Source organism: Mucilaginibacter sp. P4_A11 (genome assembly GCF_056402535.1).
Window position 1 is genome coordinate 1 of the sequence record NZ_JBFUHE010000015.1, and the last position, 115,343, is coordinate 115,343.

The window sequence follows — 115,343 nt, forward strand, 5'->3', positions numbered from 1 at the left end:
TTTGTAAGGGTTGCGGGTAGGAAAGGCGAGGACTTGTAACGGAAAGCCCGGCCGCAGGCAACGCCCATGTTATAAAATAGATCACACACACACTTAATAATCAACAACTTACGACCAAGTCATTGCGAGGTACGAAGCAATCGCGAACTACACAGAGTGGCTCTGCAAGTCGGGGATTGCTTCGTACCTCGCAATGACGATTTTTATTAGACAGTTTTCAACTGTTAAAAAAGCTTCTTTCTCAAATCGGCCGAGATCTCTTCAGTTATCACCATAATATCTTCGGCAACATGAGTGTTGTTGGTGATCACGCGGTCGCATTCATCTTTGTAAGGCAGCAGGTACTCTTTATACGCCGGCACCACGTGGTTGATCCATTTATACATCACATCATCGTGTGAGTAGCCACGCTCTATCAAGTCGCGTTTCAGGCGGCGCTGCAGGGCCACGTCTTCGTCCGCATCAATAAAAACTTTCAGATCGAGCAGTTCAGAAATATCTTTAAAATGCAGAATAAACAAACCCTCCACTATTAAAATAGGCGCCGGTTTGATCTCTATCATTTTAGGGACAGCATCGGGGTTGTTAAAGGTATATTCCTGTTTCAGGATAGCTTCCTTATTTAAAAGCTTACTGATATCCTGCTGAAAATGTTCGTGATCGATAGTAGCAGGGAGATCAAAGTTATATTCTTTGTTCTCCTCCTTGGTCATGTTATGCGCTACCGGAATGTAATAATCATCCTGTGATACAAGGCTTACCTCGTCGGCAGAAAAATGTTCTAAAAAGCACTTCAAAAAAAAGGTTTTGCCTGATCCGCTTCCGCCGGCAATTCCAATAATATAAGGTTTATTCATTCGGGCTACCGTAGCTGATATTTACCTGGAAACGTTTATCTAAAGCGCCTAAAGCATCGGCTGTATTTTTGGTCATGATGATGAGCACATTTTTATTTACCTCATTATCGGTAAAACGGCCAACCACTTTAGCAAAGGTGGTATGGTTGTTCATAGGGTTGGTAATTTTAATGATGGTGCCTATCGGCGCGGTACGGTGCAGTACCAGTTCCTTTTTAGGGTCTAAACCTGCATCATCCATCCAGGTGGCCACGCCTTTTTCAACTTTTTCGTACAGGCCAAAACGGTTTGCTTTACCATGGTCGCCACCGGTTGTATCAGTTTGTGCTACCACCGTAGTTGAATCACGCTGCATTACAGGTTGTTTAACTTCTTCAGGAGGTAAGCCGCTGCGTACATTAATTATCTGATTAGGCGCTAATGAATCAGAGCTTAATTTGTTAAGCGCCCTGATATCTTCAACAGAAGTATTGAAACGTTTGGCGATAGAATATAAAGTCTCCCCTGCCGATACTTTGTACTGTTGTACATTAAGCATACTCACTTTTTTAACAGTATCAATAGCGGCTTGCTGCTGTTTGTTTACTGCAGCTTGTACTACCGGTGCAGGTGAACTAACCGGAGGCTGAACCTGTGGTTTGTTTTGCTGAACGGGAACCTGGGTAACCGGCTTTTGTTGTGCAGGAGCAGGAGTTGTTACTACTTGTTTTGCAGGTGCAGTTACGGCAGGTTGCGCAGCAGCTTCGCCCGAAAAAGGTAATTCGGTAGGTACTTTTATAATACCCCCAATTTTAAGAGGCGCGTTATTGTTAAACTGTATAATGGCTTTGGGGCTAACATTGTAGCGGCGGCCTATGGAGTAGTAGTTATCTTTGGGATCGAGCTTGTGAACGATCACTTTTTTGCCGTTCAGGTTTTCAACACCTACTGAATCAACAAGCGAATTTGCAAAAAGCGATATAGAGAATGTGAGTAAAGGAGTGACCAATAATAAAATCTTAAATTTCATAATAAATTATAATACAGTAATTTACAAGTTCAACACTATTAAGCCCGATCTGTTTTTTAAATAGACGAGCTGATTATTATGTAGTACAAACGCCTCGGGTTGCATTTTTTGTATAGCGTTGTTTAACAAATCGTGATACAAAAGGGTACCCTCCCCGTTAAATACAAACAAGTGCTGTTCAAGATGCTCCTGCAAAAGCGTGTGCAAAGATACAATTCTGAAACCATTGTAGCTGATATAATGAACCGCATTTGCATGTGCGCTGAGGGGTAAATATAAATTATTTACCGCCGTTGTTGGCAATAATTCAGGGCTTACGATCTGATTATTCAGCGGCTGATCAATCACAGGTTCAAATGCCCTTAGTGTATTGCCTGTTTTAACATCAATTAAAAATAATTTCTTAGGCTGCAGCTGGGTATTATATACTATTGGGCCGTTTACCGAACGATGATCAAAAGCCAAAGTAAAATTACTCCACAACTCTTTACCTGATACAGCATCGATAGCAGTGATTCCTTTATGTACAGGCCCTGCGGCCGACTGGTAGTTGTGCAGCAGCAACACGCCATTATACGCTGCTTCAATACCGGTAAGCCAGCGCTCGGGGGTAGTTAAACCCTCAAAATAAACATCACCGCTTTGCAGGCTCAGTGCCGAAAAACTAACCTGTTTATCGGCATGGTCCCTGATCTCGAGAAACAGCGTTTGGCTGCTTTCGTCAATTTCCATACGCCAAACCGGGCCCTGGTAAGTTTTGCTGATGAAGGGTAAAAGCGAAGTCATAAAGAGTGCAAATATGCTCATTAAAATCAAAACTGTTTATCTTTACCAAACATTGCCGCTGGCGGCATGTTACACTTAAAAACATCACATTTATTTATGAACGCTAAAGAAATAAGCCTCGAAGAAGTTAAAGTAAAACCGGTAGTTGACCATTTGAACGACCTGCTGGCCAATTACCATATTCACTATCAAAAACTGCGCGGCTGCCATTGGAATGTTAAAGGCACAAGCTTTTTCACCCTGCACCTTAAATTTGAAGAATTATATACCGCAGCATTGGTTACCATTGATGAACTTGCCGAAAGGATCCTGAGCCTTGGCAAACCTCCTATCAGCACGTTTAAAGATTATATCGAAACATCAAGCATCAAAGAGATCCAGACCATTGGCTTAAAAGATACCCTGATGGTGAAAGCCATTATTGAAGATCTGGCTGCGCTAATAAAAATGGAACGCGAAATATTGAATATCACTGCCGATGCCGGTGACGACGGCACCAACGATATGATCAACCGTTTCATGCAATTCAACGAAAAAAACACCTGGATGCTGCGTTCGTTCGTGAACGAGGACTAATCCGCAAATAATCTTACTGTAAAAAAGCTGTAATCAGTTGACCCTGGTTATGGCTTTTTTAAAAACAGGCTTTACATCAATTTGCATATTTAGTATATTTGCAGTGAATAAAGTATTCCCTTTTGGAGAATGCGGATGTTCTGTTATTTTCCTATGGTGTAATGGTATCACGTCAGATTCTGGTTCTGAAGATTGAGGTTCGAGCCCTTGTGGGAAAACATATTTGGAAAGCTCTTAGCAATATGCTAAGGGCTTTTTTTATTTAGCTATGCTAACTCCCCCCTACGCCGAGCTACTGTGTGTACACATCTTATAAAAAAATGTCATTTCGATAGAGCAGGGGTTAGCTGAGAGGTGGAGCGAAAGAGAAATCTTCTACATCGGACTCTACAATTATACCTGTAAAAGCAGGGCGTAGAAGATTTCTCCTCACCTCCGATGCGCCCCCCACCCTTGGTTCGTCGAAATGACATTTTTTTTATTAACGATAAAATTAAAAAAAAGTGTACACACAGTACCTACGCTGACCGCGTAGCTTTCTCAATATTATCCCACATTTCATCCGGTATCATTTCAAGCCCACTGAACTGACCTGCACCCTGCAGCCACTCTCCACCATCAATAGTGATTACTTCGCCATTAATGTACCCTGAAAAATCAGATACTAAAAAGGCGGCCAAGTTAGCCAGTTCCTGGTGTTCTCCTACCCTTTTAAGAGGCACCCTGTTTTTAAAGTCGAACTTCTGGGCCATATCTCCCGGCAGCAACCTTTCCCAGGCACCCTTTGTAGGAAACGGGCCCGGTGCAATGGCATTGGCACGTATGCCGTGCCTGCCCCATTCAACCGCTAAAGACCTGGTCATGGCCAGCACACCGCCCTTTGCACAGGCCGAGGGCACAACATAAGCCGAACCTGTAAAGGCATAGGTGGTAATGATATTCAATATATTACCGGGCATTTTTTCTTTGATCCAATATTTACCCAAAGCCAGTGAACAATTAGCTGAACCTTTTAAAACGATATCAATGATAGCCGAAAACGCGTTTGCCGATAAACGCTCGGTAGGCGAAATAAAATTACCTGCCGCGTTATTCAACAGTGCATCAACCTGCCCAAATTCCTCAATAGCTTGTTGCAGCATCGCTTCAACTTCATCATATTTCCGAACGTCGCAGGCAATTGGTAACACCTTACCACCGGTCGTAGATTGCATTTCAGCAGCCGTTTGCTGCAGTACATCCAGCTTACGGCTGGTGATTACCAGGTTAGCTCCTAATTGCAAAAAGTAAGTTCCCATTGCCTTGCCCAAACCTGTTCCGCCGCCGGTTACAATGATGGTTTTTCCTTTCAAAGCATCATCTTTTAACATTCCGCCGGCACTTGCGGCCTTGGGGCTTACGGAACTATTTAGGTTTGTAGGATCAGTCATCATCGGTTAATTTACAGGGGTATTTTTCGATTTTAAATTTTGGATCATCATCTGCAAGCCTTGCCTGGTTTCAGGTGCCCACCATTGATTCAGCATTTTGTTCAGGGTCTCAGTTTGATCTGCTTTTAATTTGCCTGTCAGCTCCTTACGCAGGTTTAGTTTACTCTCGCTCCAGGTAACCGGGTTTAGTTTCATGTAAGCTGTTACTTTTTCTGTGGCAGCGTTCATTAATTTATCAGGGGAACTAATTTCATCAATCAGTCCGGCTTCCAGTGCTTCATCAACTTTAAGGAGTTTTCCCTCCATTAAATATTGATAAGCTTTACGCTGACCAAGCCAGAATGCATACAGATTAAAGACACTATCAGGAACAATAATACCTACCGGAACTTCATTTAGCCCGATGATAAATGTCCCTGCTGCCATTACCCGGTAATCGCAGCAAATAGCTAATATGCAGCCACCGGCAGGGCTATGACCGCTTATGGCCGCTACCAGTGGTTTCCTGAAAGCTGCCAAAGTATTTTGCAGGGCTAAAAAGTCGATCCAAAACTGGCGGCTTTGCTCTTCGTTATAATCATAAGCTTCAATCAGGTCGATCCCGGATGAGAAAAAGCCTTCCTTTCCGGTTAAAATAACGCCACCTACACTATCATCATTTTCAAGCGTTTTTATACAAGCGTCCAGTTCTTTAACCATTTCATGATTAATAGCATTTGACCGGCCCCGGTCGAGCGAGATTGTAACCAGCCTGCCCTGTATTGTTGTTTGAAATGTGTTCATCCGGTTAATCAGTTTACAAGCGTGGGATCCTCGCTCACTTCGCAGGGATACATTTTATCAATTGCGGTTTTATATTTTTCGATGATCACTTTCCGCTTCATTTTCCCGGTTGGCGTAAGCTCACCACTATCTATCGACCATTCGTGGGGAAGCAGAGTAATTTTCTTCACCTGTTCAACGTGATTAAATTCGGGATTATACGCATTGATAATTGACTGATAAAGCTCAATCACCCGGGCATCTTTAACTAATTCACTGTTGGATGAAAAAGTGACGTCATTTTCCTTACACCAGGGTTTTAAATGGGTGTAAGATGGTACGATGAGTGCCGCAACAAATTTCCTTTCCGACCCAACAACCATCATCTGCTCAATAAAATAATTTTCCTTCATCTTATTTTCGATAGGCAGCGGGGCCACATATTTACCACCCGAAGTTTTGAAGATCTCTTTTTTACGATCAGTTATTTTCAGGAACGAATCTTTGTCCAGTTCACCTATATCCCCGGTGTGGAACCATCCGTCTTCCAGTACCTCTGCTGTAAGCTCAGGATTTTTATAATATCCCAGCATAACGTTAGGACCTTTACAAAGGATCTCGCCATCGGGCGCAATCTTAACCTGCACACCACTCAGCAAGCGCCCTACGGTACCAAATTTCCTCTCGCTTTTCTGATAACAGTTAACAGCAATTACCGGCGACGTTTCGGTAAGCCCGTAACCTTCCATAATAACAATATTAGCTGCAGTGAAAATTCTTTCCAGCTTAAGGGGACAGGCCGAACTACCTACTACTATAGCCGTTATATTTCCGCCTATGGCAGCACGCCATTTGCTGTAAACCAGTTTATCGGCTATGGCAAGCTTGATCTTATACCACAAACTGGTATTATCAATTTCATACGCTTCGGCTACTCTTACCGACCAGAAAAAGATCTTCCTTTTGATACCGGTCAACTTCTGCCCCTGCACCATAATTTTCTCAAATACTTTTTCGAGCAAACGGGGCACAGCGGTAAAAAGGGATGGCTTTACCTCCTTCATATTTGCCCCTATGGTATCCATACTCTCGGCATAGTAAATAGAAAAGCCGTAGTAGAGATAAACGTATGTACACATCTTTTCAAAAATGTGGTTCATGGGCAAAAAACTCAAAACACGTTTCTCTTTCAGCGGGATCCGGTTAAGAATATCGCCGGATGCCATTGCATTTGTCATGATATTTTTATGCGTAAGCATTACCCCTTTAGGCCGGCCGGTAGTACCCGAAGTATAAATAATTGTTGCCACATCATTTTCGGCGATCTGACCAGCTATTTGCTGTATTTTTTGCAGATCGCCTTCCTTTAAAGGTTTAAGCAATGTTAACCAATGATTACACCCGTCGATGTGGTCAAAAGTAAAAATGGCTTTTAATGAGGGTATATTTAAATGCACCTCTTTAACCTTATCGCATAAGTCCTTAGTGCTTACAAATACGTATTTAACTTCGGCTTCATTTAAGATCTGCTCAATTTCTTTAGTGCCCGTGTTGGGATATAGCGGAACCAGTATGGCACCAGTTTGCTGCACTGCCAGGTCGGTTATTACCCATTCGGGCCGGCCGTTACTTATCAGCCCTATTTTATCGCGGCCTTCGGTAGTGCCATCACCATCCGAAACTCCCAGGTTCAACAAGGCCACGGATAGCTGGCTGATCATGGTATGCACTTCTTCGGTGCTGTATGATCTCCAGGAACCATTCTCCTTTGCATTCAAAAAGTCTGCCCTCGGCGCTTTGGCCTGGGTAGCTATGCAATCAAACAATCTTGTCGCTTTTTCCATGTTTGCAGCAATTATTTAGATAATGGTAATTTCCTATAACAGTTCAAATACACCCGCCGCACCCTGCCCTGTGCCCACGCACATCGTAACCATGCCATACTTTTTTTCCCGCCGCTTCAATTCGTTAAAAAGCTGAACGGAAAGTTTGGCCCCGGTGCAGCCAAGCGGATGACCAAGGGATATCGCTCCGCCATTAACGTTTACAATGTCGGGGTTAAGCTCCAGCCCTTTTATAATTGCCAACGATTGCGAAGCAAAGGCTTCATTCAACTCTATCAACTCAATATCCTGCTGCTTCATCCCGGCCATTTTTAACACTTTGGGAATGGCTACCAGCGGACCAATCCCCATGATCCGGGGAGGCACACCTGCAACGGCATAATTAACCAGCCGTGCAATAGGTTTAAGGTTATTCTGTTTCAGAAAACGTTCGCTAACCACCATCACAAAGGCTGCTCCATCGCTGGTTTGTGATGAGTTGCCGGCGGTTACCACACCCTTTGCATCAAACACAGGTTTAAGTTTAGCCAATGCGTCAATTGAGGTATCGCTGCGCGGACCTTCATCAGTATCTACCTTAAATTCCCGCTTCTTTTTCTTGCCACTCTCATCTACATAGGTCTCCACAATGCTTACCGGTGCTATTTCATCTTTAAACTTGCCTTCCTTAATGGCGTTGATGGCTTTTTGGTGGGAGTTATAAGCAAACTGGTCCTGCTCTTCACGGCTGATATGATATTCCCTGGCAACAGCTTCTGCAGTAAGTCCCATTCCCCAGTAATAATCAGGGTGAGCAAGGGCTATATCGGCATTCGGAACAATGCGCCAGCCTCCCATCGGGATCAGGCTCATGCTTTCCACACCGCCGGCGATAATACAATCGGCGATGCCACTGTGTATTTTTGCCGATGCGATGGCGATTGTTTCCAATCCCGATGAACAATAGCGGTTTACCGTCATACCGGGAACCTTATCGGTATCAAGCGCCATTAACGAAATGAGCCGGGCTACATTCAATCCCTGTTCGGCTTCGGGTGTAGCGTTGCCTACAATCACGTCGTCTATCTGCTCTTTATCAACGTTGGGCACCGATGCCAGCAAATGCCTGATGACATCCGCTGCAAGTGTATCAGGACGGGTAAACCTGAACCCGCCCCGGGTAGCTTTTCCAACAGCGCTGCGGCTGGCTGCCACTATATATGCGTTCATTTTATTGAGATTTTATACTTATTAAAATTTAGTTCCTTAACACTTTGCCACCGGTTAAAATAGACTGGATCCGCTCAAGTGTTTTCTTTTCGGTGCAAAGCGAAACAAAAGCTTCACGCTCCAACCCCAGCAAATATTCTTCACTCACCATTGAAGGCTGGGACAAGTCGCCACCTGAAAGTACATAAGCCAGTTTCTGCGAAATTTTCACATCGTGCTCACTGATGTAATTACCGCTGTACATGGTATTGGCACCCACGTAACCCAAGCCCAGCGCTTGTTTGCCCAGCACCCTGATATCAGCGCGCGGGATTGGCTGTATGTACCCTTCATTTGCCATCTGCAGGCATTGTTGTTTAGCTTCGGCAAGTAATCTGTCACGCGATACTACGACTACATCCCTACCCTTTTTGAGGTAGCCAAACTCAAAAGCCTCATATGCCGACGTGGATACCTTAGCCTGGCCAATAGTTAAAAATCGATCCCGGAAATTATTGAGTTCTACATCACCATCCTGAAGTTCGTCTGAAAGGCGCAGAGCAAATTCCTTTGTTCCCCCTCCGCCCGGTATCAAGCCAACGCCAAACTCAACCAGCCCCATATACAGTTCGGCATGGGCTACCACCTTATCGGCATGCAGGCACATTTCGCAGCCACCGCCCAAAGCCATTTGATGAGGTGCTATCACCACCGGAATGGATGAATAGCGGATCCGCATCATGGTATTCTGGAAAGCCTTTATTACCATGTTCAACTCATCAAACTCCTGCTCAACAGCCATCATGAATATCATGCCCACGTTGGCCCCGGCACTGAAATTGGCACCCTCATTTGATATAACCAGTCCAAGGTAGCTTGTTTCGGCAAGGGTGATGGCCTTATTTATACCCTCTATTACCTCGCCTCCTATCGTGTTCATTTTAGTGTGAAATTCCAGGTTCAGGATACCGTCGCCAATATCCGTAATGGTAGTACCGCTGTTTTTCCAAACGGTGTTGGTTTCGCGGAGATTATTGAGCAAAATAAGCCCTTCCGTACCCGGAATTATCCTATAGCTTTTCGATGGGATATCATAATACAGGCGTTTGCCATCCTCTACTTTATAGAAGCTTTTTGCTCCTGCCGCAAGCATGTCATAAACCCATTGAGCCGGTTTGTTCCCCGCAGCGTCCATCGCTTTTACCATATCTTCAACACCAAGCGCGTCCCATTTTTCAAAAGGGCCCAATTCCCAGCCAAAACCGGCATTGGTGGCTGCATCTATTTTATAAAGCTCGTCGGCTATTTCGGGAATGCGGTTACTTGCATAAGCAAATAACTGGTAAAAGATGCTGCGGTAAAAATCGCCGGCTTTATCTTTTGCAGCAACCAGGATCCTGAGCCTTTCTTTCAGGTTATCAACCGCTTTTGTAGTTTCGAGCGAGGCAAATTTTACCTTTTGGGAAGGTTTGTACTCAAGCGTTTTCAGGTCAAGCGCATAAAACTGGTTTGCACCGTCACTCTTTTCTTTTTTATAAAAACCCTGACCTGTTTTACTGCCCAGCCAGTTATTTTTCACCATTCCATCCACAAATGCAGGGATCCTAAATAAGTCCCTTGCTTCATCATCAGGCGCGTTTTGGTAAAGGCCATTGGCAACGTGCACCATGGTATCCAAACCCACCACATCATTGGTACGGAATGTGGCCGATTTAGGGTGACCAATTACCGGCCCGGTCAGCTTATCAACCTCTTCAACGGTCATACCGGTTTGCTGCACGTAGTGCAACACGCTCATGATGCTGAAAACTCCGATACGGTTACCGATAAATGCAGGGGTATCTTTGGCCAATACCGTTGTTTTCCCAAGGTATTTTGCGCCATACTCCATCAAAAAACCAACTACACTTGCCAGCGTATCTTTTGTGGGGATAATCTCCAGTAGTTTTAAATACCGCGGCGGGTTAAAGAAATGGCTGCCGCAAAAATGTTTTTTAAAATCATCGCTCCTGCCTTCGGCCATTAAATGTATGGGGATGCCCGATGTATTTGAAGTAATCAGCGTTCCGGGTTTCCGGTACTTTTCTACAGTTTCAAACACTTGTTGTTTAATGTCCAACCGCTCAACCACTACTTCTATCACCCAGTCGCAATCAGCAATTTTGGGCATGTCATCCTCGAAATTGCCGGTTGTGATACGTTTTGCGAATGATTTAAGGTAGATGGGCGAAGGGTTTGATTTTAGAGCAAAGTCAAGCGCATCGTTCACAATTTTGTTCCGCGCTTTCTTATCTGCCGGTGGGGCATCCTTAGGTACAATATCAAGCAATAGTACCTGTACGCCGACATTTGCAAAATGGCAGGCTATCCGACTGCCCATTACTCCCGACCCCAATACTGCAACCTTTTTTATAATTCGTTTAGCATCCATTAGTATCTGCGTATTTTATTATTTCTTTAATTTATTCGGCCCGCGACCAGGTAGTTGTACGCCCGAAAAGTGAAATACCGATGTACCCGCGGATATCCAGAGTTTCACCTTTGTAGGTCATTTTGCAGGAATATGTTTTACCGTTATTGGGATCGTAAATTGTTCCGCCCGAATATTTGTTATCGCCATCTTTTACAAAATCGGCCAATACAGGTAAACCTAACCTCGGCCTTGAGCGCAGTTTTTCATCGCTATTCATTTCGTCAACTTTAGGCTTCCCATTTTTCAGGGGCTCCTTAAGCCATACCACCTTGCCGTAAAACTTACCGTTGCTTTCTTTAGTGATCTGGATTTTGGCACTCTTTACATCATTGTACCATAAGCCTTCAATTTTATCGGTTTGCGCTTTTGCGTTGATACTTACAGCCACAACCGTTAGCAGAATTAATGCAAAACGGACGAAATGTTTTTTTGATACTGACATTGCCTGAGGTTTATTTTTATAAATAAGAACAGCTCGTTTTTAAGGCAGGTACGTGCTTTTCAGATTTTACCCAATAGTAAGATCCGGCATCAGAAGCCTTCTAAAAAAAGAGACAGATAGAATTATAAAATGGTTAAATAATTTAGTCCCGGCATAATTACCGGGCGGTTTATAATAACAAATATCTATTTCTGCGGCGCTTTATAAAGGTCTAAACGGCGGAAACATTTGTCAATATTTCGGAATTAAAGCTAACTGGTTTTATTTGATAATTGTGCTACAAGCCGGATATATTGCTGCATGGCATCATCGGCAGTAATACCCTTTTGTTTTAACCATGCATCATACTTTGCTTTAGCCACAAAATCAAACATCCCCGGAGGGTTTTCTGTATTGATATCGCCTTCCGTTGCCTGTTTATATAAACTGTACAGGCGTAATAATGTTTCATTATCAGGCTTTGAAGGCAATTCTTTACTCTCTTTAACTGCTTTTTCAAAAGTGTCTTTCAGGTCGGTCATAGATAAATTATTTAAAAGCTAAAAGCAGAAGGCATAAAGCCCAAAGCTTATAAACTGATATTCAATACTATTTAATTATTTCAGGCTGGATTGGCCTCTTCAACATAATCGCTGCTCCGGGGTGCCTTCATAAACATCTCGCTCAGCTCTGCCGGTAATATGGCAAGCTTGCGCTTCTCCATATCAATCCATGAGCCTTCGGCATTTATGATTGCAGCTTTAACGCCATCGCCCCGGTACAGCTCATGCCTGATTGCCCAGCGCGAACCATCAGGCCGTGATTTGATGAGCTCGCAGGTTACCCTGATCTGCTCGTTGATCCCTATCTCGCGCAGGTAGATCAACTCTTCCCTGAATAATACAGGCCCTATTTTGTATTCATAAAGTGTGGGCAGTTTTAAACCCAGGCTTTCCAGCATAATTATGCGGGCCTGTGCTGCAAAATCGGCATAAGCAGAATGCCTCATGTGTTGGTTCGAGTCTATTTGCGACCACAGCACCTGTCCTTCATAAAAAAAATCCATAGCCCTGATTATTTTATTGATGATGTTCTTTGAACTTTTTAACAGCTGCTGTTAGCCGGGGCAAAATCTCCAATGCGTCACCGACCACGCCATAATTGGCTGCTTTAAAAAATGGAGCCTCCGGGTCTTTATTGATCACTACAATAGTTTTTGAACCGTTCACTCCCGCCAGGTGCTGTATAGCCCCCGAGATCCCCACCGCGATATATAAATTAGGGCGTACGGTGCCGCCTGTTTGGCCCACATGTTCATGATGCGGCCTCCAGTGCGAATCGGCCACCGGGCGCGAGCAGGCTGTGGCGGCACCCAGCTCTTTTGCAAGGTCCTCCAGGATGCCCCAGTTTTCGGGGCCTTTTAAGCCACGGCCGCCCGAAACAACCAGTTCGGCATCAGCAAGCGGTACCTCGCCGGTTATTTTGTTTACCGATTTAACTTTTACGCCGAAATCTTTTTCGTCAAAGCTTACATCCAGTTGCTCAACAACGGCCTTGCCCTCCAGCTTTTTCACCGGGAATGTATTAGGCATCAGCATAATTACCTTTACCTCACTTAAAATATTTACATACGCAAATGCTTTACCCGAAAACACGGCTTTTTTGATCACAAATCCTTTTTCCGTATCAGGGTATGAGAGTGCGCCTGCCACAAGTCCTGCCTGTAACTTTACAGCCACCCTCGGCGCTACCGCCCTGCCCTTAAGATCATGAAGAGTGATGATTACTTTACTGTTTTCCTTTTGTGCCGCCGCTATCAGTGCACCCGCATATGCCCTTGAATGCAGCTCATCTAACCGGCTATCGGCAACGTGCAGTACTTTTTGGGCGCCGTACCAGCCAAGGTTTTCCATTTCGGCTGTGGTAACGCTACCTAAAGCAATGGCAGTTACTGTAGCGCCCATTTTTTCAGCTATCTGCGCGGCATATTGCACTGCTTCAAAGCTTTGTTTTTTTATAATTCCCCCGGTATGTTCTACCAATACAATTACAGACATTTTTTGTTTTTTTAGTTAGATAAAAGCTAAAAGCAGAATGCAAAGCTTAAAGCCAATAATTTGATGATCAAATACTACTATCAGATTCCATATAAATTGCTCCGGTGCACAAACTATAAGTGTTAGGAAGATTTTTTAATTCCCTCCCCCGGGAGGGGTGCGGCCGAAATGTGCGTTGGCAGGGAGGGGTTTGTTCGCTATTTCAGGCGAACAGGTGTATTGATGAACCCCTCCCTACACCCTCCCTAGGGGGAATCGCACAATCCCCATGCTTTTTAAATCTTCCGGCAACCTATCGCCGGTAATAAATATGATTATTAAATAACTTTAGCCTCCGTATGCAACAGCTCTACCAATTCGTCCAGGTTGTCCGGGCTTATCAGTTTAATACCAGCTTTAGCCGGCGGCAATTCATAGGAAAGTATTTCGGTTACTGCCGTTACTTTTGAAGGCGTGATAACTTTTAACGGACGGGTACGGGCAGCCATTATGCCGCGCATATTGGGGATCCGTGTTTCGGCAACACCTTTTTGACAGGAAATAACCAGCGGTAAATTACACACGTCTGTTTCTTCGCCGCCTTCAATTTCACGCGTTACCACAGCTGGATCAGCCTCTACCTTGATGCCGGTTGCAAAACCGATGTAATCGATACCCAGCAATTCGGCCAGCATGGCACCTGTAGTACCGTTATTATAATCGATAGATTCTTTGCCACATAAGATAAGGTCATAGCCAACCCCGGCAGCATATTCGGCTATATAATGGGCGGTTTCATAAGGATCATTACTGTCTGCATCAATGCGGATAGCTTCATCACCGCCCAACGCCAATGCTTTCCTGATCACAGGCTCAACATCGGCTTTGCCCACGGTTACCAGGTGAACATCGGTTGCAATTCCGCTTTCTTTTAGTTCGATGGCCCTGATCAACGCGTACCATTCATCGTACGGGTTGATCACCCAGGTAACGCCATCACTATTAAACGAGGTATTATTATTTTTCAATACAATTTTGGTGCTCGTGTCCGGCACCTGGCTTATACACACTAATATTCTCATTATCAGTTTTTCGTTTTTCGGTTGATATTATTTAGGGGGATGAAAATCTATAAAATCGAATGTCATTTCGAACGAACCAGCTGGGGTTGCGTTGCGAGGTGAGGAGAAATCTTATACATCATGCTCTGAACCATCCATACGGTTCTACAAGGTGTATAAGATTTTTCGCTATCGCTCAAGAGATAGTTTCTCTTTCGCTCCACCACTCGGCCCAGCCCCTGCTCAATCGAAATGACATTTTCTTTTATTTAAAAAATTAGCCCACATGATAGTCTCAAAAGGTTTTTTAAAAGTTTAAAAGCAATATTTGTTTTCAGCAATGAGTTTTGCAGCAATATTTCTGCGGGCCTGGGTAGTATTAATATCTTCGGTTTTAGTGAAGCGTTTAAGACCCATCAGCATCATCCTTCTTTCGTCGCCTTCGGCGAATGAGTTTAGCGCTTCTTTGCCCGATTTGGCTATATGTTCGGCAGCATCATTGATGTATACCCGCATTATATCCAGTTGCTCTTTGCAGGCTTCTTCGCCCCTTAAACCGACCAGTTTCTCTACCCTCAATTGCAGCGATTCGCTTACATAAAGCTCAATCAGCATATCGGCCAGGTTCATCAATACTTCCTGTTCTTTACCTAATTGCGTCATTAATTTCTGAACTGCTGCACCCGCTACCAGCAATATGGCCTTTTTGAAATTGGCTATGTATTTCTTTTCTTTCGTGAACAGGCCATCTTCTTCAGCGGCACCGAAATCGGGGATACTCACCAGTTCGCCAGCTACTTTTTGAGCCGGCCCCATGAGGTCGAGTTCACCTTTCATAGCACGTTTAAGCATCATATCAACGGTTAACAGCCGGTTAATTTCATTGGTACCTTCAAAGATGCGGTTGATCCTTGAATCCCGGTACGACCTGTCCATCGGTGCTTCGGCGCTGTAGCCCATACCACCGTAGATCTGCACCCCCTCGTCGGTTACATAATCCAAAACTTCTGAGGCATGAACTTTAAGGATCGCCGCTTCTATAGCGTATTGCTCAGTCCCCTTCAATTTGGCTTTGGTTTCGTCGAGGCCGGATGCGATTAACATCTCTGTAGCCTCCTCCATATTCTGACTGGCCCTGTATACTGCCGATTCCGCAGCGTAGGTACGGATGGCCTGCTCGGCCAGTTTATATTTTATAGCACCGTATTTGGAGATGGCCCGCCCAAACTGTTCCCGTTCGTTAGCATAACGCACCGATGAGGTGATCACATCTTTACTTGCCCCTACAGTTCCGCCGCCTAATTTGATACGACCGAGATTTAGGATGTTAACTGCAATCTTAAATCCGTTCTGACGATCGGATAGGAGATTTTCAACCGGCACCTTGCAATCATTAAAAAATACCTGGCGCGTTGAGCTTCCCTTGATACCCATTTTATGTTCTTCCGTATTGAGCGAAAGGCCTTCAAAATCTTTTTCAACAATAAATGCGCTCAGGTTTTCATCATCATCTATCTTGGCAAAAACAGTAAATATATCTGCGAAGCCCGCGTTAGTGATCCACATTTTTTGACCTGTGATGAGATAATGCTTGCCATCAGCCGAAAGTTTTGCCCTTGTTTTACCCGAATTTGCGTCCGAGCCGGCAGATGGTTCTGTAAGGCAATAAGCGCCCTTCCACTCACCGCTTGCCAGCTTAGGGATATATTTTTGTTTTTGGGCATCGTTGCCGTAATATAATATAGGCATGGTACCTATACCTGTATGTGCCGAAAATGCCACAGAAAATGAGTGACCAGCGCCCAGCTTTTCGGTAACCAGCATGGCAGTTTTAAAATCCTTACCAAAACCGCCGTATTCTTCCGGCACCGATATGCCTAACAATCCCAATGCGCCTGCCTCATCCATTAGGTGACGCATTAATCCTTCCTCCTGTTCGTCAATTCGCTGCAAATTTGGCGTTACCTGCTGTGCAAGAAAATTGGTACATGTTTCAGCGATCATCAACTGCTCTTCATTCCATTCTTCGGGAATAAAAACGCTATCCGCGGAAGTTTCCCTGATCAGAAACTCCCCTCCTTTTATGGCTTTCATCGGTTCTGTGGCATTCATAAAGTTTTTCTGGTTTATAATCAGGGGTAAAATTAGAGGCATTACCAGGCCAAAGAAAGGGCAGCAATGCGGAGATATTAGTCAAAAAGTCGGAAATGATGAGGTGACGAATGGGGTGTGGTGATAATGGTAGAAGTGTTGGGGATACGACAAAAAATGTCATTGCGAGGCACGGAGTAATCGCATGCTATACAGAGCGGCTCTGCCTCCGTGCGATTGCCGCGCTATCGCTCGCAATGACATGTTTCTTATCAATGCGCAGATATGGCCCTGTAATCAGATGGCGACATACCGGTATGTTTTTTAAAATATTTGCCAAACGAAGATTGATCGGGGAAATGGATACTCTCGGCTGCCCGGGCAATGCTGATATCATGGTTTCTTAGCAATACCTTGGCTTCAAGAATTACGGCATCGTCTATCCATTCACCGGCAGTCCTGCCGGTTACTTCTTTAATGGTTTCTGTTAAATGCTTTGAGGATACATAAAGTGCGTCGGCATAATACTGTACGTTGCGGTGTTCTTTATAATGATGAAAAACCAGGGCCTGAAAAAGTACATTCAGTTCCTGTTTCCTGGTTTGTTTTCCCTTTATTATGGTATGCTGCTTTTCATAAATAGCCTGGATCTCATAAAGCAACGTCATTAAAATGCTCCTGGATATTTCAACGTGGTATGGGTGACCTTCGCGTGCCAGCTTTTGCTGGATCAATAAATAAATCTCCAATATCATTTTCGCATCGGCACTGTCCGGATAGATCACCGGGATAGATGCACTGTTAAAATAACTGAACGATTCAAGAAAATGGCTGTTAACGCTATTTTCGATCAGAAAAGCCTTGCTAAAAACAACAAACCGGCATAAAAAATCAGGACTGCTGTTGTAGATCCTTAAAACATGAAAAGGGGTTGCCAAAAGCATGGCATCCGGCCGGGCATCGTAGATCTGTAGATTTACCTCAACCTTAGCTGTACCGCGGGTGCAAATACCTATAATATAACCATCCGAACGATAAGGATATTCGCTCAAACTTAATAATTGCTTTTCGTCAACAACAAAAAAATCGGCGCCGGCCAGCTTGTCCGCGTAAAGATCTGCAAATTTTGATAAGCTTAATTGTCCAACCTTATTATTCATATGATTCAATATTACAATTCAACTGCTGTATTCGTCAAAAAATTATAAAAAAGACAGTTGTAAAGCGGTTTTCTTTGTTTGATATTAAAAATAAGCTTTATCCGACTTTTTGACTAATATCTCCGCATTATAGCCCTTTTTTTCTTTCCAATCCAAACTAATTTTATCCCTGACAGTTTCAAGTTGTAACCTAAAAGCAATTTCCTGTCGCGAACCAATTATAATTCTTATGAAAAAAATTTTACTCTTGGTGCTCACCATGGCACCGCTGTTAGCTTTTTCCCAGGGTTTTCAGGTGAACCTGGAGGGGCAAAAGCAAATAGGTATGGGGCATACCGGTACGGGTATCGTACAGGATGGCGCTTCCGTATTTTTCAACCCGGGCGCTGTGGCTATGCTGCCCGAAAATTATGTGCAGGGAGGAATAAGTCCCCTATTTTTCAAATCAACTTTCAACCCAGCCGGAACATCGATACAGAACCACACTTCAAACGAAGTGGCGACTCCGTTCGAGTTTTATGCCGTATGGGGGCCTAAATCATCCTTCTGGAAATTAGGGGTCGGTGTTTATACACCCTTTGGCGGTTTAACCGACTGGGGCAATACCTGGCAGGGTAAATACGTTTTGGAAAGCCTTAACCTGAAAGCCATCTACATTCAGCCCACATTGAGTATAAAGCTGGCCGACTGGATGAGCATAGGCGGAGGCTTTGTTTATAACCACGGGAGTGTTGACCTGACACGGGCCATCCCCCTTGCAAACGCTAATGGCGAACCGGGCCAGGCCGAATTGAAAGGCGGCGGCAAAGGCTACGGATGGAATGCAGGTGTTTACTTCAAAACAGAAGCAGGTATAACCGTAGGGATCACGCACCGGTCGCAGGTAAATACTACCATTTCGGGAGGCAATGCTATTTTTAAAGTACCGGCATCAGTACAAAGCAGTTTCCCTCAACCTAATACTTTTAGCGCAACCATACCACTACCGGCCACCAATTCCATTGGTTTCGGCTTTTATCCCCGCAAATGGATCCTTGCCCTGGATGTTAACCTGGTTAACTGGGATTCTTACAAAACATTATCATTTGATTATAAAACCAATACGGCGGTATTACAGGATACGCACTCCGCCCGGAATTACCAGCAGGCATATAGTATACGCGGTGGCGCTCAATATAAAGCCAACGATAAACTTGCCCTCCGTTTTGGCGGCGGTTATGCCGGCACTGCTGTTTTAGACGGTTATGTAACTCCCGAAGCTCCTGATGCCAACCGTGTTTATGGTACCCTCGGTTTAGGTTACACGGTAGCCAAACACCTCGATATTGATATCTCATTTGAGTATGAGCACCTGATGCAGCGTACCCAAACCAATATCGAATCGCAGTTATCAGGAACATTTAAAACCGATGTATATATACCAGGCATCTCATTGGCTTATCATTGGTAACCCTTAAAGAAATTATTACATGAAAACGTTTAAACAACATATTTATATTATTGCCGGGGTACTGTTATTAGGTGCCTGCAAGCCCGAAATCCATACGCCAAAACCGTCTGCAGGTTCTGTTGATTTTTCAAGATACATCGCCTTAGGCAATTCGCTTACCGCCGGGTATGCCGATGGTGGCTTATATCTTGCAGGCCAGGAAGTATCTTATCCCAGCATTTTAGGCAAGCAAATGCAGGCGGTTGGCGGAGGTGCATTTTCACAGCCATTATTCAATACCGCCCAGGCAAACGGATCTGGTTATTTATCACTCACCGGGTTTAATGCTGACGGTACACCTATCACAACTCCGGTAACCACCAATCTTGCAATACGCGGGTTACTTCCTGTCCCCGGTTTTGGGAATGTTACTTTATATACTAAATATACCGGCGACATTAACAACTATGGCGTACCGGGCATTAAGCTGCTACATATTACTTACGCACCATATGGTAACCTTAACGGGTATTTTGAACGTCTGCTGCCAGGTAACGCGCCAACAAACTCCACCACTTATCTTGATTTTGTTATGGCCAAACCATTCACCTTTTTCTCAAACTGGCTGGGGAATAACGATGCTTTAGCCTATGCCACATCCGGCGGGGCGGGTGATGTACTGACAGACAAAAGTACTTTTGCGGCCTTATATAATGTATTGATCAACACCCTCACAGCTAAAGGTCAGAAAGGCGTGGTTGCAACCGTACCTGATGTAACCTCGATACCTTATTTTAATACTATTTCAGTTAATGCAATACTGGCAGGTGTACAAAAAGCAAACCCGGCAGCAAAGGCATTATACATCAACGCGCTGGTTTCGGGAAGTACTTATGCCCCGCGCGCGGCAACAGCTAAGGATCTTATCATACTAACCTTCCCTACAAGCAAGATCGGGCAGCCGGTTGCAACTCCTGTTGGCAATCTCCCATATGGTTTAACACCTTATACACCGATAGACAACCAGTATGTGCTTGACGAAAAAGAAGTGGCCCTTACGGCGGATTATGTTACTTCTTATAATAATACCATAAAATCGGTGGCAGCATCAAAGGGGCTGGCGGTATTTGATGCCTATACTTTTTTACAAAACATAAAACTGAACGGCCTGGTGGTTAACGGGGTAAGTGTTAATTCAAATTATATCAGCGGTGGACTGTTCTCGCTGGATGGGGTACACCTCACACCTCGCGGATATGCTATTGTGGCCAATGAATTTATCAAAGCCATTAATGACAAATATAGTTCATCAATACCCCAGGTAAATATCTCGGATTATAATGGGGTTAAGTTTCCTTAATAGTCTTTAGTTGAAAGCCTTAAGTTTTAAGTCGGAATTTACCCTATGTCGACTTAAAACTTAAGGCTTTCGACTCAGAACTAAGCAGTCGGCTTGTCTTTATTTTTTTGTGTCAGGATGATCTCTTTCAGTTTTTCGTTGGCTTTGATAGCTTTTAGGCCCTCTTCGTAGCCTATCATATAGATCTCTTCGGCTGCATCGGTATCAAAAATACCATAACCACCTAAACCATGAGGTTCAATAATTATATCGCACAGCATTTTATGGGTATTTAAACTTGCATTAATGGCTATCATCGCGGCCCTGTCAACCAGGTTCCCAAAGGATTTGATGGTTGTAACCACCGGCAAATGGTTACAGCACGAGCCAATGATCAGGTCGCAATTGCCTACCAGTGGTTCAACCGGGAAATTATTGAGGATCCCACCATCTACAAACATATGATCGTTGATCATAATGGGCTTAAAGATGCCAGGCAAACAGCAGGAAGCTAAAATTGCGATATCCAGTTCGCCTTCGGTAAAGTAAACCAGCTTTGCTTCGCCGAGGTCCACAGCCGGAATGGTAACACGCGTTTTGAGTTGTTGAAAGGAATTATGCCGGATATATTTATTAATTAAAACCCGGGCATGTAATATAGATACCAATCCGTTACTGCCAAATGCCGGACGCAGCAATTTGAGCAGGCTGTTTTCCCTGATCATCTGCAAAATCTCTTTTGGTGCATACCCTTCAGCAAAGAAAGCCGCACCAATAGCCCCGGCGCTTGTACCCGAGATATGCGAAAACTTAATACCATGATCGGTCAGCGCCTGCATCACACCTAAGTGCGATACGCCTCTTACACCGCCTCCGGACAGCGCTAATCCAATCTTTTTAGGGCTACTTTGATCGATGCCTGTATTCATTTTATATAATAATATTATCCCTCCATAGCTATAACAAGTAGCTGCGTATTGAGGTCAATATATTACTTTAATTTAAATAAGGTTGAATTTTTCATCAAATCATATTTCCATTATTAACCTTGCGGGATTACTTAAGCCTGTCTTATTGCATCATACAAATAACCTATTTTAGCTACCAGTAACTACAGATAATTAGATATTTCTGCTGTTTATTTACATTTGATAACTGTGAATAGAACAACCCAAACAATAACAGTAGGTTCAATCAGCCAGATTCCTTCTTTAGAGGTAATTAGCGATATACCTCGTGAAAAAAAATTAAAGTTGCTCTTTGAACATACTTTACAAAACCAGAGAAAAGAGATTGGTAACAAGCTAAAAAATGATCTTAGGGGATTTCAAGTCTCCATACCGTCACTCAGCCAGAAATAAATATTGCAAAACTGATAACAGATGAAGAAATTGACGAAAACCAGTTATTTTTCGAACAGTGTGCAAAGGATTACCGCACGTTAGGTGAATATTAATCAATAAGTTAGCTTCGAGATTATGTATTGAGATCAATCCCCAGTTCCCACTTAGTTCATTTAGTCCGTTTTTAGCCAACAAAAAACAAAGAGGAGCAATCAAAGAATGGCGTTATTTCCTTCATGGTTTTCATTGTGGGTTCGAACACAAAAAATCAGGTCAAACTATAGATGTACCACTTGTATTTGGGCTGGAGTTTGGTGATTTAGATCCTTATTTTTTTACAAGGTTCATTAAATCATCACAAGATTACCTTCCTTTACCTATAGAGATTTATGAAGATTATGCAGATGGTGTAAAGATAATTGAAAGAATGCTTGTTCTTGATAAGTTCGAACGCATAAGTTCCAATATTGAAAATCATACTGGTGTAGTTGTTAATGATAGAAGAAAAATCCACATTGAAGTTTACCGTGAAGAAGACTTAATCGATAACAAAAGGAAATTCAACCTATTGCGCTTTTTAGGATTAAAATGATGGGGTAGAACTCTTAACCTAATCTTTCCCGGTTCCATTTCAACTTCCTCAATCGCTTCCAATCGGTCAGCAGTAATCCAAAAAACAAATCAAGAATAGCTACCATATATTATCTGACAATTGATAAATAAAGATACAGATTAATCAAAAAAGTTCATAGGTCAAGAATGTCTCTAATTTCCGCCTCACTACTTTTTCAAAAATGACATCGCCGCCGCACTGCCCACACCCAATGTTAACCCGGCAGCCACATCAGTTGGATAATGAACACCAAGATACATCCTTGAATAGCTTGTAGCCCCCGCCCAGAAAAACGAAGGTGCTATCACATACCATTTAGGATAAGCTGCCGATAGCGCTGTGGCAGTGGCAAAGCTTGATGAAGTATGCCCTGATGGAAATGAGGTACCGCTTGCCCTGTAAACCGGGGTGATATTAATATTCTGAATAAATGGCCGCGGACGTTTAACTAAATGCTTGATAAGCAGCATAAATCCGTATGAAACAGCTGTGCTGCTGGCCACATAACCTGCATTTTGCCGCATCTCTTTGTTATTGCTGATAATACCTCCCACCAATAGCCCTGCGGGGATGCCGATATCGCCATACAAAACATTCTTACTCAGAAACATGAAAAATCCTGTTTGGCCGGGTGTCCGCTGATTTTGCAGGTCGATCATGACGCGATCGTCCCAACGCTGAACTGCCGGAGGGATAAACGCCGGACTATTCACAGTAATCTTTGCCGAATCGGCTTGGGCAAATAATTTATTTGTCGAACTAATAAACAAGCCCTGCAAATGAATTAAAACTACCAGGAATTTAAGCGGGGAGATTTTTTTCATAGGCGATTTTTTAGCAGTAATCTGCCGTACCGCTAATTTAGTTATAAATACCTATTGTATGGAGATTGTTTGTGTGCAGGGGGTAATTATGAAACAACATCACATAAAAAAGCGTCATTGCGAGGTACGAAGCAATCCCCTATAAGCAGGTCCGCCCTGTATAGTTTGGGATTGCTTCGTACCTCGCAATGACGCTTTTAATTATTAAATAGACAAAAAATCATCCCAACTTCTCAATGATCTCGGCAGTAGTACCTACCTCTCCTATCCTTGGGAAAATATACTTAAAACTGTTAGAATGGGCTTCGGCAAACATATCGGTCATGGCATCGCTGGCGAAGGCTATATTGTAGGCATACTCGTTGGCAGAACGGGCGGTAGCTTCAACACCTATACTTGTGGCTACACCGGCCAGTACAATTTGTGTGATGCTCCTTTTTTGCAGCTCCTCATGCAGGCCGGTATTATAAAAAGCGCCCCAGGTTTTCTTGGTGATAAAAATATCTGTTGGTTCAGTTTTAATTTCAGGGGCTATTTCGTTCCAGTCGGCCGGGAGCTCGGTCATGCTGTTACCTTTGCTATCCCGTCTTGTTTTAAATGCGTCGCCGGTTGGCTCAACATGAACAATAACTATTGGTTTACCGGCTTTACGAAAAGCTTCAACCAGTTGAGCCGATTTTTCAAGGATGCCGGCCATAGGATGCGCGCATGAAAGCTGTACAATGTATTTTTGAAGATCTATTAATACAAGTGCTGTGTTTTGATCAAGTGTAGTAATCATGGTAATTTGATTGTTTAATGTTCAAGAAATAACCTCAGCTGGTTGCTGTTGCTGAGCAGCAGCAAGAGCCTTCTTTTTAAGGCTGCTTTGCCTCAAGAAACTAAAATGTATAATGCCTAAAAGCAGCGCTACCATCCCCTCGGCCATTACGGTATCGGGCACACCTATCTTTTGCGAAACCGCACCAATGAGCAGACCTCCAAGCGGCTGCATCCCAAAAAAGGACATCGCATAAAAGCTGATCACCCGGCCACGCATTTCGGGACTGGCGGTGGTTTGGATAATGGTATTGCCAATGGTAATTTGCGACATCATGCCGAAACCCGTTATAGCCGAAAACAGCAACGCAACCGGGTAATTATGCATATGCGAAAAAGCGATTAGCCCTATACCAAATATGAGCGTATTAATAGCGAGGATCTTTTTCAGATCAGTACCGGCGCTTAACGAAGCCAGGAAAATTCCGCCGCCAAAAGCACCGAGACCAATAACGCTATCTATCACCCCAAAGGTTGAGGCTGTACCTTTAAAGATATCCTTAGCATAAACCGGGATCAACGTGCTGAAAGGCAACACAAACAGGCTTACCGAAGCCAGCATCAGCAATATAAATTTTATAGTAGGCGTGTTCTGGATGTATTGAAAACCTTCCTTTAAATCGGTAAGAACATTTTTACCGTGCGGTTTAGCAACAACTTTAGGCAGGCGCATCATCAATAGTGAGCCTATCACAGCAATAAAACTTACCGCGTTGGCGCCGAAGCAAACCGAATCGCCAAACTTTTCGAGTATCAGCCCGGCTATACCGGGGCCTATCAGCCTCGAAAGGTTTACCATCGACGAGTTAAGGGCCAGTGCATTAGGAAGATCGGCCTTATCATCAACCATTTCATATACCAGCGATTGCCGTGCAGGTACATCAAAAGCATTGATCAACCCCAATAAGGCCGTCAAGCCCAAGATTGCCCAAACAGAATAATAGCCAAAAAACACCAGTGCGGTAAGCAAAATAGCCTGCACCATTGAGGCCACCTGTGTAAATAGCAGCACTTTAAAGCGGTTATACCTGTCGGATACTACCCCGCCAATAAACGAGAACAGGAACGATGGGAACAGGCTGGCAAACAAGCTTAAACCAAGCATAAACTTGGAGTGGGTTTGCGAATAGATCACCCAGCTTACAGCTGTTTTCTGCATCCAGGTGCCTAATAATGAAACGGATTGTCCGGTAAAATACAACCGGTAGTTGCGGCTTTTAAAAGCGTTGAATGTGCTTATCTTACTCATCTATCTCTTCTTCTGTCAATTTTTTTGTTAATCAAACTCTATCAGTTTGGCTAATGGGACCAGCGCTTTTTTCAGGATCTCCTGCTCTTCTGCAGTACAGGTAGCCTCAAGGGCACGGTTAAGCCATTCGTCTTTTTCGCTTCTTGATTTATGGATGAGGTTCATCCCCTCTTCTGAAAGTGAGATGATCACCTTGCGTTTATCCAGTTCGGAGATGCGCCTTTTGATCAGCCCGAGGTTAAGCAGGTTGCTCAATACCTGCGACATGGATTGCGTGGTGATCTTTTCCATAGCAGCCAGCTCATTGGGCAGGATCTCTTCATGCTGAAATATCAGCGCCATGGTTGATCGTTCCGTAAGCGAAAGCTTTTCGGCAGTAGCCGAATTCTTCCTGATCTTTTTACTCAGCCGGCCTATAATAAACCGCAATTCAGAAGCCAGTTGGATCTCTTTTTCGTCGCTCATACAATTAATCAGTTAAACTTGTAAGTTTACCTTACAAAGGTAGAGATTGTTTTGTTAAGGAAATGTAAACCTTGATTTATTTGATTTAAGGATTTCCTGAATCAAGTTTTGAATAAAGCTCAATAATTTCAACTATAATCAACCGGCTATCAAGGGAATCCATTAATCCTAAAAATCAGGGTTCAAATCCCTGTTCGTTTTCGTAATTTTACCCCGTGCCTGCCCCTGAAAAGAAAACACCTGTAAAAAAGAAAGCGCCTGCCCACAAAAAACCGGCAGCCAAAGCAAAGCAGCAGGCCGGCTTTTCCACGCAATGGATAGTGGTTATCGGGGCGCTGCTGCTCATTCTCCTCTCTCCTTTTTACTATGGCTATATTCTAAAATTCGGTAGTGCCACCTGGCGGTGGATCATGGACTCTGGCGAGGATACCCATTACCGTAAGTATAAAAACTTTGCAATCCACATTCCCGATGGCTATTCGGTGTATGGTATTGATGTTTCATCATACCAGGGGCGCATCAACTGGAAACAGGTGAAGGCCATGCGCGAGGGGGATGTTCATATCAGTTTTGCATTTATCAAAGCTACTGAAGGCGTATTAAGTGTCGATCCATATTTTCAGCGCAACTGGCGTGAGGCACCAAAGGCCGGGATCATGTGCGGCGCTTATCATTTTTTTCTTCCGCAAAAAAGTGGTGTATGGCAGGCTAAGTTTTTCCTTCAAACTGTAAAAACCGAAAAAGGCGACCTGCCTATGGTAGTGGATGTGGAAAGGCTATATAAGACCAGTCCGGAGAAGATGCGGGAACAATTAGAGAGTTTTATCAAAACTATTGAAACACGTACAGGTATCAAACCCATCATCTACACTAATCTTAAATTTTACCAGGACTACCTGGAAGGTTATTTTGATGGTTATACCCTTTGGATAGCCCACTACTATCAGCCCAAATTGCTGGTATCAAACAAAACCAACTGGAAGTTTTGGCAGCACTCAGATAAAGCCCACGTTAACGGCATTAACCATGTTGTGGATTTCAATGTTTTTAAGGGAGATAGTACCGAGTTTGAAAAATTGCTGGTGCCGTAAGTGACGAAAATAAAAAATATTCTCTCCCCATCATTGCGAGGTACGAAGCAATCGCGAACTATATAGAGAAGACTTACATAGCTGCTCTGTATTTAGGGGATTGCTTCGTACCTCGCAACGACGACGTGGCGAGGTACGCAAGCTATACATCTCGCAAGTTACTGCTGTTTCTTATAATATAAAAAATACGATCCTCCCAAAATCCCCAAAAACACTAAGGGCATAACCCGGTTTGCTACCGGATCGCCGGATACGGTATGTGCTATAAAAGCTGATACAAAAACTATGGCAAATCCTGCATATGCCCATTCTTTTAGCCTCACGCCTACAGGTACCAACAATACCACAGCTCCAATAAGTTTGGCTATTGCCAGTTCGATCCTGAAATAATCGGGGAAACCTAAGTGGTGAAAGGCAGCAGCCATTTCGGGTTTGGTTAAATAGGAGTAACATGAAAAAGCCATCATCAATGCTACAATAGCCGTCAATATCCAGTAAAAGATCTTAGTAGTTTTCATTTGTTGTTGTTTGTTTTGCGCAAACTTAATTACCTTTGCTATCAAAAAGATACTACTATCCTAAAGGATACCGGTATCATTAAGGATAGCAAGTATGACTAACGAACCAATCATTCACACTAAAGCGGCCTGCAATGCAGCGGTAAATGCAGTACGGGATACCCTGTATGTGGTAAACGGCAAATGGAAGTTACTAATGCTGGTAAGCCTCATGACAGGCCCTAAACGGTTTAAGGAACTTCAACGCGATCTGGAAAACATCACGCCCAAAGTGCTTTCGAAAGAGTTAAGAGATCTGGAATTGAACGGTTTTATTAAAAGGCGGGTTTATGACACCACACCTGTAACCGTAATTTATGAACGAACCGAATATGCAGATTCTTTGAGCAGTGTTATTAATGAAATGCGTGAATGGGGTATGAAGCACCGGGAACACATTAAACAAATGAGCCGCGATGAAGCCGAAGCCAGAAAAGCTGTAGCAGTTTAATTTTGTACGTTTACTTTAAGATCAAATACAAAGCGCCTCTGCCCGGTAAACAGCCGCGCTTTATGAATAAGAATATTACCCTTTTTTTCTTTCGGGATGATGGGCACTGTCCTTGCTTGATGTTTGGTCGGCGCGCTGTCCACCCGCGTTACTGATGCCCTTTTCTTTTTGGGCATTATTGTGGTTAGTAAAGGCACGGTCGGCAGTTGGCTTGCCTTGTGCATTGGCATTATTCTTAAAACCCCGTTGAACTTTCATAATAGCTGTATTTAAATACAACAATGTTTATATAATTACTACAAGCAAACGCTGATGGAGCATCTCAAAACTACTCATCACCGATAATTGCGTTATTAACAAGTTCCATAGCACCCTCTGCACCAAGGCGTTCCATTAATTTAAACTCTTTAGATTCGAGGCGGCTGTAATTAGTAAAAAACGCTTCTATTTGGTCTACCAAACTCGGTGGCAGTTGCGCGGCATCATGTAAACCGGTAAAAATTTTTGACACCTCGGGTACTGCCAAAAACCTGTCATTTCGGTAATGCTGCCCATCAGGAGTGGTTTGTTCAACCTTAAATGCCCCTATCAACCGGCAATCTATCACACATCCCGGAAAAGTACCTATTTCTGATATAACCAGCACATCCAGCGGATCCCCATCGCCGCCCAACGTGTTAGGTATAAAACCAAAATCAAAAGGAAAAACCATCCCTGCCGGCAGTAATTTTTTAAGCCTAAACTGCTTTTTAGCAGCATCATACTCATACTTATGGCCGCACCCCCTGGGTGTTTCAACAATTACAGTGATGTTATTTTCTAAATTATTCATATTATGTATGCTTTATAAACCCGGTATCTTGATTCCTGCTGCTTTTATATCCTGCAAAATATTTTCCTGTATGGCCAGCTTAGTATCCTGGAAGCCGTGCGCATGTATCCAAACATTCACCCCAACGCGGTAACCGTCGGCATCTAACCCTGCTACACCTATCCGGCGATCGGGCGTCTCCAATATGTTTTTTGATTTATCTATAGATGAGTTAATGACCGATTTCACCTCATTGAAATCGATATTGTTAGCAAATTTCAATTCAATGTCCAGCCTGCGGGTCCCTTCCCTGCTAATGTTGATGATCACCTCGTTTGATAGTTTACTGTTAGGCATAATAACTATCCTGTTATCGAAAGTTTTGACCACAGTATAAAAGATTTGGATGGCGGTTACTGTGCCTTCAAGGCCCTGTGCTATGATATTATCGCCCACAACGAAAGGTTTGAGTAAAAGAATGAGCACACCGCTGGCAAAGTTCTGTAGCGTACCCGAAAGTGCCAGGCCAGCAGCTACACCAAAAGCACCAACAAGTGCCGTAAACAGGGTAATAGGCACACCCATGATCTGCACAACCCCTAAAATCAGCAGCACACGTAATACAACCCCTACAAGGCTTTGCAAAAATGGCTTTATTGTAGGATCTATTTCCTTTTTTTGCATATGTCCCTGCCACCATTTGAGCAGCAAATTAATAAGCCATAAGCCAATAAATAACACTACCAACCCTATCAAAAAACTGGGCGTATAACGGATCACCCAAATGTATACCTGTTCATAAAACTTCTCTATCTTCATAATACAGTTATTTAGCTTCTGAATAAAAAACAACTAAAGCTTAACGCATATATGAAGGAAGGGTTTGTTTTAACAACCATTTAACACTTCAGCCCGTCAAGTGTTAACAAATGTTAAAAGTGTTAAATTTCAATACGTTACCATTTTTAAGCCCTAATTTGGTGTTAACTATTTGAAAAAACTTTTACACTTTATCATGAGCTACAACAAGATCAACAACCTTTTAGGCTGGCTTTGTTTTACCCTTGCATCCCTAACTTACATCCTTACCTTAGAGCCCTCAGTAAGTTTTTGGGACTGCGGCGAATTTATTTCCTGCGCCTATAAACTCCAGGTATCGCACCAACCTGGCTACCCGCTTTTTGCCATGATAGGCAAAGCCTTTTCCCTGCTCTCTATGGGCGACAGGACTAAAGTTGCCTACTTCACCAATCTGGGTTCGGCATTGGCCAGCGGGGCTACCATCATGTTTTTATTTTGGAGCATAACCGCGCTCGCCAAAAAATTGCTTGCTATAAAAAGTACCCCTGTTAATATAACCCAAACCTTACAAATTATGGGTGCCGGTTTAACCGGCGCCCTTGCATTTACTTTTACTGATACCTTTTGGTTTTCGGCTGTGGAAACTATTGTTTTTGCATGGTCGTCATTATGCACAGCTGTGGTATTCTGGGCTATTTTAAAATGGGATGCCGTTGCAGATGAGCCACGTGCCGACAGGTGGCTGGTTTTTATAGCCTATGTAATCGGTCTTTCTATCGGCATTCACCTGCTTAATTTATTAACTATACCGGCTTTGGTTATGGTATATTATTTCCGCAGGCATAAAAAAATCAATATTAAAAGCGGTCTTATAGCGTTTGGCGTTAGTATCCTGATCCTGGCATTTGTTCAGTTTGGCATAAGGGGATATACTATTGCGCTCGCCTCCCGGTTCGATCTGTTTTTTGTGAATACTATAGGTTTAGGTTTTGGAAGCGGCGCTTTCTTCTTCTTTTTATTGCTGATCGGATTGCTTGTAGCTGGTATCTGGTACAGCATCCGCAAACAGAAGCATTTTTTAAATGTAAGCCTGCTTTGTATCGTGTTCATTTATTTTGGCTACAGCTCATTTGTATATATCCCGATCCGGGCATCTGCAGGTACCAACCTCAATAACTCGCACCCCAGCGATGCCTTTACCATGTATGAATATCTCAACCGTACCCAGTATGGCGAAACACCTTTGCTTAAAGGCCCTTTATTTGATGCCAAAATAACCGATGTTACCGATGGTACGCCGCTTTACCGCAAAGGCAAAAAACAGTACGAGGTAGCCTATAACAAGCCTAACTATATTTATGACCATACCAGTATTCTACCCCGCATGTGGTCGACAGAAGAGAATACCACCTACGCCCAGGATGCACAGTTTTATCGCGACTGGCTCCAGCTAAGTGATAACGCCACTCCTACCTTTTCGGACAATTTAAAGTGGATGTTCAGCTGGCAAATGTACCAGATGTACTGGCGCTACTTTATGTGGAACTTTGTTGGCCGCTACAATGATGACGACATGGAAGGTCAAACCAATATGAATGGCATAGGCGGCAACTGGACATCCGGTTTGTTCGACAATACTTCCAACACACCAAAATCCATATTGAATAATGTTACCTATACTCCTCTTTATGCCCTGCCTTTAGTAGTCGGCTTGTTGGGGATGCTCTATCATTTCAAAAAAAGGAAGAAAGATGCGCTGGTAATCACGCTGCTATTTTTCTTCACCGGGCTGGCCATTGTACTGTATGTGAACCAGCCGTCGGTACAACCGCGCGAGCGTGATTACTCGTACGTTGGTTCCTTCTATGCTTTTGCCATTTGGATTGGTTTAGGATTGATAGCACTGATCGATCTGATACCTAAAAAGATCAATCCGCGGTTTGCAACAATTGGGGCCTTTGTTATTTGTACCATTGTTGGCCCAATTTTACTGGCAAGTAAAGAATGGAAAAACCACGACCGCTCAACTAAAATGGCGGCACATGATATGGCTTACAACTACCTGATGTCCTGCCCTAAAAATGCAATTTTGTTTGATCTGGGCGATAATGATACCTACTCCCTTTGGTACGATCAGGAAGTAGAAAACATCCGCCCCGATGTACGTATAGTAAACCTGAGCCTGCTAAGCGCAGATTGGTCGGTAAGGCAAATGCAGCGCAAAATAAACCAGGCCGATGCACTGCCTATCACCATGAACTTTGATAAATACAAACTGGGCACCCGCGATGTGATCAGGTATAACGATGCTAAAATATCTGGCTATACCGACGTGAAAGATATATTTGACTTCATTACTTCAGATGATAAACGTACCCACGTTGAATACACCAACGGCACTACCGAAAACTATCTGCCTACCAAAAACTTCAAACTTGGGGTTAATGCAGATGATGTAATGAAGAACAAGGTTGTCACACCCGAACAAAAGGGTTTGTTAACAGACACAATGAAATGGAAATTTCCACCGGCATATATCACCAAAGAAAATCTTGCACTGATTGATATCCTGGCACATAACGACTGGAAACGCCCCATCTGTTTTACAACATCCATCAGCCCATCAAGCATGATCGGTTTGCAGCCTTATTTATACCAGGAAGGTTTTGCTTACCGCCTGCTGCCTTTCAAAACTGATTCATCATTAGCCGATCAACTTTCAAAAACAAACAGCCTGGTCATGTACAGCAATGTGATGAACAAGTTTAAATTCGGCAATTTCAAAACAGCCAAATACCTTGATCAGCAATCAACCCAGGTATTTTACCCACAAATGGTATCTACTTTTTCAGATCTGTCGGCAGGGTTATTGAAAGATGGGCACCCTAACCTTGCACTAAACGCACTGCATAAATATGAAGATGTAATGCCAGATATTAACCCCAACTTTATGGCAGCACAAGGTAAAATTACTATGGCCGATACTTCTTACAAGCTTGATTATGCCAAACTGGGCAATAAGCTAATTAAAAGTGTAAACGGCTACTTAACCGATAAGCTTGATTATAACTACCATCAGTTGCAAAAGGATACAGGCAGGTTAAGCCCGCGCGATGTACAGATCAGTATGCAGCTCTTAAACAATATGGTAGCTATTACTCATAATGGCAACCAAAAGGAATTGAGCGGCCAATTACTTGCCCAGCTTAATAATTACGCCGATAAGTTTAAAAGTATTCTCCAGCTCTAAACAACCAACATATATATGCTATGGGGCAGGCTATTTAATTTAGCCTGCCCCTTTTTATGTTTTAATAATTCACGTATTTCTCGTCGAAAGTACCATCGGCATACAGATCTATCAAACCATAACCTGGGGCCGTTTCGCGGCGGTTACCCTCCCACCATGCACCCGAAACGGCGCCGTTGCACAGGTAGGTAACATTGTTATAAACCACCTTATCGCGCATGTGCAGGTGCCCGCTCAGGCATAGCTTTACGTTAGGATGCTGGTAAAACAGGTTGATGATCTTAGCGGTATCGGTATGCATATCGCCGCCAAGCATCGTCCATTTGTTTACAATATCATCCTCAATCATTAGCAAGGCCGTCAAGATCGGTATGTGCGACATTACCATCACCGGCATATTTGCGTCAGTAGCTTTCAACTCGTCACTGAGCCAGTTAAGTTGCTCATCTCCAAGCTTACCTATGTACCAGGTACTATCAATATCTAAATGAACGCTATCAAGCACAATGATCTTCCAGCCGTTTTTAACCATGCTGTAGTAAGGCTTTACGAGCTGTAGCTTGTCCAGTGCATATTTTTTCCCGTATATGGCTTGTCCTTTATCGTCTTCATACCACCAAATATCATGATTGCCTAAGCAGTAATGAACGGGCAGGCTGCATTCATTCTTCATGATATTTTGCACCAGTTTCCATTGATCATTAATGGTGCCGATGTTCTCCTTGTTCATGTCAAAAACAATATCACCACCATTTAACACCATATCAACCTTTGGGGTTTGCTGCTGCAGGTGATGCAGGCACCTGGTGAACCTGGCCGGAGCATCAAACTTATCCTTCAGGTGTACATCGGTAATATGGGCTATTCGTAATGCAGGCTTTGCAGTTGATGTTGTTTTGCCAAGTGCCAATGAAGGCGCCAGAAGCAGGCCTCCTATATTTTTTAGTGCTAATCTTCTTTCCATAATGTAAAAGTTGCCTTGCAAGCAAAAGCAGGGTCAAAAATACATTTATAATATTGGTCAGAGATAGGAACAGCTGTTAAACTTTTATTAAGAAAACAATGGCCAAAAACTTAAACAAAACAAAAAAGTCTTCCAGGTTAATAGAAGACTTAATGCGATTTGTGTAGGGAAGGTTAAAGTATTATTTCAGATGATTTACCCTTTATTTTGGTTAGTGCAGGTATGGACTGCCTGAACGATAATCCCCCGCAGCGTATTTGCTGCCATAGCCCATTTCTTTATCCTGTAAAACCGATTTATAATAAAGCAGCAGAAAATCGTATACACCAAGTTCGTGAACCCGCTGCCTCGTTTTAAATAAACGGTTCATACTCATCTGAATAAGACTGATCACAACTAAGTTCAGATCCTGCGGGACCGTGCCAGATAAGATCAGTTCAGAAAGCAGTAAAGTTGCCGATCTATTGTTTAAACTCCGGTACCTGAGCAAATCGTCGCCAATAACCGCGGCACCTTCGGCAAAGAGCCCTTCAATTTTGTTCCTGTAGTGCCTGTATTTAAAAGTCAGTTGCTTTGAAAGCAGGTTATCATAGTTAGCTTCGGGATATGATGACGCGACAAGCAACTCCATCAGCTCTATTTTTTGCAGGGGCTGAAAATCAAAATCATTCAAAAGCCTGTCAATCGACAAAAGGCCCCAAAGCCACCTCACCTCCTCAAAGTTTTCGGTCATATCAGCCCTTGATATAAGGCTGGCTATGGCGAGGCTATCGTTAAAAAACAATTGTTCAACGAGTTCAATTGATGYTTCGCCATAGCGTTCCAGCTCGCGCTCGTAAGTATCAAACTGAACTTTCCAGATCTGCTTTGATTTGATCAGGGCCGAAAATGAACTGTTTATGCTTTGAATCACCCTGCCCAACGCAAACACTGAGGCCAGGTGAACCCTGAAACGAATGTGGGGCTCAGGGTCGGCATATCGTACATAAAACCATTGATCAATCAGGTCTTCGTGGTAAAGTTTTTTGCTTAGTTGTATAAGTTCATTTCCAATTATCTGATCGGCAGTTTTAACGCCGCAATACAATTTCACATACAACCATTCATCGCCAGGAAAAAACTGGCGTTTAGCCGCGTTTGTACTCAACGGCGCCATGCCTGCATATTTACCGCTTATTTTTTCGCTGCGTTTTAAAACAGCAACAAACTGGTTACCAATAAGCTTTTCATCCTTCTTTTTAAGCATGATGTTATTACGTTCGCCGATGTATTCCTGTAAAGTAATTTCATTCTTTTTTTTGCACGATGAAAGCCATGCAGCAACCTCAAGCCTGCTGTTGGTATGAACAACCAGTTCATTGTCGGTATCGGTAAAAACAAAAGCTTCAGGCAGGTTCCAGTATTTTATAAACTTCGCCCACGCTCCGTAGTAATCAACAGCTATTTCTTTTAACAGCTGCTGTAAATCGGCATTGGTTATATACCAGGTTTTTAAGGCTAATATTACACCTTCAAAAACTATCCTCGGCGTTTTGGCTACCCCAAGTTTAGGCAATATATCAAGGTTAAAACCAAGTTGATATTTTGTATCCTGGCACTGCAAATCGGCCAGAAACTGATATACAGGCAAAGCCGTCATACCATAATTATATGCCGCATTTAAACGTGGAATTATCCTTTTGCCCAATTTGGCCGACCGCAGCACAACATTGTTTCCTTTGACAGAAACAAGCAGATCTGTTAAATTAACTTCCTGCCCACCGGCGCTTACCGGCGTTTGAAACTGATAATTACGGTATGGCGCCGAAGTAAAATTCCCCAAACAATCGTCGGGCGTGTGTACAATTTCTGCAACTATTGCCGGCTCATAGAGCCGGGCCTCAGTTTTAGCTATTTCGTCAAGGACCTGGCCAAAGTTTCTATCAGTACTGGCCAAACGATCAAGCATGGCTGTACCTGCAGGCCACCCACAATGTTCAAGATAAAGCAATGGTTCATCATGACCCGAAATACGGAACATTACCGAAAAACTTGGGGGCAACTCGTCATCATTGGCCTTGATATTTTCAAATTGCGAGTTTTGCAAATGAATAATTTCTTGCCCGGGATTATTAACAATTTGCCCGATAAGCCATTTTACGGCGCTGGTATATTGTAAATCCCCATCATCAAGTACATGATTCGATGATTCTCCAAAACTTTTTGTTGCATAGCCGATGCCTTTTTCAGGGTCAAGCACATCTGTTAGTGGAATCTCCTGCTCATGATACCGGTCACCGAAGCGTTTTATAAACGTTTCCAGATTTTTACTTTGCCGCCTGGGTGTAATCCGGTTAAGCATATCAATGGCGTCAAGCAATTTATCAGCATAAGCTTTATCGAGCGTAGCTGAGGCCCCCTGCCTAAAATAATCAACCTGCAACAGTGTTCCCTGTGAGGCGTCACCTAACAAATCTTTCAAAATCATAGCTACCTTATTATTTTTTTCAATTACACTATCAGTGCACATCAGCGCCTGCTTAATGGTATTTAGTTTTGATAAATGGGTTTTAATATTCTCGCTTTTATCAGCTAACCGCGCTAAAATGCCAATGGCCTGATCAAGGTATTCTTTATCACCAATACTGGGTTCAAGCTCACTCCACAAAACCTGATTTTCAATAAGTTGATTTAATAAAACAGTGGCATCTCCCACGGTTTTCCCAAGTGTTTGCGTTGTAAATGAATGTATTGAATTATATGATCTGGTATTTTCGCAAAACCCGATAATAGCCTGCAGGTCATGAGTTGCCTTTACCGATGATGCTCTGTACTTACCACTGTTTAACGTTTGATGATCAATTTTGCGATAGGCCCCGTTTAAAGTATATAGTGTTTTATTTACCTTATAACTTAACAATGTACGGGTGGCCTTATCATTTAGTAATTGACGGTTTATATTAACCGCGGCGGTAACATTAAGCCTTACATGCTGATATTCGCCGCCAAGCTTTAAATTAGTGGTATCCCCCCACTTAACAGGAGCGCAACCTGCAAATAACCCTAACGGATTGGTACCGGTTGCGCTCCTGTTAATAAATTTGGCAAGAGTTACTTCAAACCTTTCCTGCTTTTTTAAATCGCCGATTTTATCCAGGTGTAGGGCCGCTTCGTATAAATCTTTCGAGGTAAGCCAAAGCGCCTGCATAAATAGTTCATCTTTAAGGAATGCCCGTATGGTTTCCTTATCAATCGCTTCTACGCAATCAAATGCAGGAAACCTGAGCATCAGGCCTGATGAAAATTTATATTGCCCGGAAAGCTTTGCTGTTTTCATTATAGTTGCCTTTTGATGATAACTGCATTATAATAATGAGCCATTTTTCAAACTATTACTTAACCTAACGGTGGATAAAAAGGCCACTGATCATCGCATCAACAGCTAAAAACCTGTGCTGCTTGTGGTTTTTACAGTTTCGACAGTAGTAGTGCCCGTTAACTCATAGAAACCACCAGCGCCATTCCTAATTGTGCTATTAGCAGTAAGCACACGATTTAAAACCTGTACCTGTTTAATTTGAATCTTTGGTAAAGAAGCTTTGTCGTGATTTTTCATAATTTTAACTTTTAAGTGGTTATGAATTGTTGATTATTTAGCCGTAATGACATAAATGTGGTTAAGTGGCTGTAGGAGAAGAAAAAATTAGTACCAATGCGCTGTTTGGAATGACCAAAACCTCTTAATGCAGGGACAAAAAAAATTATGATTTTAAATTTCAGGGGAAATAAGGCGAGGGTAAAAACAATAGGCTGGCATTTGCTTTTCTGGCTTATTTATATACTTTATGAAGAGGTGTTGGTTCTTTATGCCAAACAGCCTGCCGAACCTTTGGGCACCCTTTATTCGTTTTTGATAAACGCTGCAGTATTTTATAATTTTTGGCAGATAATCAGGTATTTAACAAAAAAAATAAAGAATATTTTTGTTCTGATATTGGCAATATTGATAGTGGCCTCTGCTATTATCGTGATAACCGTTTTTTTAAAGATCCTGGGCGATGCTATCATATTAAATGTTAGTTTTAAAGTACATGCAACCCCCTTCCGCCGAATGTCGTTAATTATGCGAACTATCTATTTTGGAGGATTAGGCGCGGCATATGGTTTTGCCAAAGAAGTGATCCAAAAGGAGCGGGAAACTGCCCAATTGGTTGAACAACAGCAAATACTTGAAAAGAAGGCGCTTCAAGCCGAATTAAATGTCGTTAAATCGCAAATCAACCCGCATTTTGTATTTAATACCCTGGGCTTTTTATATGCAGAAACCTATAAAAAACTGCCCGAAGTTGGACAAACAATTATCAGGCTATCTAATATTATGCGGTATGCCATAACCAAAAATGAGGATGGGTATAGCAGCCTTCAAAGCGAACTTGCCTGCGTCAGGGATTTCATTAAAATTCACGAAAACCGGAGCAAGGCTTTTTTCATGAAAACAACTATTGAAAGCAGGGTTACACCGTATAAGGTCGTATCGTTGGTGTTAATGACACTTATTGAAAACATGTTTAAGCACGGTATTTTCAATCAAGGTACAAAAGAAGCAACCTTGAATATTACTATTGAACACCGGAAATTGCATTTTTATTCACTTAATTATAAAAACAACATCATCATAAACAGAGCGCAATCAAGCGGGATAGGCTTAAATTATATTCGTGAAAGATTAACAGATGAATACGGCCGGGAAGGTTATGAATTATCAATTAATGAAACCCATAACACGTATGAATGCAAACTTATTATACCTCTGAAATACCCCGAAAATCATACCGATCTTATCCTCAAGGGCGACCGAAACTCGTTAATAAATCAAAAACCTTTTTACGTATAATGAAACTAAGAGTAGTGTTTCAGCATTTGCTATTTTGGATAGCGTATATTCTTTACGAAACAGCTATAGGCTATTTTGGCGGCCTTGGCATAAACCCTTTGGGTACCCTGCTTGCATTTACTGTAAACATAGGCATATTTTACGCGGTAAGTTTCTGTTATTCTGTGTCGCGAAAACACATTAAAAATGCTATTCTTCTATTGTTAGTAATGCTTTGCGAGGTTGTGGTTATTATTGGAATTTCTATGATCCTCAAAATATTTGTTGATATGATCCTTGACAATATAAAGTTCATTGATGATGTTAATAAAGAGAGGGTAACCACCCTGATAATGCGTTCGATCTATTTTGTGATAATGGGTTTGGCCTATGCAGTTTTTAGAGAGGTTGTAAAAAAGGAGCGAGAAGTGATTATACTGGAAAAGAAAGCTTTACAGGCTGAACTAAACGTTATCAAATCGCAGATAAATCCGCACTTTGTATTTAATACGCTTGGCTTTTTATATGCCGAAACTTATAAAAAACTCCCCGAAGTAGGACAGTCAATTATTACCCTATCAAACATTATGCGGTATGCCTTAACCAAAAACGAGGATGGTTACAGCAATCTTGATAGCGAACTGAACTACATCAAAGATTTTATCAAAATTCATGAAAGCCGGAGCAAAGCTTTTTTTATGAAGATAAGTATCGAAAGCGCTACTATTCCGTATAAGGTTGTATCATTGGTTTTAATTACCCTTATCGAAAACATGTTTAAGCATGGCATTTTTAATCAAAACACAAAAGAAGCTACTTTGAATATTACTATTGAAGACGGAAAATTGCATTTTTATTCGCTTAATTATAAAAATAACAACAGCGTTAATAAAGTACAATCCAACGGGATAGGGTTAAATTATATTCGCGAAAGACTGATTGATGAGTATGGACGGGAAGGATATGAGCTTTTGATCAATGAAACACATAACAACTATGAGTGCAAACTTACTATGCCTTTAAAGTATCATGAAAGTAATTAACTGTATCATAGTTGAAGATGAGCCTTATGCCATTGATATTTTAAGCGATTTTATATCAAAGGTGCCTTTTATTAATCTTACCGAAACATTTACAAACCCTATTGAGGCATTATTATATTTAAAAGAATCAACAACCGACCTTATTTTTCTTGATATAAACATGCCCGAGCTTTCGGGTATCGACCTGATCAAAATGCTGCCTAAAAGTACCGAGATCATCATAACCTCGGCCTTTAGTGAATTTGCTTTAGCGGGGTTTGAAAACAATGTACTTGATTACCTGCTTAAACCTTTCGCCTTCGACAGGTTTTTACAGGCCTCGCAAAAAGCGCTTGACAAACTTTTACTGCTTGCATCAAACAAACCGGCACCGGTAGTTGATCTGCAACCTAAGCCCGACTCATTTTACCTAAAAACAGACCGAGGTAAAATAGTACGTATAAATTTTGAAGATATCATTTACATAGAAGGACTTAAAAATTACTGTTCGGTTTTTACGGAAAATGAACGGCATATCTCGTTGGTAAGTATGAAAACCCTGGCCGATACCTTGCCGCAGGAAGACTTTGCGCGGACCCATAAATCATACATCATTGCCTTAAAACGCATTAAGGCTATTGATGGCAACATGGTGATATTTGACAAGATCAAAGAAAAAATCCCTATAGGGGTTACTTACCGCGATAGTTTTTTTGCTTTGCTTAACAATAAAATGTTCAAATAAGTTAGGCCTTACCTTTTCGTGCTTTTTCAGACTTGAGGAACTTTAACAGCAACCCATACAAGATACACTCATGCAGGCGTTGCTGGCTACTGAAATAGCGGTTAACAGCCATATGAATAACGCTGCTTAAAAACTTGGCGTTCCAGTTGATTGTGTATTTTTGCAGCAATAACTCTACTTGCCCTCTTTTTTGCTGAAGCAGATCATCATATGCCAAAAGCAGGTTACTCAAGCTGCTATGATATTTTCTATGCAGCTGATCAATTTGTATTTTGACAGCCTTATCATCAAACTCAGCGAAAAAATACGCCTGCTGCTTTTCAACAAATTGCAGCTGATCATTTATATCCACGCTCATTAGATTGAGGTAATCTTTGATCAGCCAAAAAATCAGAAGCCAGTCTTCGGTATCATAACGGTTGCTTTCAAGCAACCTGAATACGTTGCAGCAAAAAGAAGTTTCGATACAAAAAAGACCTTCGGCCTGTTCAATCTGATGCCCATAACGTTCCAGTTCGCGCACGTAGGTATCAAGCTGTACAACGTGAACCTGTCCACTGATCAGAAACGGAGATAGCACCTCACGAACAGCCATATAAACTTCCTGAAAATCACCCTCATCGAGCAAATTAATCCTCACCCGGATGTGATTATCAGGATCATGGTACCTGATAAAAAACCATTGCTTTATTTTAACAGCACCCGAATAATTTAACAGTTCATCGAGCTTTAACAGCACCTCATTGGCCGTATTACTGCTAAGATAAAGCTTGATAAACAGCCACTCGCTACCGGGAAAAAAACTACGCTGAAGGGTATTTTCAATGTATTGGAAATATTGGGGTTTTAAAGGCCTATCAAAATAAAAGGGGGCAACAAGCTGGTGCATATAAGGGTTCCCGTCCGGATCTTTTACAATCGCCTCGTGCTGAAAATGAATACATTCGGACAAAGTCAAAACCGGGGCCTGCCTTGCTATTTCCTTGGCAAACACCTGCATACTAATCTCATTTCCCGTATCGATCAGTAATTCGTTATCGCCTTTTATGATATAGAACTTATCGGGAAGGAGCCATTCTTCTTTAAAACTGTTAAATAAACCGCCGAATTTATCCAACACTTTTTCGACCTTGCAAAGTTCATCTAAAATAGCAGGTGTAAACTTCCATGTTGCCCTATGCAGGATAACACCAAAACTGGTTTCAACGCGTGGAAAAAACACAAAATCGGTTGAGAGCGCCCCCCAGTTAAAACTTAAACTACCATTACCACGCTGATGCTGGATATCGCACAAAAAAGTATAAATGGGATGTTGTGACCTGTTATAGTTATAAGCACTGCTTAATCGCGGTACCACTTCCCGCTGATGTCTTTTTGAAAATAATTTAAACACATTCTGCTCAAGCTTTATATAAATATCATCAAGCTTCAAAACCGAATTGCCCTTTGCATCATCAATATAAGCCAACTCATAAGGCCAGAAAGACGGGTGCATCATAACATTCAATATCCGTTCTTCGGGCATATGAATCACTTCGGCAAACATGGCATCGGGACTATTAGCAACCTCTTTTTCAGCTGCCTCTAATCCTATTTTATAAATTTCATCGTCCCCTACTGCAAACCGCGCTATCATACTTAAAGCCCCCGGACCTGTAATCCGTTCAAGATACAATACGTCGTTTTCAAAAAGTTGAAAAAGCGCGCACATGGAAAATGGCAAATTATCTGTACTGCGTTCTTTAACAAAATTATCCGGAATAATGATTTTGTACTGCTTTTCAAGTTTAGCCCGGTTTAACAGATTAAGCATTTTAAAATCTATCTCGGTATAATCCACCCATGGGGCCGCCCCTTCGCTTCCTGTATATAATCCCTCCGTAAAAAGAGTTTCATGCTCAAACCATTGTCCATATTCGATACCTGTATCCGTGTCAAAGGCCTCCATAAGTGGTACGCTCTGTTCTTCATACCTTTTCCTGAACCTGCCTTTAAACTGCTCGATCCTTTTATTGGCTACCGGGTTATTCAGGTTGTTAAGCAATGCAATGCCCTTAGTTATTTTCCATTGTAATGACTGGTTAATCTCCCGGCACTCCAGCTCGTTAAACCTGGTTATATGAACCTGATCTTTGAGCTCCCTGCCGGTTATATGATCAGAGATGTGCTCAATTGCTTTATAGAACAAAAACCAGTTGGAGTTTTCAGTGGTATCGTTATTAATTTTATTAAGCAAACTGATCAACTCATTGATGGTATTGGTTAATTCTTCATCGTCGGTCTTTTGCAAAAAGACTGGAAAATCATATCCTATAGCGGGTTCAAATGCCGGTTTAAGCAATTGCCCATCAATAAGGTCATTAATAAAAGCAATAAAATCATCATGCTCAAAATGCGGGAACAGCTCAAGTAACTGGTTCTTATTCCATACTTTATCGGCAGCAATCGCAACTATATCATCAAGTACTTCATTGCAGGCAATAGCGCTAACCTGGTAAACCCTTTGATCATCAACAACTTGATAGGTAATAAAACGCAGATCGTCCCCAACTTTATAAAGAGTGTTATTAAGCTTATACCCTGCAGATAATTTATTGGCGTTTTCAACTTGTTTGGCAAGCGAAAAACTTACCACAGCATCGGGCACTGCATGTTTCCTAAACCTTGCCGAAAGTTTGATGTTATTGGCCGCGCCCCAATAAACTGATGAACAGCCGGCAAATAATCCAAAAGGTGTGGCCCGGTTTGCCATGCGGGCCATATATTTATAAAAGCTTGATATTAATTGTGCTTCTTTAGCGTGTGTTTCCTCTCTATTTGCAAAAAGGACATCAAGTTCATTGTAAAGCGACTTACTTGCGATATAAATACTTTCCTTTATTAACCTGTTATTCCATAATGCAAGCAAATTTTCTTTACCGAGCTTTTGTCTGTATGACAAAGCAGCCGAGCGTAAAATTAAACCGTTAATAAAATTAACTTTCATTCGTATATAAAAGGCAAGGTTCCATATATAAATAGCTACTTAAGTTACCGCTATTTTAATTAGCAGACAAAAGCTATGTTTGTCTGATACATAATTTCAGTAACAAAAAAAGGGCAGCAACCTACACAAGGCCCTGCCCCTTTTTGGGAACAAATGTAACAAGCAAACCGGATTTAATACCTAACAATAAATATTATAATTAAATAAATATTTATTGACTGACCCTATTTTCCCCGCCACTGAATATCATTCTTAATGCCTGGTCCCTTGTTAAAAACGCCACAGCCCAATTATATAAAGTTTTTATTTTATTATTATAGTTCACCAATGATATAAGGTGAATAAATAACCATACAAATAAAGCTGCAAGCCCACTCAAATGTACTTTGTGTTTAAACAGATCGACAACAGCATTATGCCTGCCAACAATGGCCATATCGCCCCTGTCAAAATATTTAAATGGCTTTATAGCTTTACCTTTTGCCATGGCTATAAAGTTTTTAGCGGTATTACGTCCCATTTGTATAGCTACCTGGGCCAGTTGAGGGTGACCTTTCGGATAAACCGGATCGGTTATTTGCACACTAATATCGCCTATGGCATATATATCTTCCAGATCTTTAACCCGGTTATATTCGTCGGTAACCATTCGGCGGCCTATCCCTAAACTGCTTGCCGGGATACCATCAAAGGTGTTAGCAATGATACCGGCAGCCCAGATCAGGGTTTTGGCTTCAAGCGTTTCGCCATTGGCAAAAGTTACCACACCATTACTAAAATCATTTACATGGGCGTTTAGCTTAACTTCAACACCCAAATCAATAAGTGCCTGGCGGGTTTCCTTATGCGTTTTATCGCTCATGGGTGCAAGCAAATTGGGGCCGCCATCAACTATATAAATTTTACCTTTGGCATTCATTAGCTCCGGGTAATCCTTTTTAAGGATATAGTTCTTCATTTCGGCAAGCATACCTGCAACTTCAACACCGGTTGGGCCGCCTCCGGCAACCACTATAGTCAAAAGCCTTTGTCGTTCAACCGGATCTGTTGTAATGGCTGCCTTTTCCATTGTTTTAATAAGAGCATTACGCATGCGCAGCGCATCATCAATTTCTTTAAGGGAGATGGCGTTTTGTTTAATGCTTTCAATACCGTAAAAATTTGTACCCGCTCCAGCTGCAAATACCAGGTAATCATAAGACAGTTCACCATCGGTTAAATAGAGTAGCTTTGCTACAGGATCAACCTTAACCACAGCCGCCATCCGGAAGCTTAACCTTTTATCTCTAAATAGTTTACGAAACGGATAGCTTATGCTTGATGGTTCAAGAAAACTGGTTGCCACCTGGTACAACAAGGGGGTAAAATAATTGAAGTTATTTTTATCAACCAGGGTAACATCATAATATTTATTTTTATACAGCTGCTGTGCAACGTTGAGCCCGGCAAAACCGCCGCCAACTATCACTATCTTCTTTTTGCCGCTGTAGGGTGTTATACTTGTCATGATATTTTAATATTTATAATCATTTTATAGGCTGGTAAAGCAGGGCCAGGCTGGATCTGAAGAAAATATTCCGGCTTCATTTGCCTCGTTTTTCTACTCTAAAGTTACTAAAGACCAGGAAAAACACCCTCATCTTAGTGTAATTATTACACACTTAAAAAACATCTATTTGCAACATCCTGAATCCCTTAAAGCATGCAAAATTGCACAGTAAAAATCATTAAAATGAAAATCCTATCTGATGAGTTAATCGTTTTTTTGATTGGAAGCAATTAATGATTGCAGCGTGACAAATAGCAAACCAAAACTGCCAATTCAAGTGAGAATTGAAAAATAAACTAAGTATTAAATAGTTCCTATTATACAGAAAACAAAATATTGGATTTGCCTAAAAGTAAATATTAATATCCAATGGTTATTTAACCAGGCGCGCAAGATGAGAAGTATGAATAGGGACAGGTTTATATTTTAGCGAATAGCCCTGGCGCGATGATAGCACAGCTTTAATTTCAGATACAACAGATAGGGCTATCTCTTCGGCCCCTTCTGAGCCTATATCTAACCCTACCGGGCCGTAAATCCTGTTCAACTGTTCTTCTCTAATATGCATACCTGCATCTTCAATCTCTGCCAGCATACGCTCCAGTTTCTTTTTAGGGCCAAGAATGCCCATATATGGTAATGATGTTGGCAGTAGTTCCTTAAGCAGCGCTATTTCGTAATTATAATTATGTGTCATCAATACAATAGCCGTGCGCCCGTTAATTTCGATATGCTGTAAAACTTCGTTAGGTTTGGCGGTAATAACCTGACCTGCCAAAGGAAAACGCTGACTTACCGCGTAATTAGCCCTGCCATCAATTACTGTAATATTCCAGCCTAACACCGATGCTATGCGGGTTAAAGGGACAGCGTCATTACCCGCCCCTATTATCACCAGCGAAATTACCGGTTTGATATACTCGATGAAGGCAGTATAATTTACCCCCGCTTCATAAACCTGCACTTCAGAATGCTGCCGCTCCAACACTTGCGTTGCATTTGTGGTCAAAGCCAGCCGGTATGGAGTATTTTCGGGTAAAGTAACCGTTAACCTATCATCCATTAAGCATAAACAGGTACCGGGCTGCGGCGCTTTCCTGTCTTCGACAGAGAACATAGTTACCAATACAGCGTGGTGACGGTTATTGATAATGTATTTTAATAAATTGATCGGGTTGTTGATATCACCTGTTATGGGTTCAATAAGAATATGGATAATGCCATTGCAGCCCAACCCTACACCCAGTTTGGCATCATCATCGTCGGTAGTATCATAGGTTACCAGTAAAGGTTGCTGCTGCAAGATCACTAACCGGGCTTTACGCAAGGCGTCTCCTTCCAAACACCCCCCGCTGATGGCCCCGGTAAGCTGCCCATCCTCGGTAATGAGCATACGCGCACCCGCCCGTCGATAGGCCGAGCCCTCTACCAGCACAACCGTGGCAAGGGCTGTTTTTTTGCCCAGCGCATTAGCCTCATCGTAAGCAGCAACAATATCAATGATCTCTTTCATCAGCAGCTTTAAAGCTATATCAGTTTATCGGGAGTTATAGGCAGTTCCCTGATCCTTTTACCAGTAGCATTATAAATGGCGTTCGCCAAAGCAGGCGCTACACCTATCAGCGAAATTTCACCTATGCCTTTTGTGCCTACCGGATTTAAAACAGGATCCGGCTTATCAATAAATATAGCTTCTATTTGCTGGATATCGGCATTTACCGGCACATGGTAATCTGCAAAATTACCATTAATGTAGCGGCCATAACGATCATCAAAAATGGCTTCCTCGGTCATGGCCATACCTATACCACCAACCGCGCCGCCAATCATCTGGCTGCTGGCGGTTTTATGGTTCACTATTTTCCCGGCATCAACACAAGCTACTATCTTCTTGATCCTTACCTGCCCGGTAAGCGGGTGCACATGTACTTTGGCAAAATGTGCAGAAAAGGAATACATGGAATACTTTTGAGCTTCAGGGTTACCCTTTGATTCCTGTGTAAGCTCAACCGAAGGCGTATTATTTTGCTTCAGCACAGCTACATAATCAATGGGCTCAGTACTATCGCCAGGTTTACCGGCCATGGTGTACAGCTTTTGTTTTAAAGCCACACACACATCATGTACCGCCGAACCAACTGATGATACCGTGGCCGAACCACCTTGTGTCGGTGCATTAGGAAAAGCTGAATTGCCCAACTCAAAAGTGATCTTATCCGCTGGAATCCCTAAAGTGTCTGCTGCTATCAGCACCATTGAAGTCCCGGTACCCGGGCCGATATCGCTGGTAGCACTTTGAATATTCACGCTGCCATCGGCAGTTAACTTTATTTTAGCCATAGCATTGCCCCGGTATGCTCCGAAAGCGCCGCAACCTATCCCATAGCCTACCAGCCACTCACCCTCTTTGTTTGTGCCTGGTTGTGCTTTTCTATCAGTCCAGCCAATGGCTTCAGCTCCTTTCTGGTAACATTCCTTCAGGTATTTGCTCGACCATGGCTTGTTCCGTTCAGGATCAGTATCAGTATAGTTTCTCAATCGTAATTCAATTGGATCAAGGTTGAGTTTGTAGGATAGCTCATCCAATGCGGATTCAAGCGCAAAAGAACCGGTAGCCTCTCCCGGGCCGCGCATAGGCGCAGGTACGCCTACATTTAAAGGGACTACCTTATAAAGCGTATTAACGTTGGGACTGTTGTATAAAAACTGTGATACATTTACCGCCCCCTCAGTAAATTCCTCATAAACGGCCGTTTGCGAATGCGATTCATGGGTGATACCAGTTAGCTTACCATCAGCAGTGGCACCCAAACCAATTTTCTGGATAGTTAATGGACGGTAGCCTACCTGGGTAAACATTTGCTCGCGGGTGAGGGTAAGTTTAACCGGGCGCTTTACCAACTTAGCGGCTTGCGCGGCAGCAACCTCATGTGGCCAGGTACGCAGCGACGATCCAAAAGCACCACCCACAAACCGTGAATTGATCTGTACATTATCGGGATTAAGCCCAAATGCCGCAGCAATAGACCGCTGTGAACCTTTTACCCCCTGCGATTTGGTGTATAATATAACCTTATCATCTCCTTCCCAATAGGCGGTAGTAACATGCAGCTCCATTGGGTTGTGCATTTCCGAAGGGAGCATATACTCCTCTTCAACCATGACCGCGGCATTTTTATAAGCGTTGACCTCGCCGCGCACATAATCTTTATAATTACCTTTTTGTGGGGTTACCCCTTTGTCTATATTTTTATGAAAATCAGTTTCAAAAGGCTCAGCATTGTAAGTTGCTTTAACCAAACTTGCCGCATAGGTGGCCCGTTCAAAGGTATCGGCAACTACCAGCGCTATAGGCTGCGCGTTAAAGTAGATCTTATTATCATTAAATAACTTCAATCCGCGTACCGGTTTCTCGGCATTAGCCTGGTAGCCTGGTACTTTGGGCGCATTAAATGGGGTAATAACGGCCAGTACCCCTGGCGCACGCTCAGCAGCTTTGGTATCAAGCGCGGTTACCGTACCTGAAGCAATGGTTGCAGAAACCAGCACCCCATAGGTAAGGTTAGGCACTTTATATTCGCCGCTGTATTTAGCTCCGCCGGTTACTTTTAACCGGCCATCTACACGGCTTAAGGGATCGCCAATTGCGTCTTTTTTCATGAAGATCAGTGTTTAATATCTATCAGCTAAATAATTATTAATTTATGATGCCAGGCCAGTGGCCATCTTGAGCGATTGTACAATAGCATTAGGCGCAAGCTTTAACTTAAACTTATTGTATTCGTAAGCTTTAGCACCCTGCATGGCAATTTGCGCCGCCTGTTTAAAATTATCCTCATTAACGGCCTTACCTTTTAAAAAGGCTTCGGCTGTGGTTAGGCGCCATGGTTTATGTGCCACGCCTCCCATAGCCAGCCTTGTACCAATTATGGTATTATTTTCGATGTGCAAAGCAGCAGCCACCGAAACCAGGGCAAAAGCATATGACGTACGGTCGCGGATTTTTAAATAGTAAACATGCTTGTTATAAGCAGATGCTGAAGCGGGCAGATCAACCGAAGTGATCAGCTCCCCTTTTTGCAGGGTATTATCAAGTTCGGGATGATCACCGGGCAAACGGTGGAAATCGCCGATCTTAATAGTTCGCGGGCCCTTTGCCCCAGTTACATGGATTGTGGCATCCAGCGCGGCCATTGCTACGTTCATATCGCTGGGGTTAACGGCAATACATTTATCGCTGGCCCCGAAAAGGGCGTGCATCCGGTTGATACCTTCCAAAGCGCCACAACCGCTTCCCGGTGTACGTTTATTACAAGGCATAGTGGTATCAAAAAAGTAAGGACAGCGGGTACGCTGCATGAGGTTACCACCAACGGTAGCCATATTACGCAACTGCGGCGAAGCACCTGCATTAATAGCAAGCGCAAGCAATGGGTACTGTTCTTTTATATAAGCATGCTCGGCAACTTCACTATTGGTAGCTAAAGCGCCAATATACATTCCCGTAGTAGTTTTCTCTATTTTTTTAAGGGGGAGACGGTTAATATCAACCAGCTTATCGGGTACTATCAATCCCATCTTCATCATATCAACCAAATTGGTACCGCCTGCCAAAAAAAAGCCGTTTGGCTCTTTAGCTAATGACTTAATGGCGACAGCTGTTTCGGCTGGCCGTGCGTATTGAAACTGGTTCATACTTTACCTCCTTTAACTTCCTGGATAGCTTTAACAATATTGGGATAAGCACCGCAACGGCAAATGTTACCGCTCATAAACTCCCTGATCTCGGTTTCGGAACCGGCATGCCCCTCTTTAAGCAAAGCCACTGCCGACATGATCTGCCCCGATGTACAATATCCGCATTGAAAACCGTCATGGTTAATAAAAGCTTCCTGCATGGGGTGCAGCTCTTCGCCTTTGGCAAGGCCTTCAATCGTAGTTATTTTTTTACCGTCATTGGTCAAAGCCAGGCTCAGGCAGGAGTTAATGCGTACGCCATTCACATGTACGGTACAGGCACCACACTGGCCCCGGTCACAACCTTTTTTAGTACCCGTTAAATCCAGGTGCTCCCTCAATACTTCCAACAGCGTTACACGCGGCTCAACAGCAAGCTCATGTTTTACGCCGTTTACCTCAAGGTGCAGCGTTTGTTTTTCAAAAACACCGGCAAATTTCTCATCCCATTTATCTTCCGCCGCTTTAACCACAGTCCCCGGTGTTAGGGCAATCGCCGTTAACAGCGAGGTGTGTTTAAGGAAATCACGGCGCGTTCCGTTTGAGATGTCTTCGCCGTCGGTTGGGGTGCATGGCTTAGTTATCGACATAAGTACAGCAATTTATAATTACACCAAGATAGCGCTTTTAATATCAATAACTCAGTAACAAATTTGTTTTGAACTGTAAAAAGTCCAATAGTATCAAGTGCACTAATTCTTAGCATTTCCTCGGATAAAAGTTTACAGCTAACTTTATATAAATATTTTACAATGAAAATGATCCCGCTTTTTAAATGCCGAAACCTGCGACAGGCGATTGGCTTTTATACCAATGTGCTTGATTTCAGGCTCAAATATCCCGAAGCCACAGCAGATGAAGGTGTTATTGACCTTGTAAGCGAGTTTGGAGAACTACAGTTAACCATGTACGAAAGAGACCGCCTGTTTGGCTCCGTAGTCAACGTTTGGGTTGATGATGTAGACAGCCTGTTTAAAGTATACGTTTCCCGTGGGCTGGACACCTCAGACAAAGAAGGCTCGCCCGTTCACCAGGGGCCAACCGACCAAACATGGGGAACGCGTGAGTTTTATGTAACCGATATTGATGGCAATACTTTACGCTTTTGCCAGCCGCAACGGTAGATATTATTGAATTATCTTAACGCCGGCCGGTGCATTAACGGTAGTTTTCACTTTTCCGTTAGCCTGCTTAACATGTTTGATCTTTACTACACCGTATGGTATTGGGTAAGTCCCTTCGGCAAAGGTCAATCCGCCTAAATGAGGCTCAATTTTAATCACCTTACAACCTGGTGCTATCACCTTTATCCCCAGCACATACTCGGTTAACCAGGGAGTTGGCCCCGAAGCCCAGCCGTGCGACAGGCTATGCCTGAAACCTTTATAACAATAAGCCCCATAATCGCCATGGATATCTTTTTTACCATCTGGTACCAGTTCATCAATACGTGACGCGTTGGGCAGCCAGTCGATATTAAAATCTTCCCAAAAGGTTGTTGCGCCAAGATTCAGCATTGGCCCCCAAAAGTTTCGGATAGCGTCGATCCCACCCTGATAATCGCCGGCTTTAGCTTTAGCCATCAGCATGTAATAACCAAAAAAGGTAGAGTAATTATGCACCCCACCCGTCGAAAGGATCTCATTAGCCTTTTGAGCAGGCAGCAGACCCGATAAGCCCAATAAAGCTGCCGCCTGTTTTGAACCGCCCGCATCAGGTACATTGGTTTTAAGTTTGGCAACTGCGGCTTCGCATTTTTTAGCGGTCGCCGGGTCATTTAATATTTTACATAGTTCGGCCCCGGCATTTAGGGTCATTACCAGCATGGCCTGCAAACCTGCATGAATGGCGGGTTTATTTTCGCTGGATGGCCAATCTAAAAATCTACCGGCTCCATCCAGTTTTTCGCTGCCGTTTGCATCAATCTGTACTGCGTATTGATTTAGCAATTTTATTAGATACGCTTTTTGCTGCTGCAGATATTTTAAATTGCCTGTGTGCATATACCAATCACGCTGGATCAGGATCCACCACATAGAGTAAGACACCATACCATTCATGTATCCGGGTAGTGGGGTAATATCGCGGGCCAAATCAAGGCTTTTAGGAACAACCGGGTTATCGCCAAAAACGGCTGCAATTGTTGAGGTTTCAGGGTGCATATCTCCTACCCAAACCAGCCTGTCGCGCTTGATGCCGTCCCAAAGGTAATCCTGCATATTGAGGTGTACAGTATAAGCTCCTGTAAGCCAGATTTTGTTGAGCAGGGTATCACTGCATTTAAAGGAACCCAGGTAAGGGATATCACGGTAAATAAAAATGGCACGGGCTTCTTTTAGTTTAAGCTGGCTGTTATCATCTACCAGGTCTATCCGCACAAAACGGAAACCTGTATTACCAATCTCCAACTTCCCCAACCAGGGTAGCGAAACGATCATATCGCGCATGGCATGGTCATTAGTAGCCCCTTTTATGGTGTCGATATTTGACATGGCCTCGCTGGCCGATTCGCCGAAACGGATACGCACTCTTACCGGCTTCCCCCCTCTCGACTGATCAGTTACCAGCTGCAAACCGCCATGCAGCTCTTTACCGAAATCGAGTAATAAACCGGGTTTGCCCTTTTCATTACTTTGGAGAATACACAGGTCATTACCTGAAAGATCCGCTTGTCCATCACCTTGTTTTAATAACTTTTCGGCATTGACGATATTGGTTGCAGCATCCGGAGATTTCCATAGGATGCGCACCGGTGAAAGATATTTCCTAACCGTTTCTGTTGATTGTGCTTCAGCTGATCTTTTGGCGTCAAAAACCGGGGGCAGTTGTTGGGCCTGGGTTATAAAACCAGCGATTGATAGGGTTAATAAGGATAATATTTTCTTCATTTAAAATGCCTTTCAATTTCTCAAACTATGTCATTGCGAGGCACGAAGCAATCGCATGCTTTACAGGGCCGCCATGCCTCCGTGCGATTGCTTCGTGCCTCGCAATGACGCAGTTTTATGCACACCGCCACGCGGCGGCGGTATATTCTGTTAGTTTTTTAATACACTACCGATTTAACAGTCACCGGCCCTGTTAACCCCGAAGCCTCAAGCTGACTCTCAGGCTTATATGGATTTACGATAGTCCAGGTGTGGCGTTCATTAGCGGGCAGTTTACTATCGCCGATTAAACGGTTAACCCAGGTATTTACTACCTCAATATCAACAGTGTTGCTGCCCGGTTTAAGCGCGGTGGTTACATCAAGCTGATAAGGAGCTGTCCAAACACCTCCCACCGCAACGCCGTTCACTTTTACTTTAGCCATGGCTTTTATCTGCCCCAAATCAAGCAACAAATGTTTGCCTTTTTCAATTTGAGCAATATTAAAAGTATTATGGTAAACTGCCGAACCAGAGTAGTATTTAATGTCATCCTCAGGCCTCAATGTCCAGTCGACCAACTTATCAAAAGTAACAGGACTTGCCGGTCCCCACCTTTTTGCATCGAAGGTAACCGTCCATGGGATGTTTACATCAACAACAACCTGCTGGGCCGGGAAGTTTTCATGTTTACCTTTACCGGCATTGGCAGGTTTCCTGAATATGATGAAAGCGCTTTGATAAGCATCAAGCTTAAGCGGCACCGTAGTAACACCTCCCTCTTGTTTATAATCGGGCAGGTTACGGCTGCTGCCGGTTGTGGCATCCCAAAGCTCCGGCGCTTTTCCATGAACCCTGAAGGCAGCGTCAATGTCGATTTGCTGCCCAGTTTGATTGGATACAAAATACATATCGCCATCACTTAGTTTACGATGTATAAAAAGCGCCTGCCCTACTGTATTAAACTTACAATCGGGCGCTACTTTGAGCAGATCAAGTGCCTGTTGCACGTCCATTCCGTTAATCACCAACCCTTTGCCGTATTGATGCATTTTTACCGAAACACTATCGATATTTCCCCAAAGTGCCGATGCCATTTTTTTGATCTCCACATCAGCAACACCATAGTTTTGCAGGCTGGGCGAGCGCTCCGGTTTTGGACCTAATACGGCCAATCCATCATTAACCAGTTTGCTAATGGTTTTCAGCAACTCTGGGCGCATGGTTGTCAGTTTGGGCAATACCAGTAGCTTATAGCTCATGCCGCCGGGCAATACCAGTTTGCCATTAATCACTTTAGCCCGGCCGTTCAATACCTCCGCATTGATATAATCAAACGAGTAGCCTTGCGGTAGTTCTGGGTCACGAACACCGGTCATTTTGGGCGCATCATCGCCAATAAAATAAGCTACATCCGCCACATAATTGCCTTGCCTTAGCATATAGTTGCAGCGCTTAATATAGGCGATAAACATGTCCATATCATAAAACCAGGTATTGTTGCGGTTAAATTCGTTCGAGAACCATGCATTGGTACCCGGTACCCTGTTATCAGCAAGCTGCGAAATAAATACATGCAGCAGGGTGTTGTTAATGCCCTCGGTGAAAAAGCGGTCGCCCCGTTGTTTCATCATGGCCGGGTAGCGCGAAAATGATCCCCCTGCACAGGTAAACGATTCCGCCGAGACCTTATTTTTACCGTAGATGTGTGCTGATGATGAAGCTGCCCTGTTTTCGATATTGCCCAAATCGCCTTCACTCCAAAACTCACCACCAATCTCGTCCGACTGGCCGCCGTACTGCAAAAACTCACCCGGGAAACCCCAATGCCCATAGTTTTCCAGCCATGTAGTAAGCCCATGTTTGTGGCTCACCTCCCGCAGGCCGCCAACATATTCATAAGCAACTTTATCGGCAACAAAACGGCGCAAGTCCCATAAAAACCGGTCGCTTTGATCCTGGCTGCCTACTACGCTGCCGCTTAATACGGGCAGGTACGGCAGGGCATCATAGCCATATCTGGTTTTGAAGTTTTTGAGCATTTCATCCGTCCAATTCTGACTTCCCGTTTCGTAACTATCTTCAACAGCTACCTTAAAGCTTTTGCGATCTGCTGCCGGGATCCGTTTCAGGATCTGCCCCAGGAAAGCGTCAAAATGTTCGGCAATATGCTGTTTGCTCATTTTATCAATTTCAAGACCGCGTCCTTCGGGCGGTGCGGGTGCGTTTGTCACCTGTGTAGGGGTCATACCGGTGCGCATAATGATCCAGTTGCCGGCAGGCACATCCCATTTCAGGGTGCCATCGGCCTGCATGTATTTTGAGATATCCATAACCTTTTGCGGGTCGATCACATATTCCTGATCATCAACCGCAGGCTGAGGTTTCCACTGATATTCTTTCCAGTACGGCAGCGGCGTCTGATACATTTTAGCCAAACTTTTTTCAGCATAATTTTCCACGTTTGGCGATGCTGAGATCTGAAGCTCGGCTATATCGCTGCCTTGTGAGCCATTGCTAAATACTATTCTGAAACTTTGACTTGTTGTAGCGGGGATAGATATTGCAGCAGGCGAATAAGGGCTAAAACCCACGTTCAAATTGGTATTGCTCCTATCTACTACAAAGTGTTTAACGGGTTGATAATTGCCGGCAGCATCGCGGGCCTGGATATCCCCCTCAAATCTTAACTGCTTATGTGCAGGATAAAAAACAAAACTACGCGCAGTATAAGCCGAAGCGGCATCAATAGTTATTGCCGGTTTCGGATCATTAGGAATGGTATATACGGTGTTTTCGTTACCATCCATCAGATTATTGGCATGCGGATCGACGGGTAGTGAACTGATAAATGAGGCTGACATTTGTTGCCCATAACCAGTTGGTGCTGGAAAAGCGATCACCCTGACATCCTGAAATTGCTTTTGGGGTTGATCCAGCTTTTTATTGAGACTGATTGGCCCTTTTATCGCTAAAGTTGACGAAGTAAGATACCTCATAGATTGCTCCGGCTTAACCCATGGCCCGCCGGACTGGCTCCATCCGGGGCCATTAAAAATACCGAGATCTATCTTGAGCCGGGTAGCCGTTTTAAGGGCGGTATGCATAATATCCCACCATTCGTCCGAAAACATTTTCACTTTTCCGTAAGAGATCTCATCCAGGCCAATATTACCGATAAATGCCCGGTTGATGCCCACTTTCTTCATAGATTCAAGATCTTTAACTACGCCTTCTTTAGATACATTCCCCGAGATCCAATACCAATACACACTGGTTTGCACCGAATCGGGAGTAGCTTTAAAACCGCTGTAAAGCGCGTCGTTTTTGAATGATTGGGTTTGGGCAAAACTTTTGGTGCTGAAACCAATTGCATTAGCCGCAAGCAATGTTACGATGGCCTTTTTGTAGATATTTTGCATCAGGATAAATATTCTGTTTTATAAAGTAGCATGCACCAATGCCGGGAGCTAATGGTACAGGATTTATACGTGAAAGCTGTTAAGTTTATAATTAAAACAATACTAAAGCTTTCCTTATAATTCGGCATCCTGTACTATCTTATCCGTATTGATATATGATATTATCAGGCAGAATATCTATTTTACGTAGCCCACTTTGGCCGATGGAAGTCCTTTTCCTGAGCGTAATGCCATTATCTTTATTTTGGTGGTTGTGAAGAGGTGTTTATATTGATTGGCCAGGAACTGAGCCTGCCGTGGCTGATCAAGACGCCGACTGAGGAATAGCGAACAAGCAAACAGAGCCGGTCAAACTGAGCCCGTCAAGGGGTCGCGTGCAGAGGCCCGCCCCACCATGCTTCGACAAGCTCAGCATGACACCCATTTTTAAACATGCAATGGACAAGAACTAAGCATCTTCATCTCTTTGTTTATCGGCTTTACCTATTGAAGAAGATCCTTCGCTATCGCTCAGGATGACAAAGCGTTATTATACTGATATCACTTCCGTTCTCATCGTCCGCCGGATTTCCTAACAGCAATAACGCTTTTTTACTGTTTTAAACTTCAACCTTACATCGGCAACCTAAAATAAAAAGAAGAGCCTTTGCCAAACTCACTGCTCACCCCAACTTCTCCCCCATGACTCTCAATAATCTCGCGCGAAAGGTACAGGCCTAAGCCATATCCTTTTGTGCCAGTAGCGTTTTCATGGTGAATACGGGAATAACGGCAAAACAACAGCTTTTGATCGGCGGGCTTAATACCCCGGCCTTTGTCCTGTACGGTTACTACGGCTTGCCCATCTGCCACTGCACAAGTCAATGTAATTACGCTTTTTACCGGCGAAAACTTCACTGCATTATTCACGTAATTTACAAGTACCTGCATCAGTTTATCATAATCGGCAGTAATCCAAACAGCTTTTGATGCTTTCAGCTTAAATTTCCTGTCGGGATAAAGCACTACCATATCCGCTGTTACATGCTCAACCAATTCGCTCAGGTTAAAGTAGCTTCCTTGTAAAGTGAGCTTTGCATCCTGAACCTGCGACAGCGTTAAGAAGTTATTGATTAGCTGGGTCATGCTCACGGTTTGTTGATCAGCCTTGAGCATTTTATCTTCCAGCGGTTTATTGTTTTCCATCCGGGCAACACGGGCGGTATTTTGGATATATAATTTAATAGTACTTAGTGGCGTACGTAATTCATGGTTCAGAAAAGCCATCAAATCGTTTTTACGGAGCTCTTCCTGCTTGGCTGCGGTGATATCGGTTAGTGTTCCCATCATTTTCATGGCCAAGCCATCACTGCAATAGAGCCTTCCTGTTATTTTGAGCCACCGTCCATAACAACCATCGGGAGTAGTAATATTCAACTCAGCTTCAAACTCCTGCTGGGTGCGGCAGGCATTCTTAGCGGTTTCTAAAACATGCTTTTGGTTCCACTGTAGCAATTTTTGCATCAATACTCCCAATCCAAAAGTACTGCTGCCTTTCATTCCTAAAAAACCACTGGCAACCGGGCAAAGGTGAAACTTTTTACTGTACACGCTATAGCTCCACATGCCTATACCTGCAGAGGCAAGCATGTTGGTTATTGCCTGCTCGCGGGTGTGTACCCGTTCGGAGATATCAACCAAAAAAGCATAAGGGTTTAATACCTGGCCCGGAAAAACCGGCTCAATAAAATTATCAGAATTGCCAAATGCAGCAATTGGCAGGTTGGTATTTGTTAATTGTTGTGGGGTTGCGGTTAATGTTGCCATGAGCTTTGAGCGATAATTTTTGTTATCATAAAACTAAGGCTCCTTTAAAGGCTTTTGCTTTAGGATTCGTTGAACGGGCAAAAACTGTCGGTGAGGAGTATTAAATTCAAGACCCAAAAAAAACCTTTATTACGATGGTTAAAATTTAGCGATAGCGTAACTTCAACCCAACAAGTCACGCTTTCAGCTTGACTTGATAAAAAAAAATAATATAACTGCTTTGCTTTTACCAGCTAATCATTAGATGCGGAAGCAGGATGCTTCCACTATTTTAGGTCGAAGTTACGCTATCATTAAACTTCGACCAATATATTGCAGACGCATGTAATGCGTCTGCTACAATAGAAAACCTACACCAACGTACCATAAAAATGCTTGGCGTCATCAATGGCATTAAGGCATACAGCGGTAATATCATTAATAAGCCGCAATGTTTCAGTGCCGGCAGTTGCGACTTGTTCCAATTCATCCAAATCGGCTTCTAAAGCGGGCAATAAGCCCATAATGGCAACCGTGGTTTTCATGTTATGTGCCGTACTTTTTAAGCCTGCAAAATCCTCAGCACTGAACATGTTTTTCAACGTATTTATATCCGTTAGCGTAAGTTCAATAAACTGTGAGGTCACCAGTTTTTCATAAGCTGTATTTCCTTTGCTGATGTCCTTCATATAGTTCAGATCTATATACTGGTACGTATATTCATTGATTGCAACAGGCTGTTCCAGTCGCGATGCGCGGGGTATAAACTTCAGGATCAGTTTAAACAGGTCATCATCATTAACGGGTTTAGCGATGTATTCATTCATGCCGTGGCTCATACATTTTTCCCGTTCGCCAGCCATAGCATGAGCTGTCATGGCAATGATTGGTACTTCGAGCTTCAGATCATTGCGGATATGATAAGTTGCGGTATATCCGTCCATTTTTGGCATTTGGATATCCATTAATACCACGTTATAAGTTTCGGACTTCAGCTTGTTGATAGCTTCCTCGCCGTTTGATACTACATCAAACCCTGCGCCCCACTGCGTAAGCAGGTGTTTCATCAGGCTTTGGTTCATAGCATTATCATCAACTACTAATATATTAAAGTCATGGTCAACCCGCACTCTTAAATCGAGGCGTTCTTCATTAGTGTATCCTGAAACCTGTTCATCCGCAATGGTATAAGGAATATAAAAATCAAACTCGGTACCTTTTCCCGGTTCGCTGGTAACTTCTATTTCGCCAAGCTGTAAAACCACAAGGTCCTTAACAATGGAAAGCCCTAATCCGGTACCGCCATAGCTGCGGGTAATAGAATCTTCGGCCTGGCTAAAGCGCTCAAATATAGAAGCCAGCTTATCTTTCTGAATGCCTATGCCATCATCCGCTACCCTGATACCCAGTTTTAGTGTCTTATCGGTTGTTTGTTTGTTATAAACCTCTACCCTGATGCGGCCATGCTCGCTAAACTTCAAAGCGTTCCCTATCAGGTTCACCAAAATTTGAGTTAGACGTGTGGCATCGCCAATGAGCGTATCTGGCACATCCGCAGCTATTTCATTACTAAAAGTGAGACCTTTTTCTTTAATACGTTCATTAAACAAGGTTTCGATAGAATCTATCAAACCGCGCACGCTAAATGGCGAATGTACTATCCGCATCATTCCTGCTTCAATTTTCGACAGATCGAGAATATCGTTAATAATAGCCAGCAGGTTTTCTCCTGCCTTCTGGATCGAACCAACAAATTCGCCCGCTTCGGCATCAATTTTACGGCGTTTAAGTAGATTGGTAAAACCCAATATAGAGTTAAGCGGCGTACGGATCTCATGGCTCATATTGGCCAAAAAGTTCTCTTTTATAAGTAATGCCTCACGTGCAGTTTTTTCAGAAGCGTTAAGCCTGTTAATCAGCCTGTTTTGCTGCCTGAACTGGTTAACAATAAACCAACATAAAGTACCCCCGCTTAAAAACATGAATACCATGAGTATATTGCCGTACATACGCGCTTTGCTACTATTATCAATAACAGCGGCACTTAGCTCATCCATCATTTTTTGACGGTTGTCATAAATTTTGTGAGTTACGTCAGTAATCTCGTTGGATACGCGGCGCGCACGCGGGTTAGCTATAAAACTGGTATCGTTCATGTTACTTGTTTTATAGTAACGTTTCAGCAATTCATTTTTAATCCGCACTTTTTCGTCGGCCAAAATATTAAGCCGCTCAAGATATTGCTTAATTTTCGGGTTACTGTTTCCCCCTCTCAACGAATCAAGATAATCCTTAACTGCTTTGATCTTGGCGTCAACGCCTTCCAGGTGTGAGGTATCATCCGTTGCAATAGCCGCCCTTATCCGGGCTTCAACGCTCAACAGATCCCGGTCAATTTCTCGAAGATGGTTACTGGTATGCAGTTCGCGCAGCAGGCTTTCATTTCCCCTACGCATAGACTGCATATTTTGTGAAAAATTATACTGGATAACCAGCAACAAAATGGTGCCTGCAATAAATGATGCGAGTATAAGGTAAGCAAATCTTTTATTAGCCATTACTGATGACGCTGAACGCATTGGTGTTAAGTAAATATGCAGGTGTTAAATTTATTTTGATTACACAAATCGTTCAACAAGGCAAAACTATCGTTAAACCGCACCAGCCTGTCGATGGCTAAAAAACGTTCATACGGCTGTTCAGTGTTTTGCGATAGGCGTCGGCAACGGGCAAAAACTTACCGGCAATTACCAAGCCTCCATCCTGAAGGGTATCAATTTTATCAAGCGCGATAATGTACGAGCGGTGTACCCTGACAAATTTAGAGGAAGGCAGCTTTTCTTCGGCCGATTTTAGCGTACCATGTATGGCGTATTCTTTTTTGGGGGTATAAAATTTAACGTAATCGCCCATGGCTTCGGCGTACAAAATATCATCAAGCCTGAGTTTGCGGGTAATGTTTGAATCGCGTACAAAAATAAACTCGTCGTTCTTCAACTGCACCTCTTCTTTACGGTTATCAAGTACTTCGCGGGCTTTGTTCACGGCTTGTAGAAACCGGCCGGGGGTAACAGGTTTAACGAGGTAATCGGCTACGTTAAGTTCAAACGCTTCAACGGCGTATTCTTTTTTTGAAGTAGTAAAAATTACAACTATATCGTTGTTTTTAAGGTTGCGGGTAAGTTCCAAACCGTCCATTCCGGGCATTTCAATGTCAAGGAACAGGAGGTCGACGTTTTGGTTCTGGAGATGATTATAGGCTTCCATGGCGGTACAGTACTCGCAAATAACATCCAGGTCATTAACCTGGCTGGCCAAATGGCTTAATGTAGCGCGCGCAATGGGATTATCATCAACAATTAAACTGGTCATGAGCAGGCTTGAATAATATTGCTAAGATAATCATTTTACTTTTCGCTCAAGATCTCCCGTTTGCATCCGGAAGACCATTTGAGCCAAAAAGTGGTTATTTAAACGGGGGAATTATTTTATCTGAAATGTGACCTCAGCATCCAGGCCATACCTTCGTGCGTTTCCATCAAACCGGTAATAAAATCGCTGGTGCCGGCGTCATTGTACTTACTAACAAAAGGATCGATATTACCACGGATAAATTCGATGATGCTTTCATGGTCTTCAAGCAATTCGCGCAAAAAGCCCAGGCTGTCATTTTTATGATCAAGCTTTTCGGTTAAGTGGGTAAGTTGTAGCAGCTGGGTTAAAGTAGCCGGAGCATAATGGCCTATTTTGCGAATGCGCTCGGCAACGCTGTCCATTATTTCATCAAGCTCGTTGTATTGCTGTTCAAAAAACACATGCATGGAATGAAAGTCGGGGCCTTCAATGTTCCAGTGGGCATTACGGGTTTTGGTGTACAATACAAATTCATCAGCAAGTAATTTGGCTAACTGATCTGAAACGGCCTGACGGTCTGCTTCGTTAATTCCGATGTTTGTTTTCATGATATTATGTTTTTGTGTGATTGTTGTATTCCGGGTATTATAACTTATTCATATTTTGATGGATGCGTATAGCTGCTAAAAAGCCTTTTCACAGGGCAATATAGCGTAAAAGCTGTTACCTCAAAGTAAAAAATCAGGGGTGCTATGATGATCATGGTATGCGTATGACAATTCCAGTCAATAGATGACAGTACGGGCATGGTAAACACCAGCGCCCCTCTAATCACGGCCTCCGTAGTGCTCAGATTTTCGGGAGCATCATCCGGGAAAAACCGTTTAAGGAAATTATCTAAAACGGGTTTGCGCTGTTCGGCCTCCTGCTGAACGGCCGCTTTTGGCAGTTCAATATTTACTTCACGGATCCGTTTTTTAGCTGAATCTCTTGGGTCGGGTGGTAATTGCAATGTTTTCATGGCACAGCTTTTAAGGTTATGACATAAAATTAGCAGCCCCGCATTTAAAGCCTGTATCAAATTCGTTGAGCGGGCATAAGCAATCGTTAAACGGTATTTTTATACGGATGATGTTTAAACGCCTATTAATTCCGGATCATTTCAATATGATCGATACCGTCTTCATCATAAATTTCGCCCTCCATTTTAAAGCCCAGCTGCTCATAAAATTTCACAGCATAGTACTGTGCGCCTATCCGGATGGGCACATCGCCGTAGATCTTTTTGGTTTGATCGATGGCTGCCTGGGTTAATATTTTACCTGCCCCTGTGCCGCGTACTTTTTTGCTGCTTACTATACGCCCTATTGAGGCTTCGGCATATGACTTACCCGCGGGCACAACCCGGGCATATGCTACCAGTTCCTGCTCATCATTAAACAACAGCAGGTGGTGGCAGGCATAATCCTTGTCATCGGCATCCAAAAACACACAGTTTTGCTCAACCACAAATACTTCACTTCTGAGTTTTAATAATTGGTATAGCTCGGTAACTGTTAAATCATGGAAGGCTTTGCAAACTTGGGTATAGTTCATGGGGTTTGATATTTCTTTCGCAAAGACGCTAAGACGCAATTTTGCTTGTGGTGCTAAAGTAAATATTTATGTGGATAGAGAAAAGAATTACGTCATCCCGAGACACTACAGAACAGGCCAGCTGCGAAGCACCCATCGACTTAGCGTGTGGGAGTTAGGCATTACGATGGGGAGATATTAGAACTAAGCGCTACAAAACCATCAAAAAGCCCCCAATAATGTGTTTGTGGCTTTTTTTCAACAAAATATTAATCCATACAATCAATAAATTATTTTCGCAGCCTGATAATTAATTATTCTATCGCCCAACATGTCTGCATCTCATTCCCTGTCGCCGGTACAGGCCGATCTTGTACGAATTGTTTCAAAATATGTGCTGCTTGAAGAAAGCCGGAGAAATTTAAAAGGCCGCTGTCCTTTTCATAAAGACCAGGCTACATCATTAATGGTATCACCTGAGAAAAACATCTTTCAATGTTTTGGATGCGGTAAAGGCGGTGGCCCGGTTGAGTTTGTAATGGCCATTGAGCACAAAACCCGCGAAGAGGCTATCCAAATGATAACTGCAAGCCACTAAGCGCTTACAATAAAGGCGGACCAGTTTACCCAGTCCGCCTTTTTATGTGATAATGGTTTTACTTTTAAAACTTGAAAGCAAAGCTTGTGGTAAAGTTTACCGGGCGCTGCGGATTAACCGACCAATAGCCTATATAATATTTTTTATCGGTGATGTTATTGGCATTGAACGTAAAGCGGAAACGATTTGAATTATAAAACACGCTTGCATTGATAAGGGTGTAGCTCGGCAATTCAAACACGCCAACTACGCTATTATCAACAACTTTGTATACACCGGCGTAATTTCCACCAACACCAAAGCCAAAGTCCTTAAGAGTGCCTTTCAAAAATTTATAAGTTGCCCAAAGGTTTGCCTGATCCTGCGGGCCCTGGCCGCCCGGTGCACGGCCTGCTTCGTTATAAAAGTCGGTGCCGTCGCCTGCTGCAACCTTGGTGCTGTTGTGGCTGTAACCGGCTATCAGGTTAAAACCGGGTGCAGGATTAGCATTCACATCGATCTCGAAGCCTTTACTGTGAACTTTTCCTCGTTGATCGTAATCATTGATATTGCCAATTGTTGGCGTTACACGGTTTGATACCTTGATATCATAATATGAAACTGTAGCATTTAATTTATCCGAAAACAAATTGGTTTTCACACCGAACTCATACTGGTTGGCATGCTCAGGTTTAAGTGATTTTACGCGGGGATTATTGCCTTCGGCATCTGTTACCTGCATTGGGGCAACGTTCAGGAAGGCATTCATGTAATTACCAAAAATAGAAACTTTGTTAAGCACAGGCTGATAAACCAATCCAAATTTTGGTGAAAATGCGGTCTGGTTAAAATCATCCGAAGGATCGGATTTCTCTCCTTTTGATACAAAATGATCAACCCTTAAGCTTGCCATAGCCGATAATGCATCCGTGATGTTAAGCACGTTTGACGCATAAGCGCTGTATGTGCTGTTGCTTACGTTACTCTTGCTTGCGCCGGTACCTGCCAAAAGACTATCAACTGAATTTTGAGTGGCATATACCGGGTGTGCAGGATCGGCATAGCTGATGGCGCCCTGCGGGGTTACATAGCGCATAAAAGCATACCCTGTGCCGTTGTCAACTACATTTTGGTTAAAGTAATCAAGGCCCACCAATAAACGGTTGCGTAAACCGGCTATTTTGAAATCGCCGTTAAAGTTTTGCTGGATATCTGAAGTGTTTGTAGTTTGGTTTTCTTTGTGGATGTATTGCTCAAACTCATTGCTGCCTTCGGCATTACCGAAGATGTAGCCGTAATAACCTAATGATTTAGAAGTTCCCCGCGAGATAGCTGTTTGCGACGACCACTGATCGGAGATCTTGTAAGTCATCTGTCCCTGCATGTTATACCTTGGGTTTTTGATAGGCAGGTCATTGCTTGTGAATGATTGGTTATTATCCAGGTTAAGCTCTTTTATGTTTTTAAAGGTAAGCGGATCGGCACGGTTGGTATGGAAAAATACCGGTGCAACAGCACGTTCCTCCTGGAAGATCTCGGCCAAAAAGTTAAAGCTAAGTTTATCGTTTACGTGGTAAGTAAGTGCAGGGGCAACAAAAAACGTTTTCTTATAACCCGCATCCTGGAAGCTGTTCTCGGTGTGGTAAGATGTGTTAACCCTTAACGCTATCCGTTCGGTTTTACTTAAAGGCGTGTTTACGTCGGCAGTAATCCTGTTTAAGCCAAAGCTACCTGCTGTATAAGTAACCTCACCACCTGTAGTAAAGTAAGGTTTTTTAGTAATAGTGTTGATGATACCGCCATAACCTACAAAGTTTGCACCGAACAATGTTGCCGAAGGTCCTTTTAAAACCTGGATCTCCTCGATATCTGCCGGGTCAAGATCACCATTGGTAAAACCCGGTAAGCCGTTATATAGTGAAGGCTGCGCTTCAAAACCACGTAAGGCAAAATAAGAAGCACCATCCCCGGCCCTTCCGGTTGACTCCCAGGTACGGGAAATACCGGGAACATTGCGCAGGATGTCATCAAAATTAGTAATACCCTGCAGTTTAATGGTTTCGAGCGACACGACATTGTAAACCTGCGGGTTTTCAAGGTTCTTAAGTGGCATTTTGGCTACCGAGCTATTTAATTTATTCCCGTTACGGGCGGATATAACAACTTCGTTCAGTTTAGCTGAATTTTCTTTCAGGATGAAGTTAAGTACCAGCTTATCGCCTGGCTTAAGTGTAATAGTTTGCTCTTGTTTTTCAAGTCCGATCAAAAAAGCAATTATTTCATAGGTACCGGGCTTTATATTTTTGATCTGGTAATTGCCATCTTCATCAGACGAAGCACCTTTGTTTGTTCCTTTTAAGCTGATACTTACTGCTTCGGCGGCGTTACCGTCACTTGTTTTGATCTTGCCGCTTATGGAAGCGTTTTGAGCAAATGCCAGGCTCGCGAAAAATAAGAACAATAATGTGAGTTGGGTTATTTTTTTATTCATAGTACGAATTGTTGGGGTTAGTTGTATATGTTATTTGTGTTTGGGCGAGGGGTTTTTTTGCCACCATATTTTGAGGCAGATAATAAAGATGGGGATGACCATGGCGATCCAGGAGAGGCCGTACCAAACGCCTGTTCCTAACAGGGCGGCAAGTAAACCAAACAGTGTGATGAGCGCCAATACAAGCGGTGCACCCCAAACTTTTTTAACGGATTGGTAATTCATGGCAGGGTAGTTATACAGTTACAGCTTCAGCTGTTTCTTCTGTTTCGATGCGTTTAAAATAATCTTCGTAAAACTTGCGGCGTACTACCCATAGGTAAACCCCGCTTATCAATACTACGATGGCTATGATGTCAAATACCGCCCAGATAATCTTGAGCGGAATGCCGCCATAATCACCAAAATGCAGGGGGCGCGATACTTCAAGAGCCCTTAAATAAATCGGCATTTTTACTACAGCTTCGAGCTTTCCGTTACGCGCATCAACCAATACCGGGCTAAACAACCTTGAAGTAAATGGTTCATTGCCTTTGGCCCATAACAAATAATGGTAAGGGCTGCCAAAGGCATTCCCCGGGTAAACAACGCTAACTACCGTCATTCCCGGTACCGCTTTTTTGGCGGTTTCATAGGCATCCTGTGCAGAACTCAGGTATTGCTGTTCGGGTACTTGATGTCCTTTGTACTTATCAAGCATGGCCTTTACATCGGTAATTTGCCAAATGCCGAAAAGCGGGGTAGAAAGCTCATTCATCACCCCTGTAAGGCCTACAACAAACAGCCATATAGCGGTAGCAATGCCCAGCAGGTTATGCAGATCGAGCCATTTGAGGCGTTTTGATCTTTCAGTACGAATGGTACCGAAATCAAGCTTTTTCATGAACGGGCCGTACAATACCACACCCGAAATAATGGAGATCACAAAAAGCAGCCCCATAAAGCCGAGAAATAATTCGCCCGTTAAGTCCATGAACAAATCGATATGAAGCGAGAGCATCAGCCCTATAAAGGTTTGCGGCTGCTGATCAAACGGCGGGTCGTCGCGAAGCAGTTTCCCGGTACGGCTATCAAACTGCAGGGAATGGGCAAGCTTATCAGTAGGGGCCATGGTTGGTGCCATGCTTATAACTACTTGTGGTTCTTCGTCATCAATAAAAAAGGATGTAAGCAGCTGTTTGGGGTAGCGCTGTTTAGCTTGATTAATCATACCATCGAGATTTGCCGTCGGGGTATTCGCAGGCATTTCGGCATAATGAGTTGGATTTAACCAGCCATCAATTTCCTCGGCAAAAATGAGCGGTAAGCCGGTGAGGCAGAGCAGCAATAAAAACAAGGTGCAAATGAGGCTTGTCCACCGGTGCCACCAAAACCATCTCTTGATACTTTTTAACTGTGCCATAGTTTAGTTAAATGCAGGTAAGGAAAACCTGTAGATAGAACAATGACACAAAGAAAGCTTTTATTTAAATTAAATCCAAATAAGAATAACAAACATATAAAACTGTTAATCAATATATTGTAATTTAAAAAACAATTTCAATTAGATAAATATGAACTGATTAGGAAAGATAAAACGCAGATGCCTACGCATCTACAAATAGCATAATATAATAAAACGTCATTGCGAGGTACGAAGCAATCCCTAACTATACAGAGCGGCTCTGCTAATCGGGGATTGCTTCGTACCTCGCAATGACGCTTTTTAAACGAGTTTTTTGTGTCGAAAACAATAATTACTAATACAGCTTTTTAACTGCCTTCATCCACTCCCGGGCAATAAGCTCATGCCCGGCAGGCATCGGATGAACGCCATCCCAGATCCAGTGATCGGCCTTTGCCTTTTGCAATGCTTTATTAAACACATCCTGCAAAGGCACATAAATAGCATTAAACTTTAGGGCGAGCGTCCTGACCACTATCTGCCGTTTTTGAACCTCGGCTGCCCATAATTCGGCGTTCTTGTTCACCATACCTACGGGTAAGATAAATGGCTCTAATAAAATCAGTTTAACGTTCGGCAAGGCAGCTGTGGTTTGGATTAACAGCTGATTATAGGCTTTACCAAAATCTTCATCTGTTGATTTATCACCTTGCATTATTACTTTGTGCACATCGTTAATACCAATCAGTATACTCAGTACATCGGGCTTAATATCAAGCGTATCCTTCTGCCAGCGTGCTGCAAGATCATTTACGGTATTGCCACTGATACCCCGGTTAAAAAACTGGTAATCCCTGCCGGGGTAATCAAAATTGATACGGGCTGTGATCAGGTAAGCATAACCCTGCCCGTAAACGTGGTTCCAGTCTTTATCAAAGCTGCGACCACCATCGGTAATCGAATCGCCCTGGAACAGGAATGTTTTTCCTACACCATCATCAGGAAGATAGTGCTCATCTTTTGTTGATGCCGATACTAATCCCGGCGCAGCTATGGCCGCTGCACCAGCCAATGAGGCTTTCTTTAAAAAATCTCTTCTGCTGTTACTCATAAGCTGCTTACTAATTGATATGATTTGCCTTTTCGAGTATTTATCGTCAACTCGTACCCGTCTTTTACTTTAACCGGTGCGGCATTTAAACCTTTAACAGTCAATTTTGATTTGGAAATGATATGGCAGGAGCCTCCTGCTTTCGATAAGATTTCGGCATTTACAACCTTGCCTTCGGACCATTTCATATTTACTACAAAAGCTCCTCTCGCCACAAGGCCTTTTATTTCGCCATTAGCCCAGGCGTCCGGCAGGGCTGGCAACAGGTGTACATTACCGTTTTGACTTTGCAACAACATTTCGGCAAGCCCGGATGTACCGCCAAAGTTTCCATCAATCTGAAACGGAGGATGCGCATCAAACATATTTGGATAAAGTCCGCCACCCTCGCTGTAATTGTAACCGCTTTCTCCTGTTAAACGCAACAAGTCGCGATATAATTTATAAGCGTGATTGCCATCTCTCAGGCGAGCCCAAAGATTTACCTTCCAGGCCAGGCTCCAGCCGGTGCTTTCATCGCCGCGTAGCTCCAACGTTCGTTTTGCTGCTGCCGCTAATTCCGGGTTGACAGCTACCGAAATTTCATTCGCCGGATACACGGAATACAAATGCGATACGTGGCGATGATGCGGATCGGGCGATTCCTGATCTTTATACCATTCCTGCAACTGGCCTTTGCTGCCAATTTGATACGGGATCAATTTGGCTTTTTTAGCAATGAGTGAATCCCTGAAGAGGGCATCCACACCCAGTACTTTACTTGCGGCAATGAGGTTATCAAACAGATCGCGGATGATGCCCATATCCATCGTAGTGGAAACCGAAACATCCGACTTTTTACCTTCGGCATAAATAAACTCATTTTCGGGCGACATAGACGGCGCTGTTACCAGGTGCCCCTTACCATCAGACACCAACCAATCAAAAGTAAATTCGGCTGCCCCCTTCATTAAAGGGTATGCGGTATTTTTCAGAAACTCTTTATCACCGGTGTATAAATAGTGCTCCCAAAGATGGCGGGTAAGCCAGTCGCCCCCCATTGGCCAGTTAGCCCATGCAGGGTCGCCGTGACCAAGATCGCCAACAGGGTTGGCCAATGCCCAAAGATCTGTATTATGATGAGTTACCCAACCCTTAGCATGATAAAAATCCTTAGCGACCTCGGTCCCTGTTTCAGATAATCCCTTGATCAGGTCAAATAATGGCTGATGCATTTCAGAAAGATTGCAATCCTCGGCCATCCAGTAATTCATCTGTACGTTGATGTTACTGGTATAATTGGAGCTCCACGGAGCACGTAACTCCTTGTTCCAGATGCCTTGCAAGTTAGCAGGCACACCCGGAGTTCTCGAGCTGCTAATCAATAAATAACGGCCATACTGAAAATACAAAGCTTCAATACCGGGATCAGCGCCCTGGTTTTTATTGTAAAGCGCCAGCCGCTCATCTGTAGGTAACTCTGCATGGCTGCCTTTGTTATCATTAAATTTAAGGCTTACCCGGTTAAAATAATGGTGATAATCGGCAAGATGAGCAGCAAGCAACTGGGCATAAGGTTTCGCGGCCACTTTATCGAGATTTTTCTCAGCCACTTTCTCATCTCCATCCGGGCATTGATTATAGGCTTTAAAACTGGTTGCGGCGGTGACATAAAGCGTTAAGCTCGATGCACCTTTCACCGTGATGCCGCTCGTATCGGCTGTTATTTTTCCGTCTCCGCTTACTGCTTTTGTCAGCACTTCATATCGCATGCCACGGCATTTATCGTCATCGGCGTAAACTATCGGATTTTTCGAATCTACGTAGCTTGGCTCAACGTGGGCTGGCGCTTTGCCGCTTAGCTGTAATACATTGGCATTAAGCACTTCCTTTCGAAAACGAAGCTGGCTGTTAGTATTTATTTTAAGATTTAACTGTTTGGGCTTATCCGCAGTAAACCGAATCACTATAACCTTATCGGGTGCCGAAGCAAAGATCTCACGTTTGTAGTTTACACCGCCAACTGAATATTTTGTTGTGGCAACGGCATTGCCAATATTCAGGTCGCGGTAATAGCTTCCAGCTTTACCGTTGTTATATGATTGTTTGATATGCAGATCGGCCATAGGCAAAAAGCTTTCAGAATATAAGCCCTGCATTTTCTTGGTAAGCTCACGCGCATTTTGGTAATCACCTTTAAACAAAGCTTCCCTTACCTGAGCCAGGTATTGGAAAGCTTCAGGATTTACATTTTGCTTCACCGGTCCGCCCGACCATAGTGTTGATTCATTGAGTTGCAACAATTCATCATTAACGCCGCCAAAAATCATTGCACCCAACCGGCCATTACCTATTGGTAAAGCTTCCGTCCATGTTTTGGCAGGTTGTTTATACCATAGCGTATTGTTTTGTGCATATGCGTTAAGCGCAATTAATTGCATGTATAGCGGTAACACTACAGACAGAAGTGTTGCTTTCAGACCTTGGTTCATAAAGTAGGATACAATTGTTTTTACAAGTATAACGATGCACAGGCTATAAAAAATAATGCTTATTGGCATTTTTATATCCAAAACAGTTAATGGAAAATAAAAAACCCGCCTTGCGGGCGGGTTTTCATTAGTAAATAGTTAGTCAGTTATAGTGTATTATCTTCTTTCGTTATAAACCTGGAATTCGGCTATTGATACCTGGTGATCGGCTTTGTCTATCGAGATGCGAACTTTACCCGCCCATACTCTGTCAAAACGATGTACTTTAATTCTGTTGGCATTTTCGCCGTCAAACAATGGTTTCCAGCTTCCGTTGAGGTAATATTCCAACCGGTAGTGTGAAATATTAGCCTTTTCTTCGGCAATAACGACGGTATTCAATGCCTGATCTTTCTTAAAGTCGATCTCGTACCACGGGTTTTTAACTGTTGGGTTTGATACCCATGAGCTGTGGAAATCGTCATCATTGGCAAAATCCATAATAGCCGAATCATCGCTCCAGCTTGCACTTGCCGGTTGGTTTTTAGCTATGTTTGATGAAATGATCGGCGCATCCAGTTTAGAAAGTTTTGCAAGCGGACCTTCGTTTTTCCAAAGTTTGCCGATCTCTTTAAGTGCAGCAAGGGCGTTATCGTCAAACAAACCATCACGATTTGGCGCTACGTTCAGGATAAAGTTACAGTCAACATTGTTCAACGGTTTCAGGATGTCATTAACCAGTTTGGCAGGTTCTTTAACCGGGGTTGTCGGGTGGCTTGTTTCCCAAAACCAGTTAGCTTGCAGCGGTAAGCAGGCAATAGCCGGCATGCGGTTATCCTTAGTTGATACACGCTGACCTGCACCCATTTCGTAAGTTTTGATATCGGTATAGTACATGCCTTCAGCAGGGTATTTGGCACCGTTAAGGTCCATTACCAAACAGTTTGGTTGTAACGATTTTACCAATGTATAAATTTCTTCAAACGGAACGTCGTCATACGAGATCCTCGACCATGGTGCGTCCCATCCGTCAATGATCAAGGCCGAAATTTCACCATATTTGGTCATCAGCTCGGTGATCTGCGCTTTAACCATATCAATATGTTTTGGCGTGATCATGTTTGGCCTTAACCTGTGGTGGGTATCCAGGATAGAATAATACAGGAAAACCTTTAAGCCATTAGCCCTGAAAGCATCAGCATATTCTTTAACCACGTCCTTTTTCAGCGGACTGTTCATCACATTATAATCGGTGGTTTTGGTATCCCAGATACAAAAACCGCTGTGGTGTTTGGTGGTGATACAGCCATAGGTCATATTAGCCGATTTTGCCGCCTTTGCCCACTGGTCGCAATTCAGTTTTTTTGGATTGAAAATTGTTGGCAAGGCATCAGGATCTGCCCAGTCCTGATCCATATAGGTTGGAATGTTAAAGTGAATGAACATACCGAAGCGCAGGTCGACAAATTCCTGCTGTAGCTGGGCAAGCGGTTTTACAGGCCGCTGGGCCGTTTGTGCTTTTAGTGAGAGTGAAGCCGCACAAAGCGCTATAAAGCATAAAGCTTTTAATTTAAACATGATTGGGTTGTTGGTTAAATTGATAAAACGTTTTAACAACTGCAATATCACATTTAAATTTAATGTTTAGATTATCGGAAATTGACATTACATTCAGCTTATTTGGCGTGGCTGAGAATAAATTCGCCGCCGCTCGGCTCCAGCCGAGTGGCAACTATTTTGCGGCCTCTGGCCGCAGTGTTTAAACTTGCGCTCGTTTGCAACGAGCGCTTAATATAGTTTGGCGATTGCATCGCGCGGTTGCGTTACAAACGCAAACCCATTTTAAGCACTCATTCTAAATGAGTGCAAGGAAGTAAGTGAGCGCAAGAAAGTCTTGTATTATTTACGGCGGCCAGAGGCCGGGAAATAGTTGCCACTCGGCTGGTGCCGAGCGGCGGCAAGAATTTTTATATATGGCTAAACTCTAATACAAATCCGGGTAATCCGTAATCACACCATCAACACCTAAACTTTTCAACTGCTCTATCTCAGCTTTGGTGTTTACTGTCCAGGGCAAAACTTTGATCTTTGCATCGTGGCATTTCTTTACCAGGTCGGCATTAACCAGTTTATAATCCGGACTGTAGATGAAAGGGGTAAAACCCAGATCGGCCATATTATCTTCAAACGACTTTTTGTTTTCGATAAGATAAGAGGTGCTCACATCTGGGTATTTTTTGTGGATGATCTGCAGCGTACGTCTATCAAACGATTGGATCACTACATAAGGCAGGATTTTCTTTTTGATCAAGACAGCCATCAGTTTCTCCACAAACTCTTCCGGGCTGGGATTATAAACACCATCCCCTTCGGGCGAGCATTTGGTTTCGATGTTATAGAATACCGGCTTTTTGTGATTTATTTTAATGTAATTCTGTACCGAATCGATGAGTTCTGACAACAGCGGCATATAGGTTTTGATCTTTTGCTGACGCGGAAATTTGCCGTATGGTTTTGAACCTACATCATATTTCTTCAAGTCCTCATATGTCATTTTGTAAAGGATCAGGTTTTTCGCTTCCTCTTTGCTGATCTCCTTACCATCAGGCGTGAGCGAGAACAACGGATTAATGTATTCATCGTGCGATAATACCACCTGCCCATCAGCCGTAATGTGGGTATCCATTTCCAATGTTGTAACAACACCAAGGTCGATGGCGTTTTTCATAGCCGGAATGGTATTTTCAGGCATCAATCCCCTGCCGCCGCGGTGTGCTTCAGCACTGAATGAAGGAAAATCCGCATTTTTAAATTCCATGTTTTTAACAACGGTAAAACCTGATAACAAGATAAGGCTTATTCCGGCAACAATGTTTAATTTATTTTGCATCTAATTCGCTTGAATATTTATTTCCGAAACGATCTGTGGCTTCAACCCTTACCTTTTTAACCGACGGTTCAAAATGTGCTACAAACAGGTGCCCCGTTTCATGAGGCTCCACAAAGTGACGGCCTGCCGGCAGTTGATCACCTTTGTACAAACTTACCGATAAAGGATCGTATCCCTGCTCTTTTGATAAAGCACCCATTGGTTTGTCATCTAAATAATACACAACTTTCCATTGCGGATCATAGTTCCAAACATTGGCAATCAGGCGCATCTGGTTGGTTAATTTTTCGGCATAAACACTGATCTGATTTTCGGCGGGTAAGCCGGTAGATTTATAATACCATTTCAATTCGGTGCCATTTACCGAGTACACGCCGTAACCGCGCGGGGTACCATCAACACAAATAGGGCCAGTCCACCAGCCGCCGCAAACGGTACCATGGTTATGTTCAAAAATGCCGTTGGTGATATTGTTATCATGGTAATGGGTATGGCCAGACATGATGTGTACATTACTGAAACCCTCCAGCACTTTATAAAAATCCTGATTGTTTTTTACCTGATTATACACAGGGATATGCAGGTTAATGACCAGCAATTGATCTTTCTTAACATATTGCAGGTCCTTTGCCAGCCAGTTTAACTGATCTTCGGTGATATAGCCATCATAATCACGCTCAACGCCAAGATAACGAACATTATCAAGCACCACATAATGTGCCTTTCCGCGGTTAAATGAATAATAAGTTGGGCCGTAAACCTGCTTAAAAGTAACATCCGATGTTTCATCACCGCCCTGGCGGTAATCCATATCATGATTACCTATCGCCTGGAAAAACGGAATGCCCATTTGAGCTACAGCTTCATTATAAGCCGGGAAAAGCTCATGGTTATCCCATACAATATCGCCAACACAAATACCGTGTACCAGTGCGTTTTTACCAAATGACTTTATAGTAGCTATGGTATCAGGAACCGAAGTATCCATCATTTGCTTAACATCCTTTTTGTTTTTCACCTGCGGATCGGCCCAGATGATAAAGTGGTGATCATTGTCATCAACTTTTAAAGGCTCCAGCTTAAAATCAAAATGCGAACTACCGCCAATATTTTCGTAATGTTTGGCAACGTTATAATCTGTTTTAAACTCGTAGCCCGACGGGGTACTCATGAAAATGCTTTTAGCCTTTTCATTGGGTTTAAGTTCGTAGTTGCCCTTGTCATCGGTAAGCACTACCGAAAGACCGTCGGATATCACAACACCTTTTACTCCTTTTTTGCCTGCTGTAACGCGGCCTTTTACGGTATCGGTTGTGAGTAACTGGCTAAGGGCATTGGCGCGGAGCGAGATGAATGCGCCGCCGGTTATAAGGCCTACGCCCTGTAAAAATGATCTTCTGTTCATTTGGTTATATTTTCGAAACTCAACAGATGTTGAGCTTGGTAAATTTGGATGGGAAAAAGACTGGTGATAAATTCCATTCCCCTCTTGAGGGGGCGCGCGGGAAGAAAGTGCGATAGCAGGGGTGTGTTTGTGCTATTTGCTTATCAATGCATCAACACACCCCTCCACCCCTCTCAAGAGGGGAATCACACACACCCTCGCTTTTTTATCCTCCCGGATTTATCACCAGCCTTTGTAATATTTAATTTTGAATAGTTGTAAAACCGGTAGCTGTTTCAATAGCAGTTATCGGCGATGTCAGCGTAAGCGGAACGCTGGTCACTGTTCTGCCGGTTATCCACCTTCCGGTAAGTGCATCGTAAACACCACCCAGCTGGCTGAATAAACCATCAGTTGGCAGAGGGAGCTTTGACGTATTAGAACCACCGCCATAAAATCCCTGCTCTAAACGGGTTACCGGGTTAATAGTACTGTAATAATCGGTATTGGTAATACGATAACCGATCTCAGGAGGTCCGGCCGAGTAAACGGTTCCACTGCCGCCATACATGATCACATCAAGCGGAACAGTTGAAGCATTAACCGTAGTGCTCGCGAAAACGGCGATACCTGCAACGTTGCCGCTGTTAGCCAACAGATTGGTAGTTACGTTACCAAAATCGGCACCAGGTACTTCGGCATACATGGTACTGTTGATCCAGTTTGATGAACTGATATCAGTTGAACCTTTGCCCCAGATATTTTTATTACCGCCCACATAAAAGAACTGTCCTTTTTTAACCGAGCCTGATGTAAGGTTAAACTTGTAGGTTTTTGCCAGGCCTTGTGCCCAGCCATTTACCGGCGCCGGATTTGTGCCCGCATTATTACAGGTTACTACAGCATAATTGGTTACCGAAAAGTCAATATCCTTAGTTGCTTTAAACTGGATATACTCATAGTCACCATCTCCGCCTGATGGATTGGTGAGGTAACCGGTTATGATAATTGGTGATGGCTTAGTTGCCGCAAGGGTAAACACATCGTTAATGGTTCGGGGCCAAAGCTGCATTTTGGTATCGGTACCTGATGTTACCGCAAAAGGGATGCCTGTAAAATTAGCGCTAAAAGGCAGTTCACTGCCTGCAAATGCAGCACTTGCTTCAGTATGTAATGTAATTTTACCAAAACCATCGTTAATGGTTTTATCGCCCGCAAAGGTTTCATCTTTTTGCGGTTCAGGATCGGTAACGGCTTTTGCTATGGTTACCAGGGTGCTTTCGTAAGCATCCGGCGAAGCCATTAATGTTGACGATGGCATCGATGCTACCCAAACAGGCCTCTTATCGGCCACCTTATTTATCGATGCTTCGGTTAAACCCTTTAAACGCATACTACCATTAACTTTGGTAAGGGTTGCACCATCAACCTGCACTATTACCGAATCGCCGGGAACGTAGTTTGCGGCGGCACTTCCTATTTCAAGGGAAATACCTCTTATTGCGTTACGGCGGTTATTTTGAACAACAAGTACCCCTGCCGGGCAGTTACCTGCAGCCGCATTTGAAATCACTACTCCCACTATTTCTTTAGCTCCGCCCATGTTATTGCTGTTCAGCACAACATCGGCACCCTTATAAATGCCCCGAAGGTCAACAACAGCTATGATCGGGCTTAACGTGCCTTCGGCATAGTTATTCTTTTTACATGAATTTATACTGATAGCAGTTGCAAGCACCAGTAATAAATATATCTTTTTCATTTTATGGATATTTTAGTTTAAAACCGGTTTGTTATTGTTTTTGCCACCATACCTGTGTATTGATCTCATCGGCACCCTGGGCAGCTACTGCTGCTTTATAATTATCGGGATTGGCGGATTGTACATAAACAGGGTATTGCAGCCTGGCCGGCATAACGCCGTTGTTCCTTAAACCGTGACCTTTGGGTAATACCGGGTGACCGGTACGGCGATACTCAAACCACTGCTCAAAATCAGTATAAAACATCGAGTAATACTTTTGAACATGGATCATCTCCATCTTCTCATCAAGCGGGGCGGCATTGTCCCAAACAATATCAGCGCCGGTTAAATAGGTATCTATCGGCGTGTTATATGTTGGGATCCAGAAGGTGATGCCTGCCTGAACACCATTTTTATAATAGGCGGACGCGTCGCCAGAGATCCAGCCTTTGGCAGCAGCCTCTGCAAGGATAAACTGAACTTCCGAATAGTTCATGATATTACCCATTAACGCGTCGTTCATCAATGTAGCAGGCGATGTGGTTGAAAGGAAATAGGATTTGATACCCACATTTTCGCCAGGAGCATAGCCGCTTGGGATCCCCTGAATTCCGCCCTGGAAACTTGACATTGACCAGCGATTACTGGTTAACCGCGGATCGGCCCATTTGGCCAGGTTATTCACAAAAAAATCGCAAATACCAATAGCCCGCCAGTCCTGCTCCCGCACGCCGCCTATGAATGGTGACGTTAGCGAACCAGAGCCTGTCCAACGTAAAACAGCCGAATCATCATTGCTACCCATGATAGGATAAGTATCGGGATTGGTATCAACCATTTGTTTGATCTTGGCTATTACCTGTGCAGATACATCGGCCTTGCCAGATACCCTTAACAATAACCTCAAATAAAGCGAGTTACCAAACTTACGCCACTTTAAAGCGTTGCCATTAAATACCGGGTCGCTGCCGGCAATTACGTTTGCCGATGCGTTAAGCAGGGTATCTGCAGCTTCCAGATTTTTGAAAATATCCAGGTAGATATCTTTCTGCTTATCAAACTTAGGTGTAAAGTTTCCCTCCTTGCCTTTATTTGAATCAAAGTAAGGTACATCACCATAAGTGTCGGTAAGCATTGAATACAACCAGGCCTGGCATATGAGCGAAATACCCATATAGCTTTTATTATAGGTAACCTCCTTGCTGGCAATGGTATAGATATCTTTAAAGTTGGTTAACTGGGTATACCATGCATTCCATGTTACATCGGCCCAGGTACGTTTAATATCATACCTGAATACCCTGCCCTCGGAATCGCCAGCATCAACAGTAACCTGCATCAACTCGTTATTAAAATTGCGGGAGCGAAGCATATTAGTGCCTAAAGTATTTACCAATGCCGGGGCCAGCAATTGCTGAGGCAATGCATTGGGCGTACCGTTGGGATCGGTGTTTATCGCGATAAAATCCTTTTTACATGATGACATTATGCTAACGAACAACATCATCATTGATATAATTATATATCCGTTCTTTTTCATATTGTTAATTATTAAATGCCGATAACTATGTTAAAACCAAATGTGCGGGTTGATGGAAACTGAGCGATCTCAAATCCCTGTACAATGTCACTGCCCGAAAGCGTACCAAATTCAGGGTCGAAGATTGGCCACTTACTCCAGATGTATAGGTCACGACCATATACACCAACTGTAGCACGCTGCAGGCCAAGTCGTTTCACAAACCGTGGGCTCAATGAGTAATCAAATCTCGCCTCGCGGAATTTCAGGAAGTTGGTTGAAAACGTATTGCCTTCGGCATTGTCGATACCATAATGAGATCGATAATAACCATCTATGTCTATGGCGATAACGTCATTCGGCCTGTAGCTTCCGTCAGGGTTTTGGATAACACCTTTACCGATGATGCCGTTGTACCTGCCCGGTAGGGTAAGCGTTGTTTTACCCTGCTCGGCCAGCTTATAGTTTGATAACGAATACGACACGCCACCAACCTGGGCATCAAACAACAAGTGCAGGTTAAATTGCTTATACCTGAAATCGTGCCCCATGCTTGCCTTCCATTTAGGAATGGTATTGCCCAGGTAAACCAGGTTATCTGAAAGTTTGGCAAAACCTGTAGCCGCATCATAAACTATTTGTCCATCGGGTGAGCGTAAATAGCCACGACCGTACATATCGCCCATACTACCGCCTACCCGTGCCACGATCTGGCCGCCACCTGTAGGGCCGTTACGCAATACTACTGCACTATCGGCAAGCTGTTCAATAGTGTTTTTATTGGCGCTGAATGTCGCGGTAACATTCCAGCTAAACACGTTGGCTTTACGGATCGGTGTTCCGTTCAGGGTAATTTCAATACCCTTATTGTTTACACGGCCAACGTTGATCACCGCCTGGTTATAACCTGACGACTGATCGACAGTACGGCTAAGGATCTGATTTTTAGTATTGCCTGTGTATAAAGCAATATCAAAACCCAAACGGTTATTGAACATGCGCGTTTCGGCACCTATTTCGAGCGTTGTGGTGCGTAAAGGTTTCAGGTCGGGATTGGAGAGCGTACGCGGATTTTGCAAACCGCCTGCATATGTACTGCCTGCCGATACGTAATTAAATGTTGTTTGATAAGGATTTGTTGTGCCACTACCTACCCCGGCAAGCGACGCCCTCACCTTTGCATAATCAATAAACTTAGGCAGTTTAAATGCTTCGGAGGGTAAAAAGCTCATGCTTGCCGATGGATAAAAGAACCCTACCTGATCTGTACGGTTTGCCGTAGCAAGGGTACTGATCCAATCCTGGCGGGCGGTTAAATCAACATACAAGTAATCTTTAAAGGATGTTGACAGCAACCCATAAAAACTGTTGATAGCATATTTAGATTTAAACGGCTGCGTAACCAGCGGACCGGCATTGTTAGCCATTGAATACACACCGGGATATACCAATGAGTCGGCACGTACCTCATCGCGGTTATAGTTATTGCGGAGCATACTGCCGCCCGCTGTAGCCGTAACATTAATGTCGTGGGTTATTTTCTTGTTGTATTTCAGCAGGAAGTCGCCGCCTTGCTCCTCCGAATAGATGTTTTGAGTGCGATATGAGCCTTTAGGGTATTTGGTACCGGCATCATAAGGCCGCTGCTGGGCACGCTGCTCGTAACCCATATCTAAAGTAGCACGAACCTGTAAGCTCAGCTCTTTGGTAATGCTGTAAACTGCTTCAACGTTACCGGTAACCGAATTACGGTTTGATCTGTTGATAAACTCATTTGATACGGCATAAGGATTTTCGGGGAAAGAACTGAAAGGGTAAAATATGGCTTTACCTTCTTGTCCGTTTTTCCAGTAGTTTTTTAACCAGTTTAAATCGGCATTTGGCTGCCAAAAAATAAACCAATACATCAACGATTGATTACCATAACCGGCGCCGGGCAGGTTATCACTGTTTCTATTATTGTAATTTACTTTTGCGTTGATGGTTAATTTATCATTGATCTTGGAGTTAACCGATAAGGCGATGCTGTTACGGGTATAACCGGTGTTTGGGGTTATCCAGTGATTGGTTACATTGGTTGCCGAAAAACGGGCCGTTGTTTTATCACTACCGCCGTCAACACTTACCGAGTTGGTAAAAGTTTGCCCTACATCAAAAAAATCTCGGATCTGGTTTTTGTATGGCACCCATGGTGTACGTATCGTACTTTGCTTTTGGGTAGTTGGGTCAAGCTGGTAAAAAAGCTGACCGTCAAACTTAGGCCCATAAGCCGAGCTTGTTGCGCTGGTACTGGCACCGTCAGGCCCCGCACCGAACGAATAATAACGTGAGCCTGCTGTACCTTGCCCGTATTCATATTGCAGATCGGGCCAGCGGTTTACGCTTTCAAGGCTGGCATTTGAGTTAAAAGTGATTCCCAAACCGCTATGCTTTTTACCAGATTTTGTGGTAATGATGATAGCACCATTAGCACCACGCTGGCCGTAAAGCGCAGCTGCACCCGGCCCCTTCAAAACGGTTACCGTCTCAATATCTTCAGGATTGATATCATTCAGGTTACTGCCATAATCGGCTGGCATGTTGTCGCTGCTGGTACCGTAGGCCGATTCGCCGGAGTTACTTGTGCGCCTGCCGCTACCCTGGTTAATTACCACACCGTCAACAACTATCAAAGCTTCGTTATCGCCGGTAAGGTTACTCTCACCACGAAGGATAATTTTATTTGATCCGGCCGGGCCACTGTTTGAACGGATCAGGTTTAAACCAGCTACCTTGCCTGATAATGCATCTGTCCAGTTACCCGAAAGCGCATTAGTTAACTGATCACCTTTAATTACCGGTGCCGAATACCCGAGGCTTTTATCTTCCCTTTTAATCCCGAGCGCTGTTACAACAACTTCGTTAAGCTTATTATCAGCAGGGTTAAGCGTGATATTTAAAATAGTGTTTGCATTTGAGCTAACGCTTACATTCTGAATCCGCTTAGTTTCGTAGGAGATAAAGCTTGCTTCAACTGTGTAGCTGCCCGGCACAATATTTAATGTATATGAGCCGTCAACTCCACTAATAGTGGTTGCCCCCGCTCCCGGTATTTTTACTGTAGCACCGGGAAGCGGCTGACCTTGCTCATCAACCACTTTCCCTTTAATGCCACCCCTATCCTGTGTTTTTGCAATGATGAGGATATTACGTTCGCCTGCCGCTTTGTAGGTGCAGGTAGTTCCTTTCAAAAGCAGGTCAAGAGTTTCGCCTAAGGAGCGTTCTGCTTTTGCTATGTTTACTTTGCGTTTGTCATCAAGCAGGCTATTATTATAGCTTATCGATACATCGCTTAATTTTTCTATTTGCTGAAAGGCATCCTTTAACATAGTACCATCGGCACCAAAAGTGATCCTTTTGTTTATTACTGTTTGAGCCTTAGCGTTTATGCCGCCAAAAGGCAATTGTAAAAAGAACAGCATGGTTAATAACCATAACTTTTTCATATATTTACTTTAATTTATACTTGTCTAACCGTGAGTTTAAATTGTCAAAATTTGAAGCCTGGGGTTGTTACCAGCAACGTCCAGGCTTTTACCAATAGCCGGGTAAATACTATTTCATTATACTTCCTCCTTTTTGATTATTGTTTGAAATAAATAGCTGATTGCCTTTTTGCGTGTAGCCCAATCCTGATAGCGCGCTGAGGGTTTCCATAGCATCCGTCAATGTCATCCCCCTTAATTTTGCCGTAAGCCTTACATTGCCAAGGTCTGGTTCTGTAAACCTGATCTTAACACCGTAATGATGCTCAAGCGAAGCGGCTATTTCACTGTAAGTTGTATTATAAAAAACAAATTCATTATTGATCCATGAGCTAACTGCTGATGCATCAGTATTATTGAATGTATAGATGCCGTTTTGGGTGTTGATACTGATCTCCTCATTCTTCACCAGGTATTTAACCATTTGAGGCCTTCCCTGCACATTGGCCATTACGCCAACTTTACCACTTTGCACGGTTACAGCTACCTTATGCTCGGCCGGGTAGGCTTTGATGTTAAATGATGTACCCAACACCACGGTGGTGATCTCGCCACTTTTTACTACAAAAGGTTTGGCTTTATGAACTACATCAAAAAAAGCTTCGCCATCAAGCATTACATCGCGCTTTTCGCCGCTGAAGTTTTTAACATATTTAAGTGTACTGCCGCCGCCAAGATAAACTACCGAATTATCTGGTAGTTTTATTTTAGAATGCTTACCATCAACATTGCTGATCTCTTCATAAACTAAAGCCGACGATTGATTGAAGTATCGGTATCCAAACCAGCCCGAAGTACAAATAAGCAGGCAAGCCGCAGCATAAGCTATCCAGTTGAATTTAGGAGTTTGTTTTTTTACAGGTATTTGAGGCTGGATTATATGCGCATTGATTTTGGCCCAGCTGCCTTCAGCATGTTCAGGCTGTTTAAAATAAGCCCTCGATGCTTCCAGTATCTGGATGGTTTCGCTGAACTGGGCAAGGTTTTCGGGGCTTTCCTCAATCCATTCCTGTAACTGCGTTAAGCCATCATCGCTGATGGTTTTTTCAAAATATTCAACTATTAAGCGATAGCTATTATCTTCCATTAAATCTGTCTCTGAACTTAAAGACCGATTTTACGTAGCCGATACGTAGCTAAATGAGTTAAGTTTACATTAAGAAATCATTACCCCCCGGAAGTGAAATTGTGCTGCCCTTTTAACAGCTGTCGAAGTTTTTTTATTGACTGATAAAGTGTGGTTTCAACCGTACGAACCGAAATACCCAGCACTTTGGCTATTTCATTTTTGTCGAGGTTATCAATGCGGCTCATGAGCAACACCTGTCTTTGACTGGTGGGCAGGGTATCAATCAGGCTCAGTATTTTATTGTACGATTCGCGGCCCGAAAGAATTTTGAAGGGGGTATCCCTGTCCTTTAATACATATCCTTTCAGATCAATATCCTCTATAGAATGTACCGGATCTTTCTTTTTCTGGATGTGATTTAAGGAAAGGTTTTTGGCGGCAACAAACAGGTAACTCTTTACATTAAGAATGGCAGTATCGCGGTTATCCCAAAGTTTAATGAAAAGATTTGCGGTGATCTCTTCGGCGATGGTATAATCTTTAGTGTACACCGTGCACAGCTGACATAAGGGTTTGTAATAACGATTAAAAAGTGTTTCAAGGGCAACCGGATCGCTTTGTTGTAAAAGCCCCATCAACGCTTCATCAGTAAGTGCAGGATACATGCCAAAGAGTTGTTTTGGCTCAAATGTAAGGCTGCTATGTTAGGCTAATGTTAAGAAAGCAGAAAACCTTCATTCATAGTGAAAACAGTCGAAAAGTCAGTCACCTATTCTATGGTCAAATTTTTTGATTGAGAGGTTAGTTTCCTATACGGATTTTCAAAAAAAAGTTTACCGTAATCAGTCCCGTCTACACTAAAACCCGGTGCATGTCCCCTGTTGTGGATGATTAGCAATTGGCTATTGGGCATATATCTCTTGATCAACCTGTTATAAAATGGCCTGCAATCGGGATCAACATCCCCTGCCGAGATCATCGCAGGCACTGCCGAATAAACGGGTTGTTTTGCAACTGCAGGCTCCGCTTTTACCTGCCAGCAACTGCATATAACATGGTTTACATTATTAAAAGGATATCCGGCCAGCCACGGAAGCACCGGATGCTGTTGCGCTTCTAAAACAGGATCAGAGTATGCTATTTGTTCTGAGCAATAAACAGAATACCGCATGCCAAGAGAAACATTTGAATCGCCGTCAAAATAGCCATCAAACACTTCCTTCACGTATTTATCCTGGCGGCCTTCAATTAAATCAATCATAACACCCGGCACATTGCTCACCTGCCGCGAGTTCATCCTGTCCACTATCGCGTCAAGCAGTTCATTTTTTGTGTAAGTAAGGTTAGCCGTTTTATCACTTCCTTTCTCCTGGTAAGCTATAGTAAACTTCTTCCCGGTAATAGTGCTGAAGTATTGATGGAACCTCGTTCTTAAATCTTTATATTTTGTGGCAGAAGAATCCATTTCGCAGTTATGAAATACCTGCTCAAGCGCTTCATTGATATTAAACAAAGCGTGCTCCTCAAAATTAACGTAACCGGGGAGCGGTGAATTCAAAAGTAACGTGCGAACGCCTTCAGGGTGATTCCGCGCCACGGTAAGCATCAGGCCACCACTATAGGATATGCCAACCAGGTTAAGCGAATCAATATTCAAGGCTAATCTTAAATCATTTATATCCTCAGCACTTTCAATGGTGTTATAGGCCGATAAGTCGACACCCTGTTTTGTAAACCGGCTTCGGCATTGTGTAACAGCCTGTGATACGAGGCTATCTTTATTTTTTCCTTCCTTGTAACTGCGTTTAATGGCCGCTGCTACTTCCATGCAATCCAAACATGGTTGCGCCCGCTTTGTTCCGCGTTGATCAAAAGCAATAAAACCGCCATAGGCCAACCAGCCTGAGTTATAGCTTATGCTATCAATATTACGCGTAGTGCTGTAGCCCGGTCCGCCTGTAGTGTAAAGCGAGATGTTTTTACGCGGGTCCTGATCCGGCCGGCGTACAAATAAAAACGGGATCTTTACTTTGCGTCCTGCCGGTTTATTTCTATTTTCTGGTACAACGAGATAACCTGTTTTTAAAATAAGCCTTGGGTCTGCCTTAACCAGCTCTGGGTAAGGTTCTAACACCGGCTTATATTTCTGGCTGTATACTTTTTGAATAAAAATAGTGACGCAAAGTAAGATGATAAGGGATTTTTTCATAACCTTTATTTAGCCTACAAAGAAAGGGATTGACTTTACCCGCTAAAAGTAAAAAACGGACAAATTAAAATTGATGCTTAGTTATCCTTTGGCCTGTAAGGTTCATGACATCCTTATGAAAATGGCTCAAATCATAATATCCGTAATCTATCGGAACAAAGTTTTCCCTGTCATTTACAAATGCCGTTAATGCATTTCTGCCCCGCATAATTGAAAAATAATTTTTAGGCGGAGTGCCAATCACCCTGTTGAAATAGCGATTGATGGTTTTAGAAGTAATGAACAGCCTTTCGGCAACTTTTGATGTGTTCAATTGCATACCGGTAGCCTGATATTCGCCAATGCTGTCATTAACAATTTTAACATAATGATCCTGGCTTGCCTGTTTATTGTGCTTCTCTAACAAAAATGATTCAACAATGATCACACGCTCCTCGAAACTTACAGGCTGTTTTATTTTTTGAAGCAATTCCCAGGGCAAAATTTGATTAAGGTCAATGATCTTATCAATAACCGGGACTTGATTCAAACCTAAAACGGCTTCTAAACCGCCCGGGTTAAATTTAACCGTGAATATATTATCGGCAGGTAGTTTATGCCTGGTAACATCCTCATTTCTCAATATTAAAACATCTTGCTGCTCCCTTACATGATATCTCGTATTCTTCAAATCAATATAATAGGGCGAGCCAAGGTTGATATAAAAAGTAGGTGTCCAGCTGGGGAACATCTTCACTGACGAAAATTCGTTTTTTACCTGTAGTGCAGATAAATCTAAAACTGATTGCGAATAAAATTCGATATAGTTAGCCAGTTCTTCGCAAGGCGCGCTGAACCTGTATATTTTACGGATATTCTGAAATATCTCAACCATACCTATTGAGTTAACTATATCTGTAAAAATAATTTTTTTAATTAAGATACAACACATGCAGTAAGCTAAAGCCGGGAAAATGCTACCTGTACAAAACAAAAATGGCTGTCACAAGGGCACATACCGCAGTATACTCTTATGACAGCCATTTTAATAATAGCATTTCTTTGTATCTATGGCAAAAAGAACACCTCTTTCAAAGGTATACTCACCGGCGAATGATCGGCATTGGTATCCATAATTTCTGCCATGTATAACCACCATTTTTTCATAATGGGGGTGTCGGGTAGATGATCAAGGGCTTCCTGGTCTTCAACGTCCATTACACCGAAAAGCCAGTGTGTATCCTCATCTAAAAAGATAGAATAATTGCTGATCCCAACATCCTTAAGCAAACTACTTAATTCGGGCCAGATGGCATCATGCCGGGCCTTGTATTCGGCTGTCTTGCCTTCATGAAGCTTCATTTTAAACGCTACTCTTGCCATTATGAATGATATTTAAAGTCTGTTATCAAAAAGCTCAAGGCTTAAAACAAAAGGCTCAAAGCTCTTAGTTGGTTATTTGCCCAATACACAAAAAAACTTTAAGCCTTAAGCTTTCGGCTTTAAGCTTATTTAACGTTTACTACATCCAATATAGGTTTATCCAATCCTAATAACTGATTTTGCTCAGGCTTTAACAGTTCAAGTACCTCTACGTCGTTATATCCTTTTTTTAACCATTCAACCGGCAGGTATAAGGTTTGCTGCGGACCAATACCCCAGTACCTGCCCAGGTTATGCCCGTTTACCCATACCACACCTTTGCCCCAATTGCTCATATCAAGATAAGTATCGCCTACTTTATCCAGTTTAAAGCCACCTTTCCTGATCACCGGCGACTGTCCATCAGGCTTTGTAGCAGAGAATTTAACAGCATCTAAATCATGAAACGGTAGTGAATACATTTTCCAGTGCTGTAATTCTGCCCCGTTTAAAAGCACCTTTTCGGTGATCCCTTTTTTATTCTGCAAAAGATACTTGCCAAAATTGATGCGGCCAAGGTTTTCTACCAAAATATCAAGCGTCACTTTACCGGCAGGCAATTTTAAGTACAAACTATCCTGATTGAGCCTGCGGTCAAGGGTACCCACTTTTTTACCGTTTATCATGATCACTGCGTAATCCCTCAGCTCTTTAAGTTTTAGCTGTCCGCTTTTGCTTCCGTTTAAAACGGTACGATATAACACAAAGCCGTAATCCTGGTGCAAATCTTCAAAGGTGAGTGAGCTTATATTTTCCTTAGCCGCCGGCAAGGTGTTTAATAAGCTTACCGATTGTGTTAGTTTAAAAGCAGGTATAGTAATAACCGGTTTAGCCGCCGGTACATCTGGTAACTGCATGCCAGCAGGTAAGTGTTTTTGGATTACCTGCCTGAACTGCATGAATTTTGGCGTAGCATTCCCGGCCTCATCTAATGGTGCATCATAATCATAGCTGCTTGTTTGCGGCTCATAAGGTGAGATATCTTTAAAATTAGCGCCGTTCATAAACGCACGTGTTGTGCCGCCATGAAACATGTACATATTGATAGAGATGCCTGCCGCCAGTACAGAATCAAGCCTGCCGGCATAACGTTCGGCAGGGACGGTGTGATGGGCAGTCCCCCACCAGTCAAACCAGGCAGGGTACCATTCGGCGATATAATAGGGGCCTTTACCGCCGTGATTTTCATTAATGATCTTTTTAACCTTTGCAGGATTGTCAATGCCGTTAATGGCAGGCAGCAACCCCGGTAAATGCCCATTCACCAAATCCGGTGCCGGATCGCAGGTGTACAACAGTCCATCAAAACCGGCTTCTTTAAAGAATTTCTGATTAATAGATAGATACTCTTTATCGCTGCCATATGAGCCATACTCGTTTTCGATCTGTACCATTAAGATATTGCCACCATGATTTATCTGCAGCGGGGCTAATTGATTGCCAACCTCTTTAATATAGGTTTGATACTCTTTAAGGTATTGCGCTTCTTTACTACGTACTTCAAGGCCTTTTTCGTTCTGCAGCCAGTAAGGGTATCCCCCAAACTCCCACTCTGCACATACATACGGACTTGGGCGCAGGATCACCCACAGGCCCTCCTGCTGGGCTATGCGCACAAATTCGGCCACATCATTATTACCCGTAAAATCAAACTTACCTTTCTGCGGCTCGTGCAGGTTCCAAAACACATAAGTGCCTATAGTATTCAGCCCCATAGCCCTCGCCATTTTCATGCGGGCACGCCAGGCTTCGCGCGGTACGCGGGGGTAATGCATTTCGCCCGAGATCATCTGGAATGGTTTCCCATCCAGCAGAAAAGCTTCATCACCCAGTGCAAACGTATGCTTTGGCATTTGGCAAAAGCCCGTGACACCCAAAGCCAGAAATAATGTTAAAAAGGATATAATAGTTTTTTTCATGGTCTCCCTATCGCTTTTGCGCTTTGCTGTTTGTAATTATTTTAAAGAGTGTTATTTATTAAATACATCCAGCGTCCATTTGTCCACCCAGTTTATTTCAATATCATCGCCTTTAAAGCTAATAGGCAGCCACAGGTAACGGCCGTCAATGGCATCTTTTGGAGTCCATTTATCAGCTATAAATATGAAAGCATCCTTTTTACCGGCAACCGGAAGCACATGGGTGCTTTGACCGCCATAGGTAATCTTGCTATCCGGGCCCTGGCATGGGTTACCGTGGTAGGTCCACGGGCCCCAGATTGATTTGGCACTGAACCAGCGGGCAGCATTTGGTGCCCAACCTGTACAACCCGAGCCGATCATATAATAAATTCCATTGCGTTTAAACAAGGCAGGCGCTTCGGTTTGATGGCCTATATATATACGGATGAATTTACCGGTGTGACCTGTATAATCAGGTGTCAACTCAGCGAGGTCAAGCGTGAAGTTTTCTTCGGATGAAAAAACGTGGTAAGCTTTGCCATCGTCATCAACAAAGACGGTCATGTCGCGGGCCATCTGGCCGCCCGGCAAATCGCGACAGAAGAAACCATCACTTTTGTTGACCGGGTTAACACAATTAACTTTATCACCTTCGGGGGTAAGCGCCGGGTAAAACGGCATCTGCCCCGGATTTGGGCGATAGCTTTTAATGAATTTATATGGGCCAGTTACCTTATCACTCACCGCAACCCCGGCGCGGGCCGCGCTGTAACCTTTGCCCAATAGCTCAAGGTGGAACCACATCACATATTTCTTCGTCTTTTTGTTATAAACAACCTTTGGCCTTTCCAGGATACAGCCCTTTGCAATATCATTTGTGGTATCGGGCGAAACACTCAGGGAAATTCCCTCGTCTTTCCAGTTGTAGAGATCTTTCGACGAATAGCAATGAACCCCAACCATTGCCCGGTTACCTGCATCGCCGGCAATTTTGTGTTCGCCAAACCAGTAATAAACCCCATTATTATATAGTATGCCACCTCCATGAGCATTAATGTGTACCCCTTTATCATCAGGCCAAATAGCGCCCGGACTAAAACTGGTTAATTTAGTTTGCGCGCGGCCAATGATGCTTAACAGCAAAAAGGCCGGCAATAAAAAGCGATAGTATTTCATATAAAGATGTTTGTATTATTTTCTGATATCAAGTGCATGATCCGCAGGTGCATCCTGGCCGCTCCAGATTTTAACAGCCGTCCATGGCTCATCCGCATCGGCCCAAAACGGATCGGTTTCGGGCAAACCCAATGGTACAAAAACGGTAGCGCAGAAATACAGGCTGCCGGTTGTAATATAAAAATCGGCCAGACCGGGCTGCTTGCCATATAACCCCATATTAAGCCAGCCATCGGCAGTAAAAGTTTGCGGCGCGCCAAGCGTTTTTTTGATCATAGCCGTCAGTGCGCACCTTACCTGTGCGGGTTTCAGGCTTGCGGGCAACTGTTTTTTGTAGGCGATATTAGCCAGGTGATGAAATACACCGCCACGGTAAACTATTGACCTACCAATAGCCGGGTAGCTTCCATCTGCATTGATCAAACGCTCCAGCACCTCGGCATAACGCTGCCCAACGGCAAGCTCCCGCTGTTCTTCACGTACATAAGTTTTCTTTTTGGCGTTAACTTCTTCCAATATGGTGCTCAGGTTTGGGTGAATCACAATGCTGTTGTAATAGTCGAGATGAAAGCTCATTCCATCCGAATACATACCATCACCAACATACCAGTGTTCGGTAAATTCGCGGATCCCAAATTCAACCCTCACCGGATCGTAGCCCAGATCATATTTGCAAAAGAATGCCTCTATCATCCCAGAAAACAAAATCCAGTTGGAGTAAACCGGAACTGTAGCACGGGTAGTCTTCATTACTTCAACCACCTGTTTTTTAGTAGCTTCATCCAGGTGCTCCCATAGCCAGGGACTCCGTACCAATGCAAAAGCAACAAACGAGGCATCAACCAATGGCTGGCCGCCGTTCCATTGCAGGTAGTCTTTGGCTTGCGGATTAACCGCGTTAGCAATGGCTTTTAAAGCCCATGCCCTATATTGCTCACGGAGTTTTACCTCGGCGGCATCGCCACCTTCCAGTTGTAACCAGGGAGCTATACCACTTAATGTGCGGCCAAATGCTTCAAGATAGCCTACCTTGGCACGGCTTTCCTTATTATCAATTTTGTCGGATAGCTGCATCGGCATTTTATCCTTAAGCTGATCGGCTGCGAGGTTGCTGATCACCGGTCGCGCTACCTTATCCATGTAGCTTAACCATAATTTCCGGTCAGGTACTTTGGGTGTATTTTTTTTGCTTTGTGCCGATGCACAAAACGGTATACTTATTAATATGAGGTAAAATATAAGCTTTTTCATCCGGGCTATTTATTTTGTCTGTTGCGTTTTATCGGCTAATTTTATGATCAGGGCTTCCAGTCCAATACCTGTACTTTTGTTGGCGCTATGCTGGCTTTACCTTCTCCATCAACCTGCGTTACCTGTTGTACAAACAGGCTAAGTATTTTTTTATCTTTCCATAGTTCGGTATCATAGGTTGGCTCCCACTCCCCTACAGGTGTAGACATTAAATCACTAACCTGCCAATTTCCATTTTGCAGATCACTGTTTACAGCTACAGAAACTTTATCGCCGCGTTCGGTATCCCTGAAAATAATTGCTGCAGAATGCTTGCCTCCTTTGTTCCAGGCAATGATCTGCGGGCGTGATATCGGGATCCGTTTTGTACCTGTTCCGCCAAGACTGAAAGCAGTCTTCCTAAAACCAAGATCAGCCAAATGCCACTTATGACCCGTGTTAAAAACAATATGGTATTGCGGTATTGTTGTACTGCTATCGCGCCAATAAGTAGCGATAAAGGGGTTACCTTTATCATCGGCAAACATGGATGTTTGATTGATGAGCTCGCTGTGCTGCGGTATTTTGCAGGCATACTCGGCATTGGCAGCGTTGATAGGAAGGGTATATTTTTCGCCTGTTGATTTTTCCCAGGTCAGGCCGCCATCATTTGAGCGGGCATAGCACATATCGTGGTTACTTGCCACATCCGGGCTTTCGCGCCATACCCATGAAATGTGGATAGTCCCTTTTTTATCAATACACATTTGCCAGTAGGCATTGCGTTTACCTTCGCCATCAATTAGGTTTTGCTGTACATTAACCCACTTTTGTGAGATAGTGCTATACTTATTCATCACCAGGTTACCGTTGCCCGAACCGCCGTCGCGATAAACAAATAACAGATCGCCACCCGGCAAACGGTAAAACTCGGGGTAACTTACCTTGCTTTCGATAATACCTGTCATGTTTTGTTGTGCCGCTAAAACCAGGCTGCCGGGCTTAATGCTTTTAGCATAATTCAAAGCCTGATTATGGTGCCCCCAGGCAACGTGTAAGTAGCCGGCTCCATCAACCATAATACTGATATCCTTATGGGCATCAGCAGCATCGGCTTTATATTGCGTTGCAGCAACCTGCCAGTTAACCGATCCGCTTTTTCTTTTAGCCAATACCAATACCTGGTCGTTATTATAATAGGCCGCATACTGTTCACCCTTAAAGGTGACCAATGAGTTTTTGCGGAACACCACCGTATTAACCGAGTTATTTGCCCATCCCAGGCCTATAGTACCGGTAACAACCTTGCCGGTTTGCGCTATTGCAGGCACCGCACCGCAAAGCAGGATGTATAATAAAAGTTGATGTTTTAAACGATATAGCTTCATAAAAGTAAAAGTAAGGGCAATAAATACTGCCCTTACTTTTTATTTGTGTTTTAATTAATAACCTGGATTTTGCTCCAATACTGCATCTTTATTCAACTGAATTTCTGATAGCGGGATGGGCAGCAGCAGATTTTTAGCCGCTATACCTGTTGTTGGGTGAACAGCATCGTTACTGTTTAACCGCGTAGCCCTATCAACCAGGGTACCGGTACGCATTAGGGTTTGGCGGCGATTTTCCTCGCCTATCAGTTCCCGGGCACGCTCATCAAGCACAAAATCAAGTGTTATTTGTGCCGCTGTTACCTGGGGTGCATTAGCCCGGGTTCTTAGCACGTTAATTGAAGTGGCTGCATCGGCAGTTTTACCCTGCTTCATTTGAGCTTCGGCAAGTAATAAATATGTTTCGCCAAGGCGCATCATCGTAAAATCTTTGATCATAGCATAACCGAAAGTATCATTAGGGTCAAAAGCGCCCCATTTAGTTGTACTCGGGCAAATCCTGAATGCGGTATCAGCACCGGCAAATGGTACCGGCTTACCTAACAATGCAGGAAAAGCAGGGTCATTATAATAGTATTTCCTTTTAATGCTGTATTGCGAGTTACGCAGATCGCCTTGCGGATACAGACCGTAAAGTACCCAATTGCTTAGCCTTAACCTGGCAATGCCACGGCCACCCAATGAGTCGCAAGGTAACATTCCGGGAATTGCGTAATAAGCAGCACCCCATACCCTGCGCTGCTGGGCATTATCAACATTACCGCCCACCACAACCGATGGGTTTTCCTGCTCCAATATCCAGATAGCTTCGGTGTTTCCCTGTGCACGGCGTTCATTACCATATACAAACATATCCGAATAATAATCGCCTGCGCCTCCTGCCCTAACCCCATAACGGGCTTTGATCAGGCTAAATTTGCCACTGTTAATAACAGCCTGCGCTTGTTGTTCGGCAAGGTCGTTCTTACCCATCCGCAAATAAGCCTCTGCCAACAGTTGCATGGCCATGTATTTATTAGCCCTGCCTACGGGTTTACCCTGAGCATTAGTTTTTGCGGTACCGGCATTTAAGTCGGCCAGATTGGTACTGGCATAAGTAAGGTCACTTACGATAAGTGCGTTTAACTCATCAAGCGAAGCTCGGGTAAAATTTATTTTGGGAACAGTTAATGCATGATCGGTAAGCGGAACTTTACCAAATAAGGTAACCAGGTTATTATAGGCATATGCCCTGAAAAACTTAGCCTCGGCCTCAACCTGTTTTTTACCTACAGGGCCTAATAATGTATTTGACGGATTTTCGGCGTTATCAATTATGATATTGGCGTTATTGATAAGGGCGTAGTATTTGCCCCAGATATAATTGGCGGCACCATCTTGTGATGTTAACAGGCTATAGTTGTAATAAGGGACCTCGATACCCTGCTGCTGTATGGTAGAATTTGCCACATCGGTACCTACCTGCCAAACACTTGGCCAACCCTGTGCGCTTGAATACGTTAGGATACCGGTTTCAAGATTGTATAAACCTATTGCCGATGCCTCCATACCTAATGAATCGGTGACAGTAAGGGGTGTATATGACGAGAATGGCTTTTCGTCGAGATATGATTTTTTGCAGGAAGCGAACACGGTTAGTGAGGCTGCAAAGAGTAATATTGCTGAATAATTTTTCATGTCTTTTACTGGTTCTTTATTTTAAAGAAATATTGGCACCTAAAATGATTGTACGGGTTTGAGGATAATTATTTGTCCAATCGCCCGATCCGCGGGTTGAGTAACTGGCCTCAGGATCCCATCCTATCCAGTTCGTAAAAGTTTTCAGGTTACGACCACTCAAATAAAAGGTTAAACCGCTTATGCCTGCTTTATCAAGCAGTCTTTGGGGAACCACATAGCTAAAGGTGACATCTTTAATGCGGGTATAGCTGGCATTGCGCGGATAACCATAACCACGTGTGTTGGTATAGGTTAATGACTGAAAGTCGTTACTGTTGTTGGTTGGTGTCCAGTAGCCAACTGCCGCAGGTGTATTTCTTCTGCCCGATTCGTCGGCATAATTTAAATCGGCATTATTTTTTAACATGCCCTGTGCCGTTTGTACAAAAATGCTCAGGTTAAAATTTTTATAATGAAAAGTGTTGGTTAAACCGCCAGTCCATTTAGGGTCCTGCTGGCCCAATACAACTCTGTCACCATCGGCAGTAATTTTACCATCGCCGTTAATATCGGCAAATTTCAAATCGCCAGGCTTAGCAACCGGATCCTGTTTGGAAGGATCTTCGCCTGTTTGCCAAACGCCTGTCATTTTATAATCATATATCACATTGATAGGTTTGCCGATAAACCACTTGTTACCTATATCATCTTTGCCATCGCCATAAAGTGCAACAATTTTATTTTTATTTGATGCAAACACGATAGTGCTTTCCCATCTAAAATCTCTGCCATCAATATTGCGGGTATTTAATGTTACCTCAATACCTTTATTAGCAACTTTACCAATATTATCAACCACCACATTATAACCGGTTACTAATGGCAGCGCGCGGTTTAGCAACAACCCGGTTGTTCTTGAATCATAATACTCTACGGTACCGCTAATCCGGCTTTTTAATATCGAGAAATCGGCAGCAATATTGGCCTGGTTGGTACTTTCCCAGTGCAGGTTACCGTTACCAAGGTTACTTGCCTGTATACCAACACTGCTTACGCCGTTAAATGGAAACCTTACCGTACCATCAGATGTTATGGTTCTGTACACACTCACCGCTTCATTACCTGTTTTACCGTACGATGCCCGAAGCTTTAGGCTATTGATCACCTTTGAGTTTTTTAGAAAATCTTCATTAGATGCATTCCAGCCAAGTGCGGCAACAGGGAACCAGCCATATTTTGATGTATTAGCACCAAACACAGATGAACCATCGCGTCTGACAGTTACTGTTGCTAAATAACGGCTGTCATATGAATAATTTAACCTCGCCATTTGTGAATTAAGTGCATACCTGTCTGAATAGGTACCTGAAAACGAATTGTTAACCGTTGCACCTGATACCGTTGCACCAATACCAACCTGATTAAATGACAGCTCATCATTTATATAGCCGGTACCTGCTATTCCTGATGTGAAATATTTGCGTTGCTGCGCACTGTATAACCCGGTAAAATCAATCCGGTGCTTACCAAAATCGCGGGTATAAAGTAAAAGGTTATCAAGCGTGTAACTGTTGGTTTCGGAACTTAGGGCAGCAGCCGATCCCAAAGGGGTATTTGCCAAACGTCCGCTATAGCTATCAACACGGGTAGGCAGGTAAGTGTATCCGGCATTTAAGCGATATTTTAAACCTTTGAGCACACCGCCAAATTTAACTTCGGCATAACCGTTACCACTGATGTTTACGCTGCGGTTTATCTGATCAGTAGTTAAGCCAAGCAGCGGGTTGGTATATAACTGCTCAGGCGCCATTGGATAAATGGTGTAAGTACCATCGGCGTTGTAAACATTACCATATGGGCTCATAGCGGTAGCATTCAACAAATTTGCCCTGCCCCCATCATAGTTATTATTGGCGAAATACAGATTTGCGCCTATGCTCAGGAAGCTGGTTACGTTCACATCTAAATTTGAACGTACGCTGGCACGGTTATACTGATAGCCCTTTATAACACCTTTTTGTTTTAGGTAATCACCCGATAAAAAATATTTAACATCGGGTGTTCCACCGCTTACGCTCAGGTTATGATCCTGCATAAATCCTTGTTGGGTAACTTCTTTTACCCAGTCAATAGTACGACCTGCGGCATAGTTAGCCCTTTCAGAGTTATTATATACCGGCTCCGGAAATTGCTGGGTTAGGTGGTTTTGCGATTCATAATCAAGAAATTTTTGGGTAAAAGAGGCGGGATCACGCGGCTCAAGAATATGCCCGAGGTTTTCATAACCGGCATAACCATTGTAACGGATAACGGGTTTACCTGTTGTACCACGTTTTGTTGTGATCAGGATAACACCCTGTGAGCCATTTGCACCATAAATTGCCACTGCAGATGCATCTTTCAGGATTTCCATAGAAGCAATATCATTTGGATTAATATCATTAAGCGACCCGCCGCTTTTTGTTAACGGGATACCATCAACAACCACAAAAGGTCCCGAAGCTGCCGAAATAGAATTTTGCCCCCTTACTGTAACTGAAGGTTGCCGACCCGGAATAGATGATGATGTGGTTACAGTTACCCCTGCAACGGCACCTTCTATAGCCTGTAAAACGTTAGTAACAGGCAATTGCGACAGGCGGGACTTTGGAACCGTTGTGACCGAACCCGTAACATCCGAACGTTTTTGGGTACCATAACCTACAACCACTACTTCATTAAGCTGCTTGTTATTGTCCTCAAGTACTACGTTCAATGTAGTTCTGTTTTTAGTAACTACTATGGTTTTCGGAACCATGCTCACAAACGAAATCCTTAGCGTAGAGCCCTCGGTTACTTCAATTTTAAAAGCACCATTAACATCGGTTGTGGTTGACTGGGTTGTACCCTGGATGTTAACTGTCGCACCTGGCAGGGCATTGCCTGTGGCATCTTTTACAACGCCTTTTACATTAATTTTTGTTTGCGCATTTGCTATTTGAGTTATGCCCAGCAGCATGATCATCAAAAGCCATACGGAAAAACTGTTTAAATGAGTAAATCTATATTTCATAATTTAATTGGTTATTGGGTTTATTTAATTTGGATTTTCGATTGTGATCCGTGCTTATCCGGGGCGATTTAACACCACAGCAGATGCGATCCAATTGCGCGTTTTTGAAACTTTCATTACATTAATTTTTAGTTTATGAATTGCCGGCAATAAAATATTGGTACTGATTATTGCCTGTCGGTTGAAACGAAATAAGCGGAATTTGGCAATACGAGAGAGGGGTAAAACTATAAATTACCGGGGTCAAAACATACAAAAACACGCCTTTTTGATAGTTTTTGTAGAATACACGAGAAAATAAGTGTCAAATTCACTTTTATTTTATTTCAGGAAGCTTTCCTCGTGATGAGATATCACCCTAATAATGGCAGGACTATTTGGAAGAGTTTTTTTCGAACTCGTTCATACGATACGAAATTTGAAAACTGGCGCGGTGTTTCTTGATGAAATCCGACGGGTTGATATTATATTGCTTGAAGAATTGCTCTCGAAAGTATTTCACATCGCTGAAGCCAACCTGGAACGCAGCTTCGTTAACATTGCAATTGGTTTGGATGAGTAATTCGGCAGCTTTGCGCAGGCGCACAAAGCGGATAAAATTATTAACCGACTGCCCGGTAATGTTTTTAAGGCGTTTAAATAAGGTTGCATAGCTGATACCGATCTCCTTGGCCAACACATATACATCAAACTTATCGTCGGTAAAATAATGCTCGATCACCGAAATACAATTATTCAGGAAGTCTTTATTTTCCTGCGAAATACTGCGGCCGGTACTTTTTTTGGTAACCTCTTTATAAAAATAGTTTTGCAGCTCAGTTTTATTGCGTAATACGCTTTTTACCCGGGCTATAAGCAGTTCTTTATCAAATGGTTTGCGTAAAAAATCAATAGCACCCTCATCTATGCTCTTCAGCATAATATCGGGCGTGGTATCACCCGTTAGCAGGATCACAGGGATATGGCTTATAGCCTGATCCTCTTTTATAATGCGGCACAGATCAAGCCCGCTCAGGCCATCCATAACTATATCGCTTATAATTACGTCGGGCATGTGTTTTTTTATCAGCTCAAGGCCTGTTGCACCATTTTGGGCTTCAATCACATTATATCCCGGCGTAAAGATCTTTTTGATGTATGAACGGATCTGATCATTGTCATCAATCACCACAAGGGTATGCCTGGCCGAACTGAATAGCTCTAATGCAGCCAGATCATCCTCTTCCGCCGCAATCGCTTTGTTGTCATCATCAATAAGCTCATTTACATAAGTATAATCCGGTACAACATCCTCAACTATCGCATCCCCGGCAAAATGGGCTTTACCCTTTGGCATTGCAAGCACAAATGTAGTACCGCCATCGGGATTGTTAGAGTAGCTGATATTACCCTTATGGCTTTCAATAAAAACCTTAACCAGGTATAAGCCTATACCAAAACCTTTGCGGAAATAGTTTTTGTCCTTTGCCTGGTAAAATTTATCGAACAGCCTGTCACCCGCCTCTGCATTTATCCCTATACCGTTATCCATTATCTTAAAATATACATGAACATCGTCCTGTTCAATTATAATATGGATTGTACCGCGGTCGGGCGTAAATTTTATAGCGTTTGAGATCAGGTTGAACAAAGCTATTTCAATCTTCTCCAGGTCGCCGTACACTTCAATGCTTTCTGATTTGCTTTCAAGGGTGTAATTAAGCTGTTTAATTTTTGCCTGCTGAATAAAGCATGAATAAACCTCATTACATAAGCTTACAAAATTCAGCTTGCTGACTTTCAGCGATGCATTTTCGCTTTCGGTTTTCCTGAAAAGCAATAAATGATCAACCAAACCCAGCAGACGGCGTGCATTGCGGTATATGGTGCTCAGCTCTTCTGTATTTCCCTTGTTTTGATTAAGAAGATCCTTTATAGGATTAATAATAAGCGTTAACGGTGTCCTGAACTCGTGTGATACGTTGGTAAAGAAAGTCAGCTTCTTTTCATTGAGCTCTTTTTCCTTTTCTACCTGTAAATTGGCCAGCTTTACTTTAAACCTGAGTTTGGCCTGGTTTACCCTGTAATTATAAAATGCATAGGCTATGGCAAACACCACCGACAGGTAAATTAGGTAAGCCCACCATGTGCGGTACCAGGGCGGTAAAACAATAATTTTAATGGAGATCGGCGCAGCCGTCCATTGGCCTTCTGTGTTGGTAGCCCTGATCCTGAGTGTATAAGTGCCTTCATTTAACCGTGAAAAATAGGCCGACTTTAGTTTACCCACGTAGTTCCAGCCATGGTCCCAGCTTTCAAGATAATATGCATAGGAGATCTTATCAGGAAATGAATATTCAAGCGCAGTGTAGCTGATATTTAAGGTAGCTTCACTAAACGGGATGGTCACTTTTTTCAATTCGTTTAACGGCAGCTTTTGTGTATATGTGCTACCCTGCTCAATTGATGCATTATTTATTTTAAAATCAGAAAGCATTAACCGCGGCTGATGAACGTAAGAGGCAATACTATCAGGCGAGAAAAGGTTGAACCCTTTTATACCGCCAAAAAGCATTTTACCCGATGCCAGCTTTAGCGCCGCGTTATAATTAAACTGGTTGCTTTGCAGCCCGTCGGAAGCATTATAATTGGTGATCTTTTTTGTTGTTACGTTAAAGTTGGAAAGGCCGTTATAACTACTGCACCATAAATTCCCGCTGTTATCTATCAGGATATTCAAGATCGTATTGCTGGGCAGCCCGGCCGATTCCGTATACCTTTTATATTGATTAGTATGGGTATCGTATTGAAGCAGCCCTCCCCCTTCAGTGCCTACCCATAAATTGTGCTTATTATCTTCGGTAATAGCCCGGATGGCCTGGCCAATAAAGTAAATCCGGTGCTTTTTATTTTGAATATCAATTTTTATCAGACTGTTGTAGTTGCCTGCCCAAAGGTTGCCGGCATGGTCCTCAAAAAGTGCGTGGATATTTACCAGGCTTTTATCAAAAAGTTCAAACTGATCTTTAGCACGATTGTACAAAAACAGAGCACCTCCCCAGGTGCTGCCGGCCCACAGGCGGTGTTGCGAATCTTCATAAAGCTTCCAAAAATTCCGTTCCTCCTTTTTGTCTACCGGGTTGTAGCAACTATAATGCTTAAACTGCCGGGTAGCATTATCAAACGCATCAATACCGCCGTTAAAGGTAGCCACCCATATTTTGTTGGTATAATCGTTTAAAATACTTACTACAAAATTACTGCTGATGGATCCCGGGGCGTTTTGATGCACATAGGGAGTAAATGTGTTTGTTTTGGTATCCCAATAATTTAACCCACCGCCATCGGTACCAACCCAAATATTATGTAGCTTATCCTCACAAAACGACAGAATAAAATTATTGATAACGCTGTTTTTATTAAAAGCATCGTGTGCAAACAAATGGAATGACGCCGGCTTACGGTCAATAATGTTTACACCGCCCCTTAAGGTTGCTATCCAGATCCGGGATTCATCATCTTCATAAACAGCGTCAACGGCACCGCTGCGTAGGCTATTGGGCGTTTCGCCGGCGGTGATATAAGTAATGTTACCCACCGCCGGGTCCCAAACTTTGATCCCTCCACCGTTTGTGGTAACCCAGATATCCCCGTTTTTTGTTGTGGCAAGGCTAAAAATGCTGTTATTTATTAATTTGTTAAGCCCTATGTCAAGCTTTGTGGTTTTCAGCGTAAGCGGATCGTACATAAACAACTCGTTACCCAACCCTGCAATCACTTTTCCTTTTCCATCGATAGTTATACTCCCCGCATTCGCCAATTCGGGCGCTACAATTTTTATCTTATCAGTTGCAGCATCATATCGGCCAAGCCCGGCCCCACTTACCAGCACCCATATGGTTCCCTGCTTATCCATCCGCGCTGCAAGCGTATTGAACCGCTGTTTCTTGACATCATACAAGATCTCTTTGCCGATAGTATCTGTTCTTCCAAATTTCAGGAAGCCATATGTACCATTAGTGGCAAAAATATTACCTGACTTGTCGGCTACTATTTCATTGATGTTAAACCCGATCTTAACAGGCTGTTTTTTTTCATTATAACAATAAAGTGCATGAAAGCGGGAATCGGCATAATCAAAAAACATGAGGCCCTTTTCAGTCCCCACATATAATCGCCCGCCGCAAGCATTAATAGATTTAATGTGATTGTTAACCAGCGAATTTTTATCCCCCCAAATATTCCGGAAAACCTTAAATGTGTAACCATCATAACGGCTAAGGCCATCGTAAGTTCCCATCCACATAAAGCCATATTGATCCTGTGTGATACAGGTTACCGCGTTATTTGAAAGACCGTCTTCAATACCTAAATATCTAACCGGAAAACCCGGGCCTTTTGCTGAGGTTATGAAAGAATAACATAAAAAAGGAATAAGCAATAAAGCCTTTAGTCGCTCAAACATTAGCCGGATAATCGATAACTGGTTAGGTCCAAAGGTATCAAAATGCAACAGGCTTTTATTCGCAGATTTTATCCTTTTTTGATAAGGTAGAAATAGCAATACAACAAAAGCCTATCAAAAGATATAAAGAAAATAACACCCATATTGGCGACAAATAATTAACATTTAATTATATTTGAGATATTATAAACCGGTTGTTAATAAACATTTATTGTACACGGCCATCATTCCTGAAATTGAGAATACTGTAACTACGCGTATTTAAATTGTACAGTTATAGTGGGTCATACTTATTTATTAAAAACATTTGATTAAACATTTACCCGCATTGACTAAGTATTTATTTATTTTTTATTTGTGCCTCTGGGCGCTTACTTCACGTGCGCAAAATGTAGTCAGCATTGATAAAAGTATTCAACAGCATAAGTTTACCCTTAATGAGGTAAAATACCTGCAAGACAGCGCCGGAAAACTAACATTCCAGGACATACAGACAATGAGTTCGTCTTTTGCCGAAAACAGCTCATACTATCCCAGTAATCACCATAAAACCTCTACTTACTGGTTCCGCGTACGGATGTATTTTGACCAGCCTGTAAGCGGCAACAGCATCATTGAGCTGTTTGATCAAACAACTGATGAAGTAACGGCTTATATGCCTGATGCAGCGGGCGGGTATATCAAAAATGAGTCGGGCGCTAATCTTGATTTTAGCAGCAGGCTTTTTCATCATAAAAACTTCGAGTTCCTGATCGGGGATACCCAGGCAGGCTATCATACCTATTATTTCAAGATAAAATCGCACAATGCGGTTAACGTTATTATAGTTTACCGTACCATTAATTACTTTATTCACTATGCGCTTAATGAATATTTAACCTACGGCCTGTTTTATGGCATGATCCTTATTTTTTGTTTCCATAACCTGCTCATGTTCCTGGCGGTTAAAAAGAAACAATACCTATACTACGTATTTTACATTTTAAGTGTAGGGCTGTATGAGATGAGTGCCGACGGCATAGCGTTCCAATATTTATGGCCCGGGATTCCTGGTTTAAATCACTATGGCAATGGCATTTCCTTATACTTTATCAGCATTTGTGCACTGGTATTCAGCAAGGCATTGTTGCAGGTTAAAACAAAAGCTCCGCAATTTAACCGGCTTATAAATTATGTGGTTTTGCTGCGCACTACTTACTTCCTTTACTGCCTTATTTTCAACAAATCACTGTTTGTTTATAAGTTTGTTGAGGTGATCCCGCTATCGCTGGCCTTTATTACCGGTTTATATATTTATAAAAATGGTTACAAGCCAGCCCGCTTTTTTGTATTAGCCTACTCGGTGCTGTTTATAGGCTTTATTGTAAAAGCACTTACCGCCCTTGGTTATACCTATTTTTTACCAGACCCGATAAGTTACTACAGCCTCAGTTTTTGTTTTATTATTGAGATGGTGTTGTTATCATTTGCCATTGGCGATCAGGTACGGATTCTTCGGAAAGAAAAAGATGCGGCCCATGAGGAAACCATAAGGCAGATGCAGTTGAACAGCCAGTTACAGGACTCGATCAATGAGGAATTGGAACGGCAAGTACGGGTACGGACACGTGAACTGGTCGAAAAATCAAACGAGGTAAGGCAGCAAAGCCAGATCATCGAAAACCAAAATACAGAACTGCTGCGGGCCAACCTGCAACTGGAAAAACAGGCCGGCGAAATATTACGAATGAACGTTTTACTTGAAAAAGATAACGTTCAACTGAAAACCAATATTGAAAAGGTTACCGAATCGCGTGCCTTATCCACAGAGCTGGGTTATGAGGAATTTAGTGCCAAGTATCCCGATCAGGAGACCTGCTTTAAATTCCTGTCGGCTTTAAAATGGAAGGATGGCTTTATTTGTACCCGCTGCTCAAACCCAACCTATTGCGCCGGGAGACTGCCGCACAGCCGCCGGTGTACCAAATGCAGTTATGAAGAATCGGCTCTGCATAATACCATATTTCAAAACAGCCGCATTCCCATTAACAAAGCGTTTTACCTTACTTATCTTATTTACAGTACCAACGGAACTATCTCATCACATCAACTTTCCGAAAAGCTCGATATCAGGCAAAGCACCTGCTGGACCTATGCCATCCGCATAAAAAAGGTACTACAGGAAAAGAAAAAATCGCGTAAGAAGAACGATCAGCAAGGTTGGACAGTGTTGGTGATGTGATTAGTGTGCATTACAAAGACTTCCAAAAGACGCATGTGGTGCGTTTCTACACTACGACCCTAAATTGTTTCGTTGTTTCGCTGTCCGTAGACTCTGTCTACGGACAAGTATGCCTGTAGTCTTCGACTACAGAATGCAATCATCAAGAATAATTCGATATTTTAACTACATGTAGTTGCAAATTACAGGCATAGTAAATCCGTAGACAGAGTCTATGGATAGCTGACTCTGAATGGAAAATAACATCTCCGCCGCGTCATGCTGAACTTGTTTCAGCACCCCACTAGAAAGGTCGCCGACTTGCTCAGCATGTGGCTTAGCGAGTGAGGTGTTGAAACAAGTTCAACATGACGATAATTTTTTTCGTTCCCTCAAGGTCTTTAACCAAGCTTCCCACCCTCTCATTTCCCTCATCAAAACTTGGTTTTCTGCATAATAAAGCAGGTTTTAACCACTCTCTAATCCCCTCAATTGTCATTTTTTAAATTATTTTCACTTTTTTTTCTTGTTCACAAAGCGTATCACCTGTAAAAATCAACCGGGTGTAACCCGCTGTAAATACGCCACTTCAACGTTTGAGTTTATCGTTATCAAAACGTATCAAAATTGATTTAAATATCTTAAAATCAATAACTTACATACAATCCACCTATTGCATAATTGATTTATTCCACGTTAAATTTACCCCACCAATTACCAATTAGTAATACGCTTAACCAACAAATTGTACAAATGAAGTAAACACCGCACGGCAGTACCTACCTGCATTGCTATTGTGTAAACCAGGTTTGCCTTTAGCGAATTCCGGCAGCCGCGGCTGCTTAACCAACTAAACAGCAATTAATTATGAAGAAAAAAATTACGCTAATTTTTGTTTTACTTATTACAATACTGACACGGTCCTTTGCACAGGACATTACCGTGAAGGGGATTGTTAAAGACAGCCAGGGTTTGCCAATACCCGGCGCCACCGTTAAAAACAAATCAACGGGAGCCGTAACTGTTACGGATGTAAAAGGCGGTTATTCCATTACCGCAAATGGTAACGCAACACTTGTATTCAGCTTTGTGGGTTCGGCTACGCAGGAGCAACCAATTAAAGGCCGCACCACTATTGATGTAACGCTGGCCGATGCCAACAAACAACTGGAAGAGGTCGTGGTAATAGGTTACGGTACACGTGCAGTAAAAGATGTTACGGGTGCCATCAGCAGTGTTAAAGCCGAGAAATTGGAGAACGAACACCCAGCCAGCGCTACCGACATTATCAGGGGTAATATCCCCGGTATTTCGGTTGCTCTGAATACCTCGGCCAAAGGCGGTGGTACAGGCGACTTGCAGATCAGGGGTAAAGCCTCGCTTTCGGGCAACGTTCAACCTGTTATCGTTTTAGACGGTGTTATTTATCCCGGGCAGCTGGCTGATATTAACCCTAACGATATCGATCGCGTTGATGTACTGCGCGACCCAAGTGCGCTTGCCGTATACGGTGCGCAATCGGCAGGTGGCGTTGTTGCTATCACTACCAAAAAAGGAAAAAAAGGTGGGACTCAAATCACCTTAAATGCCAACTTTGGTATTGCACAGCTACTTCAAAATCAAAAATATTATACAGGCGATGGCTTCCTTAACTGGCGCGCCGACGGAGCCCGCAGTTCCAATACTTCAAACCCCTATTATTATTACAGCAACCCTAACAAGTTGCCCGATGGTGTAACGTTACAGCAGTTCTTAAACGGTGCTACCGGCGATCCAACCACCATTTGGCTGCAGCGTTTAGGTTTATTCCCGAACGAGATTGCCAACTACCAGGCTGGTAAAATTACCGACTGGTCGAAACTGATATTCCGCAATGGTTTCCGCCAGGACTATACCGGCAGCTTTTCGGGTAGTTCAGAAACGGTTAAATACTATGTATCCGGCAACTACACCAAAAACCAGAACCTGATCCAGGGCGGACAGTATACCGACGGTCGTTTCCGTGTAAACCTGGAAGGTAAGGCCGCTAAGTTTTTAACGCTTGGTGTTAACGCCCAGTTTGCAAGCCGCGATGAAGGTTCTGCCAGCACTCCGTTAAGCGGTCAGGGCATTGATGGTACTGAAGCCGACTGGACGCAGATCATCAACTCATCACCTTATGGCGATATGTACAATGCAGATGGTTCCTTACGCCGGATAGATACCGATGACAGCGGTCTGAACCAGCGTAACCCATTCCTCGGTAACCGTTACAATCAAAACGTGGCCGTTCAAAACACCCTGTTCTCTGTACTTTTTGCCCGTTTGGATCTTCCTTTTGGCATTAAGTATACCGTGAACTATGCACCAACCATCGAATCGTACAGGAACTTCTTCTTCCGTCCGGTGGCTAACCCTAACGAACTTACGGGCGGTACTGCTATCCGAACACAGGAAAACCGGTACAGGTATAACCTTGATAACATATTAAGCTGGAACAAAAGCTTTGGCATCCATAGCTTTGATGCAACCTTCCTGCTCAACAAAGAAAAATATTCAACCTGGTATACCAACGCTTCAAATACACAGCTAACCCCTACCGATATTTTGGGTTATCATAACATTGGCGCAGGTACGTTACCTGTTGAAAGCAGCGACGACCGTGTTTATAACGCAGATGCCATCATGGGCAGGATCAACTATACATTGTTAGGCAGGTATATTGTTACCGCTACTGTACGCCGCGACGGCTTTTCAGCCTTTGGTTTGGAACATCCCCGCGAGGTTTACCCTTCGGCAGCAGTTGCCTGGGTATTCAGTGATGAAAACTTCATGAAAGGTGATGCTTTTAAATGGCTTGATTATGGTAAATTACGTTTCAGCTACGGGGCCAACGGTAACCGTACCTCAACTACTACTGCTGATCCATCTATATCCTTAGCTGTATTAGGCGGCATCAAATACCCAACTGCAAACAATTCCGGTACAGTTACCAACAACAGCGGTATTTATGTAAGTACGCTGCAAAACGCGGCGTTGAAATGGGAACGTACTGTAGGGCCAAACATTGGGCTTGATTTCACCATATTGCACAACAGGCTTAGCGGTTCAATAGATGTTTATGATCGTAAAACTACCGACCTGCTTGTTAAACGCAGTATTCTTGACGTTCAGGGCTACAACTCATTAAACGATCTGCCGGGCGGCGCTAATAACTCCAACCCATATACCAATATAGGCCAGGTTAACAACAAAGGTTTTGAAATTTCATTGGATGGAAAAATTCTTAAAAGCGAAAATTTCAACTGGAATGCCAGCGGAACATTTTTCCTGAACCGCAATAAGATCGTTCACCTGTATGGTGCATTCCCTGTTACTGATGCCAACGGTGTTACCACTAATGTTGAAAAAGATGATATCGGCAACGGCTGGTTTATTGGTCACGATATAAATGCCGTTTGGGATTACAAGATCCAGGGCGTTTGGAAAACAACTGAGGCCGATCAGGCTGCTAAATACGGCGCTAAACCTGGCGATTTTAAACTTCAGGATGTAAACGGCGACTTTAAGTTCACTAACGATGATAAGCAATTCCTGGGTTCACAAAACCCAAGCTTCAGTTGGTCATTACGCAACGATTTCAACTTCCTTAAACATTTTGATGTATCGTTCCTGCTGGTATCAAGCATTGGCCAGTTAAAACAATATAATCAGGCATTGAACAATCCAGGCAGCGTAGGTTTTGCCCGTATGAACTCATACGTACTGCCTTACTGGACCCCTGATAACCAGATCGATGATTACGCCCGTTTAAATTCAGGCTCATCTGGCACTACTATTAACGTTTGGCGCAAAGCTTCGTTTGTAAGGCTGCAAACTGCTTCAATCGGTTATACTTTCAGTCCGCAATTGATCAAACGCCTGGGCATATCAAGCGCCAAATTATTTGTGAACGCAAGCAATGCCGCAGTGTTCTCAAGCTGGCCGCTTTGGGACCCGCAAAACGGCGGCCCTACTCCAAGATATTTATCAGCCGGGTTTAACATAGTTTTTTAAAGGAGGGATTTATACATGAACAAGATAAACAAAAACATCATGGCTGCAGCTTTAACAGCGGCAACCATATTTATAACGGGAGGCTGTACCAAGCGGGCTGATCTTTATCCGCAGGCACCATCAAAATTTACACCCGATGTAACTTACACCTCTCCAGCTGCATTTAAAGCCGCTTTGGCTACACTAAATGTAAGCGTTAGGTTTGAGTATTTCGGCGACTCGGCCCCGTTACTTACCGAATCGATATTTACCGATGCCGCCGTTGAGGGCACTACCGATAAAACCACACCGGCGCAGGATTTGAACGCGCGTATCACCCCTACTGCCAACTTAAACAGCGACGACTATAACAAAATAGGCCGCTACTGGAGCTCATGGTACCAGGGTATACATGACTGTAACGTTATTTTATCAAGAATCGATAACATCAAATGGCCGTCAGATGCTGATAAAAACCTGGTAAAAGCCACTGCATTGTTTCACAGGGCTTACCGCTACTATCGTTTGGTGCATGAATTTGGCGATGTGCCATTGCTGCTAAAAGAAGAAACTGCTGTAAATACAGGTTACTTCAGCACGCAGCGCATTGTGATCCTTAAGCAAATGAAAACCGACCTGGAGTTTGCTGTAGCTAACCTTACCGATGCAAATGCCAAAGGCGATATTTCAAAAGGCGGCGCGGCCCACCTTTTGGCTAAAGTTGACCTTGCCCTTGGTTTGTTTGATGATGCTATCGCTGCGGCCAACGTTGCTATCAATGGCCCTTATCACCTCATGACCAACCGTTTTGGTATCGTAGCGGGTGATGCTTCAAAAAACATCATATGGGACCTTCACCGTCCCGAAAACAAAGCACTGGGAACCAATGCCGAAGCTTTATATGTAGTGCTTGACCGCGAAACGCTTGATGGTGCTACGCCAAACGGATCGCAGGTAATGAGGAACTGTGTGCCTATGTGGCATAACGGTACTATCCTTACCCCCGGCGCGCTTAAACCGGGTATTTCGGATAAAGTAACAGAAGAGTTTCCGCTTACCTTATGGTATGGCCGTGGTATAGGCCGTTTACGTGGTACACCTTATGCTACCAAATACATCTGGACAGATAATACCGACTTAAGGCACGCTCCCGGAAACTGGATGAACATGACCGATCTTGTTTACAACAGTCCGGCTATCAAAACTTCCGATCCTACCTGGTACGGCAAACACCTTGAGCAGTATACCGATGCCAACGTTAGCAAACGTTTCCTTAATGGTGCCAAAGATACCATCCGTGCATGGTTTGGCTGGCCGCACTATAAGGTATTCATCGGCTCAGGCCCTATTGCGCTTGATAAATGGTGGAGCCCGCCGCGCGGTACCAACACCGACTGGTACGTTTTCCGCTTAGCCGAAACTTACCTGCTGCGTGCCGAGGCATACATATGGAAAGGACAAAATGCACTTGCCATGGATGATATCAACAAAGTAAGGGCACGCGCCAATGCACAACTGTTAACCGATCCAGGCAATGTAAACATAGGTACCATCCTTGACGAACGCCAAAGGGAATTGTATTGGGAAGAGCCGCGTAAAACCGAGCTCACCCGCATAGCTTACATCTTTGCGCAAACAGGGATCCCTGCCTATAACGGAAAAAGCTATAACGTGGCCAATTTTTCAACAAGCAATTTCTTTTATGACAGGATCATGGAGAAGAACGATTTTTACAAAAATCCAAATGTTGTAACCAACTCAGGTAACCACTATACTATTTCGCCATACCACGTATTGTGGCCTATCCCGCAAAGCGAGATCGACCTGAACGTAAACGGCCATATTAACCAAAGCAAGGGTTATTCGGGCTCTGAAACCAATATACCACCTTTGGATAAGGTACAATAGTTAACACCAAACTGTAACATTTGAGCCGGGCATTAGTCAATGATTAGTGCCCGGTTTTTGTTTTATGCAGATCTTAAAGGATAAAATAATTAGTTGCGAAGCACTTTTTTTCACATATTTAAATCATTATTTAAACCTTATATAGAAAAATATGGGCCTGTTCAATATCCTTCGGAACGAACTTATAGACATTATAGAGTGGGTTGACAACACTCAAAACACCCTTGTATGGAAATTTCCACGCCACGACAATGCTATCAAAATGGGTGCCCGGCTCGTTGTACGCGAGTCGCAGGCGGCTGTTTTTATGAATGAAGGCCGTATTGCAGATGTGTACACTGCTGGTACTTATGAGCTGCAAACTCAAAACATGCCATTATTGACCACCTTAATGAGCTGGAAATATGGATTTGAAAGCCCGTTTAAGGTTGATGTATATTTTGTAAGCCTGCGCCAGTTCACCAATCAAAAATGGGGAACAAAAAACCCGGTCATGATCCGCGATGCTGAATTTGGGCCGGTACGTTTAAGAGCATTTGGCTCGTTCAATTTCAAGGTTCAGGACCCTAAAACATTCATCAAAGAAATATCTGCCACAAATCCCGATTTTGTTATTGAGGATATTAATGAGCAATTACGGAATACCGTTGTATCACGCGGCATGGATGCCGTAGCTGAGTCGAAAATAAAGATCCTTGACCTGGCGGCCAACTACAACGAAATGGGGAAATTCATAACTGAATCTATCCAGCCAGATTTTGCTGATCTTGGTCTTAGCCTCACCAAATTATTGGTTGAAAACATTTCCCTGCCACCCGAAGTTGAGCAAATGCTTGACAAACGCAGTGAAATGGGCATATTGGGTAACCTTGGCGCTTATGCACAATTCCAGGCTGCCAACGCCATTGAAAAATCTGCGGAAAACACTATCGGCGGTAACTTAGGAGCCGCCGGTATGGGTTTGGGTGTTGGTGCCGCTATGATGGGCCAGGTTGGCAATATCTTTCAGCAAAACCAGGTTACACCTAACAATACCGGTGCTGATACACCACCGCCGCCGCCCACTCCCGGCGTTCAATACCATATTGTAAAAGACGGTAAATCTGACGGGCCGCACTCAATCGATGACATCAATGCAATGGTTAGTAGCGGAACATTAAGCAGGGAGAGCATGATCTGGAAAAAAGGTATGGCTGCATGGACCCCTGCATCATCCGTTGAGGAAATAGCTGAACTGTTTAATAACGTACCGCCACCGATAGCCTGATCTGTAACTATTCCTAAATCTATATTTCTGAAATGAACAACCAGGTTAATCCATCGGCTATAAACAATTCATTAAATTGTTCAGGCTGCGGAGCCTTATTACACTTTAATCCCGGCACGCACAATTTGCTGTGCGATTATTGCGGCGTGAGCAATGTCATTGAGGATGCTCCCGATAGTCGCGACATTTCACCTTATGATTATGAGGAGTTTGTTGCCGGCATCGATAATACCAAACAAAGCGCCGATCTGAAGGTGGTAAATTGCAAAAACTGTGGCTCACAAACTATTCTTGATCAGTTTGTAACCTCAGACAAATGCCCGTTCTGTACTGCTCCTCTTGTGCTGGATTTGGAAAGCGGGCAGCAATACGTACCACCCCATTATATTTTACCTTTTGCCATTACCCAGCAACAGGGAATTGAATTTTTCAAAAGATGGCTTAAAAGCTTGTGGTGGGCACCGAACGATCTGGCAAAAAAAGTAAGCGACAGTTCATCAGCATTAAAAGGCGTTTACCTGCCCCACTGGACCTACGATACCTATACCGTAACTGATTACAGCGGCGAACGCGGCGATTATTATTACACCACTGAAACCTATACGGAAACAGTTAACGGCCGTGAGGAAACCAGGACCAGGCAGGTACGACACACCAGTTGGTCATATACTTCGGGAAGGGTAGAATGCGATTTTCGCGACCTGATGGTACCGGCCAGTAAATCATTGCCTGAAAAAACACTTAATAAACTTGGCCCCTGGAATTTTGACATGCTGGTTAAGTTTGATGAACGCTATATGAGCGGCTTCCGTTCCGAAACTTACCAGTTAGACCCTGAACAGGGTTTTGTAAAAGCAGCAGAGCAAACCGTTGGAGAAATAAACTCAGCAATAAGAGATGATATTGGCGGCGATGAGCAAAGGATAGACAGCACGGATACCCAATACCTTGATAAAGCTATAAAATACCTGATGCTACCGGTTTGGGTAAGTGCCTATAACTACAACAACAAGGTTTATCAGTTTACAGTTAACGCCAGCACCGGAGAAGTTATCGGTCAGCGGCCGGTAAGCGCTATCAAGATCATACTTGCAGTGTTGCTTTTAATTGTTTTGATAGTAACGGGAGTTATTTTGTATCAGAATGCGCACCCGAATGGATAACCTTGATTAAAGAAACATATTACATTAAAAAAAGCGTCATTGCGAGGTACGAAGCAATCCCCAATTTGCAGGTCAGCCCTGTGTAGTTCGCGATTGCTTCGTACCTCGCAATGACGTTCCTATTGTACAACCAACTCCTTCTCAACCTTTTTAGGCCGCTGTGGTTTTACTGCCGGCTTTTTATTCCTCTTTCCCCACCAGATATAAAAACCGGTTATAGGTAAGCTTGCTGATACCATAGCAAGAAAAAACGCTATCACTTTGCCAGGGATGCCCAGTATAGCACCTACATGGATATCGTAATTCATCCTGCGCAATTTATCGGCAGCACCGGCATCTTCGTATCGTCCCGAAAACGGCCCTGCCGATTTGAGCGGTTTAAGCGTATACTGATCAAAATTGTAAATATTGGTTTTGTAATAAGTACCCGAACGCAGGTAGGCTATCACTTCAATCAGGTCGGCCTTTTGGCGGGGTAAGTTGATGTAAAAACCTTCGGGCTTGTCCTCTATGGCAATTTTGTTCCAGAGTTTATCAACAGAAGTCATATTGAATGACAGCTTTGTAGTAGTATCTGAAACCATGGCAACTTCTTCGGTTAATGATTTCCCGCCCGATGTAGCCCAATATACTGATTTACTAACCCACTGAAAGCTCCACACCAGGCCGGTTAAAGCGATGATGAGCAACAACAACATACTATAAAAACCAAAAACATTATGCAGGTCGTAATTAACCCTTTTGAAACTGGCATTCCATTTTACTTTGAAGCTTTTATCGCGCGTGGCTTTAGTCCACTTTTTGGGCCACCATAATACCAGGCCTGATAGTAATAAAACCACAAATATCAAAATTGCTACCCCAATAATGGGTCGGCCTATGGGATATGGCAACCACAAAGCGCGATGACCGTGCAGTATAAATCTAAAAAAGTCAAAGTCGCCTTTGTTGCCTACAAAATCGGTGGTCGTTTTTTTCAATACCCGCCCGCTATAGGGATCCATAAAAACAGTTACAAGCAAGCCTGTTTTTCGGCTATAAGAAACCGCCGCTGCTGATTGGTCGGGCAAACCATAATTTATCGCCGTAGGTTTCATACCCGGCACCGTTTTAACGGCTGTGTTTACCAGTGCAGAGGGTGGCAGCATTTTTTGATTTTGTGGCTGTACACGTGTCCACGGCTCGGTTACACTGCGGATCTCTTTTTCAAAAACATAAATAGCTCCCGTAAAGCTTACAATTACCACAATAATTCCTGAAAAAAGCCCCAGCCACAAATGCAGCCACGCAGATATCCTTTTAAACAGCGAATCGCCTCTCTTTTTTGGTTTAACGGCACGGGCCGGAGTAGCAGTTTTAAGCATATTGAACTAAAAAAGGCAGGCCGGAATCCCGGCCTGCAAGTGGATAAATTGTTTTTTAGAAACGATAGCTGATGCCAAGGCGATAGTTACGCCCGGCTTCTGCCTGCCAGTAATAATAAGTGGCATAGGCGGCACCGCTGTACAGGTACTTATCAAGCAGGTTGTACACGTTAGCGCTTATCTTGATGTGGTCTTTACCCCAAAACACGCCGCCATCAAACTTGTAATAATCAGGCAGCTGCAATTGGTTACTGCTGGCGTTCCATGTCCAGGTGGTGCGGTCGCCCTGGTAGGTTGCGCCTGCATAAATCCCGCTGTTTTTAAGGGAACCGCTTTGTATGGTATAAGTTAATGAAGCGTTTGCATTATGCTTTGCGTAGCCAGGCACTTTTGCTCCAACAACAGCTGTTGCAGGCAGGTTGGCTGCGCCACCGGTCTTAGAAATCTTTGAATCGGTATAAGCATAATTGGCTACTAATGAAAGACCGCTGAAGATCTGTCCGCGGGTATCAAATTCAATACCCTGGGTTTTGGTTTGGCCAACATCTATCACAAATCCTTCTGAGCCTTTGTTATCAGGGTCGGCAGTAAGGGTGTTATTTTTAAGGATGCGATAAGCAGATAAAGTAGTGCTCCAACTGCCATCGAACCAATCGCGTTTAATACCGGCTTCCAGGTTGTTGCCGGTGATAGGTTTTGGCAGGCTGCCATCACGAATCAGCGCGCTTTGCGGCACAAATGATTGATCAAACAAGCCGTAAACAGATGTTTGCCTGTCGATATTTACGCTTACACCAAAACGTGGGGTAAATTTTTTCTGGTTACGGCCTGCAAGGTAATTGATCTCTTTTACATAGGTATAACGACCGGCAATGGTTACACGCAATACATTATCGAAAAAGCCCAGTTCATCCTGTCCGTATACGCCAGTATATGATTGGCTTGAAAGATTGCCCGCACCGCGTTGTGCCAAGGGTTTCGATCTGTCAAATACAGGTAGGCCTAAAGCAGGCTGGTTATAAACCGGGTTGTTGATGTTAAATGGTTTGGCTTCGCTGTCAATAGCGCCGCCTTGTCCCCAATCGGCAATGTATTGTTTGTTACCGAGGTCAAGCCCGCCCAGGATCCGGTGACGCACCGCACCTGTTTGTACATCGCCATTCAAAAACACCTGGCCAAATTTCATCACGTTTGATGCATCCCAGATGGATATGCTTCGGATAAGATCACCATTGGCTTTTACGCTATTCACCCAGCCCGAACTACCCTGCTGCTGGTAGTTGAAATACCCCAGCTGTCCGGTTAGTTTCCAGTGCTCATCTATCTGGTGATTGAGATAAATAAAGGCGCTGTTATCTTTTACGTAAGTWGGTGCTATGCCGGGCTCGGTTATGGTAAAATCACGCGGTTTTACTGCGTAACCCTGGGTTGCAAATACATAGTATGAGCCAAGGTTTGATAATTTGGCATGCTGATAGGTATACTCAAAGGTAAGCGAGGTTTTATCATCAACTTTCCAGGTAAGTACCGGGGCTATGCTAAAACGGTCGTTAAACTCATAATTACGGAACGAGTTTTTGGTTTGATCCATCAGGTTTAAGCGATATGAAAGGCTGCCCGATTTAGTGGCTTTACCATCCAGATCTAAAGTGGCGCGGTACAGGTCATAGCTGCCCATGGTCATGGTGGCCTCGCCGTTAAAATCGCGACCTGTAGGCTTTTTGGTAACCACGTTGTAAATGCCGCTTGGTTCACCGTTACTCATCATAAAGCCGGCCGGGCCTTTTACAAATTCAATGCGCTCAACAAAGCTCATGTCCTCGCTTAGCGGTCCCCAGTTTGAGGTTACGTTCATCCCATTGCGAAATGCCGCCGCACGGCTGCCGCGCATATTTACACGGGTATACAGATCGCCCCAGTGTTCGAGACGGGTAGCACCGCTTACATTGCGAATAACACCATCTCCCATGGAGATCACCTGCTGATCGGATAGCGTTTGCGAGGTAATTACCTGGATATTTTGTGGTGCTTCCAACAACGGCTCGTTAAGGCGCATTGAATTGGATGGTACATCGGCCTTATAGCGACTTTTAGCCCCGGTGATAGCTACCTCTTTTAATATGCTGGCGTTCTCTTTCAGTATAAAATCAAGAATTTGGGTGCTGCCGGAAGCTACGGTTACCGATTTTTCTTCGGGTGCAAGGCCTACAGCAGATACGCGGATAGTATA

Annotated in this window: 84 protein-coding genes (1 of these 84 running past the window's edge); 18 read left to right on the top strand and 66 right to left on the bottom strand. The window is 43.3% G+C overall.

Annotated elements, in window-relative coordinates:
- Nucleotides 1-224 precede the first annotated feature (224 nt).
- Genes AC1DUD_RS24220 through AC1DUD_RS24230 form a run of 3 tightly spaced genes read right to left on the bottom strand, consistent with a single transcriptional unit; the run spans nt 225 to nt 2,652 of the window.
- Nucleotides 225-857, bottom strand: a complete 633-nt coding sequence (locus AC1DUD_RS24220) for a uridine kinase family protein (RefSeq protein ID WP_477379231.1) — start codon at nt 855-857, stop codon at nt 225-227.
- Entirely contained in the window at nt 850-1,866 is a 1,017-nt protein-coding gene (locus tag AC1DUD_RS24225) for a DPBB and LysM peptidoglycan-binding domain-containing protein (protein WP_477379233.1), read from the bottom strand. The genes AC1DUD_RS24220 and AC1DUD_RS24225 overlap by 8 nt, the downstream gene beginning before the upstream one ends.
- A 21-nt stretch (nt 1,867-1,887) precedes the next feature.
- Nucleotides 1,888-2,652, bottom strand: a complete 765-nt coding sequence (locus AC1DUD_RS24230; RefSeq protein ID WP_477379235.1) for a DUF4905 domain-containing protein — start codon at nt 2,650-2,652, stop codon at nt 1,888-1,890.
- A gap of 96 nt (nt 2,653-2,748) precedes the next feature.
- Between AC1DUD_RS24230 and AC1DUD_RS24235 the strand changes: the two genes are divergently transcribed.
- Nucleotides 2,749-3,228: a Dps family protein gene (locus AC1DUD_RS24235; protein WP_110584522.1), complete on the top strand. Its 480-nt coding sequence runs from the start codon at nt 2,749-2,751 to the stop codon at nt 3,226-3,228.
- A gap of 518 nt (nt 3,229-3,746) precedes the next feature.
- On the opposite strand, the gene AC1DUD_RS24240 is transcribed toward AC1DUD_RS24235, so the two are convergent.
- From AC1DUD_RS24240 to AC1DUD_RS24295, 12 genes are all read right to left on the bottom strand, one after another.
- Nucleotides 3,747-4,658, bottom strand: a complete 912-nt coding sequence (locus AC1DUD_RS24240; protein ID WP_477379237.1) for an SDR family oxidoreductase — start codon at nt 4,656-4,658, stop codon at nt 3,747-3,749.
- Nucleotides 4,659-4,664: 6 nt separating this feature from the next.
- Nucleotides 4,665-5,441, bottom strand: coding sequence for an enoyl-CoA hydratase/isomerase family protein (locus AC1DUD_RS24245; RefSeq protein WP_477379239.1), 777 nt, complete (start codon nt 5,439-5,441; stop codon nt 4,665-4,667).
- Nucleotides 5,442-5,449: 8 nt separating this feature from the next.
- Nucleotides 5,450-7,264: an AMP-dependent synthetase/ligase gene (locus AC1DUD_RS24250; RefSeq protein ID WP_477379241.1), complete on the bottom strand. Its 1,815-nt coding sequence runs from the start codon at nt 7,262-7,264 to the stop codon at nt 5,450-5,452.
- 33 nt (nt 7,265-7,297) lie between these two features.
- Complete coding sequence (locus AC1DUD_RS24255; protein WP_477379243.1) at nt 7,298-8,473, bottom strand: acetyl-CoA C-acyltransferase; 1,176 nt, start codon at nt 8,471-8,473, stop codon at nt 7,298-7,300.
- Nucleotides 8,474-8,501: 28 nt separating this feature from the next.
- Complete coding sequence (locus AC1DUD_RS24260; RefSeq protein ID WP_477379245.1) at nt 8,502-10,883, bottom strand: 3-hydroxyacyl-CoA dehydrogenase/enoyl-CoA hydratase family protein; 2,382 nt, start codon at nt 10,881-10,883, stop codon at nt 8,502-8,504.
- Between the two features lie 31 nt (nt 10,884-10,914).
- Nucleotides 10,915-11,367: a DUF2147 domain-containing protein gene (locus AC1DUD_RS24265; RefSeq protein WP_477379247.1), complete on the bottom strand. Its 453-nt coding sequence runs from the start codon at nt 11,365-11,367 to the stop codon at nt 10,915-10,917.
- Nucleotides 11,368-11,618: 251 nt separating this feature from the next.
- Nucleotides 11,619-11,888 carry an acyl-CoA-binding protein gene (locus AC1DUD_RS24270; protein WP_477379249.1) on the bottom strand — a complete coding sequence of 90 codons (270 nt, stop codon included), beginning with the start codon at nt 11,886-11,888 and terminating at the stop codon, nt 11,619-11,621.
- A gap of 80 nt (nt 11,889-11,968) precedes the next feature.
- Nucleotides 11,969-12,412 carry an acyl-CoA thioesterase gene (locus tag AC1DUD_RS24275; protein WP_477379251.1) on the bottom strand — a complete coding sequence of 148 codons (444 nt, stop codon included), beginning with the start codon at nt 12,410-12,412 and terminating at the stop codon, nt 11,969-11,971.
- Nucleotides 12,413-12,425: 13 nt separating this feature from the next.
- Complete coding sequence (locus AC1DUD_RS24280) at nt 12,426-13,403, bottom strand: electron transfer flavoprotein subunit alpha/FixB family protein (RefSeq protein ID WP_477379253.1); 978 nt, start codon at nt 13,401-13,403, stop codon at nt 12,426-12,428.
- 317 nt (nt 13,404-13,720) lie between these two features.
- A complete protein-coding gene (locus tag AC1DUD_RS24285) occupies nt 13,721-14,464 on the bottom strand; it encodes an electron transfer flavoprotein subunit beta/FixA family protein (RefSeq protein WP_477379255.1) in 744 nt (247 codons plus the stop codon).
- A 294-nt stretch (nt 14,465-14,758) separates the two neighbouring features.
- Nucleotides 14,759-16,555 carry an acyl-CoA dehydrogenase family protein gene (locus tag AC1DUD_RS24290; RefSeq protein ID WP_477379257.1) on the bottom strand — a complete coding sequence of 599 codons (1,797 nt, stop codon included), beginning with the start codon at nt 16,553-16,555 and terminating at the stop codon, nt 14,759-14,761.
- A 251-nt stretch (nt 16,556-16,806) separates the two neighbouring features.
- Nucleotides 16,807-17,694 carry a helix-turn-helix domain-containing protein gene (locus AC1DUD_RS24295; protein ID WP_477379259.1) on the bottom strand — a complete coding sequence of 296 codons (888 nt, stop codon included), beginning with the start codon at nt 17,692-17,694 and terminating at the stop codon, nt 16,807-16,809.
- 229 nt (nt 17,695-17,923) lie between these two features.
- Between AC1DUD_RS24295 and AC1DUD_RS24300 the strand changes: the two genes are divergently transcribed.
- Entirely contained in the window at nt 17,924-19,144 is a 1,221-nt protein-coding gene (locus AC1DUD_RS24300) for an OmpP1/FadL family transporter (protein WP_477379261.1), read from the top strand.
- A gap of 19 nt (nt 19,145-19,163) precedes the next feature.
- Nucleotides 19,164-20,483: an SGNH/GDSL hydrolase family protein gene (locus AC1DUD_RS24305; RefSeq protein ID WP_477379263.1), complete on the top strand. Its 1,320-nt coding sequence runs from the start codon at nt 19,164-19,166 to the stop codon at nt 20,481-20,483.
- Nucleotides 20,484-20,563: 80 nt separating this feature from the next.
- Here AC1DUD_RS24305 and AC1DUD_RS24310 read toward each other — a convergent pair whose 3' ends face one another.
- The gene (locus AC1DUD_RS24310) at nt 20,564-21,391 is read right to left on the bottom strand and encodes a patatin-like phospholipase family protein (RefSeq protein ID WP_477379265.1); all 828 of its coding nucleotides are present in this window, start codon (nt 21,389-21,391) and stop codon (nt 20,564-20,566) included.
- A gap of 228 nt (nt 21,392-21,619) precedes the next feature.
- Between AC1DUD_RS24310 and AC1DUD_RS24315 the strand changes: the two genes are divergently transcribed.
- Both AC1DUD_RS24315 and AC1DUD_RS24320 read left to right on the top strand, forming a co-directional pair.
- On the top strand, nt 21,620-21,823 hold the full coding sequence (locus tag AC1DUD_RS24315) for a hypothetical protein (protein ID WP_477379267.1): 204 nt from the start codon (nt 21,620-21,622) through the stop codon (nt 21,821-21,823).
- 127 nt (nt 21,824-21,950) lie between these two features.
- Nucleotides 21,951-22,397, top strand: coding sequence for a DUF6896 domain-containing protein (locus tag AC1DUD_RS24320; protein ID WP_477379492.1), 447 nt, complete (start codon nt 21,951-21,953; stop codon nt 22,395-22,397).
- Nucleotides 22,398-22,585: 188 nt separating this feature from the next.
- Here the strand turns inward: AC1DUD_RS24320 and AC1DUD_RS24325 are convergent, their stop codons facing one another.
- From AC1DUD_RS24325 to AC1DUD_RS24340, 4 genes are all read right to left on the bottom strand, one after another.
- Nucleotides 22,586-23,242 carry a phosphatase PAP2 family protein gene (locus AC1DUD_RS24325; protein ID WP_477379269.1) on the bottom strand — a complete coding sequence of 219 codons (657 nt, stop codon included), beginning with the start codon at nt 23,240-23,242 and terminating at the stop codon, nt 22,586-22,588.
- 220 nt (nt 23,243-23,462) lie between these two features.
- Nucleotides 23,463-24,023 (bottom strand): isochorismatase family protein, encoded by a 561-nt coding sequence (locus AC1DUD_RS24330; protein ID WP_477379271.1) that lies wholly within the window; start codon nt 24,021-24,023, stop codon nt 23,463-23,465.
- Nucleotides 24,024-24,044: 21 nt separating this feature from the next.
- The gene (locus AC1DUD_RS24335) at nt 24,045-25,310 is read right to left on the bottom strand and encodes an MFS transporter (protein ID WP_477379273.1); all 1,266 of its coding nucleotides are present in this window, start codon (nt 25,308-25,310) and stop codon (nt 24,045-24,047) included.
- 27 nt (nt 25,311-25,337) lie between these two features.
- Nucleotides 25,338-25,775 (bottom strand): MarR family winged helix-turn-helix transcriptional regulator, encoded by a 438-nt coding sequence (locus AC1DUD_RS24340; RefSeq protein ID WP_477379275.1) that lies wholly within the window; start codon nt 25,773-25,775, stop codon nt 25,338-25,340.
- 215 nt (nt 25,776-25,990) lie between these two features.
- Between AC1DUD_RS24340 and AC1DUD_RS24345 the strand changes: the two genes are divergently transcribed.
- Nucleotides 25,991-26,866 (top strand): glycoside hydrolase family 25 protein, encoded by an 876-nt coding sequence (locus AC1DUD_RS24345; protein WP_477379277.1) that lies wholly within the window; start codon nt 25,991-25,993, stop codon nt 26,864-26,866.
- A gap of 158 nt (nt 26,867-27,024) precedes the next feature.
- Here the strand turns inward: AC1DUD_RS24345 and AC1DUD_RS24350 are convergent, their stop codons facing one another.
- Nucleotides 27,025-27,384: a DoxX family protein gene (locus AC1DUD_RS24350; protein WP_477379279.1), complete on the bottom strand. Its 360-nt coding sequence runs from the start codon at nt 27,382-27,384 to the stop codon at nt 27,025-27,027.
- Nucleotides 27,385-27,478: 94 nt separating this feature from the next.
- On the opposite strand from AC1DUD_RS24350, the gene AC1DUD_RS24355 reads away from it, so the two are divergent.
- The gene (locus AC1DUD_RS24355) at nt 27,479-27,874 is read left to right on the top strand and encodes a winged helix-turn-helix transcriptional regulator (protein ID WP_477379281.1); all 396 of its coding nucleotides are present in this window, start codon (nt 27,479-27,481) and stop codon (nt 27,872-27,874) included.
- Between the two features lie 75 nt (nt 27,875-27,949).
- Here the strand turns inward: AC1DUD_RS24355 and AC1DUD_RS24360 are convergent, their stop codons facing one another.
- From AC1DUD_RS24360 to AC1DUD_RS24370, 3 genes are all read right to left on the bottom strand, one after another.
- A complete protein-coding gene (locus AC1DUD_RS24360; protein WP_477379283.1) occupies nt 27,950-28,132 on the bottom strand; it encodes a hypothetical protein in 183 nt (60 codons plus the stop codon).
- A 70-nt stretch (nt 28,133-28,202) separates the two neighbouring features.
- The gene (locus tag AC1DUD_RS24365; RefSeq protein WP_477379285.1) at nt 28,203-28,706 is read right to left on the bottom strand and encodes an inorganic diphosphatase; all 504 of its coding nucleotides are present in this window, start codon (nt 28,704-28,706) and stop codon (nt 28,203-28,205) included.
- Between the two features lie 12 nt (nt 28,707-28,718).
- Nucleotides 28,719-29,504, bottom strand: a complete 786-nt coding sequence (locus AC1DUD_RS24370; RefSeq protein ID WP_477379287.1) for a mechanosensitive ion channel family protein — start codon at nt 29,502-29,504, stop codon at nt 28,719-28,721.
- Nucleotides 29,505-29,676: 172 nt separating this feature from the next.
- On the opposite strand from AC1DUD_RS24370, the gene AC1DUD_RS24375 reads away from it, so the two are divergent.
- A complete protein-coding gene (locus AC1DUD_RS24375) occupies nt 29,677-32,736 on the top strand; it encodes a glycosyltransferase family 117 protein (protein ID WP_477379289.1) in 3,060 nt (1,019 codons plus the stop codon).
- Nucleotides 32,737-32,797: 61 nt separating this feature from the next.
- Here AC1DUD_RS24375 and AC1DUD_RS24380 read toward each other — a convergent pair whose 3' ends face one another.
- The 3 genes from AC1DUD_RS24380 to AC1DUD_RS24390 form a co-directional block, all read right to left on the bottom strand.
- The gene (locus tag AC1DUD_RS24380; protein ID WP_477379291.1) at nt 32,798-33,700 is read right to left on the bottom strand and encodes a metallophosphoesterase family protein; all 903 of its coding nucleotides are present in this window, start codon (nt 33,698-33,700) and stop codon (nt 32,798-32,800) included.
- Between the two features lie 211 nt (nt 33,701-33,911).
- Nucleotides 33,912-37,016 (bottom strand): lantibiotic dehydratase, encoded by a 3,105-nt coding sequence (locus AC1DUD_RS24385; protein ID WP_477379293.1) that lies wholly within the window; start codon nt 37,014-37,016, stop codon nt 33,912-33,914.
- A 105-nt stretch (nt 37,017-37,121) separates the two neighbouring features.
- Nucleotides 37,122-37,295: a hypothetical protein gene (locus AC1DUD_RS24390; protein ID WP_477379295.1), complete on the bottom strand. Its 174-nt coding sequence runs from the start codon at nt 37,293-37,295 to the stop codon at nt 37,122-37,124.
- A gap of 147 nt (nt 37,296-37,442) precedes the next feature.
- On the opposite strand from AC1DUD_RS24390, the gene AC1DUD_RS24395 reads away from it, so the two are divergent.
- From AC1DUD_RS24395 to AC1DUD_RS24405, 3 genes are read left to right on the top strand one after another with little or no spacing between them, the layout of a single operon-like run.
- The gene (locus tag AC1DUD_RS24395; RefSeq protein ID WP_477379297.1) at nt 37,443-38,573 is read left to right on the top strand and encodes a sensor histidine kinase; all 1,131 of its coding nucleotides are present in this window, start codon (nt 37,443-37,445) and stop codon (nt 38,571-38,573) included.
- Nucleotides 38,573-39,595 carry a sensor histidine kinase gene (locus AC1DUD_RS24400; RefSeq protein WP_477379299.1) on the top strand — a complete coding sequence of 341 codons (1,023 nt, stop codon included), beginning with the start codon at nt 38,573-38,575 and terminating at the stop codon, nt 39,593-39,595. The genes AC1DUD_RS24395 and AC1DUD_RS24400 overlap by 1 nt, the downstream gene beginning before the upstream one ends.
- A complete protein-coding gene (locus AC1DUD_RS24405; RefSeq protein WP_477379301.1) occupies nt 39,582-40,319 on the top strand; it encodes a LytR/AlgR family response regulator transcription factor in 738 nt (245 codons plus the stop codon). Before AC1DUD_RS24400 ends, AC1DUD_RS24405 begins: the two co-directional genes overlap by 14 nt.
- Nucleotide 40,320: 1 nt before the next feature.
- Here the strand turns inward: AC1DUD_RS24405 and AC1DUD_RS24410 are convergent, their stop codons facing one another.
- The 6 genes from AC1DUD_RS24410 to AC1DUD_RS24435 all read right to left on the bottom strand — a co-directional run bounded on the left by AC1DUD_RS24410 (nt 40,321) and on the right by AC1DUD_RS24435 (nt 50,181).
- Complete coding sequence (locus tag AC1DUD_RS24410) at nt 40,321-43,305, bottom strand: lantibiotic dehydratase (protein WP_477379303.1); 2,985 nt, start codon at nt 43,303-43,305, stop codon at nt 40,321-40,323.
- Between the two features lie 211 nt (nt 43,306-43,516).
- The gene (locus tag AC1DUD_RS24415; protein ID WP_477379305.1) at nt 43,517-44,812 is read right to left on the bottom strand and encodes an NAD(P)/FAD-dependent oxidoreductase; all 1,296 of its coding nucleotides are present in this window, start codon (nt 44,810-44,812) and stop codon (nt 43,517-43,519) included.
- A 415-nt stretch (nt 44,813-45,227) separates the two neighbouring features.
- Complete coding sequence (locus tag AC1DUD_RS24420; RefSeq protein WP_477379307.1) at nt 45,228-46,367, bottom strand: XdhC family protein; 1,140 nt, start codon at nt 46,365-46,367, stop codon at nt 45,228-45,230.
- A gap of 14 nt (nt 46,368-46,381) precedes the next feature.
- Nucleotides 46,382-48,514, bottom strand: a complete 2,133-nt coding sequence (locus AC1DUD_RS24425; protein ID WP_477379309.1) for a xanthine dehydrogenase family protein molybdopterin-binding subunit — start codon at nt 48,512-48,514, stop codon at nt 46,382-46,384.
- 42 nt (nt 48,515-48,556) lie between these two features.
- Nucleotides 48,557-49,549 carry an FAD binding domain-containing protein gene (locus tag AC1DUD_RS24430; protein WP_477379311.1) on the bottom strand — a complete coding sequence of 331 codons (993 nt, stop codon included), beginning with the start codon at nt 49,547-49,549 and terminating at the stop codon, nt 48,557-48,559.
- Nucleotides 49,546-50,181, bottom strand: a complete 636-nt coding sequence (locus AC1DUD_RS24435) for a (2Fe-2S)-binding protein (protein ID WP_477379313.1) — start codon at nt 50,179-50,181, stop codon at nt 49,546-49,548. The genes AC1DUD_RS24430 and AC1DUD_RS24435 overlap by 4 nt, the downstream gene beginning before the upstream one ends.
- Before the next feature lie 162 nt (nt 50,182-50,343).
- Here AC1DUD_RS24435 and AC1DUD_RS24440 point away from each other — a divergent pair, with 162 nt between their 5' ends.
- Nucleotides 50,344-50,715 carry a VOC family protein gene (locus tag AC1DUD_RS24440; RefSeq protein ID WP_477379315.1) on the top strand — a complete coding sequence of 124 codons (372 nt, stop codon included), beginning with the start codon at nt 50,344-50,346 and terminating at the stop codon, nt 50,713-50,715.
- Nucleotides 50,716-50,718: 3 nt separating this feature from the next.
- Here AC1DUD_RS24440 and AC1DUD_RS24445 read toward each other — a convergent pair whose 3' ends face one another.
- The 8 genes from AC1DUD_RS24445 to AC1DUD_RS24480 all read right to left on the bottom strand — a co-directional run bounded on the left by AC1DUD_RS24445 (nt 50,719) and on the right by AC1DUD_RS24480 (nt 62,615).
- The gene (locus AC1DUD_RS24445; protein WP_477379317.1) at nt 50,719-52,479 is read right to left on the bottom strand and encodes an alpha-L-rhamnosidase-related protein; all 1,761 of its coding nucleotides are present in this window, start codon (nt 52,477-52,479) and stop codon (nt 50,719-50,721) included.
- Nucleotides 52,480-52,637: 158 nt separating this feature from the next.
- Nucleotides 52,638-55,880 carry a glycosyl hydrolase gene (locus AC1DUD_RS24450; protein ID WP_477379319.1) on the bottom strand — a complete coding sequence of 1,081 codons (3,243 nt, stop codon included), beginning with the start codon at nt 55,878-55,880 and terminating at the stop codon, nt 52,638-52,640.
- Nucleotides 55,881-56,492: 612 nt separating this feature from the next.
- The gene (locus tag AC1DUD_RS24455) at nt 56,493-57,686 is read right to left on the bottom strand and encodes a PAS domain-containing sensor histidine kinase (RefSeq protein ID WP_477379321.1); all 1,194 of its coding nucleotides are present in this window, start codon (nt 57,684-57,686) and stop codon (nt 56,493-56,495) included.
- A gap of 350 nt (nt 57,687-58,036) precedes the next feature.
- Complete coding sequence (locus AC1DUD_RS24460) at nt 58,037-60,244, bottom strand: ATP-binding protein (protein ID WP_477379323.1); 2,208 nt, start codon at nt 60,242-60,244, stop codon at nt 58,037-58,039.
- Nucleotides 60,245-60,341: 97 nt separating this feature from the next.
- Nucleotides 60,342-61,037, bottom strand: a complete 696-nt coding sequence (locus tag AC1DUD_RS24465; protein ID WP_477379325.1) for a LytR/AlgR family response regulator transcription factor — start codon at nt 61,035-61,037, stop codon at nt 60,342-60,344.
- A gap of 116 nt (nt 61,038-61,153) precedes the next feature.
- Nucleotides 61,154-61,627, bottom strand: a complete 474-nt coding sequence (locus tag AC1DUD_RS24470; RefSeq protein ID WP_477379327.1) for a Dps family protein — start codon at nt 61,625-61,627, stop codon at nt 61,154-61,156.
- Between the two features lie 44 nt (nt 61,628-61,671).
- Nucleotides 61,672-62,040 (bottom strand): hypothetical protein, encoded by a 369-nt coding sequence (locus AC1DUD_RS24475; protein WP_477379329.1) that lies wholly within the window; start codon nt 62,038-62,040, stop codon nt 61,672-61,674.
- 125 nt (nt 62,041-62,165) lie between these two features.
- On the bottom strand, nt 62,166-62,615 hold the full coding sequence (locus AC1DUD_RS24480) for a GNAT family N-acetyltransferase (RefSeq protein ID WP_477379332.1): 450 nt from the start codon (nt 62,613-62,615) through the stop codon (nt 62,166-62,168).
- 310 nt (nt 62,616-62,925) lie between these two features.
- Here AC1DUD_RS24480 and AC1DUD_RS24485 point away from each other — a divergent pair, with 310 nt between their 5' ends.
- The gene (locus tag AC1DUD_RS24485; RefSeq protein ID WP_121228102.1) at nt 62,926-63,192 is read left to right on the top strand and encodes a CHC2 zinc finger domain-containing protein; all 267 of its coding nucleotides are present in this window, start codon (nt 62,926-62,928) and stop codon (nt 63,190-63,192) included.
- A 64-nt stretch (nt 63,193-63,256) separates the two neighbouring features.
- On the opposite strand, the gene AC1DUD_RS24490 is transcribed toward AC1DUD_RS24485, so the two are convergent.
- The 23 genes from AC1DUD_RS24490 to AC1DUD_RS24600 form a co-directional block, all read right to left on the bottom strand.
- Nucleotides 63,257-65,662 carry a TonB-dependent siderophore receptor gene (locus AC1DUD_RS24490; protein WP_477379334.1) on the bottom strand — a complete coding sequence of 802 codons (2,406 nt, stop codon included), beginning with the start codon at nt 65,660-65,662 and terminating at the stop codon, nt 63,257-63,259.
- A gap of 30 nt (nt 65,663-65,692) precedes the next feature.
- Complete coding sequence (locus AC1DUD_RS24495; RefSeq protein ID WP_477379336.1) at nt 65,693-65,887, bottom strand: hypothetical protein; 195 nt, start codon at nt 65,885-65,887, stop codon at nt 65,693-65,695.
- A gap of 10 nt (nt 65,888-65,897) precedes the next feature.
- Nucleotides 65,898-67,064, bottom strand: a complete 1,167-nt coding sequence (locus AC1DUD_RS24500) for a PepSY-associated TM helix domain-containing protein (RefSeq protein WP_477379338.1) — start codon at nt 67,062-67,064, stop codon at nt 65,898-65,900.
- Between the two features lie 337 nt (nt 67,065-67,401).
- Nucleotides 67,402-68,157, bottom strand: coding sequence for an SGNH/GDSL hydrolase family protein (locus tag AC1DUD_RS24505; RefSeq protein ID WP_477379340.1), 756 nt, complete (start codon nt 68,155-68,157; stop codon nt 67,402-67,404).
- On the bottom strand, nt 68,154-70,628 hold the full coding sequence (locus AC1DUD_RS24510; RefSeq protein WP_477379342.1) for a glycoside hydrolase family 95 protein: 2,475 nt from the start codon (nt 70,626-70,628) through the stop codon (nt 68,154-68,156). Before AC1DUD_RS24510 ends, AC1DUD_RS24505 begins: the two co-directional genes overlap by 4 nt.
- 156 nt (nt 70,629-70,784) lie before the next feature.
- Nucleotides 70,785-72,185, bottom strand: a complete 1,401-nt coding sequence (locus AC1DUD_RS24515) for an alpha-L-fucosidase (RefSeq protein ID WP_477379344.1) — start codon at nt 72,183-72,185, stop codon at nt 70,785-70,787.
- Between the two features lie 406 nt (nt 72,186-72,591).
- A complete protein-coding gene (locus AC1DUD_RS24520; protein WP_477379346.1) occupies nt 72,592-73,497 on the bottom strand; it encodes a glycerophosphodiester phosphodiesterase in 906 nt (301 codons plus the stop codon).
- The gene (locus tag AC1DUD_RS24525) at nt 73,487-74,902 is read right to left on the bottom strand and encodes a calcineurin-like phosphoesterase C-terminal domain-containing protein (RefSeq protein ID WP_477379348.1); all 1,416 of its coding nucleotides are present in this window, start codon (nt 74,900-74,902) and stop codon (nt 73,487-73,489) included. Before AC1DUD_RS24525 ends, AC1DUD_RS24520 begins: the two co-directional genes overlap by 11 nt.
- 241 nt (nt 74,903-75,143) lie before the next feature.
- Nucleotides 75,144-76,643 carry a DUF5689 domain-containing protein gene (locus AC1DUD_RS24530; protein ID WP_477379350.1) on the bottom strand — a complete coding sequence of 500 codons (1,500 nt, stop codon included), beginning with the start codon at nt 76,641-76,643 and terminating at the stop codon, nt 75,144-75,146.
- A gap of 31 nt (nt 76,644-76,674) precedes the next feature.
- Nucleotides 76,675-78,165 (bottom strand): SusD/RagB family nutrient-binding outer membrane lipoprotein, encoded by a 1,491-nt coding sequence (locus AC1DUD_RS24535; RefSeq protein ID WP_477379352.1) that lies wholly within the window; start codon nt 78,163-78,165, stop codon nt 76,675-76,677.
- Between the two features lie 11 nt (nt 78,166-78,176).
- Complete coding sequence (locus AC1DUD_RS24540; protein WP_477379353.1) at nt 78,177-81,629, bottom strand: SusC/RagA family TonB-linked outer membrane protein; 3,453 nt, start codon at nt 81,627-81,629, stop codon at nt 78,177-78,179.
- 109 nt (nt 81,630-81,738) lie between these two features.
- A complete protein-coding gene (locus AC1DUD_RS24545) occupies nt 81,739-82,755 on the bottom strand; it encodes a FecR family protein (RefSeq protein ID WP_477379355.1) in 1,017 nt (338 codons plus the stop codon).
- Between the two features lie 80 nt (nt 82,756-82,835).
- Nucleotides 82,836-83,402, bottom strand: a complete 567-nt coding sequence (locus tag AC1DUD_RS24550) for an RNA polymerase sigma factor (protein WP_477379357.1) — start codon at nt 83,400-83,402, stop codon at nt 82,836-82,838.
- Between the two features lie 104 nt (nt 83,403-83,506).
- Complete coding sequence (locus AC1DUD_RS24555; RefSeq protein ID WP_477379359.1) at nt 83,507-84,946, bottom strand: alpha/beta fold hydrolase; 1,440 nt, start codon at nt 84,944-84,946, stop codon at nt 83,507-83,509.
- 64 nt (nt 84,947-85,010) lie between these two features.
- A complete protein-coding gene (locus AC1DUD_RS24560) occupies nt 85,011-85,820 on the bottom strand; it encodes a helix-turn-helix domain-containing protein (RefSeq protein WP_477379361.1) in 810 nt (269 codons plus the stop codon).
- Between the two features lie 173 nt (nt 85,821-85,993).
- Nucleotides 85,994-86,308 carry an L-rhamnose mutarotase gene (rhaM, locus tag AC1DUD_RS24565; protein ID WP_477379363.1) on the bottom strand — a complete coding sequence of 105 codons (315 nt, stop codon included), beginning with the start codon at nt 86,306-86,308 and terminating at the stop codon, nt 85,994-85,996.
- Nucleotides 86,309-86,433: 125 nt separating this feature from the next.
- Nucleotides 86,434-88,266: a glycoside hydrolase family 35 protein gene (locus AC1DUD_RS24570; protein ID WP_477379365.1), complete on the bottom strand. Its 1,833-nt coding sequence runs from the start codon at nt 88,264-88,266 to the stop codon at nt 86,434-86,436.
- A 51-nt stretch (nt 88,267-88,317) separates the two neighbouring features.
- Complete coding sequence (locus tag AC1DUD_RS24575) at nt 88,318-89,424, bottom strand: glycoside hydrolase family 43 protein (RefSeq protein WP_477379367.1); 1,107 nt, start codon at nt 89,422-89,424, stop codon at nt 88,318-88,320.
- Nucleotides 89,425-89,439: 15 nt separating this feature from the next.
- Complete coding sequence (locus AC1DUD_RS24580) at nt 89,440-90,675, bottom strand: DUF2264 domain-containing protein (protein ID WP_477379369.1); 1,236 nt, start codon at nt 90,673-90,675, stop codon at nt 89,440-89,442.
- A 47-nt stretch (nt 90,676-90,722) separates the two neighbouring features.
- On the bottom strand, nt 90,723-92,042 hold the full coding sequence (locus tag AC1DUD_RS24585; RefSeq protein WP_477379371.1) for a BNR repeat-containing protein: 1,320 nt from the start codon (nt 92,040-92,042) through the stop codon (nt 90,723-90,725).
- Between the two features lie 54 nt (nt 92,043-92,096).
- The gene (locus tag AC1DUD_RS24590; RefSeq protein WP_477379373.1) at nt 92,097-93,719 is read right to left on the bottom strand and encodes a RagB/SusD family nutrient uptake outer membrane protein; all 1,623 of its coding nucleotides are present in this window, start codon (nt 93,717-93,719) and stop codon (nt 92,097-92,099) included.
- Between the two features lie 16 nt (nt 93,720-93,735).
- The gene (locus tag AC1DUD_RS24595) at nt 93,736-96,753 is read right to left on the bottom strand and encodes a SusC/RagA family TonB-linked outer membrane protein (RefSeq protein WP_477379375.1); all 3,018 of its coding nucleotides are present in this window, start codon (nt 96,751-96,753) and stop codon (nt 93,736-93,738) included.
- Between the two features lie 373 nt (nt 96,754-97,126).
- Complete coding sequence (locus AC1DUD_RS24600) at nt 97,127-101,197, bottom strand: two-component regulator propeller domain-containing protein (RefSeq protein ID WP_477379377.1); 4,071 nt, start codon at nt 101,195-101,197, stop codon at nt 97,127-97,129.
- A gap of 328 nt (nt 101,198-101,525) precedes the next feature.
- Between AC1DUD_RS24600 and AC1DUD_RS24605 the strand changes: the two genes are divergently transcribed.
- The 5 genes from AC1DUD_RS24605 to AC1DUD_RS24625 all read left to right on the top strand — a co-directional run bounded on the left by AC1DUD_RS24605 (nt 101,526) and on the right by AC1DUD_RS24625 (nt 111,749).
- Nucleotides 101,526-103,418, top strand: coding sequence for a 7TM diverse intracellular signaling domain-containing protein (locus AC1DUD_RS24605; RefSeq protein WP_477379379.1), 1,893 nt, complete (start codon nt 101,526-101,528; stop codon nt 103,416-103,418).
- An 846-nt stretch (nt 103,419-104,264) separates the two neighbouring features.
- Complete coding sequence (locus AC1DUD_RS24610; protein ID WP_477379381.1) at nt 104,265-107,432, top strand: SusC/RagA family TonB-linked outer membrane protein; 3,168 nt, start codon at nt 104,265-104,267, stop codon at nt 107,430-107,432.
- 15 nt (nt 107,433-107,447) lie between these two features.
- Nucleotides 107,448-109,319, top strand: a complete 1,872-nt coding sequence (locus AC1DUD_RS24615; RefSeq protein WP_477379383.1) for a RagB/SusD family nutrient uptake outer membrane protein — start codon at nt 107,448-107,450, stop codon at nt 109,317-109,319.
- 151 nt (nt 109,320-109,470) lie between these two features.
- Nucleotides 109,471-110,586 carry an SPFH domain-containing protein gene (locus AC1DUD_RS24620; RefSeq protein WP_477379386.1) on the top strand — a complete coding sequence of 372 codons (1,116 nt, stop codon included), beginning with the start codon at nt 109,471-109,473 and terminating at the stop codon, nt 110,584-110,586.
- Between the two features lie 32 nt (nt 110,587-110,618).
- Nucleotides 110,619-111,749, top strand: coding sequence for a zinc finger domain-containing protein (locus AC1DUD_RS24625; protein ID WP_477379388.1), 1,131 nt, complete (start codon nt 110,619-110,621; stop codon nt 111,747-111,749).
- Nucleotides 111,750-111,868: 119 nt separating this feature from the next.
- On the opposite strand, the gene AC1DUD_RS24630 is transcribed toward AC1DUD_RS24625, so the two are convergent.
- Together AC1DUD_RS24630 and AC1DUD_RS24635 are read right to left on the bottom strand one after the other, a co-directional pair.
- A complete protein-coding gene (locus AC1DUD_RS24630) occupies nt 111,869-113,113 on the bottom strand; it encodes a PepSY-associated TM helix domain-containing protein (protein WP_477379390.1) in 1,245 nt (414 codons plus the stop codon).
- A 55-nt stretch (nt 113,114-113,168) separates the two neighbouring features.
- Nucleotides 113,169-115,343, bottom strand: partial view of a TonB-dependent siderophore receptor gene (locus AC1DUD_RS24635; RefSeq protein WP_477379392.1) — the 3' portion only. 264 nt of this gene lie beyond the right edge of the window; the window shows 2,175 of its 2,439 coding nt (coding positions 265-2,439); its start codon lies beyond the right edge, outside the window; its stop codon occupies nt 113,169-113,171.

Excerpts from the sequence above, each read along its gene's own strand:
- AC1DUD_RS24260 (WP_477379245.1), bottom strand. The coding sequence starts at position 10,883 with ATGGATGCTAAACGAATTATAAAAAAGGTTGCAGTATTGGGGTCGGGA.
- AC1DUD_RS24335 (WP_477379273.1), bottom strand. The coding sequence starts at position 25,310 with ATGAGTAAGATAAGCACATTCAACGCTTTTAAAAGCCGCAACTACCGG.
- AC1DUD_RS24470 (WP_477379327.1), bottom strand. The coding sequence starts at position 61,627 with ATGAAAACAAACATCGGAATTAACGAAGCAGACCGTCAGGCCGTTTCA.
- AC1DUD_RS24265 (WP_477379247.1), bottom strand. The coding sequence starts at position 11,367 with ATGTCAGTATCAAAAAAACATTTCGTCCGTTTTGCATTAATTCTGCTA.
- AC1DUD_RS24240 (WP_477379237.1), bottom strand. The coding sequence starts at position 4,658 with ATGACTGATCCTACAAACCTAAATAGTTCCGTAAGCCCCAAGGCCGCA.
- AC1DUD_RS24575 (WP_477379367.1), bottom strand. The coding sequence starts at position 89,424 with ATGAAATACTATCGCTTTTTATTGCCGGCCTTTTTGCTGTTAAGCATC.
- AC1DUD_RS24250 (WP_477379241.1), bottom strand. The coding sequence starts at position 7,264 with ATGGAAAAAGCGACAAGATTGTTTGATTGCATAGCTACCCAGGCCAAA.
- AC1DUD_RS24410 (WP_477379303.1), bottom strand. The coding sequence starts at position 43,305 with ATGAAAGTTAATTTTATTAACGGTTTAATTTTACGCTCGGCTGCTTTG.
- AC1DUD_RS24465 (WP_477379325.1), bottom strand. The coding sequence starts at position 61,037 with ATGACCAGTTTAATTGTTGATGATAATCCCATTGCGCGCGCTACATTA.
- AC1DUD_RS24300 (WP_477379261.1), top strand. The coding sequence starts at position 17,924 with ATGAAAAAAATTTTACTCTTGGTGCTCACCATGGCACCGCTGTTAGCT.
- AC1DUD_RS24355 (WP_477379281.1), top strand. The coding sequence starts at position 27,479 with ATGACTAACGAACCAATCATTCACACTAAAGCGGCCTGCAATGCAGCG.
- AC1DUD_RS24310 (WP_477379265.1), bottom strand. The coding sequence starts at position 21,391 with ATGAATACAGGCATCGATCAAAGTAGCCCTAAAAAGATTGGATTAGCG.
- AC1DUD_RS24525 (WP_477379348.1), bottom strand. The coding sequence starts at position 74,902 with ATGAACAGAAGATCATTTTTACAGGGCGTAGGCCTTATAACCGGCGGC.
- AC1DUD_RS24515 (WP_477379344.1), bottom strand. The coding sequence starts at position 72,185 with ATGTTTAAATTAAAAGCTTTATGCTTTATAGCGCTTTGTGCGGCTTCA.
- AC1DUD_RS24530 (WP_477379350.1), bottom strand. The coding sequence starts at position 76,643 with ATGAAAAAGATATATTTATTACTGGTGCTTGCAACTGCTATCAGTATA.
- AC1DUD_RS24610 (WP_477379381.1), top strand. The coding sequence starts at position 104,265 with ATGAAGAAAAAAATTACGCTAATTTTTGTTTTACTTATTACAATACTG.
- AC1DUD_RS24445 (WP_477379317.1), bottom strand. The coding sequence starts at position 52,479 with ATGAAGAAAATATTATCCTTATTAACCCTATCAATCGCTGGTTTTATA.
- AC1DUD_RS24405 (WP_477379301.1), top strand. The coding sequence starts at position 39,582 with ATGAAAGTAATTAACTGTATCATAGTTGAAGATGAGCCTTATGCCATT.
- AC1DUD_RS24275 (WP_477379251.1), bottom strand. The coding sequence starts at position 12,412 with ATGGATTTTTTTTATGAAGGACAGGTGCTGTGGTCGCAAATAGACTCG.
- AC1DUD_RS24500 (WP_477379338.1), bottom strand. The coding sequence starts at position 67,064 with ATGGCACAGTTAAAAAGTATCAAGAGATGGTTTTGGTGGCACCGGTGG.
- rhaM (WP_477379363.1), bottom strand. The coding sequence starts at position 86,308 with ATGGCAAGAGTAGCGTTTAAAATGAAGCTTCATGAAGGCAAGACAGCC.
- AC1DUD_RS24230 (WP_477379235.1), bottom strand. The coding sequence starts at position 2,652 with ATGACTTCGCTTTTACCCTTCATCAGCAAAACTTACCAGGGCCCGGTT.
- AC1DUD_RS24435 (WP_477379313.1), bottom strand. The coding sequence starts at position 50,181 with ATGTCGATAACTAAGCCATGCACCCCAACCGACGGCGAAGACATCTCA.
- AC1DUD_RS24600 (WP_477379377.1), bottom strand. The coding sequence starts at position 101,197 with ATGTTTGAGCGACTAAAGGCTTTATTGCTTATTCCTTTTTTATGTTAT.
- AC1DUD_RS24340 (WP_477379275.1), bottom strand. The coding sequence starts at position 25,775 with ATGAGCGACGAAAAAGAGATCCAACTGGCTTCTGAATTGCGGTTTATT.
- AC1DUD_RS24380 (WP_477379291.1), bottom strand. The coding sequence starts at position 33,700 with ATGGAAAGAAGATTAGCACTAAAAAATATAGGAGGCCTGCTTCTGGCG.
- AC1DUD_RS24365 (WP_477379285.1), bottom strand. The coding sequence starts at position 28,706 with ATGAATAATTTAGAAAATAACATCACTGTAATTGTTGAAACACCCAGG.
- AC1DUD_RS24370 (WP_477379287.1), bottom strand. The coding sequence starts at position 29,504 with ATGAAGATAGAGAAGTTTTATGAACAGGTATACATTTGGGTGATCCGT.
- AC1DUD_RS24395 (WP_477379297.1), top strand. The coding sequence starts at position 37,443 with ATGATTTTAAATTTCAGGGGAAATAAGGCGAGGGTAAAAACAATAGGC.
- AC1DUD_RS24580 (WP_477379369.1), bottom strand. The coding sequence starts at position 90,675 with ATGAAAAAGCTTATATTTTACCTCATATTAATAAGTATACCGTTTTGT.
- AC1DUD_RS24540 (WP_477379353.1), bottom strand. The coding sequence starts at position 81,629 with ATGAAAAAGTTATGGTTATTAACCATGCTGTTCTTTTTACAATTGCCT.
- AC1DUD_RS24555 (WP_477379359.1), bottom strand. The coding sequence starts at position 84,946 with ATGAAAAAATCCCTTATCATCTTACTTTGCGTCACTATTTTTATTCAA.
- AC1DUD_RS24630 (WP_477379390.1), bottom strand. The coding sequence starts at position 113,113 with ATGCTTAAAACTGCTACTCCGGCCCGTGCCGTTAAACCAAAAAAGAGA.
- AC1DUD_RS24455 (WP_477379321.1), bottom strand. The coding sequence starts at position 57,686 with ATGGCAACATTAACCGCAACCCCACAACAATTAACAAATACCAACCTG.
- AC1DUD_RS24535 (WP_477379352.1), bottom strand. The coding sequence starts at position 78,165 with ATGAAAAAGAACGGATATATAATTATATCAATGATGATGTTGTTCGTT.
- AC1DUD_RS24520 (WP_477379346.1), bottom strand. The coding sequence starts at position 73,497 with ATGCAAAATAAATTAAACATTGTTGCCGGAATAAGCCTTATCTTGTTA.
- AC1DUD_RS24615 (WP_477379383.1), top strand. The coding sequence starts at position 107,448 with ATGAACAAGATAAACAAAAACATCATGGCTGCAGCTTTAACAGCGGCA.
- AC1DUD_RS24510 (WP_477379342.1), bottom strand. The coding sequence starts at position 70,628 with ATGAACCAAGGTCTGAAAGCAACACTTCTGTCTGTAGTGTTACCGCTA.
- AC1DUD_RS24495 (WP_477379336.1), bottom strand. The coding sequence starts at position 65,887 with ATGAATTACCAATCCGTTAAAAAAGTTTGGGGTGCACCGCTTGTATTG.
- AC1DUD_RS24280 (WP_477379253.1), bottom strand. The coding sequence starts at position 13,403 with ATGTCTGTAATTGTATTGGTAGAACATACCGGGGGAATTATAAAAAAA.
- AC1DUD_RS24390 (WP_477379295.1), bottom strand. The coding sequence starts at position 37,295 with ATGAAAAATCACGACAAAGCTTCTTTACCAAAGATTCAAATTAAACAG.
- AC1DUD_RS24550 (WP_477379357.1), bottom strand. The coding sequence starts at position 83,402 with ATGTATCCTGCACTTACTGATGAAGCGTTGATGGGGCTTTTACAACAA.
- AC1DUD_RS24625 (WP_477379388.1), top strand. The coding sequence starts at position 110,619 with ATGAACAACCAGGTTAATCCATCGGCTATAAACAATTCATTAAATTGT.
- AC1DUD_RS24595 (WP_477379375.1), bottom strand. The coding sequence starts at position 96,753 with ATGAAATATAGATTTACTCATTTAAACAGTTTTTCCGTATGGCTTTTG.
- AC1DUD_RS24545 (WP_477379355.1), bottom strand. The coding sequence starts at position 82,755 with ATGGAAGATAATAGCTATCGCTTAATAGTTGAATATTTTGAAAAAACC.
- AC1DUD_RS24585 (WP_477379371.1), bottom strand. The coding sequence starts at position 92,042 with ATGAAGCTATATCGTTTAAAACATCAACTTTTATTATACATCCTGCTT.
- AC1DUD_RS24485 (WP_121228102.1), top strand. The coding sequence starts at position 62,926 with ATGTCTGCATCTCATTCCCTGTCGCCGGTACAGGCCGATCTTGTACGA.
- AC1DUD_RS24325 (WP_477379269.1), bottom strand. The coding sequence starts at position 23,242 with ATGAAAAAAATCTCCCCGCTTAAATTCCTGGTAGTTTTAATTCATTTG.
- AC1DUD_RS24560 (WP_477379361.1), bottom strand. The coding sequence starts at position 85,820 with ATGGTTGAGATATTTCAGAATATCCGTAAAATATACAGGTTCAGCGCG.
- AC1DUD_RS24295 (WP_477379259.1), bottom strand. The coding sequence starts at position 17,694 with ATGAATAATAAGGTTGGACAATTAAGCTTATCAAAATTTGCAGATCTT.
- AC1DUD_RS24330 (WP_477379271.1), bottom strand. The coding sequence starts at position 24,023 with ATGATTACTACACTTGATCAAAACACAGCACTTGTATTAATAGATCTT.
- AC1DUD_RS24460 (WP_477379323.1), bottom strand. The coding sequence starts at position 60,244 with ATGCGTTCAGCGTCATCAGTAATGGCTAATAAAAGATTTGCTTACCTT.
- AC1DUD_RS24400 (WP_477379299.1), top strand. The coding sequence starts at position 38,573 with ATGAAACTAAGAGTAGTGTTTCAGCATTTGCTATTTTGGATAGCGTAT.
- AC1DUD_RS24305 (WP_477379263.1), top strand. The coding sequence starts at position 19,164 with ATGAAAACGTTTAAACAACATATTTATATTATTGCCGGGGTACTGTTA.
- AC1DUD_RS24245 (WP_477379239.1), bottom strand. The coding sequence starts at position 5,441 with ATGAACACATTTCAAACAACAATACAGGGCAGGCTGGTTACAATCTCG.
- AC1DUD_RS24505 (WP_477379340.1), bottom strand. The coding sequence starts at position 68,157 with ATGAGTAACAGCAGAAGAGATTTTTTAAAGAAAGCCTCATTGGCTGGT.
- AC1DUD_RS24570 (WP_477379365.1), bottom strand. The coding sequence starts at position 88,266 with ATGAAAAAAACTATTATATCCTTTTTAACATTATTTCTGGCTTTGGGT.
- AC1DUD_RS24475 (WP_477379329.1), bottom strand. The coding sequence starts at position 62,040 with ATGAAAACATTGCAATTACCACCCGACCCAAGAGATTCAGCTAAAAAA.
- AC1DUD_RS24480 (WP_477379332.1), bottom strand. The coding sequence starts at position 62,615 with ATGAACTATACCCAAGTTTGCAAAGCCTTCCATGATTTAACAGTTACC.
- AC1DUD_RS24350 (WP_477379279.1), bottom strand. The coding sequence starts at position 27,384 with ATGAAAACTACTAAGATCTTTTACTGGATATTGACGGCTATTGTAGCA.
- AC1DUD_RS24285 (WP_477379255.1), bottom strand. The coding sequence starts at position 14,464 with ATGAGAATATTAGTGTGTATAAGCCAGGTGCCGGACACGAGCACCAAA.
- AC1DUD_RS24220 (WP_477379231.1), bottom strand. The coding sequence starts at position 857 with ATGAATAAACCTTATATTATTGGAATTGCCGGCGGAAGCGGATCAGGC.
- AC1DUD_RS24420 (WP_477379307.1), bottom strand. The coding sequence starts at position 46,367 with ATGAAAGAGATCATTGATATTGTTGCTGCTTACGATGAGGCTAATGCG.
- AC1DUD_RS24430 (WP_477379311.1), bottom strand. The coding sequence starts at position 49,549 with ATGAACCAGTTTCAATACGCACGGCCAGCCGAAACAGCTGTCGCCATT.
- AC1DUD_RS24490 (WP_477379334.1), bottom strand. The coding sequence starts at position 65,662 with ATGAATAAAAAAATAACCCAACTCACATTATTGTTCTTATTTTTCGCG.
- AC1DUD_RS24415 (WP_477379305.1), bottom strand. The coding sequence starts at position 44,812 with ATGACAAGTATAACACCCTACAGCGGCAAAAAGAAGATAGTGATAGTT.
- AC1DUD_RS24235 (WP_110584522.1), top strand. The coding sequence starts at position 2,749 with ATGAACGCTAAAGAAATAAGCCTCGAAGAAGTTAAAGTAAAACCGGTA.
- AC1DUD_RS24425 (WP_477379309.1), bottom strand. The coding sequence starts at position 48,514 with ATGAAAAAAGACGCAATTGGCGATCCCTTAAGCCGTGTAGATGGCCGG.
- AC1DUD_RS24450 (WP_477379319.1), bottom strand. The coding sequence starts at position 55,880 with ATGCAAAATATCTACAAAAAGGCCATCGTAACATTGCTTGCGGCTAAT.
- AC1DUD_RS24290 (WP_477379257.1), bottom strand. The coding sequence starts at position 16,555 with ATGAATGCCACAGAACCGATGAAAGCCATAAAAGGAGGGGAGTTTCTG.
- AC1DUD_RS24255 (WP_477379243.1), bottom strand. The coding sequence starts at position 8,473 with ATGAACGCATATATAGTGGCAGCCAGCCGCAGCGCTGTTGGAAAAGCT.
- AC1DUD_RS24360 (WP_477379283.1), bottom strand. The coding sequence starts at position 28,132 with ATGAAAGTTCAACGGGGTTTTAAGAATAATGCCAATGCACAAGGCAAG.
- AC1DUD_RS24440 (WP_477379315.1), top strand. The coding sequence starts at position 50,344 with ATGAAAATGATCCCGCTTTTTAAATGCCGAAACCTGCGACAGGCGATT.
- AC1DUD_RS24270 (WP_477379249.1), bottom strand. The coding sequence starts at position 11,888 with ATGACCGACCTGAAAGACACTTTTGAAAAAGCAGTTAAAGAGAGTAAA.
- AC1DUD_RS24620 (WP_477379386.1), top strand. The coding sequence starts at position 109,471 with ATGGGCCTGTTCAATATCCTTCGGAACGAACTTATAGACATTATAGAG.
- AC1DUD_RS24225 (WP_477379233.1), bottom strand. The coding sequence starts at position 1,866 with ATGAAATTTAAGATTTTATTATTGGTCACTCCTTTACTCACATTCTCT.
- AC1DUD_RS24590 (WP_477379373.1), bottom strand. The coding sequence starts at position 93,719 with ATGAAAAATTATTCAGCAATATTACTCTTTGCAGCCTCACTAACCGTG.